This is a genomic window from Brucella gallinifaecis (assembly GCF_006476605.1).
GTDB classification, from domain to species: Bacteria; Pseudomonadota; Alphaproteobacteria; order Rhizobiales; family Rhizobiaceae; genus Brucella; species Brucella gallinifaecis.
Genome location: NZ_ML636804.1, coordinates 115,157 through 230,499 on the forward strand (window position 1 = coordinate 115,157; position 115,343 = coordinate 230,499).

Genomic DNA, 115,343 nt, shown 5'->3' on the forward strand with positions numbered 1-115,343 from the left:
CAGATAGTGCAAATGTACGCCTTGTCAGTTCCATGTCTTTGCCTCCTTGTTTTTGTTCCCGCATTATTTTTAAGGTAGATGATGAAGCAATTGATCGATTTCAGCTATATCATTGTAATAGCTGGGTGAAATTCTCAGACGTCCCCCTCGTTGAGCGAGATCTATGCCCGCCGCCTGAAGTTTTTTGTCAATATCTGCAGGACTTATTGAAGGGTGAAGGAATGAAAGATTCCCGGACCGCTCATGATCCGCAAAGGGGCTAGAGATTTGATAGCCCTTCCTTTTTAGGCCTTCGGCTGCGTGCGAATTCAAGGAGTAGATGTGCTTTTCAATAGCACGGGGAGTGAGTTGGAGCTGTAAGTGAACAGCGGCATCAAGGCCCCATATGCCTGGGAAATTCACCAAGGCTTCTTCGAAACGACCCGCGTTAGGCCGATATTCCAATAAATATTCAAGGTGATCTTCACCACGGTCTACAGAATGGTAACCGACAGATGGCGGATCGAGTAACTCCAGCACTTCTTTTCTACAGAAAAATATGCCTGTTCCCACCGGTGCCAGCATCCATTTGTGTCCACCGAATGCCATAAAATCAACCCCGTACTTGACGACGTCCATTTCCAAAGCACCAACCCATTGGATCGCATCGAGATTCAGCAGAACGCCATGCTCTTTGCACAGGGCGGAAGTCTGCTCCAGATCCTGACGGAAACCGTTTGTAAATTGCACTGCACTAAGAGATACGAGGCGCGTTTTTTCGTCCATCAATGCACGGATATCATCGACAAGAACCCGGCCGTCACGGTTTTTCACCCACCGGATTGAAACACCTTTGGCAGCAAGCTTCATCCAGCAGTAAACATTGGATGGATACTCAAAGTCCGCAATGATGACATTGTCACCCTCGTTCCAACTCAGTCCGTTTGCGACATTCACCAGGCCTTCTGTGGTGTTTTTAACGAAAGCGATTTCACTGCGTTTTGCACCAATGAGCTTGGCAACGCGATCCTTGATCACCGTATCGGCATGGCTACACCAATGGGGATAATCATTGCGTCCATTGTCACGACAGTTCTCTAAGAAGCGCTCTACCGACGCAACGACGGGCGAACTCAACGCGCCGATGGACGCATTGTTGAGGTAAATCCTTTTATCTTTAATGGGAAACAACTTCCCGACATTACTGAATGAAACTCCAGAAATCCCATCCGGATCATCAGCGAATAAAGGCTTGGTGGGTGCAGCACGCATTGCGATCGTCAAGATTGACTCCTGTCTATCAACGGCTGAGGTGACTCGCACCTTAAGCCGAGCAAAAATTCTCTATGGATTGTGGGACGTCGCCCGGCTGAACACTTTTCGCAGGTCAGATGATCCACGTAACGCTTGTATCAATTTATGGATACTGTATACTGGATCCAATCTATCGTTGCAAGCGCATTTGATAACTTTTATGAAGCTGGCCAATCTGCTCTAAACAGATAACTACAATTAATTGGCAATTAGAGAGAATCGATATGACATCCATTCAACCTGCTATTGAGCGGCGCACGATTGCTTCGCAGGTTACCGAGCGTTTACGGTCCAAGATATTATCGGGAGAGCTCGCAATCGGTCAGCGGCTGAGGCAAGAGCAGCTTGCTGCAGAGCTTGGTGTCAGCCGGGTTCCTGTACGTGAAGCTCTGAACCAGCTTGAGGCTGAAGGGCTTATTCTTGTGGAAGCCAATAAGGGCGCCGTAGTTAAAGGAATTTCGGTTGAGGCGCTAAGTGAGATGTATGAGCTTCGTGCACATATTGAAGAGTGGCTTATTGCTCTTGCGATACCGCGCGCAAGCGAGGCGGATTATGAAAGCGCTGCGCGTATTCTTGATGAAATGCTAAGTGAAAGCAGCCCGGTGCATTGGACAAGCCAGAATTGGAAGTTTCATGAGACGCTTTACCGGCCATCAGCGCGAACTCAGTCACTGGATATGCTCGATCGTTTGTATAAAAATACATATCGGCATTTTCCTGTTCCGGTTAGATTCACATTAGGAATTGAAGCAATGGATACTGAACACCGCGAACTTTTAGCGCTTTACAAAGCCAAAGACATCGTGGCGGCCCAAAAATACTTGCGGCAACATATAATGCGCGGAGCAAGCTCATTAGTTGAACGAATGCTGGCAGCCCAGAACACGGAAACATAAGATGGGCTTGCTTCTTTCATGTGGTGATAAGGCATCGTTACCCACCAGACAATGCCCATCAGACAATGTGCAATGAGCTGAGAAATCTGGGCGCGGTTAGCGCTGCCTTATTGATGTATTTGCTGCAACGAACAGCAATGGGTTTGCAAGAGTTTCGGAGCTGGTTCTCTGCATCAATTTACAGAATATCCTTGGCGCTTGAAGCCCAGCCGAATATCGAAACAGTCATGGCATCGTGCCATAAAACCAGTCCCGGTTTTTATCCGCACCTAGTGGATTGAATTTGACATTTGAATCACGGTTACCCTCACTGCCTGTTCAAATGTCAAATTCGTAAAATCCACTAGAAACATATACTTGGCTAGTGGTTTTTGGATTCCAACATTTGCCCTCATGGGTGGAGTGGCGGGATGCAAATGTTGGAATCAAACCACTGGCTCACTCATTTCTTCTCTTGATAAATCCATGCAAGTTATGCCCATCAATTAATTGAATTTATGAGCCTTTACCCGGCAGTTTTCCATTAAGTACGACAGACGCGACGAGGCCGATCACCAGCCCCCAGAATGCTCCGCCAATGCCGAGCAAACTGATATTCGCAGCAGATGCAAGAAAGGTAATGAGTGCAGCTTCTCGTGAACGAGCGTCTGCCATTGCACCGGCAAGGCTTCCCCCGATTGCCCCAAGCAGAGCAAGCCCCGCAAGTGTAGTGATGAATGTTGCGGGAAATGCCATAAATACCGCTGCGAGCGTTACTCCAAACACCCCGACCAGAATATAAAAGCAACCCGCAGCTATACCGGCGATCCAACGTTTTGACGGATCTTCATGCGCTTCCCGACCTGTCGCAATGGCAGCGGTAATTGCTGCAATGTTAAATGCATGCGAGCCAAACGGGGCCATGATAAGTGAGCCCAGACCCGTTACCGTTACGATAGGGTTGGCACTTGTCTGAAACCCGTCATTTCGCAGTACCAGCATGCCGGGCATATATTGACCTGTTAAGGTGATAAGGAACAACGGCAGTGCGATACTGAGCGTGGCGTTCAGGCTAAATTCTGGCATGGTGAAAACGGGAGCGGCCAGTTTCAATTCCAGATCAGATAGATCGACACGACCCTGCATCAGCAGGATAAAAAGCCCAATCACCAAGATACCAATGACTGCATATCGTGCGCAAAAACGCTTTAAAACGACATAGGCAGCAATCAGCGTGCCTACCAAAACGGGATCGACACTCACACTGCTGAATGCACCTATTCCAAATTGCAACAATATGCCTGCAAGCAACCCTGAAGCTATGCCCGGAGGTATCAACCGGATGACTTTTTCAAAACACCCGGTAAGACCAAGCAGTACGAAGGCCACGGCTGAGATCATATATGCCCCGATTGCTTCTGCATAGGATGCCGTGGCGAGCGCAGTGACAAGGAACGCTGCGGCAGGTGTGGACCATGCCGTTATGATTGGCTCACGATAACGCCAGCTTAGCAGCAAACCAGAAAGACCGACGCCGATCGAAATCGACCAGACCCAGGATGCGGTCAGTTCGGGGCTAAGATTGGCTATACGCGCCGCCTGAAAAACGAGAATAAACGTACCGCCATAATTAACGATGACTGAAATCAAGCCTGCAACAACAGGGTGGATGATATCATTTATTCGGGCAGGCGTACGTGAAGAGGTGCAGGACATGTTCGGGCTACTCCGGAAAAGCATATTCAAGCGATAGACAGGCTTGACTTTTAGATGCTCAATGGACTGATGTGCCCCTCCAATTACAGCAAGAGATACCATCCATTTGTTCAAGCACTCGCAACTCGAATCCGTAAAAGCCTGGCTCAATCATCCCGCGCATTCAGCCATGCCGCTTCATGCGCGTATACAACGTGCGATCCGGCAATTGATTGTGGATGGTGCACTCAGTCGCGGCAAACCACTTCCGGCCTCCCGTGCGCTCTCACAGTCACTTGGCGTCTCACGCGATACAGTTGAAGCGGCTTATACGCAGCTCCACGCAGAAGGTTTCATTGAGCGCCGGGTCGGCAGCGGTAGTTTCGTCTCGCAAATCGCAGAGTTTTCCATTGGTCGTCGACACACGAAACGTTCCCGCAACCCAAAAGATCAATCGCCTGAACTCAGCAAGCGTGGCAAGGCGATATTCCAAAGCGGCGGCGTGCTCGAGACTTTGACACCATGCCCTTTTGCACCCGGCATACCCGACACACGAAATTTCCCGCTTGCGCTTTGGGAGCGCCTGCAAAGACAAGTGCTCAAAGAGATAGGGCCGCAAACGCTTTTGCATGGAGACCCGCAAGGGGTTGAGCAACTACGACAGGCAATCGCAGATTATATCAATCTCGAACGCGGCGCACGCGCCACTGCCGGGCGCGTTTTGATACTCACATCTTCGCAACAGGCGCTGACATTGTGCGCGAATGTATTGTTTGATCCGGGTGAGCGCATCTCTATCGAAGACCCCGCCTATTATGGAGCCCGCAAGGCATTTGAAGCTGCCGGGCTGAACTGCGTGCCTGTTGAGCTGGATCAGCAAGGAATCAACATCGAGCCTATCGTCAATGATCCCAACCCGGCACGCGCTGTCTTCCTCACACCCTCACATCAATTTCCAACGGGCGTAACCCTGGCCCTGGACCGCCGGCTTGCATTGATCGAATGGGCGAAACGTCACCGAGGCTGGATAATAGAGGATGATTACGACAGTGAGTTTCATTATGCGGGCAAACCCACAGCCTGCATGCAAGGCCTCGATCATTATGATAGAACTATATATATCGGCACCTTCACCAAGTCGCTCTTTCCGGGATTACGGATAGGCTATGTCGTGCTGCCCGAACAGCTGGTCAAACCAATGACCACAGCGCGAACGCTTCTTGATGGGCATACGGCTTCCATTGCACAATATACGCTTGCCCGCTTTATAGAAGGCGGACATTTCGGAGCCTATATTCGCACCATGCGTGGCATCTATGCCCAGCGCCTTGAAATATTGACCAGATTGGTTCGCAAACATCTTGCAGGTTTTGTCGAGCCGCGGGTTCCTGTGGGAGGAATGCAAATGCCCTGCCTGTTGACATGCGACATCTCCGAGCAAGTTGTTTTGGAAGCCGCTCGCCGTTCTGAAATTGGGCTGTTGGGGCTATCAGCACTCCATGCCACAGGTGAAGGCGAGGCAGGGTTTCTGCTCGGCTTCGCAGCCTATACGCCAACAGAACTTGAGATCGCGGTCAGGAAGCTTGAAAAAATATTCCACACACTCAAGGTCGTTCCGGCACTGAAATATAACTGAATTGATAAAGCCTTATCTTCAGATAAACTAAAAATTCTGCCGGGATCGCGCTCTAAAGTCTTTGTATTTGCAGCATAATCTTATCGATCCTCGTTGAACGAAGATGGGACTTATGCTCTAAATCAAACTGTTGCAACACAACCTCATGGTCGTCACAGTGGAAGAGGTTTACCGTCCTGTCCTTGATGGCGTACCTCATAGATGACTTCCGCCAGTCGGTGCACGCCACGCTCAATTTGTCTTGGCTCAAGCGCAGCATAACCCATGACCAGACCCATCAAGTCGGGAACTGCGTCAGGTTCATGCGGATCATAGAGTGCGGATATGGAGTAAAGTCCTAGTCTGGCCTTGCGGGCGGAAAGTAACAGTGCTTCTTCGGATGAGCGCGGCAGCTCCTTGAACCATACGACCAGGTGAAGGCCGGCATCCGCGCCTTCGATGATAATAGTTTCCCCAAATCGATGCTTCAGCGCGTTCAGCAGAGTTTCCCGTCGCTCTATGTTGAGGCGACGAACGCGGCGGACGTGCTTTTCATAGGTGCCGTCTTCGATAAGAGATGCGAACGCCTCCTGATCGGTGATCGGCGAGTGCCTGTCCATGAACTGCTTGGCGGATGCGAAGACTGGTTGCAGCTCAGGCGGGAGGACGAGATAGCCGATGCGCAATGTTGGCGAAAGCGTCTTGGAAATCGTGCCAAGATAGATGACATTGTGACTGTCCGGCAGCCCGTAAAGCGGCGGCACGGGATTGATGTCATAGCGGTATTCACTGTCGTAGTCGTCTTCAATCACATAGGCATTCTGCCGTCGCGACCAAGCCAGCAATTGCTGCCGGCGCGGGACAGGCAGGATACCACCCAATGGATATTGATGCGACGGGGTAACGTAAGCGAGACGCGCAGACACATTCTCCAGATGTTCGGTTGCGAGACCGTGACTATCGGCTGGAAGAGTGACCGGCAGGGCTCCTGTACTGGCAAAGGCATATCGCGCCATGGCATATCCGGGATTCTCCATGACGAACCGGTCGCCGGGATTGAGGAGAAGCCTTGCGCAAAGGTCGAGGCCTTGCTGGGAGCCATTGACGATTATGATCTGTGCCGGACTGCACTGAAGACCACGTGCGCGCCACAGATATCCCTGCAAGGCAGTGCGCAAGCGCCACGAACCGCAAGGATCACTGTAAGTCAGCCTCTCAGGACGCTGCGCCATTGCCTTGTTCATAGCGCGTTTCCAGATTGTCGTCGGGAAATCTACGATGGATAAATCTCCATAGTGGAAGTCGGCGACGAGATTGGCACCGGGCTGGTGCGGACGCGGAGGCAAGGTGAGCACGCGTTTACCGTAGTCTGACAGCAGGACAGGCTGAAGGGTATGTGCGCCCTTGCTCTTGGGCGAATGGTCGAACATCGCGCGTACGACACGTGGCCGGCTACCTTGCCTGACCTCAATAAAGCCTTCTGCGGTGAGTTGCTCATAAGCAATGGTGACGGTTGTTCGGGAAACACCCAGTTCCTGAGCCAGTGCCCGCGATGATGGCAATTGACCATTCTCACCGAAAACGCCGCTGGCGATCTGGCTTTTCATGGCGTTGTAAATCTTGCGTGCACCCATGGTGTGACGCGGAGATTTCAACATGTGGCTATCGTTCATGCTGTTTCCAGACAATCATTCGGGAATAGCCGAGGCGAGCGGCGTGCCCGGCAACTGGACCATATAAATCTATTCTAACTGGCTCACTCTTTTATGCCAGATTTTTATTAGGCTGACGCAAAAATCAAGAGACCGACAAGAAGTTGGGCTTCTAAAGCGATGAGAGAGAAAAACTAGCGATGGATCAGCCTCGATCCCTGGCCATGCGGCCGCAAACCCATTTTGCCGTCCTGATCGTGCTGAGTGTCACACATCTTCTCAACGATCTGATCCAGTCATTGATTCCGGCGGTCTATCCGATCATCAAGGACGCATATTCGCTCGATTTTGTGCAGATCGGGATGATCACTATGACCTTTCAGATCGCGGCCTCGCTGTTGCAGCCGGTCGTGGGGCATGTCACCGATCAGCGCCCGATGCCTTATGCATCTGTCGTTGGCATGGTCTTTTCTCTTGCCGGGCTGGTCGGTCTGGGTTTTGCGACCAGCTATGGCTTCATCCTCGTTTCGGCTGCCTGTGTCGGGATCGGTTCGTCAATCTTTCACCCCGAGGCGACGCGGATGGTGCGCAATTCCTCTGGTGGACGGCAGGGTCTGGCTCAGGGGCTGTTTCAGATTGGTGGACAGGCAGGAGGTGCGCTTGGCCCATTACTGGCTGCGATGATCATCGTTCCTCGCGGACAGGCAAGTCTTGCCTGGTTCGCGGCGGCGGCCCTTATCGCCATGATGCTCATGATATGGACGGCAGGGCAGTACACGACGATCCACCGCCGCCTGATAGCTGCAAAGGCGGCCTCGGCCATGTTGCCCCGGCCCTCGCTGCCGCCGAAAACGGTGATACTTGGCCTGATAGTCTTGACCCTGCTGATGTTTTCGAAAAATGCCTATGTCGAAAGTTTCCGGTCCTTTTACACCTTTTATCTGATCGACCGATTTGACGTATCAATCCAGACCTCGCAATTGATGCTGTTTGTCTTTCTGGTAGCATCAGCTGTAGGCGCATTGGTTGGCGGCATTCTCGGGGATCGGATTGGCCGTTACCGTATCATCTGGATATCGGTTCTCGGTCCCCTGCCACTGACACTGCTGTTGCCCTTCGCCGATTTCTTCTGGACCGGCATATTGACGGTTTTCATCAACCTCATCATGGCGAGCGCCTTCGCCTCGATCCTGATTTACGCCATGGAACTGGCGCCCGGCAGGATCGGCCTGATCGGTGGCCTGTTCTACGGCCTCAATTTCGGGCTGGCCGGGATTGCCGCCGCCGGCCTGGGCGCACTGGCCGACAGTATCGGGATTGAAAGCGTCTACCAGATTTGCGCTTTCCTGCCTCTTGCCGGGCTGATGACCTGGTTTCTTCCGCATATTGAACAGCGGTCGGCATGACGACATCCATTCAATTTTGCTACGGATAAATGACTATGACCGATATTCTCACCGCTGAAGACATTGCCCGGTTTGGTGCCGACCCGTGCAAAACCTTTGGCGACAACCTTGTGGCTGTTGAAGAGCGGATTAAACGCGCTTGCGCCAGAGCGGGACGCGAACGTGCCTCCGTGCGCCTGCTTCCGATCACCAAAACCGTGCCCACCCACGTTCTGCGTCACGCCTATAAGGCCGGCATTCGCTCGTTCGGAGAAAACAAGATACAGGAAGCGATGTCCAAGCATGGAGCACTGGAAAGCCTTGCCATCGACTGGAGCATCGTCGGGCATCTTCAAACCAACAAGGTGAAATATCTCACACGTTTTGCCTGCGAGTTTCATGCACTCGACAGCCTGCGCCTTGCAGATCAGCTCAACAAACGGCTGGAGCGCGAGGACCGCTCGATGGACGTTTTCGTTCAGGTCAACACGTCGAGCGAAGACAGTAAATTCGGGCTGCATCCTGACGAGTTGATGCCTTTCGTAGAAACGCTCGACAGGTTCCCGAGGCTTCGTCCGCGTGGTTTGATGACGCTCGCACTCTTTTCCTCCGACATGTCGAAAGTACGGCCCTGCTTTGCGCTTCTGAGAAATCTCCGGGACAAGGCGGTGCAGGTGCATGCGGGCCTGACGGGGCTGTCGATGGGTATGACTGGAGATTTTGAGGAGGCCATTGAGGAAGGTGCGACCGTCGTGCGGGTGGGGCAGGCGATCTTCGGCAAACGCCCGACGCCTGACGGGCACTACTGGCCGGGACTGGCGGACAGCGAATGATGCGGGTGATCTCCATTCAGAGCCAGGTTGTGCATGGTCATGTCGGCAACAGCGCGGCTGTGTTCCCGATGCAGGCCAAGGGGCTGGAAGTCGCGGCCATTCCAACGGCGCTGCTGTCCAATCACCCGCACTATCCGACCATGCATGGCCGTGTGCTGGAACCCGAACTTGTGGCTGGCTTGCTACAGGGTGTAGAGGAGCGCGGACTGATCGAGGCATCGAGGGTTGTCGTCACTGGCTATCTTGGATCGGTCGAGAATGCGCGGGTTGTAGCCCGCTTCATTGAACGGGCGCATAATCGTAATCCCGATCTGATCTATGTCTGTGATCCGGTTATGGGTGATGATGATCTTGGCATTTTCGTCAAGGAAGGCTTGATCGAAACATTCCGCGACAGTCTGGTGCCGATGGCGTCGGTCATTACGCCGAACCAGTTCGAGCTCGAATTGCTGGCCGGCAGCAAGGCCCGTTCGGCGGAGGGGCTGGCAATGGCTGCAGACGAGATCATCAGGCGCGGCACGGGGGCCGTGGTGACGACGGGTTGCGTGCTCGACGACACGCCGGATCGGAGTGTGGAGACGATCACCCGTGCAGACGGACAGCTTCATCGAACATCGGTGATGCGTCTCAATATGCGCCCCTGCGGAACAGGCGATATCTTTACCGCCCTTCTGGTTGCCCAGCTTTGCGCAGGCAGGCCGCTAGCGGAAGCAACTGAGACAGCGACCCGGGAAGTATTCGCCATTCTTTCCCGTAGCCCCTCTGACGGGCCGGGCTCTGACGGGTCTGGCTTTGGCGGATCTAGCTCTGGCGGATCGGGCGAGATGCGGATCATCGGTTTTCCATTTTCTCAATTCCGGTCTGTCGAGGTTTGATCGTGTCCTACCTGCAAGGTCTGTCTGGTTTTCCGATCACTCCGACAAATGCGAAGGGGAGCGTTGATGTGGCGCAGCTTCGTATGCTTATCGCGCGGCTGGTTGGGGCCGGTGTTGACTCCATTGGTCTGCTGGGCAGCACGGGAACCTATATGTATCTTAGCCGTGAGGAACGTCTGCGGGCGGTCGAGGCGGCGATCGGGGAAGCCTCAGGAAAAACGCCTGTGGTGATTGGCATCGGCGCCTTGCGGACAGATGAGGTTGTCCGGCTTGCTCAGGATGCGAAAGGCGCAGGCGCCGTGGCGGGGTTGCTTGCCCCTGTTTCCTATACGCCGTTGACCGAAGACGAGGTTTTCGACCATTACACAACGGTCGCGCGTAAAAGCGGCCTGCCGATCATCATCTACAACAACCACGCCACCACGCATTTCAGCTTCAGTCCGGCACTGATCGGACGTCTCTCGCGTGAACCGGGCATTGTCGGGATCAAGAATCCCGCGCCGATGGATGATGCAGCCAGAGAGATCGCAGAACAGCGCAGCTCGGTCAGCGAAGGGTTTTCGCTTGGGTATAGCGGCGATTGGGATTCAGTGGAGGCTCTGATTGCCGGCGCGGATGTCTGGTACAGCGTCCTTGGCGGCTTGTTTCCAGATGTCTGCCTCAAGATCACCCGTGCGGCCCAGAGCGGCGATGTGTCGGAGGCGCGCCGTCTCAACGCTCAGCTTGCCCCGCTTTGGGATATCTTGAGGCAATATTCGAGCCTGCGCACTATTTATGCGATTGCCGATCTGCTTGATATTGTCCATGCCGAACCATCCAGACCGATCAAGCCGGTGTCAGATGAAGTGAGGGTGCGGATTGCCGAAGCGCTGGCGGATATTGGAGAATTACAATGAGCTTGAATTTGCGCCGTGGCCTGTTTTTACGCCACCCTGTCCTGTTTTCGTCAATGTATTGATGTCAGGGTTTGCCGCAATAAGGGCTGATGATCGAACCTCGTTCTCCCCTTTATTCATGACCTGAGAAGCGGCCTGCCGGATTTTCCTTCCTCCCGCAGGCTGCATTCATTTTTAAATCTTAACTGTCCATTGACTCAATTTATTCACAATAGGGTGTAAATGACCTTTGGGTTTTGGAAAGCATTTAACGATTCTGGTCAGCGATGGAATTTCGTTTTCACCGGATAAAAATGTTTCTTCATTCCCTAAAAGTCATAACGCATCTGGGTTGAACCTTGGCCTTCCTGCTGCTCTATGCTAATCCCTGTATCGTCCTGGGATTTGGGGGGAGGACGAGGCGATGCTCAAGCGGCCGTGAAATTGCAACCGGACAGTAACGTGTATGACTTGGAGTAACAGGACGATACAGGGAAGAAGTTTGATTGTACTCGCGCTTGCAGTGCAATTTTCTTCCATAACGGTTTCGCCTGCTCTGGCGTTTGAGATTTTTGGCGTCCACCTTTGGGGGGAAGACAAGAAGGTCGATCCCGACATCATTGATCCCAAAAGCTACAGTGTTGAAGTGACCACCACCGGCGCTCGAAAAAATGCTGATGGCAGCGATGCCGACCTGAAATCAATCATTGATGGCGCATCAGGACTTGTCGCAGACGAGGATACACCGGCATCCGGTTCGGCAGGTCTTCTGGCAAAAGCGCGGGGTGACTATCGCCGTATTCTGGCCGCTCTATATGGAGAGGGGCGTTACGGTGGCACGATTTCTATCAAGGTGAATGGGCGAGAAGCCGCCGATATACCTGCTGATACCAATATTCCCAACAATGCGAAGGTCGATATTTCTGTCGATCCGGGCCCACAATTTCTGTTTTCGCGAACTGCGATTTCAAATATAGCGCCTCCATCTGTCGATAGAAAAGACAAGGTTGAAACACCGCAGGAAGCAGGTTTCACGCCGGGACAAGTTGCGCGTTCAGGCACGATTTTGAAAGCTGAACGTCTGGCAGTTGAAGCCTGGCGACAGCAGGGCTATGCGAAAGCAAAAATTACCGGCGAAGATATAGTTGCCGATCATGATGGCAATACACTTGCAGCCGATGTTTCGCTCGATCCGGGGCGCAAGGCGCATTATGGGCCTGTCAGCGTTGTGGGCACCGCACGCATGGACCCGCAATTTGTGGCCTGGATGACCGGGTTGAAACCGGGCGAGCAATATGATCCCAAAGATATTGAAGACGCAAAGAAGCGCCTCGGGCGCATGGAAGTGTTCCGTGCGATGACTTTTGAGGAAGCAGACAAGATCGAGCCGGATGGCAGTCTGCCGATGACGCTCAATGTGCAGGAGAGAAAACCCCGCCGCTTTGGTTTTGGTGCTGAATATTCGACACTGGACGGTTTTGGTGTCACCGGCTATTGGATGCATCGCAATCTTTTTGGCAGAGGCGAGCGCCTGCGCTTTGATGCCAAGGTAAGCGGTGTTGGCGGTTCACAGGATAATTCCTTCGATCCGGCAAATTATACCTATACGGTCGGGACCAGCTTTGCCAAACCGGGTGTCTATACGCCGGATACGGATTTTATTGCAGCACTTGATGCCAGGCGCGAAGTCCTGGACGCCTATACTGAAACATCGATTAACGCGAAAACCGGGTTCACGCAGATTTTCTCTGATGAGCTGTCCGGTGCGCTTTATGCAAAAGTGAGCCATGGCCGTTTCGATGATGACTATTTCGGCAAGCGTGAGTTCACGACTGCGGGTCTTGAAGGCAATCTTCTTTATGATGGCCGCAACAACAAGCCAGACCCGACATCGGGTGTTTATCTCGAAGGCAATATTCAGCCGTTTTACGAGTTCCAGCGCGGTAATTTTGCGACACGTTTCACCGCCGAAGGCCGCGCCTATTATGGCTTTGGTGCAACGGATCGCGTTGTTCTGGCAGGTCGCTTGAAGCTGGGTTCTGTTGTGGGGGCTGATATTGCAGACCTTCCGCCAAACCAGCTGTTTCTTGCTGGCGGCGGCGGTTCAATCCGCGGTTATTCCTATCGCAGCATTGGGGTGGAAACATCGACCGGTGAGACGATTGGTGGCCGTTCGCTGGTGGAAGCATCCGGTGAAGTGCGCACACGTGTAACCGAATCGATCGGCGTTGTCGGCTTTGTTGATGCCGGCTATGTGGGCGAGCAATCCTATCCGGATTTTTCGGAGGAAATGCGCGTTGGTGTGGGGCTTGGCTTGCGTTATCTGACCGGGCTGGGACCGCTTCGTTTCGATGTGGCCCTTCCGCTTAACCGTCATTCCGGCGATCCGAGTTATGCATTTTACGTTGGCATAGGACAGGCGTTTTGACCAGATTTCTCGCACTTCTCGCCTTCATCCTTTTCGCATCCCCTGCCGTTGCACAGGAGCAACAGCAGGAAGAGGAAAAGTCGTATTTTATCTCTTTTGTGGAAAGCAAGCTTTCTGCACCCAATCGCCGTATCCAGTTTTCCGGTCTGAGCGGACTTTTGTCGTCTGAGGCAAGTGTTGCCCAGATCACCATTGCTGATCGTGAAGGGGTATGGCTGCGCATTCAAAATGCCAAGCTCAACTGGAGCCGCACGGCGCTGTTTACGGGGCGTCTGAGCATTCAGTCACTCATTGCCGAACGCATTGATTTCATCCGCAAACCATTGCCGGATACGGGTCTGCCTTCGCCTGAAGCAACGAGTTTCAGCCTGCCGGAATTGCCGCTTTCGGTTAATATCGATAGTCTTGATGTGGCGCATCTGTATTTTGGTCAGGATGTTTTCGGACTGCAATCGGAAGTGTCGCTGAATGGTAATGTTTCGCTTGCCGACGGATCGCTCAATTCTGCTTTTGACATCAAGCGCCTCGATGGACCGGGTGGTAATTTTGCACTCCATGCCGCCTATGCCAATGCGGATCAGAAGCTCGATCTCGATCTGAAAGTGACCGAACCTGCCAATGGCATTGTTGCCAATCTTCTGAAAATTGATGGTCGTCCGCCGGTCGATCTGACATTGACCGGCAAGGGCACGCTGGATGATCTCAAGATCGATCTGGCCCTTGATACCAACGCAAGCCGCACATTGACAGGTGGTTTCACCCTTGTGCGTCAGGCTGATGGTCGCGTATTTGCGACACAGATCAATGGCCCGATCGCTGTTCTGGTTCCGCCGGCATTCCGCGACTTTTTTGGTGCTGAAACGGTACTTTCCGCCAATGGTTTGCTGAAAGATGGCGGTGGTTTCCGCTTGAATGATCTGGCGCTCAACAGCGCGGCCCTCAATGTCAAGGCATCTGCCGATTCCGGCAATGACGGTTTTCTGAACAAGCTGCGTGTGGATGCGACTATTCGCGATGACAGCAAAAACGAAGTGCTTTTGCCTGTCAAAGGCGGCGAAACCACCATCAACAATGCCATATTGCAAATCGCATATGGTGATCGGCCAACCAATGACTGGGTTGGAAAACTTGCGGTCCATGGCTTTAAAAATGCAAGTATTTCCGCTTCCGATATTGCCCTTGATATGGGGGGTGTCGCGGAAAGTCTGAATGATGCCGCTAATCGCCATATTACCTTTGACGTGAAGGGTGGTGTCAGCGGGATAGATGCGACAGATGCAAAAGTTGCCGAGGCACTGGGTGATAAGATCGATCTGGCGATTACAGGCGGTTGGCGTGCTGGTACGGCGGTCGATCTTGCCAAGGCCGCCATTGAAGGCAACGGTCTGAGCCTCGAACTTATGGGCAAGATCGATGATTTTGTATTCAATGGCGATATTGCAGCCAAGGTTGCAAGCCTTGCACCCTATGCAGCGCTTGCGGGTCGTGATCTTGCAGGTCGTATTGATGTCAAAGCACAAGGCACTGTCAGCCCGATCAGTGGTGCTTTTGATCTTAATCTTGATGGTAATGCGCAGAATATGCGCACAGGCACGCAAGCGGTTGATAATATTTTTGACGGTGAAGTGCAGCTGGGCGGCGGCATTGCCCGCAGCACTCAGGGTTTTGCAGCACGCAATTTCCGTATTGGCAATGATTTGAGTGAAATCACTGCCAATGGCTCCTTTGCATCTGAAAAGGCTGATTTTGATTTTGGCGTCATGCTGTCCGATCTCAAGCTTTTATCTGACAAGGCTTCTGGCCGCATGACGATCAAAGGCAGTGCACGTGGCGACGACAAGCTGATTGCCCTGGCACTGCGTGCGGATGCACCACAGGGAACGCTTGCAGGGCGAAAGCTTACCCAAGGGGCGCTTGATTTCAATGCGCTGCTGGATGGTAATGCCCCAATGGGAGCATCGCTTTCCGGCAAGCTTGCCGGCAATGCATTCCTCAATGGTCAGAAGATCGATCTTGGCACATTGATTGATATTGTTGATGATGAAAAGCGTTTGACCAACCTCGTATTTAACGCCGGTGGCACGCATGTTTCCGGCAATGTTACACAGAATGCCAAAGGCCTGCTGGCCGGTCAGTTAAAAGTCGATGCGCCGGATATTTCCACTGCTGCTGCACTTTTTCTGGCCGATGCAACCGGTGCTGCCAATGCTGATATAAAGCTTGATGCCATGGCTGAGCGTCAGAATGCGACCGTGAATGCCAGGGCCAATGGTCTGAAAATCAACGATAATCACATTACATCGGCAGATATAGCGCTCACAGTTCAGGATTTGTTTGGTATTCCGGTCGTCGATGGTAGCGCGAGCGCCAGCGATATTCTGGTTGGCACTTTCGGCATTGATAATTTTGATGCCAAAGCCAATGCAACCGGAACAAAGACCGATTTCACACTGAGCACCAAACTCAAGATTGGCACGCTTGCCAATGCAAGCGGTTCGCTTGAACCAAAAGATGGCGGCTTTGCACTTGCACTGGCATCGGCTGATGTGAAACAGGGGGCGCTTGCGGCAACACTTGCAGCTCCTGCAGCCATTACCATGAAGGGCAGCGACATTTCCTTTGGCGATATTGTCGTCAATACGGGGGATGGCCAGCTCAAGCTTAATGGTGCAATTGGTGAAAAGCTTGATCTTTCAGTCGCACTTTCAAATCTGCCGCTGGCGCTCGCCAATACATTCAAGCCCGAACTTGGACTGGGCGGCACGCTTAATGGTACGGCTCGGGTTACGGGCACAAAAGACAATCCGAATGCTGCATTTGATATAAGTGCGCGTGGTATCACGGCTGCTGAACTTAAGAATCAGGGCATTGCGGCGCTTGATGCAGATGCCAAGGGTAGCTCCGATAATAATCGTCTCAATATTGATGCACGTGTCACGGGCGGTGCCAGTAATGGCAATGGTATTGATGTGACAGCCAAGGGCTTTGTGCCGCTTGGCAAGGGGGACCTGGCCATTGATGTTAATCTTGCCAATCTGCCGCTGACAGTATTGAACGGCGCGGTCAAGGGGCAGGATCTGGCTGGTAATGTCACGGGCACTGCGCGTTTGACGGGGCCGCTGACCAATCCGGCAGCGCAGTTTAATCTGCGTGGTACAGGTCTTGCAGCCAAGCCTCTGCGTGAAAACGGCCTTGCACCAATTAGTTTGCAGGCAGCCGGTAATTATGCAGCCAAGGCGGTCGATATTTCTTCGCTGACCCTTGAAGGTCCGCAGGGGCTAAATGTTACAGCCAATGGCAAGGTGCCACTTTCGGGGCAGGGGCTTGGCGTCAATGTTTCGGGCAGTGTGCCCTTGGCGCTTGCCAATCGCTTCCTTGCAGATCGTGGTTCGCAGGCAAGCGGTACGCTTTCACTGACCGCAAGTGTTTCAGGTGGTTTTGACAAGCCGAAATTGCGCGGCATGTTCTCGACTTCGGGTGCACAATTTACAGATCCCGAAACCAATCTTCGCCTCAATAATATCAATATTATGGGCGCGATGGAGGGTGAAACAATCACGCTTCGTCAGGTTAATGCAGCCTTGAGTGGCGGTGGATCAATATCGGCGACAGGCACGATTTCCACCAATGCCTCTGCCAGTTTCCCGGCTAATATAAATATCAAGCTGGACAATGCGCGTTATGCGGATGGAAAGCTGGTGGCAGCGACCGTTAATGGTGGTATTGCAATCACTGGCCCGCTGATGCGAGATCCATTGATAGCAGGTCGTATTGATGTTGATCGTGCTGAAATAACCGTGCCAGAAAATCTGGGCGGTGGCGCAGCCTATGTCCCTGTGAAGCATATCCATACTCCAAAGAATGTTCAGGCGACGCTTGATCGCGCCAAGGTGGAAACGCGTAAAAGTAACGTACCTGTGCCGACTTCGCGTCCAACCGTGCCTCGTCTTGATATTCTGGTTAATGCACCAAACCAGATTTTTGTGCGCGGTCGTGGTCTTGATACAGAACTGGGTGGGCGTGTGCGCCTGACCGGCCCTGTGACGAATATCAAGCCGGTTGGTTCGTTTGATCTGATCCGTGGTCGTATCAGCATCCTTGGTCAGCGCATTACTTTTGATGAGGGCAGCGTCACGCTTGTTGGCGATCTCAATCCGCAGATCAACCTTGTTGCACGCAGTGAAGGCGATAATATTACGGCGATTGTGACGGTGACGGGTACGGTCGATAATCTCAATATTGTTTTCTCATCTTCACCGGAACTGCCGCAGGATGAAGTGCTCGCGCAATTGATCTTCAAGCGCTCCATTGGCGAATTGTCCGCTTTCCAGATTGCACAGCTTGCAGCCGCAGCCGCCGAGCTTGCCGGTGGTTCAAGCAATTCGCTGATGAACAAATTGCGTCAGGGCACGGGGCTGGATGACATTGATGTCGTAACCGATAGCAAAGGCCAGACCTCTGTACGTGCCGGTCGTTATATTCGCGATAATATCTATCTTGGTGTTGAGGCGGGTGCCGGTGGTACCACCAAGGGGACAGTCAATCTCGATATTTCGCGAAATCTCAAGGTCAAGGGGGCGCTTGGTTCGGATGGCGATTCCAGTGCCGGTATTTTCTATGAAAAGGACTATTGACGATCAGCCGAACAGGATTTGCAAGGCCGGGCATTTGTCCGGCTTTCTTTTATCTGCCACGCGGTCGCCATTTTTCTTAATGTTTGCACGCGCTGTTTAACCCTTCCTCAACCATAAGAACGCAAATTGTCAAAAATGATCAGAAGCTATTTTGCCGATTTTTTGAGTTAGGCGATTTGTATGTCTAAATTGACCGAGAAGTTAAGCCGCCGCCATTTTCTGCTTGGCACAGGTGCTGCCATGCTTGGCAATGTTGCGGGTTGTTCGCAAAGCATGGATATGTCGGCATTCCAGATGAATGTTGATCCGATGTCAACGGGTGGCATCACGCCGATGCGGCCACAGATCAGCATTGATAAGAACATCACGACACCGGATGTCATGTATGCTTCAGTGCAGGAGGGCCAATATGCGCTTCCTGCCATTCCTTATGACAAGGTGCCCAAGCAGTTCCGCCGCCAGATCGTACCGGATCCGACAGGTCAGGCTCCGGGCACTATTGTTGTCAGTACTAAGGATCATTTCCTTTATTATGTACTGCCGGGTGGCGAGGCGCTTCGCTATGGCGTTGGTATAGGCAAGGCAGGCTTTGAATGGTCGGGTCGAGCCAATGTTCAATATAAGAGGAAATGGCCGCGCTGGACGCCGCCACCGGAAATGATCAAGCGCAGGCCCGATCTTGAGAAATATCGCAATGGTCAGGAACCGGGACCGCAGAATCCGCTGGGTGCGCGTGCGCTTTATATTTTCCAGAATGGCCGCGATACCGGCTATCGGATTCATGGATCACCGGAATGGTGGTCGATTGGCCAGTCGATGTCATCGGGCTGCATCCGCTTGATGAATCAGGACATTATCGATCTTTATAATCGTGTTCAGGGACAGGCGCCGATCATCGTCGGATGAGTCCTGACCCTAAAAATTAGAGCGCGAGCATTTTGCAATGCCGCGCTCTCATTATGACCGGTCTGACTGGAGGTTTTTCCGGTTTGTTATTCTTGTTTTATTCGTAATGGACAGGTTTTGTTGCAATGTCGGTAAATGCGACAAGGCGGGATAATTCAAGCTTCATGCTGTCCACTGATGCATGAAGTGTTGCGGGTGCAGTAGTCAGTGCAGGTGTTTGTGCAGTTGCAACTTGCACCATATGCGTTGACACTGCCGGCATGGCAAATGCTGATGCCGTGAGGGCAATTGCCGCTACAAAGCCAAGGCGTCGTTCGGTTCTGGCTTGCATTTTCGTTCTCCTCGCGCCGCTATTAGCGACCTAAATCAAAATTTGTTTGCGTGCAGCGTTTTCAGATCAGTGAAAAGTCGCGCGACGGGTTATGTTCAAAGCGCTGTCGATTGCATGGATGGGTATTGGCAGCAAAGTCTGTCCGAAATCCGCCAAAGTATCGGCAAAACTACGAGCAGCATCCGCCACATCAGGACTGCGCTGCTTGCAGGCAATCGCATCAAGACATGTATCGATCAGCAGGCCATCCTGATTCTGAATGCCGGAGATCAGTCCGAGCGTCAGGCACTCTTCTCGGCAGATATGATGTGAATCAAATGGAAAAGCACGCAATTGGCAGCTTGCACAATGGCGCAATACGCGAATGAACTGGGAGAGTTCACCCACAGCACGTTTTGCCTCTGATGATCCAAGCAGTTCCGAATAAAGCCCCCAGGTCATTTCCCAGGGAATGATCGATCCGGTTTCAAAACCGGCGGTCCAGCGGCGATAGCCTTCCAGCACCAGCTTTTCCGGCAGGCGGTCATAATAGCCAATGCTGTTGCTGCCATTCAGCTCTGAAATACGCATATTCATGTGCGCCTCCATTGAGAGGTGCGAATAGAGGCGCAGTCTGGCTGCTTAAGTTTCGCGAGGCGTTCTGTTTCCCCCCGCGCATTACAATATCCGGTCGGCATAAGATGAAGTTGCCACGGCACCCCATCCACATTTGCGGACCGGCACTCACTGAGACCGATCATAAGGTCCTCCAATCGAACGGGTTCAAGGCCCAAACATCAAAGGCTGCACAAAATAACTCTCACGCATAAAAGCTGCAAATTGATCTGGAGTCAATTACTCATCTTTTAAAAGTTGAATTATTTCAATAGTTTGGAATTATTCTAGAGTATTTAATTCATGTTTACAGCAATAAACGAATATCGCAACCGCTACAATGCGTAGCGGTTGCGGCAAACAGGCGCATAATGCAGAAACGAGAAACCTGCACTCGCGTCTTATGTTGCAAGACTAGTGGTGTGAATGGTCTTCCGACTTGCCGCTTTGCGCGGTTACAGGAAATTCCAGATCGACCTTGCCTGATTTTTCAAATTCAAGCGTGGCTGTAACCTTGTCGCCTTCCTTGTAAGGATGGTCTGGCTGGATGAACATCAGATGATAGCCGCCGGACTTCAGTTCCACCGTTTCGCCAGCCGGAATATTGAGACCGTCTTTGAGTTCGCGCATTTTCATAACCTGATTTTCCATGCTCATTTCATGGATTTCAACGCGCTTGACGCCGGTTGTTGTGACGCCGACCAGCTTGTCTGCATCCTTGCCGTTATTCTTGATAGTGAGATAACCGCCGGCAACTTTGGCACCCGGAACCATGGCGCGGATTGATGGGCCGCTGATGCTCAGCTCACCGAGTTTGGTTGAAGTTACAGCATGATCGCCGTGCGAACCGTGACCGGAATGATCATCAGAAGTGCTGGAAACAAGCACGCGAAGCTGCGGTGCAGGATTTTTCAGATCATGAGGGTCCTGACCATCGGCGGCAATTTCGGTCCATGCGACAGAATCATCTGTGCCGCAGAATTGCGTGACCGGGAAGGAGAGGGTCGTGTCCTTGTCGAATTTGGCAAGCTGTCCGACGACCACGAACTCATCATAGAAATCGCTTGGCAGTTCGCCTTCGCTGAAGGTGACTTGCTTGACACCGGAGGTCACGTCGCGCCCATGAACCTTGTAGCTCTGCGCATAATCACCTTTGGCGGTTTCAATTTTCCAGCCAGCTTTTGCCTGAGGCTGAGCTGAAACAAAACCTTCCGGCAGTTCGATCTTTACAGACGTGGTGGCTTTAGCACCGCAACCATGGGGTATGCGAAGGACTGCTTTATAAAAGCTTCCGGCCTTTGCTTCGCCTTGCTCGAGCGATGAATGAGCATTGACCATGCCTGCGGAAGCGCAAATTGCAAAAAGCGAAATTGCGGATGTCAAAAGACGTGTGTTTTTCATTGTTTCAAACCTGAATAATCATATGTCGGGACGCAGCACATGAATGCGCTGCATGAAAAGACTGATTTCAGGAAAGGGGTGGGGCTTGCGGTGGCGCTGATGGCGGATAAATGTCCCGCCAGAACACAGGTTCTGACGGTTCAACGACATAGGCCACTGTATTATGGGGAGCGACCCCGGTGGATGCAGCAGGCAGCGGGCAGAGAAATGCTGATGAAATACGGCAGGCATCGCAAACAGTGCTGTTATGCAGATGTTGAGTGCGATCATGGCCGTCATCGTCGACCGCATGATCAGTAATGCACAGTACCGGATAGCTGCCATCAGGCAGAACATATTGAGCCAGCAATATTTGTTCAGGAGAAGCGAGCGTAACAGGCTTATGTCCAAAAGCGACAAGCATCAGTGCCAATACGCTTAACATGCGTATTGCCAATGTTGCCCGTAACTGGACTATGTGCCTGTTCAATCCGTGTGCTCCTTCAGGATTGACCTTATCTATTCCAGAGCCGCGCCCTTTGCCAAGTGTCAAATAGACGCTCGCCTGATCGTTCTTACTGGTATCGGCCGCCGCGTTCAATCACTTCGATCTTGTAGCCGTCAGGGTCTTCGACAAAGAAAAACCGTGCGACCGGCACGTCACCATTTTTGAAGTCCACCAGCTTGCCGACCTTGAAACCCAGATCGGTGAAGCGTGCATGTTCCGCTTCAAGATTATCAACCACGAAAGCCACATGGCCATAGCCATCACCGAGATTATAAGGCTCGATACGGCCTTTGTTGATCGTCAGTTCAACTTCAAAGTCGGCTTCATCATTGCGCAGATAGACAAGTGTGAAGCTTTCGAAATCCATGCGCTCTGCGATTTTCAGTCCAAAAGCCTGATCGTAGAAGGAAACGGAACGTTTCTCATCAACAACGCGTATCATTGTGTGAATGGCTTTGGCCATGTTGTCACCTGTCTGTTAAAAACTCTTTGCTTGGTTCTATTGGCCTTTTGGCTAAAACTGGATTATCTCAAGATATGCAAACTGGGCAAGCGGAGAGCTTGCCGCAGACGAGGTTGGAATAATGTCAGGCGTAACGCGTGAACAGGTTCTTGAGCGGCTGAAAGCTGTGACAGGACCAGATTTTGAAAGCGATATCGTGTCGCTTGGTCTGGTGTCGGATATTTTCATTGCCGACGGCAAGGTCTTCTTTTCCATCACGGTTCCTGCGGATCGCGCAAACGGGCTTGAGCCAATGCGACTGGCCGCAGAAAAACTGGTGAAGGATATTCCGGGCGTGTCCGGTGCTCTGGTTACACTGACTGCGGAAAAGAAGGGAGGACGCACAAGCGATGATGCGCCTCCTCCTCCTAAACCCCAGTCTTCCAAGCCCCAGTCACGGCCTGCTCCGGCAATGTCAAACCGTCAGCCGCCACAACCGCGTCCGGCTGCCAAGCCCGGCATTCCCGGTGTTGGCGCGATCATTGCTGTTGCATCCGGCAAGGGCGGGGTTGGCAAGTCCACCACTGCCGTTAATCTGGCACTGGGCATGGCAGCCAACGGCCTTAAAGTTGGCATTCTTGATGCTGATATTTATGGTCCATCCATGCCGCGTCTGCTTGGACTGTCCGGTCGACCGGAAACGCTTGAAGGCCGCATTCTCAAGCCGATGGAAAACTACGGTGTCAAGGTGATGTCGATGGGTTTCATGGTGGATGAAGACACGCCGATGATCTGGCGTGGGCCGATGGTTATGTCGGCATTGACGCAGATGCTGCGTGAAGTGGCATGGGGCAACCTGGATATATTGGTTGTCGATATGCCTCCGGGCACGGGCGATGCACAGCTTACCATGGCGCAGCAGGTGCCACTGGCCGGTGCGGTGGTTGTGTCAACACCGCAGGATCTGGCGCTGATTGATGCGCGCAAGGGGCTGGCCATGTTCCGCAAGGTCGATGTGCCGCTGTTGGGCATTGTCGAGAATATGAGCTATTTCATCGCACCCGATACCGGCAAACGCTATGATATTTTCGGCCATGGCGGCGCACGCAAGGAAGCCGAACGTCTCAATGTGCCATTCCTTGGCGAAGTGCCGCTGCATATGGATGTGCGTGCGCATTCCGACAATGGTACGCCGATTACAGCGGTAGAGCCGGACAGTGAACATGCGAAAATCTATCGCGATATCGCAGCCAAGGTTTGGGGAAATATGAAGTCAGGTGCAGGGGCCGGAAAGCCCGCTCCGGCGATTGTGTTTGAATAATCCAGTTGGAAAGGGCCGCGAACGCGGCCCTTTTTATTATGTGATTACGCTTGGCTCTGTTCGTCCACTGCGCTTTTTTACCTCTGTGATCTGCTCTGCTGCATCAATCAGCGTTACCAGCGTTTCCTGTGTATCGAGATTGTGTTTTGTCTGATCCGCTTCATAGCGCTCGATATAGATACGGATGGTGGCGCCCGAGGTTCCTGTTCCCGACAGACGCAGGACAACCCGTGCCCCGCCTTCAAAGTAGATGCGGATGCCCTGATGTTCGCTTATCGAATGGTCAATTGGATCGTGATAGGCGAAATCATCCGCCTTTTCGATTTTCAGACCGTTGACGCTTGTGCCGGGCAGATTTGCAAGCTTTTCCCGCAGATCAGCAACCAGCTTTTTTGCAATATCGGCATCAACCGCTTCATAATCATGGCGGGTATAATAGTTGCGGCCAAAGCGTGCCCAATGTTCTTCAACAATGGCCTTCACACTTTGCTTGCGCACCGCCAGAATATTGAGCCAGAGCAGAACTGCCCATAGCCCGTCTTTTTCGCGCACATGATCAGAGCCGGTGCCGGAGCTTTCCTCGCCACAGATCGTAACCTTGCCATGATCGAGCAGATTGCCGAAGAATTTCCAGCCGGTTGGCGTTTCATACAGGCCAATACCCAGCTTTTCGGCAACGCGGTCGGCTGCGGCGCTGGTTGGCATGGAACGGGCGATTCCCTTGATGCCGTCCTTATAGCCCGGTGCCAGATGCGCATTGGCGGCAAGCATGGCGAGCGAGTCGGATGGGGTAACAAAAATGCCGCGTCCGATGATGAGATTGCGGTCGCCGTCACCATCTGATGCCGCACCGAAATCCGGCGCATGATCAGACATCAAAAGATCATATAGTTCTTTGGCATAGACAAGGTTCGGGTCGGGATGATGTCCGCCAAAATCAGGCAAGGGCACAAAATTCATCACGCTGCCTTCTGGCGCACCAAGGCGGCGTTCAAAAATTTCCTTTGCATAGGGGCCGGTAACGGCATGCATGGCGTCGAATTTGAGCTTGAAGCCTTGCTTGATCATGGCGCGGATTGCATCAAAATCGAACAGGCTTTCCATCAGCTCAGTATAGTCTGCGACCGGATCAAAGACGACAATTTCTGTATTGCCAATCGTGCTATTGCCAATCTTGTCGATATCGATATCAGCCACATCCGCTATTATGTACTGATCAATCAGTTTTGAGCGGGCAAAGATCGCCTCGGTGATTTTTTCAGGCGCTGGTCCGCCATTGCCAATATTATATTTGATACCGAAATCTTGTGTCGGGCCACCGGGATTGTGGCTTGCAGAAAGAATAAGCCCACCAAAAGCCTTGTATTTACGGATCATATTGGAAGCGGCTGGCGTGGAAAGAATACCGCCCTGACCAACCATAATCCGGCCAAAGCCATTGGCGGCAGCGATCTTGATGACTTTCTGGATCACTTCGCGATTGTAAAAGCGTCCGTCGCCACCCACCACGAGGGTCTGTCCCGCAAAACCGTGCAATATATCGAAAACCGACTGGATGAAGTTTTCGGCATAATTGGGTTGCTGGAAAACCGGCACTTTCTTGCGCAGACCCGATGTCCCGGGCTGCTGATCCTGAAAGGGCGTAGTGGCAATGGTCTTGACGGTCATATTTTTCCCGTTCGATATAATGGTTTGAAGTAAGCAGTGATCAGTCTTTGCACTCATTGCAAGACAAGATAGATCAAACTTGTTGTTTGAAAATAACAAACTGTGTGCTGTTGTGCAGAAACAATTCTGTTTTTCATTCCGGGTATCCTCCTATGAAGCTTTGCCAAGCGGAAAACCTGCCTGCCGAAATCCTTTCAAAATTTGCTGGGAAGGATGGTCGATTGACCGTTGCAATTGCAGGACCACCCGGTGCAGGCAAATCCACCATCTCGGAATATTTACGCGATGCTATCAATCAGGGTGAGGCGGGACCAGCCGTAATCGTGCCGATGGACGGCTTTCATCTTGATAATGCAATTCTTGATGAACGAGGTTTACGAAGCCGCAAAGGTTCTCCGCCAACATTTGATTGCGCAGGCTTTGCTGCTTTGCTGGAACGGCTGAAAAATACATCGGAAGATGTTGTTATTCCGGTCTTTGACCGTAAGCTTGATCTTGCACGTGCCGGCGCATCTGTGGTGGCTGCTGATCACCGGATTTTGCTGGTTGAGGGCAATTATCTGCTGCTTGATTGCGAGCCATGGACGCGATTGGCGCCGTTTTTCGACATGACGATCTTTCTCAACGTATCTTTTCTCGAGCTTGAACGTCGTCTGATTCAGCGTTGGATCGATCACGGGCATACGCCGGATGCCGCTCGCAAACGTGCTCTTTGCAATGATATTCCGAATGCCGAACTCGTTATATCTTCTTCACGCAAGGCGAATTATATTGTGACAACGATATAGTCGTCTATGACAGAAAATTGCAACTATATGATTTGCAGGCTGCATTGGCAGGCTGCATGATAAAACGCATATACATCTTACGGGATCAGCACTTTATGACAAATTATGTTTTTCAACCTTCTCCACAGCCCTTTGTGCCGGTTAAGGGAGCAAAAGCGCGTTTTCCCGTGCATCGCATTTATTGCGTGGGTCAGAACTATGCGGATCACGCCATCGAAATGGGTGGTGATCCAACCCGCAATCCGCCGTTTTTCTTCCAGAAAAATCCCGATAATCTGGTGATTGACGGTGGTGATTTTCCTTATCCTCCAAAGACTGAAGATGTGCATCACGAGATTGAACTTGTCGTCGCACTGAAAACCGGCGGCAAGGATATTCCGGTCACAACGGCGCTTGATCATATTTATGGCTATGCTGTTGGCATTGACATGACGCGCCGTGATTTACAAACTGTTGCAAAGAAAGCCGGGCGTCCATGGGAAGTGGCGAAGGCTTTTGAACATTCCGCTCCATGCTCGGCGATTGTGCCGGTTTCTGAGGTTGGTCATCCTGATTCTGCCGCAATAACCTTGAAAATCAATGGTGAGACACGCCAGTCCGGTGATCTCAATCAGATGATCTGGAAAGTTGCCGAGACTATTTCTTATCTTTCGTCTCTGTTTGAACTGCAACCCGGCGATCTTATCTATACCGGTACTCCTGCCGGTGTTGGTGCTGTTCAGCGTGGTGATCTATTGGAGGGGGCTGTAGCCGGCATTGGCTCGATTTCTGTAAAAGTCGTCTGATGATTGTGCATTCCGGCAATTGTGAAACGCTCTGAGGAGAAACAATGAGCACATATCTACCCAAAGATGTGCATGATGCGCTCGAACGTTTCATCAATGAGACGCATCCGGGTATTAACCAGACCGAGGCTATTATTCTCATCCTGAAAAAAGCCCTGATGCATCAGGGCTATCTTGCAGCTCAGGGAGAACATGCTACACCGCCTGAAGATTTGAACGCCACGAATGATGCTTGACGATGAATAAGATACCACTTGATGGAGCGGGCAATAGGACGGCACTCGGACGTCGTCTTTTGCTGCTGACGATTCTGGCGATTTTACTGATATGCGCACTCATATGGATGAGTATTTATCTGTTTGATTCAACAGGCAGTCTCGGATTTGATGATTTTGGAATTTTTGCAAGCGAATACAATGCGATAGATACTCTGCTGCCACGTATTTTGTGAGTCGTCAGCTGATTTTGTTACGCGTTGAAACATTGATTTTGATGCATTTAAAGTTCAGGGCTTTCGCTTTGCGCATCGGGCGTGGTACATCAATGTCATCGATTGAAAGAATATTGCCTGAACCGGGCTGTTTTGCGCCTGACAAGCCAAGAGGATATTATGGCATTCGAGGATATCAAGGCAGAGATTGCTCTGTTGTTTGAGCAGATGGTGAACCAGCCGCAGGACGTTCATGAGATTCGTGAAAGCGTTCGCGAGAAGCTCAATACTCTGAAAGCGACCGGTATGCCTCTGCCGGAAGATCTGGTTGAACTCGAAAAACGCATTGAACAAGATTTCGATTCATAGGATCGGTTGATCATGCATTTTCAGGCTTTCTCACGACCGTTCATAGTTTCGTTTACCAAGAGTGTTTTGCTGTTTGGCTGCGTTTTTGCATTGAGTGCATGCAACACGACAAATGATGGAAAGCCTGCCGGAACAGCAATGGTTGCCCCAGCTGAAAATGCTGATGCCTTGGGTGCTGACGTTGGTACTGATGCCAATGCTCTTGCGACGCAACAAAATATAGCCTCGCTTGAAAATCCGGTTCTTCCATCTGTTGTGCCAATTCCGGGTGTTCGTGGACAGTCTGAGCCGATGCTGGCTTTCGCCGGTGCGCAGGCTGCGGCTTCACCTGCATCGCTTGCCACCAATATGGCTTTTGAAACGCCGGATCATGCACCGGAAGGTCTCGATGATCTCATCAGCAAATATTCGGTAGCCTATGATGTGCCGGAGCGTCTGGTGCGCCGCGTCGTGCATCGTGAAAGCCGCTTTAATCCCGCTGCCCGTAATGGACCTTACTGGGGGCTGATGCAGATCAGCCATCCCACGGCCCGTGGCATGGGATATCAGGGGAGCGCCAAAGGCCTTCTCGATGCGGAAACCAACCTCAAATATGCGGTCCGCTATCTGTCTGGTGCCTATAAGGTTGCAGATGGTGATGAAAGTCAGGCCGTCCGTTACTATGCCCGTGGCTATTATTATGATGCCAAGCGCAAGGGACTTTTACGCGAAACCGGGCTTGATGGAAGCTGGAGGCGTAAGGCTCCCTCAGTCAAATCGGCAGCCGCTTTGCCTGAAACTTCTGCTGCCCCGCTTTCAGATGGCGCACTTGCTGCACAATAATATTGGGCCGGAATATTGGGCCACTCGTCTGTCATTTTGATGCTGCAATGCAATGTCATCATATGTTTCATGTGTGAATATGGAAAAGCATGATGGATTTAAAGCTGCCTTATCCGATCAAATGGAAATATGATCGTGCCGAACTCTGGGCTGATGGTATTATCCATGTGCTTGGGGTAACAATGGCACTTGTCGGCGCCATTGCCATGCTTTTCTATTTTCTTCCCAATATGCCTGTTGCCACCTCAATTTCGTCAGGGGTCTATCTTGCCAGCCTTGTGGCTGCATTGGGGGTATCGGCTGTTTATAATATCTGGCCAGTATCGCAGACCAAATGGTTTTTACGCCGTTTTGATCACTCGGCAATTTATCTCCTGATCGCCGGTACTTACACGCCTTTCGCCATGCATATGGGAGAACGGGCATTGCCGTTGCTTCTGTTTGTCTGGAGCGTCGCATTTGTCGGTATTATGCTCAAACTTTTCATGCCGGGGCGTTTTGATCGGCTGTCAATCCTGCTTTATCTGGCGCTGGGCTGGAGTGGCGTCATGGTCTATGACACAATGGTGCAATCACTGCCGCCAGCCGTTTTCTGGCTTATTGCCGCTGGTGGCATGGTTTATTCTCTGGGCGTGATCTTCCATGTCTGGGAGCGTCTGCGGTTTCAGAATGTGATCTGGCACGGCTTTGTCGTCGTTGGAGCGGCATTGCATTATTGTGCCGTATTTTTTGTCGGCGCATTTTCCTGAATATCCCTGACACACACCGGACATCCTGTTATTACATCTGCTTGTCTTTGAAAGGCACGCTTGCCAGTTGAGCGAGATGACCACCAAGATCGGTGCCCGCACCTGCTGCATTAACAGTGTCAAAATAACCATGCCAGCCGGTAGCCGTAATTCCGGCAAGCAGCATGTCGAGAGCTGCCTCATCCGGGAAACGCCAGATGGCAAAGAAGCTTTGTTGCGGTGCATGGGGCTTGGTTGCATCAATGGGTCCCAGGGCCAAAGCCTCAATGCCAAGCTCTGCCAGGCCGCCCATGCCTGCACCTACTTTTTCAAAGAAAGCTTGCCTGCCTTTCATATCAAGCTCCAGCCAGCTTGCCTTGGGTGAGTAAAGTTCTGCGAGGTAATAGCTCATGTTATATCCTTAGGGTCAGGACTCATTAATTTGATGAGAATGGCATCTGAAATGACAAGATCTACAAGAAGAGATGTGAGGACCGGGGTGTTTCCCCCGGTTGAGCGGATCGACGCAGCAGATCGCCCAAATCGCATACTAGTCATTTCGATGTCCGAAGGATGTGGTCCATCCGCCCGGCCTACTTCGTCGTAAAGTCTCGCAAATGAATGACATTTCCATCGCCTTTTCTTATCAAATCCGCCCGGATGGCCTCACACCATTCCCGTCAAATTAATGGGTCCTGACCCTAGGGTTTCGCTGATTTTGAAGGAACGGCCCGCATCGGTGCGGCTCCAGATGCGGCGCAATAATGTGCTCAGCAATTGCTGCTCGCCAGTTGAAAGATCGCTTATCAGGCCCGCGATCCAGGCGGTATGCTGATCAAAAAGTTTTTGCGCCAGACGCGCACCTTCAGGCGTAAGCCTGACAGTGAGCTTGCGGCGATCTTGTGTATCTGCATGGCGCTTGAGAAAACCGTCACGCTCCAATCCGTCGAGCAGACCGGTAATAGTGGCGCGCGTCACACCGGCGCGTTCCGACAATTCGTGCGGTGAAAGGCCATCAGGTGCATTTTGCAACAAGAATAGCAGCACAAATTTTCCTTCAGAAAGTTTGTAGGGCGCAAGCCTGTTCGCGCAATCGCGGTCAATGGCGGCGGCCAGCGACAGGATTTCAAAGCACGCTTTCAACTCGCCCGTGGAAGGGCTGTTGCGGCGTTCCAGCTCGCTCAGAAGGGCGTGATGTTTTTGCTCTATAACTTTCATATGGCGACATATAATATGGTGCCATATGAAATGCAACAGGTTTGAATCAAAAGCTGTAATGGACGGCCTTGATTGAATGAAATATACGATATATATACATTTCGTATATTAAATGGTGGAATAATGGGTATCGTAAAAATCAGTGACGAACTACATGAAGAATTGCGCAAGGCAAGCGATGTCATGTGTCGTTCGATCAATGCGCAGGCTGAATACTGGATGAAGATCGGTATGCTGGCACAGGCTAATCCTGAATTGACATTTAACGAGATTGTCCAGATGCAGTTGCGTGCCGCCCATGTCGAAATTCCTGTTTTGCCAGTGCACTCCTCATGACCAAGACCCAGGCTGAAGTGGAGAAAATGGCCGCTTCGGGCGCATTGCTGGCGTCCGTATTTACACTTCTGGATCGCACACCGCTTGCCGGAATGAGCACGATGCAGGTCAATGATCTGGTTGAGGATTATATCACGCGCGAGTTAAAGGCACGGCCTGCAAGCAAGGGGCAATATGATTTTCCCTATGTGCTCAATGCTTCAAGCAATGAAGTTGTCTGTCATGGGATGCCGTCGGAGAGTGAAATCATCACCAATGGTGAGATTATCAATTTTGATATCACGCTTGAGAAGGACGGTTTTATCGCTGATTCAAGCAAGACCTATCTGATTGGCGATGTTGCTCCTTTTGCTTCACGTCTGGTGCGTGTGACTTATGAAGCTTTGTGGAAGGGGATTGCCGCTGTGCGCCCCGGTGCTACTTTGGGCGATATTGGCTATGCGATCGAGCGTCATGCGAAGCGTCATGATTACAGCGTGGTGCGCGAATATTGCGGTCATGGCATTGGCCGTGAAATGCATGAAGAGCCGCAGGTTTTGCATTTCGGCAAGCCGGGAACAGGTGAGCGTTTGCGTGAAGGCATGGTGTTCACCATCGAGCCGATGCTTAATCAGGGTACAGCCAAAGTAAAGACCGAAAAAGACGGTTGGAGCGTGGTGACACGCGATGGAAAATTGTCTGCGCAGTTTGAGCATACCGTGGCTGTCACATCCAATGGCGTGCGTGTCCTGACCTTGCGCCCCGGCGAAGAAAAGATGCTTGCTGGCATCAGGCACGGGTGAAAATAAGATAAAAAGCCTCCGGCAATACCGGAGGCTTTTATTATATTATGCTTCAAATAAAACGCGCTCTAACGGCGGTCGCGAGCAGCCAAAGTACGCAGACGAAGCGCATTGAGCTTGATGAAGCCTGCTGCGTCCTTCTGGTCATAGGCGCCCTGATCGTCTTCAAATGTCACGAGCTTGTCTGAATAAAGCGACTTGTCCGAGGAGCGACCGGTTACAATCACATTGCCCTTATAGAGCTTGAGCGTGACTTCACCCTCGACATGACGCTGGCTGAGATCGATCGCAGCCTGCAACATTTCGCGTTCCGGCGAGAACCAGAAACCGTAATAGATGAGTTCCGCATAGCGTGGCATCAGCTCATCTTTGAGATGTGCAGCACCCCGGTCGAGCGTGATCGATTCAATTGCACGATGTGCAGCAAGCAAAATCGTGCCGCCCGGTGTTTCATAAACGCCGCGCGATTTCATGCCGACGAAGCGGTTTTCAACCAGATCAAGGCGGCCAATACCATTGTCGCGACCATAATCATTAAGCTTTGCAAGCAATGTCGCAGGCGACAGGCGTTCGCCATTGATCGAAACAGCGTCACCCTTTTCAAAGCCAATCTTGATAATGGTTGGCTTGTCTGGTGCGGTTTCCGGCGAAATCGTGCGCATATGCACATATTCAGGCGCTTCAATTGCCGGATCTTCCAGAACCTTGCCTTCTGATGAGGAGTGAAGCAGGTTTGCGTCAACCGAGAATGGCGCTTCTCCCATCTTGTCCTTTGCAACCGGAATCTGGTGCTGCTCAGCAAATTCGAGCAGATGCGTGCGGCTCTTGAACGACCAGTCGCGCCATGGAGCGATAATCTTGATGTCCGGGTTCAGCGCATATGCGGCCAGCTCAAAGCGTACCTGATCATTGCCCTTGCCGGTTGCCCCGTGTGCAATAGCGTCAGCGCCGGTTTTCCTGGCAATATCAATCAGGTGCTTGGAAATCAGCGGACGGGCAATCGACGTGCCGAGCAGATAGACGCCTTCATAGACGGCATTGGCGCGGAACATCGGGAAAACGAAATCGCGCACGAATTCTTCACGAACATCCTCAATGAAGATTTCTTTGATGCCCAGCATTTCCGCTTTCCTGCGTGCTGGTTCAAGTTCTTCACCCTGACCGAGATCGGCAGTAAAGGTCACGACTTCCGCATTAAGCTCAGTCTGCAACCATTTCAGGATGATAGAGGTGTCGAGGCCACCCGAATAGGCGAGAACGACTTTTTTGACGTCTTTCAGCTTGCTCATAATTCACTTCCGTCTGATGCAATGTAGACTTGTTGCAAGTCTTTTATCAGTTGCCAAGCCTCGTGCAAGCCGGATGGTTATCTCTTATGAAAAAGCCGCAAAAAATCCTATGGCGCAGGGCATAAATTCGCGTTAGCTTGCCGCGAATTTATGGAGTCTCGTTTCATGTCCTTTCTGTCAAATCTGACTTTCATTCCTGAATGGACGATCTTTGTCCAGTTCATGATCGCGACCGCCATTTTGTCCATTACGCCCGGCCCGGATATGACGCTTTTTGTCGGTCGTGCTTTATCGGAAGGCAAGGGGGCCGGTTTTGCTTGTCTGGCGGGTGCCAGCACCGGTATTATCATTCATACCAGCATGGTGGCGCTGGGCCTCTCTGCGTTGATCCTTGCGTCTCCCGCAGCTTTTACAGCATTGAAGGTGGTGGGGGCGGCCTATCTTGTCTGGCTCGCGGTGCAGGCAATTCGCAAAGGTTCGGCATTCTCGCCGGAAAAGAGTGGTGGCAAAAAGCATACATTGTTTCAGAACTGGGCGACGGGCCTTGGCATCAACCTGCTTAACCCGAAGGTTATTCTGTTCAACATGACCTTTCTGCCGCAATTTGTGTCTGCACATGATCCCCATGCTATGGGGAAACTGTTTTTCCTTGGCCTGTCATTCATTCCGCTGGCGCTGATTTTCACCATTCCGATGGTGGTTGCTGCTGACAAATTTGCCGGTCTTCTGAAGAAAAACCCGACAGTGACGCGGATTGTGGATTGGCTTTTTGCAGGTATTTTTTCAGCTTTCGCACTGAAGATCATCACTGCACAGGCAAAATAAAACCACGCAGCCGGGCGTGTTAGAGCGTCGATCTGATTCAATCAGATCGGATCCGCTCTAAAAAGCGTCCGGCATTGCGACCGGCAATCAGCCAGTAGACAAAGCTGCCAACGATACAGGAACATATGACAACGAGGCAGCGAAAAAGATCCGATGCGAATGGCAGTTCCCTGGATGCGCCATAGGCGATGAAGGCAATGCCCGTCACGCTGCCGCAAATCATGTAGAAGATTACGTCTTTTTTGGCAGCGATCTCGCTCAGGCAAACGATGAGCAGCATTGGATATATGGCAAGCTGAGCCACTATGATGGCCGTAATGGGTGTCGCAAATAATATGATGAAAAACGTGAATATCTTTGGAGCTTCAGGATTTAGTGGCTCCATTGCGCTCAGATCGGATGCGAAATTGAGCGCAATGAAGAAAGCTGTCCCGACCCATAGGGCAATGCATGCCCCGATCAGGATACGAAACGCACCAAACACATAATCCCATATATCCATTATTCGGCCCCGTGGCCGGCAATCATCATGGCTTCAAGTGCCAGGCGTTCGCTCTTGCGCATGCGCTCCGATTCCGATTTCAACTGACCGCAGGCAGCCAGAATATCGCGACCGCGCGGTGTGCGGATCGGTGAAGCGTAACCGGCTGCATTCACATAATCGGCAAAGCGCTCGATATGCTCCCAGTCCGAGCACTGGTAGTTCGTGCCGGGCCACGGGTTGAAGGGGATCAGATTGATCTTGGCCGGAATGCCTTTCAACAGCTTAACCAGAAGCTTGGCATCTTCCATGCTGTCATTGATGTCTTTGAGCATGACATATTCAAATGTAATGCGCTTGGCATTTGAAAGACCCGGATATTCGCGGCAAGCTTTGAGCAATTGTTCAAGCGGATATTTCTTGTTGATCGGCACCAGAAGATCACGCAATTCATCGCGCACCGCATGCAGCGAGATTGCCAGCATGACGCCGATTTCTTCGCCGGTGCGGTAGATTTCAGGTACGACGCCGGAAGTCGACAGGGTGATGCGGCGCTTGGAAAGCGCTAATCCGTCACCATCAGAGGCAATCAGCAGAGCCTTTTTCACTTCTTCAAAATTATAAAGCGGCTCGCCCATCCCCATCATGACGATATTTGTGACTTTGCGGCCCTCAGCAGGGACAATAGCCCCGTCTGGCGTGTTGGTATCCGGGAAGTCCCCAAGACGATCACGCGCCGTCAGAAGCTGCGCCAGAATTTCTTCCGATGTCAGATTGCGCACCAGCTTCTGCGTTCCTGTATGGCAGAACGAGCAGGTGAGCGTGCAGCCAACCTGTGAAGAAATGCACAGCGTGCCGCGGCCTTCTTCAGGAATATAGACGCATTCGATTTCAACAGGACGTCCGGCCCCGCGTGGCGGAAAGCGGAACAGCCATTTGCGTGTGCCATCCTGAGAAATCTGCTCTTCAACCACTTCCGGGCGTGCAATGGTGAAATGCTGGGCTAGAAGCGCTCGCAGATCCTTGGAAATATTGCGCATATCGGCAAAGTCAGAAACGCCGCGCACGTAAAGCCAGTGCCAGAGCTGCGCAATGCGCATCTTGACCTGTTTTGGCGCTACGCCGATTTTGACCAGCTCCTCAGCCATTTCCTCCCGCGACATGCCGATGAGCGACGGCCTCTGCTCCATATTTGCACGCATATGGCGGGCAAGCTGGTCGCGTGTATCATCAATGGTCAGGTCGAACGAAATGGACATATGTTTTCAACTGTTGGGGCGCCGCATGAAGCGTGCCGGTAATTCTGTCGATACATGTAATTCTGTCGATACATGGATATATGGGGGCCTTCATTTGAAATGCGACCCTTGTTAAGCGCGCTCATAGCACACAATATTTGATCCGTCATCCTGCTGTGTTTCGTGGCAGATATGCATGAGCCGCGATGCAGGATCAAAAAAGAAAAGCCGGAGCATCGCCCCGGCTTGAGAATTCACTTGGAACCGACTGGCTTATTTGCATTTCTGAATGGCTGCGAGTGCTGCCGAAATGCCCTTGAGCGAATAAGTATAGCTGGTCTTGGTGCCGCGTTTGGATTGTGCCTGCACCTTCATGTCTGAGCCAGCACGCATGGCTGCGACCAGCTGTGGTTCTTCAGCGGCATTTTCCATCCAGCCGGATTTACCATTGACGAACATGTTGAAGCTGCGATTGCCAATGGTAACAACCACCTTGGCATTCGCATTGGTGTTCAGCTCATAACCTGCCATAAATTGCGGTTCAAAGGTGATATTCTGTCCCGGCTTCTGGCTCACGATAAAGAAGTTGTCGCCATGATCGACATTGGCGGGGGCTTTTTGTGTCGGAACAGACAGGACATAGCAAACCTTGCCATTACCTGACTGGTAGCTATATGCGCCCCAGGCGTCGAACTGCTTAATCTGGGTCGGTGTCTGTGCGAGTGCAGAACCCGCCATTGCAATTGTAAACACCGAAGCCGCGACGATCGATTTTCCAAGCATGGTCTTTTACCGGTTCTCTTTCGTTTGCTTCAAAGTCGAATATCGGGATGTCGTCGTTCAACACGCCGCCCCGTTTGATGACCCTTAATGTGCCTTAATCTGGGTTACCAAACGGTGAAGTTTTGAAAGAAAACTTGAACGAGCAGGTAAAACCCCACGATCCCGTTGTTAGGGTCAGGATCCTAACTTCATCCAAAAGAAAGCGGCAAGAGTTTGTCCTGCTGGTCTGAGGCAGGATCATAGGCTTGTTAAGTGATAATAAATCTGTGAACGCTCAGGCGGCTTCGCCCTCATTGCGTAACGCATCACGTGCCGCAATTCTGTGTGCGGGCGTTATATGCGCGCGCACGGCAGTAAGTGCTGCCATCAGCACTGCAAAATCGTCGGTAAAGCCAATGCCCACCAGCATGTCTGGAACAAAGTCAAAAGGCAGAACGAAATAGGCCAAAGCTGCCATCAGCGTCATGCGAACGCGCATCGGTGTTTTTTCATCGAGCGCACAATAATACGCTGCCACAATTTCATCCATGAACGGAACCATGCGACCGGCACGGCGTGCAGTCTTCCAGAAACCCTGTTTCACCCGCTCGCTGCGTTTTTGATAATCGCGTTCGTTTCCGGGTTCAAGGATATCATCAATCTTGGTGCGATCCATAATCAATCAAACTCCAGTCAGCCAGATGAAGGGCTGTGACGACAATAAGATGGGGGTGTTTTCAGCAATTTTCAAGCTGTCTGACCCTGGCATGGTTCTGCTAGCCTGTTGCGTATCATCACATTCTGCCTATGTTGCAGTTCATCTCATAACTTGTCATCGCTGCGAGAGTTCCGTGATCCAATCAGCCCCAACCAGTATTCTGTTTGTCTGTGCAGGCAATATTTGTCGCTCTCCACTTGCTGAAGGTGTGATGGGACAGGTTCTGGCTGAACGGCGCATTGATCATGTGCTGATCGATTCAGCAGGCACCAATGGCTATCATACCGGCGAAGAGCCAGATGAACGCTCAATTCGCGTTGCAGCACGCTACGGCCTTGATATTTCTTCACAGGCTTGCCGCCAGCTCATTGCCAGTGACTTTACCCGTTTTGATCTGATTCTGGGGATGGACCGCTATAATATGCGGATGATCAGCCAGCGTAAGCCTGCCAACGCAACTGCCCGGATCGGATTGTTCACCGAGATTGCTCAAGGCACAGCCGTTGAAATCCCCGATCCCTATTATGGCAAGATCGGGGATTTTGAACAGGTTTACCGGATGGTTCTGGCTTCCGCAAAAGCGCTGGCCGACCAGTTCTGGCGTGATTGAGGCATCAAAGGCCAGGCTTCTTCGACAATATAGGGGCCGCCGCCGACAGAATCGCGTGATGACATCAGCACGAAACGGCCTACCTTGAACGGCATTGTCGAGAAGTTGCCGCGCGATGAGAGGTATTGCACGACATCTTCGATGCGTGGATTTCTCAACCGCGCCAAAGTCACATGGGGGGTGAATTTGCGCGGATCGGCGGGAATGCGAAGGCGCTGGCAGATGCGTTCGATTTCTGCCTGCAAAGCGTTGAGTTCAGGCGAGGGAGATACGCCTGCATAGATGCTGTGCGGTTTCTTGGAACCGAAAGCATCAACACCGGACAGATTGAGCATGAATTCAGGACGCCTTATGCGATCAAGCGCATTGGCTACCTCGTCGGCCACATGGCCTTCCACATCTCCGATAAAACGCAAGGTTATGTGGTAGTTTTCGACATCAATCCAGCGTGCACCGGGAAGTCCGCCTCGTAATAACGAGAGCGAAAGCGCGGCATCACGCGGGATTTCGAGGGCAGTAAAGAGACGCGGCATAAAGCATCCTCCTCGAACCGTTCTGCGCCAGAGCGTCATGTGGTAAACCACGGGAGGACGCTCTGCGTTAGAGTGCCTGTGCATCGATCATCAGAAAAACGAATCTCTTTTCATCAGCGATGCAGCTCATAGCGAATCATTCTTCTTGGCCATGGGCAAGCTGTTTATGCCTTTCGATTGTGTCAGCCGCCTGATGTCCCCGTCTTTTGTTGCGTTTTCAGGGTTTTCTCGATTGTTGGCATGAAATTGCTCACTATCATTTCCACACCCTTTTCATTGGGATGCATGCCGTCTTCAAGCAAAAGCTCTTTTTGTGCTGCAACACCATCGAGAAAAAACGGATAAAGCGCTACACCATATTTCTGGGCAAGCTTTGGATAGATCGGGTTGAACCTGTCGGCATAATCCTTGCCCATATTGGGCGGGGCTATCATTCCGGCAAGAATGACAGATATGCCGCGTGTTTTTAGTCGCGAGAGCATTTCATCGAGGTTCTTCTCGGTAATATCTGGTGAAATACCGCGCAGCGCGTCATTGGCTCCGAGTTCCAGAATAACCAGATCAGTACCATCGGGGATCGACCAGTCGATGCGTGCAAGCCCGCCGGTGGTGGTGTCGCCCGACACGCCGGCATTCTCAATGCTGACATCATAGTCCTTGTTATCAAGCGCTTTTTCAAGCTGCTGCGGGAAGGCGGCATGGGAAGGCAGAAGATAGCCCGCCATCAGGCTGTCGCCAAAGCCAACAATCTTTACCTGCGCAAGCTGCTCGGTTGGCAATGCATCTTCAAGCCCCGTTGGCTCTTCCTGTGCACGTGCAGATGTCACAATAAAAGACGCAGCTACGGCAAAAATCGATAACCAAACCGTGATCGAGTGTTTGAAACGCATTTTAAGCAACCCATATCTAGCTAATTGGTGATCTATGCACCTACATGATTCCTTGTTGCGCCAAACAAGTTCATTTTTGTGACGCGCTTTGGCTCTTGAATATTCATATAGGAAGAAAAACGCGTGACGGAACAGGTGACCTCGCTAAATCATAGCTCAATTTCCGACCCGATCATTGAGCTTGAGAATGTTCATCTGACGCTGGGACATGCAGCATCATCTGTCCATGTGCTCAAAGCTATTTCGCTTTCAATTGCAAAAGGTCGTTCTGTTGGTATTGTCGGGCCATCGGGTTCGGGCAAATCCACGCTTTTGATGGTGCTTGCCGGTCTTGAAAATATCGATCAGGGCATGGTCAAGATCGCTGGCGAAACCATCAGCGAAATGAGCGAGGATCAGGCCGCAGCCTTTCGCGGCGCCAATATCGGTATTGTGTTTCAGTCTTTCCATCTTATTCCGAATATGACAGCGCTGGAAAATGTCGCTGTGCCACTGGAACTTGCAGGCCGCAGGGATGCTTTTGAAGTGGCCGAGCGGGAACTGCGTGCCGTGGGCCTTGGCCAACGCCTGACCCATTACCCGTCAGAACTTTCAGGTGGTGAGCAGCAGCGTGTGGCAATTGCCCGTGCGCTTGCGCCAAGTCCGAAAATTCTGATTGCCGATGAGCCAACAGGCAATCTTGATACAGCCACGGGGCGCCAGATCGCCGATCTTCTGTTTTCCAAACAGCGCGAAAATGGTCTGACCATGGTGCTTGTCACCCATGATCCATCGCTTGCCGCTCGGTGCGATCAGGAAATTCCGGTGCGCTCAGGCCGCATTGAAGAACCTGCGCTTGAAACAGCGGCGGCAAGCGCATGAGTTTTGCAAGATCGTTTTCTCTCGCTTTGCGTTTTGCACTGCGCGAAATGCGCGGTGGACTATCCGGGTTTTATATCTTTCTGGCCTGTATTGCGCTGGGTGTTGCAGCCATTGGCGGCGTCAATTCTGTTGCGCGTTCGGTCAGTACCGGGATTGTCGCGGAAGGCCAGAGCATTCTTGGTGGTGATGTCAGTTTTGCACTTAATCAGCGCGAGGCAAGTGCGGATGAACGCGCTTTTATTGAAAAGCAGGGCAGGGTGGCTGAAAGTGCCACAATGCGCTCGATGGCGCGTTTGCCGGATGGGTCTGATCAGTCGCTGGTTGAAGTGAAGGCCGTTGATTCTGCCTATCCGCTTTATGGTGAACTGAAAGTAGCGCCTGCGCTTTCGTTTGAAGAAATGACAAAACAGCATAATGGCGCCTATGGTGCTGCTGTCAGCCAGGATTTTCTCAACCGTATGGGCGTTGCGCTCGGGACCAGACTTCTGCTTGGTTCGCAAACATTTGAATTACGGGCACTGATCGAAAACGAGCCGGATCTTCTTTCATCGGGCTTTAATTTTGCACCGCGTTTTCTGGTCTCGATGGATGGACTTCGTGCCTCTGGCCTCATTCAACCGGGAAGCCTCGTTGATCATATTTACAAGGTGGCCTTGCCGGGCGATGCTTCTGATTCTGCAATTTTGCAAATGCGTGAAAACGCAACGAAAGACTTCCCCGATGCAGGCTGGAATATCCGCTCGCGCAATAATGCAGCACCGGCGCTGAGTGCCAATATTGAACGTTTTTCGCAATTTCTTACACTGGTTGGCTTGACTGCCCTGATCGTCGGAGGCGTGGGGGTAGCCAATGCCGTACGCGCCTATCTGGATGGCAAGCGCGGCGTGATTGCGACGTTTAAATCTCTGGGCGCTCCTGCGCGTTTTGCTGTGCTGGTCTATCTGGTACAGATCATTGTCATTGGACTTATCGGCATTGCTATTGGGCTTATACTGGCTGCAATCATTCCCTTTGCTGCTGCCATGGCCCTTGCCAATTATCTGCCAGTTGCAGGCAGCGGCGGGTTTTTCTCCGATGCGCTGGCGCTTGCAGCCGTGTTCGGCCTGATAACAACATTGGCTTTTGCTGTTATTCCGCTGGGTCGTGCGCGCAATATTCCTGCAACCGCCTTGTTTCGCGAACAGGGTTTTGAACAACGCGGTCTGCCATCCTTTCCCTATCTCGCGCTTGCGGTTCTGCTGATTGCAGCTTTGGCCGCTCTTGCACTTTATGTCGCCTATGACCGGCGCATCGCAGCCATATTCATTGTGGCATCCATTGCTGCCTTTGGAGTTCTTCGGCTTGTGGCTGATGGTATTCGCTGGTTGGCGCGTCGTGCGCCGCGCACACGCTCAACTGCTGTGCGGCTTGCGGTTGGCAATATATATCGCCCGGGCGCATTGACGCCATCCGTGGTGCTCTCTCTTGGCCTTGGTCTGACATTGATGGTGGCGATTGCCTTGATCGACGGCAATTTGCGGCGTCAGGTGAGCGAAAATATTCCGGCACAGGCCCCGGATTTCTTCTTTGTCGATATCCAGAACAATGACATTGGCGATTTCACAAAGCTTGTGAGTGGCATTGTCCCGGACGGGAAACTCACTTCCGGGCCGATGCTGCGTGGACGTATTGTTGCTTTCAATGGCACCAATGTGCGCGATATGACCATTCCGCCAGAGGCTGCATGGGTGCTGCGCGGTGATCGCGGCATTACTTTTGCCGACAAGGTTCCTGAAAATTCAACTTTGACCGAGGGCGAATGGTGGCCGGAAAATTATACTGGCGAGCCGCTTGTTTCTTTCGCAGAGCGTGAAGGCAAGGAACTGGGCCTCAAGCTTGGCGATATGGTGACAGTCAATGTGCTTGGCCGCACGATCAATGCGAAGATTGCGAGTTTCCGGCAGTTGCAATGGGAAACGCTGGCGATGAATTTCGTCATGGTGTTTTCGCCCAACACGTTTGCCGGCGCTCCTGCCACCTGGCTTGCAACCTTGACCATTCCTGACGGTCAGAAAAATCTGGCGCCCGATGTTTTGCGGCAGGTCACAAAAACATGGCCAGCCGTTACAACTGTCAGCGTGACTGATGCGCTTGATGTGGCGAATAATCTGATCAGCCAGCTTGCAACGGCAATTCGCGCCGCTGCATCGATCGCCCTTGCTGCTTCTGTTCTCGTGCTCGGCGGCGCTCTGGCGGCTGGCAATCGTGCCCGTGTTCATGATGCGGTTGTACTGAAAACACTGGGTGCCACGCGGCGTATATTGATCACAGCCTATATTGTTGAATATATGCTTCTGGGGCTTGCTACAGCATTGTTTGCGCTTATTGCGGGTGGCGTTGCCGGCTGGTATGTGGTGGTGGAAGTGATGAAGCTGAAAGCTCAGTTTCTACCCGATGTAGCTTTGCTGACTGTTGGTGTTGCCCTCATATTGACAGTCGGATTCGGCCTCGCTGGCACATGGCGGGTACTGGGTCAGAAGCCTGCAACCGTATTGCGAACCATATGACATATTTGTAATCTTGATGCGGGAATAGGTCTAAGTTCTTGGTTCCCATGGGGAAAGCGATTTGAATTTCAAGCCGCTTCATCACGATTTTTTGCAGCTGCTACTTGTGTGAGAGCACTAAAATCACCATAATAAAACACAGGCATGCTGGGGTTCCGCCAGCGGCGCCTGGGAGTGGCTCGGAATGAGCCTGCCCCCGACACCGGACGGAACAAGGCAAGAGGATTTAAGTCATGGCTGACTTTCGTAATATTCAGGCACAGCAGAGGCCGGTAGGTGGCGCTCGGGTTGGTGCCGACATCGATCAGGGTCTGCGCAGCTATATGCTGGGTGTCTATAACATGATGGCAATTGGTCTGGTTGTTACCGGCCTTGCTGCTTTGGCTGTTGCATCATTGGCAACAACAACGGATCCGTCCGCTGCTGTTGCACAAATGTCTAACGGCAAGATGCTTACTGCACTTGGTGCAGCCCTTTACACATCTCCGCTGCGCTGGGTGGTTATGCTTGCGCCGCTCGCAGCCGTATTCTTCCTGAGCTTTCGCATTGAGCGTCTCTCAGTCGGCACAGCAAATGCTGTGTTCTGGGGCTATGCTGCTCTCGTTGGTCTGTCGCTGTCGTCGATCTTTCTGGTCTTCACAGGACAGAGCATCGTTCGCACATTCTTCGTGACAGCTGCATCATTCGGCGCATTGTCGCTTTATGGTTACACAACCAAGCGTGATCTGTCGGCGATGGGTTCGTTCCTGATGATGGGACTGTTTGGTCTGATCATCGCATCTGTCGTCAACATCTTCCTTGGCTCCACCGCGCTGCAGTTTGCAATCTCGGTGATTGGCGTTCTGATCTTTGCCGGTCTGACCGCTTATGACACGCAGTCGATCAAGGAAATGTATTTTGAAGGCGATTCTGCTGATAGTCAGGGCCGCAAGGTTGTTATGGGCGCGTTGCGTCTCTACCTCGACTTCATCAACATGTTCATGTTCCTGCTTCAGTTCATGGGCAACCGTGACTGATAGGTCTGATCAAGGCTAATGAAAAACAATCCCTGTCAAGTTCTCTTGGCAGGGATTTTTTATTGCGGCCAGGTTATAATCATTGAAGTCATTTAGAGCGCGTTTCGATCTGATTGAATCAAATTGGCGCTCTAACTCTTTCTACCTTAAGCATAATCTTATCGATCCTCATTAAACGAAGATCGGATCATGCTTTAAAATGAGCACGCCTAAAACTTGATTTTATAGATGTGCGCTTGCTTCAAGCTTCACGTTTCTTAATGCAGGAGCGTATCGTCTCATCTTTGACGGATGGTACCCAAAATGGATAAAGAAGGCATCAGAAAAGCTTCTCTGCGATGAAAAGCCTAGATTGCATGCTATCGTTTCCAAATCCATTTGATGCGGTTGAGAAGGGGCGGAGAGCCATCTGAAGGCGATGGACAGGCGTTTCTTGGTAATAAAGCTTGCCAGACCTTCATCTTGCTTAAACATTCGATGAATTGCCGATTTAGACAAGTTGAATTGCTGGCTGATCAAGGAAATATTCAAGTCAGGATCCAACAGGTTCTTGTTTATATAAATTTCTATGGCAATCCGGTCGGCTACAGGAGGGCTGATCTTCTCAGCTGTCTTCACCGTCCGCGCTGGTTTTTGTGGCTCTTCGTTGTCATGAACATAGCGGGTCAAAGGGGCTATTGTCTGTGTTTCAATAATCCCGGAGCGAGTGTCGCTGCCACTGCCACTGATCGTTATGAGTGTTGTGTTTGCGTAATTGATATATTCTGACGCTGGTTGAACGGGTGATATTCCGTGTTTTAACTCGATCGACGAACTGTCAGGGAATATAGTGTCCTTCCTCTCAACGCTCCACAAACGGCTGGCTTGGGAACGTTCCTCATGCCCAACTAGATCAGTGTAGATTGAGGTTGTTTTCAAATCCACATGTCCGAGCCATTTTTGGATGAGAGATATTGGTATACCCGCTTCAATGGCGCTGACGGCAAAAGCGTGGCGCAGGGCTTTGGGCGAAGCTTGATCTGCTGAAATGCCCGCTTTGAGCATGATACGATTGACAATCCGGTAGGCTGTCATTCTGGAGCAGTCCCATAGGGGCTGATTTTTGGGAATTCGGGCGTCCTGAATATATTTCTTGAACAAAAGAATTGTTACATCAGACAATGGTATTCTTCTGAATACGCCTTTTTTTCTCTTCTTTAAGCTTTCAATATATAAATTATTTTCAGTAAAATCTATATTAATCGGTTTAATGTTCAAACATTCAGATATTCTTATGCCGGTCTCGTGTAAGATTCTGCAAAATAGATATGAACTGATTTCATTTTTCTTTGCTTCTTCTAGGAATGCTTCCCTTTCATGCTTGTTTAAATATTTCCGCTTCCCGAAAAGATTCATTCCATATCCCCTGATAAGTATGAATGCATGAGATAAAATATATAATATTTCCTTAAATTGTTTTTTAGTAAATTCTATTATATATTCATTCCATAATTATTATGGAATTATAGAAAAATACAGTCAATACCTAATTTAAGATGAATATTGGCGAAATGGCCGTTCATCGTATCATTTGTCATTTTCAAGAAATTTTACAATGAGCATGAACAGATGTGAACTGTGAGAGCAACCTTTCTGTTGCTCCAGAGGTATGGGCCGGTTATAGAGCACACGAAAATGTGAACGATAATGATTGGATTGTGATCGGTTGTCTTTAAATTGAATTAACAAATTGATTGTTCACGCAAGTTCGACAAATTTTCAATGACTGTTTCATTTTTGAAGACAGACTGTCGTCAATATGACGGCTATGCAAACGTGCTATTTAAAATTAGTGGGCAATATTCGTAACTGCGGAAATAAACCGAAAAACAACTTAAGATTGTTCTTTGTTTTCGCAAAAAAATTCAAAAATCAGGATAAACGACTGATTACTTGTCAATAAAATGCAGTAATTACAATTACTTATGTGTGCTGTTACAATATTGCTGATTTTGTAACAGCAAGTGGTGCATTTCTACATCCTCTAAATCACGTAAAAATTAGTAATTTCAAACAAATAAAGTGAATAGAAAATGTATTTTTCAGTTATTACTGATAAAGGTCAAAGGAAATACCTGACTCAAGCCGAGAGAGAACAATTCCTGAATAAATCCAAGGAGATGAAGCTTGAAATATACACTTTCTGTAGGCTTCTTGCCGAAACTGGCTGTCGTATATCGGAGGCATTAAACCTGCGACGTGAGCATATAGATGTTGCAGAAAAAATGGTTTCCATCGAAACGCTTAAGAAGCGCCGTGCCGGTACGTTCCGCAGAGTACCAGTGTCGGATGCGACCCTTTTGGCACTTATCAGCAGTTATGCAAATAACAATAACGGCAATGTAGAGGGACATGGAAGGCTGTGGAACTGGAGTCGCATGACAGGCTACAGATATGTTTGCAATGTGATGAAAAAAGCCAACATAAAAGGAGACTGCGCCAGCCCAAAGGGATTGCGTCACGGCTTTGCTGTCGCCGCCCTTCAGTCTGGTGCGCCATTAAATCTTGTGCAACGCTGGCTAGGCCATTCCCATTGGAATACCACAGCAATTTATGCTGATATGATAGATAATGAAGAGCGTTTCTTTGCTGAAAAAATATGGTTCGCACAGAACCAGGACGCACATTTATGAGATAATTTTAGCCATCTGATTGCTCTCCCCTTCTGCGAAAAGGGGGATAAAACGTTGCAAGAATGCAACGAAATTACAAATTAGCCTCCATTTTCAGCCCACTCAGGCATTGTTCAGAACTTCGATCTTGACATAAAAAGCGGCTTCCCCCATTGAGCGTATAAATGTTACAAAATTAGCAATACTGTAACATTGGTTTATATCAGTAAGTACTTCTCTAGTGCGATCTTCGCTTTAGAGTTGCTGTTTTGCGGGGTGGGTAAATTGCTTATGAGGCTTTTGCTCGAAGAAAGAGTGACAAATCTTTTGTCACCAATTGGGAACGATTGTTCACCAATAGAGTGCCGGTCGAGAGGATGGTATCGTGTTTTGCGATGCATCCAGTGGATGGCGGGGGAATATTTCAGGCGATATTCAGTCTATATTTTCAACAGCAGAACTTTCTTTTCGGAAACTTGTTTTGAAAAGTTTGCATTGGTCCCTCACAGGGTAAGGGCATGGGAGGGGGGGCAATCCCGCTATTGGAATCCCCTCCATCTCTGGGAAAATTCTGTTTGTAGCTGCTTTGCTGGGCGGCGGCCCGTGGCCGTTGGCGCAAGCGGCAGAACAGTATTTTCACTTATAGTGAAATTAAGGGCGGAAACATCTGGCCCTGGAGCCTGGCTGGTTAATGATACCGGCAATTTCAGGAAAATCTTTCAAAGGGGTTGCGCCGGTTTCTGAAGGGAACCGGGTGATCTCCTTGATACTTTTTTACAATTCACAAAATGAAAATTTTTACAGGTAGGAGAATATTTATGAGTGCATTTAACAATGATAATCATTCCGGCAATCAGGCCATGTCCGCAGAGACCAAGGCTGGAAAAGCGCTCAACCGTACTATGCGCACCCTCGCCGCATCATCAGCGCTGAACAATGGCAGCAGGCTTGTAGCCGCAGCGCTTTGGGCTGCGATGGTGGCAGCAACCGCTGCCACACCACTCATTCTCGCCAATACCAATCAGGTAAAGGCTGAGGATTTGAAGGGAACACCGGGTGCGCAGGGTAAAAAAGGTTCAGGCCGATTGGGTGGCTCTGGGGGGGCAGGTAATGGCTATGGAGGTAAGGGTGCAGCAGGTGATACTACAGGAAAGGGAGGGGAGGGGGGTGAGCCTTTTAATGGCAACGGCGGCGGCGGCGGCGGCGGCGGTGCCGGTGCCGGCACTGCCGCCGACGGCGGTGCCGGCACTGCCGCCGGCGGCGGTGCCGGCGGTGCCGCCGGCGCGATTGGAGGCGGCGCCGGCGGTGCCGGCGGCAGTGTTGGCAGTGACGGCACCGGCGCCGCCGCCAATCGCGTCGGCGGTGGCGGCGGCGGCGGCGGCGGTGCCGGACTATTTCTCGAAGAGAAAGTGACACAAACTACACAGTCTGGATTGGAAATTAGTGGCGGCAAGGGCGGCGACGGTGCCGGCGACGGCTTGGGCGGCGGCGGCGGCGGCGGCAGCGGCGGCGGCGCTGGTGCTCTGGTGAATGGCCAGTTGACCAATGTGTCAGGCGCGACTATTCGCGGCGGTGCCGGCGGCGCCGGCGGTGCCGGCGACGGCTTGGGCGGCGGCGGCGGCGGCGGCGACGGTGTTGCTATCGTTGGTGTTGGTTCTCGTTTTGAAAACTTTGGCACCGTCATTGGCGGTGATGGTGGTGAAGGGGGGACTGCAGATATTGGCGCTAATGCCGGCGCTGGCATTCGTCTGGGCCATGATGCCTATGTGGTCAATGCAGGTGTTGTGAAGGCTGGCGTGTCTTATGGCGCTGATGCTGCTTTACATACCGGTGCGATTGAGATTGTCGGTGATAATGCAACGCTTGAACTGCGTGTTGGCTCGGATATTCAGGGCAAGGTCAATGTTCAGTCGGGCGTGAAGAATGCAGTGCTTGCCATTGGCGGCGCGGATGATTCAACTCTTGATGTCGGCACCGGCATTTATGCGGGCTTTTCGAGCCTGACCAAGAGTGGCACCAGCAAATGGACCCTTGCGGGCGAGACACCGGCAATCACCCCATGGCGTATTGAAGATGGTGTGCTTTCTGTTGCAACGGCTGATGGTCTTGGCGATGTATCGGGCACTATCACCTTGGCTGGCGGTACACTTGAAGGCACATCGAGCTTCACACTCGATCATGATCTTGTTGTTGATGGCACGGGTTCTGGCATTCGTGTTGATGCTGGTGCCGAGATTACGGCAACAAAAGCCATCACGGGTGCTACTGGATTCACCAAATCAGGTGCAGGCAAGCTCGTTTTCACCAATGAGCACAATGTATTGGGTGGCCTGACGGTCAGTGAAGGCACTTTGGCTGTCGGCAATGGCGGTATCGAAGGTCTGATCTCCGGCAATGCTTCGATTGCCAATGGCGCGACACTGGAATTCAACCATTCCAATATCGAAGTCTATAATGACAGCCTGTCAGGTACTGGTACGCTGAAGGTCGACAGTCCCGGTGGTCTTACACTGGCAGGTGACAGCAGTGCTTTCACAGGCATAGCCCAGCTCAATGGCACCACAACAATTGACGGTGTGCTGGGTGCTTCAACTGTGACGGTTGGTGCGACAGGTGAGCTTGCTGGTATAGGCCGCATTATTGGTAATACTTCTATCGAGGCTGGCGGTACGCTTGTAGGTGTACAAGGTACAGCCCTGCGCATTGATGGCAACCTTGTCACTGACGCTGGAACTATCATCAATCTTTCTTTGGGATCCGCGAGTGAACGGGCGCTGTTTGATGTCGGTGGCGATCTGACCCTGAAAGGCACGATGAATGTGTCATCGCTGGGCGGTTTTGGCCGTGGCCTTTACCGCGTTGCAGATTATGCCGGCACATTGACGAATGCTGCAACAATTACAACAGATGTTACTTTTGGCACAATACCTGCCGGTATGAATGCAAGTGATCTTGCTCTGGTGGCAACGACAGCGCATCAGGTGTCCATCAATAATGATGTCGGTGCCACAACGGCTTTCTGGAATGGCAGTACCTTGCATCTTGGTACGCTCAATGGTGGTAGCGGTACATGGGATGGGAATAATACCAACTGGACAAATGCAGAAGGTAACATCGCAAATCTCTGGGATGAAACGAAGTTTTCCATCTTCTCCGCTACAGGCGGCACGGTCAAAATCGACAATGAGTATGGTCAGGTAAAAACGACCGGCATGCAGTTTGCAGTTGATGGCTATGATGTCACGGGTGGGGCGCTTGAACTGGATAATGGCGCTGATGCACCGATTATCCGTGTTGGTGATGGCACCGTTGCCGGTGGTAGCATAACCACGACGATTGCTTCAGAACTTCAGGGTTCGCATGGTTTTACCAAGACCGATTATGGCACTCTGATCCTGACAGGTGATAACACTTATAGCGGTGTTACCAATGTCGAGAACGGCACTTTGCAGATTGGCAATGGCGGTACAACCGGCAGCGTTGCAGGCGACATTGTTGTCGGCACCAATGATAGTCATGAAGCACGTCTGGTCTATAACCGTTCTGACGATATCACAGTTGACAAGGTGATCAGCGGTACGGGCACTCTGGTCAAGGAAAACAGCAATACGCTGATCCTGACAGGTGAGAACACCTATGCCCATGGAACCACCATTGATCATGGCACTGTACAGATCGGCAATGGCGGTACAACAGGCAGCATCATCGGTGATGTCGATCTGGTCAATGATGACAGCCGTCTTGTGATCAACCGTTCCAATGATCTCACCCTTGATGGCACTTTTGAAGGCAAAGGCGGTCTGACACAGTCAGGAACCGGCAAGACCACATTGACGAATGAGCAGTTCTACACGGGTGAGACTGATATTACTGCGGGTGAATTGATCCTCGCCGGCAATGGCAGCATCAAGGAGTCGCATCGGGTCAAGATTGAAAGCGGTGCTGTGCTGGATGTGACCGGCGCTAATGGCCTGAATGTGGATGTCCAGAGCCTTGATGGTAAGGAAGGCAGTACAGTCCGTATCGGTGACAAGACACTCAACATCACCGATTCCAAGGATGATACCTATGCCGGTATCATTGCCGGTGATGATGGTCATGTTAACCTCAAGAAAGGTCAGAAGCGTCTGACGGGTGAGAACACCTATACGGGCGGCACCGGCATTGATGAAGGCGCTACGCTGATCATCGGTGATGGTGGCACGAAGGGCAGTGTTCAGGGTGAAATCGCAGTTGCGGGTACGCTGATCTATGACCGTTCGGACCGCTACACCGTCAATGAACTTGAAGGTAAGGGTGAGCTTGAGCTGAAAGGCGGCGGCACGGCTGTTATCGACAAGAAGCAAAAACTCAATGGTGAATATATCATTGACGAGGGCAATACGCTTGCACTTGAAGGTGATGGTGATATCAGCGAAGGCAAGGGCGTCACGTCGAATGGCAAATTCGATATAAAAGACAGCGACCTTGATGAAATCCGCATCGCACATCTTCGTGGTGGAGAGAATGGCGAAGTTGATCTTGGTGCCAAGACTCTTGTGATTACCGATGGTGATGGCAGCGAGTTTGCAGGTAGCGGGATTAATGGCTCCGGTGGGTTTATCGTTGAGAAGGGCAAGCAGCTTTTGTCGGGCGATAACAGCTATACTGGTGATACGCTGATCAAGTCGGGTGCCGAGCTTCAGCTTGGCAATGACCATGGTCGTGAAGGCTCCATCACCAGCAATGTCGTCAATGAAGGCATTCTGTCTGGTTCTGGCTCGATGAATGACCTTCACAATCAGGGGATCGTCTCACCGGGTACGGATGCAAACTTTGGCACGCTGACGGTCAAGGGCAATTATTCGAGCGATGGCGGCAAGCTGATCCTGCACGAAGAACTGGCTGATGATACCACCAAGGGCGACCGGCTGGTGATTGCCGGCAATACGTCTGGCACAACGGAAGTCACGGTTGTCAATCGTGGCGGCTGGGGCGACCAGACGGTCAATGGCGTTGAAGTGATCTCCGTTGGCGGTCAGTCGGATGGCGTGTTCACGCTGAATGGCGATTATGTCAACTATCGCGGTGAACAGGCTGTTGTTGGTGGAGCTTATGCCTATACGCTTGAAAAGGGTGGTGTGAACACTCCTGATGGCAATTACTATCTGCGCAGCCAGATGAAGGATTATAACCCCGGCCCCAATCCTGAGCCAAAGCCTGAATATCAGGTTGGTGTTGGCGTATATGGTGGTGCATCCAGTGCTCTGTCTTCTTTGAACCGTGGCGGCTTTGCTTCGTTTGGTTCGCGTATGAAGGCACGCGGTGCGGGAACAGGAGCCGACTCTGGCTCTGACCAGAATGATGACCAGAATGATGATGAGATCCTGCGCTCAAAATTCTTCTGGGGTCAGGTCACGGGTGGTTACAGCTTCTTAACCCCGAATGGCAATGCAACAGACAGCACCTATGGCAGCCATGACTGGCGCTTGCAGGCCGGTCTTGATGGTCAGCTGATGGATAATGCCAGCGGATCGCTGTTTGGTAGCATGTGGCTTGATTATACACGCAGCAACATCGACGTGTGGTCACGGGTTGGCAATGGCAAGGTCAAGGTCAATGGTTATGGCTTTGGTGGTGCACTGACCTGGTATGGCGAGAACGGCTTCTATCTTGATGGTCAGGGTAAGGTGAGCTGGTACAAGTCGGATATGGAGTCTGCGCTTCTCAACGAGCAGATTGCATCGGGCGTCAAGAGCTTTGGCTATGCGCTGAGCCTTGAGGCAGGACAGGCCTTTGCTCTGAATGACCGCTGGACGCTGACACCCCAGGCACAACTGATCTGGTCTTCGCTCAACACGGATGATTATCGTGATGTGTTTAATGCTTTTGTTAACACTCCTGATAGCCAGACGCTGACAGGCCGGATCGGATTTGCAGCGGATTATGCCACGAGCTGGATTGATACGGATGGCACGACCACGCGCCTGAATGTTGGTGGACTTGCCAATATCTATCAGGAACTGAAGAGCGGTTCGAACTATATAACCGTGTCTGATATTCGTGTTGCCAGCGGCACGATTGAAAAGACATGGGGTGAGATTGGCGCAACCGCCAACTACTCATGGGCGAATGACACCTATTCGGTGTTCGGCAAGGCATCCGTTGCTTCCAGCCTTCAGAACTTTGGTGACAACTATTCGGTCACTGGAAATGTTGGCTTCCGCGTGAAGTGGTAAATGCACAGGGAATGCTTTAAAACTTAAATAAAGCAATTTCTTTCAACCGGCGCAGGATGATCCAATCCTGCGCCGGTTTTTTTATAAAAATCCTTGCAGAATACGCATTTTAGCTGTCGACCAGCTTGAGACTTTTATCAAAAACACGGAGCACACGTTCAAGTTCATTTCCACGCTTCATAATCAGGCCGCTTGCGGCAATGACAGAATAAGCGCCTTGTTTCTGAGCAAGTTTCGGTTTTTTCTCGACACGAAATAGTGGCACTTCGCTGGAGCGGCGAAAGATTGAAAAGATTGCTCTGTCGGCAAGGTGATCGATTGCATAATCGCGCCATGCGCCGGTTGCGACCATCCGGCCATAAATATTGAGGATTTTACCAAGTTCGTGCCTGTCGAAACTGACAGTGGCTGCCATTGGGCGTGATTGCCCCAGAGGGATTACTTTGGACGCCGCCGGTGCATGAGATGATTTATCTTCATTTGCAGCACTTGGAATATCCATGTTCTTTCTTTCATTACAGACTGGGCAGGCTGGGCAGAATGGGCAGACTGGGCAGAATGAATTGTGCAGCAAACAGAGCAAGCGGCGATCATCCTGCTTCATGGGTACATGGTGATGCTTTTATTAAATTTTTGCAAGGTTGTGTTTGAGTGCTGGAACTCCCGCCTAGATTGGTCTATATAAAATACATCCCAATTAGTTGCATATTAGTCGTTCACGAAAAGAGAACAGCTGTTCTTAATGGTGATCGCCGGCCACATTTTGGCCTTGTCAAATTCGCAATCCAGCCAGATTATGACGTCAGCATCCACGCGTTGCCTGAGACGGTTCGGTTCGGGTATGTCCGACCCCAAGCCCCCCGCCCAAAGGACTGCCCGAACCGAACCAACTCTTGATGGTTCAGCCGCTCAGGAACAGGCAATATTTTCCGAAATTACAGGATAGTTTCTGCTGCTTTTGCATCAGCAGGAAATGCTATCGCATGGCGCGAAAGAAAAGCGGCCTTAGCGAAGAGATGAACCAGAATCTTGCATGATGCGCGCTGAAGCAGTGCGCAATGGGTTTAGAGCGCATCCCGAAAAGTGTGAAACGGTTTTCGGACTAAGATGCGCGTTAAAACAAATATTTAGAGCGCCGATCTGATTCACTCAGATCGAAACGCGCTCTAGAGACCCAGTTGAGCCTGTGGCTTAAATATGGCCGCGCCATAAATCTTGCCCAGTGATTTATTACCGTTGCTTTCCTGCAAAATGACAGCACAACCGCTCACATCCTTGCGGGTAAGTTCGGAGGCAGGCAGTTCGATTTTCAGGGCATCGCCGTCCCACATGCCGATCGTATTGATATCTGTTACCGTGTTGCGATAAGTGACTGACTGGCCTGCATTCTCGCCCTTGCTGATCGGAATTGTCACTGAATCACGCAGATAAAACATCACGACATGCACAGGCTTGTCCGGCTTGTGACCGGCTGCAATCTCAATCGAAAGGCGCCCGTCATTTTCTCTGGTGATAGAAACAGGAATGTTGAGCTTGTTTTCAGTGAGATGGTTTTTGACGGTTTCAGCATCATTGCCGTTCATCTCAGTAGCGCCATTGACGATTGCCTGCGGTGTATAAACCATCTTGGCATTGAATGAGTTGCGATAGGCATTCTGACGATCGGTATTGTCCTGAGTGGCAAGCGTATCGCGCCAGCCCATATAATCCCAGTAATTGACGTGAAATGACAGTGCCAGAATATTTGGATCATCCGCATAGGATGCCAGGTTCTTGTCAGCCTGCGGGCAGGATTTGCAGCCCTGACTGGTGTAAAGTTCAAGCACTGATGTACGCGTACTGTTGTCCTGCGCTTTCGCAACGCCCTGCATTGTAAAACATCCGGTGAAGGCCAGTCCCACAGCAGTACAAATACAGCGTAAACCGGGTGCATATTCACCCGATAGCCATGTATTGGTTCCATTGAATGGAGAGTGGAAGCTCACGTTTGTTTCATCCTGCAATCGAAAATTTTTAGCAAAACGGGCAAAACGTTTTGCATAGCGCAATGCATAAATAATTGATTTGTACCTTTATTATGTAGGAACTGTGACGATCAATAGGAAGTCACTTTGCAGTGAGTTTCATCACAATCTTTGCATTGCCAGTGTTTCCTTTATCTCACTCTGCCAGTCTATAGGCAAAAAAGCCGCAGGATTTCTCCGGCGGCTTTTTCATTTTACAATTTTTGTTGCTTAAGCAGCGAGATCGCGCAGAACAGTCTGCAAAATGCCACCGTTTTTCATATAGTCCAGTTCGTCCAGCGTATCGATACGGCAGATCAGTGGAACCTTCTTCACAGTCCCATCGGCGAATGTGATCGAAGCATCGACCTTCTGGCGCGGGCGAATATCGGCGAGACCTTCAATGGTGATGATTTCGTCCCCCTTCAGGCCCAGTGTCTGCCAGCTCGTACCTTCTTCAAACACAAATGGTACAATGCCCATGCCGACGAGGTTGGAACGGTGAATACGCTCGAATGACTGGGCAATCACGGCCTTCACCCCAAGCAGGTTGGTGCCCTTGGCAGCCCAGTCACGCGACGAACCATTGCCATATTCCACACCGGCAAAGATGACGAGCGGAATACCCTCGGCCTTATATTGCATGGCAGCATCATAGATCGAGGTTTCTTCCTTTGAAGGATAGTGAATGGTGTAGCCGCCTTCGCGACCGTTTTCGCCCAGCATGAAATTGCGAATACGGATATTCGCGAAAGTGCCACGCATCATCACTTCATGATTGCCGCGGCGCGTACCATACTGGTTGAAATCGGCAATGCCGACACCATGGTCGATAAGATATTGCCCGGCCGGCGACTGTGCCTTGATGGAACCGGCAGGTGAAATATGGTCGGTGGTGATCTTGTCTCCGAAGAGGCCCAAAATACGTGCACCCTTGACGTCTGCGATTTGACCTGCCGACTTGCCCATGCCCACGAAGTAAGGCGGGTTCTGCACATAGGTCGAGTTATCGTCCCATGCATAGGTCTGGCCAGCAGGAACCTGAACGGCCTGCCAGTTTTCGTCGCCTTTAAATACATCCGCATATTTCTCCGAGAAGACCTTGCGGGTTACATTTTTGGCGATGAAATCCTGAATTTCAGCCGATGAAGGCCAGATATCGCGCAGGAATACCGGATTGCCGTCCTTGTCTTCGCCAAGTGGTTCCTTGGTCAGATCCTTGGTGACAGTTCCGGCCAATGCATGCGCCACAACCAGTGGAGGTGAAGCCAGATAGTTGGCCTGAACATCGGGTGAAACGCGGCCTTCAAAGTTACGGTTGCCGGACAAAACAGTCGCTGCAATCAGGCCTTTTTCATTGATTGTCTTTGAGATCGGAGCAGGCAATGGGCCAGAATTGCCGATACAGGTCGTGCAGCCAAAACCAACAAGATTAAAACCAAGTGCATCAAGATCTTTCTGAAGACCAGCCGATTCAAGATAGGCTGCAACCACCTGAGAGCCGGGAGCCAGCGATGTCTTGACCCATGGTTTGGTTTTGAGACCCTTGGCAACAGCATTGCGGGCCAGAAGACCGGCAGCAATCAGAACGCTCGGATTGGATGTATTGGTGCACGACGTGATAGCGGCAATCACCACATCGCCATGACCAAGATCATAGTCTTCGCCTTCAACAGGGTATCGCGTGGTCTGGCCTGTGGTCTTCTTATATTCGGTTTCAAGCGCCGATGCGAAGCCCGATCCGATATTCTCCAGAGCAATACGGCCCTCAGGGCGCTTTGGACCTGCCATTGATGGCACAACTTCGCCCATGTCCAGCTCAAGAACATCGGTGAAAACCGGATCTTCCGAACCGGATTCACGCCACATGCCCTGTGCACGCGAATAGGCTTCCACGAGCGCAAGACGGTCCTCGTCCCGGCCAGTCGTGTTCATATAGTTGAGCGTTTCTTTGTCGATTGGGAAAAAGCCGCAAGTTGCGCCATATTCCGGGCCCATATTGGCAATCGTCGCGCGATCAGCCAGCGTCATATTTTCCAGGCCCGACCCAAAGAACTCGACAAATTTGCCAACAACGCCCTTCTTGCGCAGCATCTGTGTGACGGTGAGCACGAGATCGGTTGCGGTCACACCTTCCTTGAGCTTGCCGGTCAGGCGGAAACCGATAACTTCCGGCAGCAGCATTGAAACAGGCTGGCCGAGCATTGCGGCTTCCGCTTCAATACCACCAACACCCCAGCCAAGAACGCCAAGGCCATTGACCATTGTTGTGTGGGAATCGGTGCCGACGCAGGTATCAGGATAAGCGACGATCACACCGTCTTCTTCCTTCGTCCATACGGCCTGTGCCAGATATTCGAGGTTCACCTGATGGCAGATGCCGGTGCCCGGAGGAACAACACGGAAGTTCTTGAACGCCTGCTGGCCCCATTTCAGGAAGCGATAACGTTCGCCATTGCGCTTGTATTCGAGGTCCACATTGGCTTTGAACGCATTGGGGTTGCCAAATTCATCGACGATGACTGAATGGTCGATAACAAGATCCACAGGAACCAGCGGATTGATCTTTTCCGGGTCGCCACCAAGGGCCTTGAGACCATCGCGCATGGCTGCAAGGTCAACAACGGCCGGAACGCCGGTAAAATCCTGCATGAGCACGCGGGCAGGACGATAAGCAATTTCTGCACCGGCAGAGCCGCGATCTGTGAGCCATGCGGCAACGGCTTCGATATCCGATTTCTTGACAGATCGGTCATCTTCAAAGCGCAGCAGGTTCTCAAGCAGAACCTTCATGGAAAATGGAAGTTTGGAAATGCCCGTCAAGCCGTTTTTTTCGGCTTCTGTCAGACTGTAATAGATATAGTCCTTACCGTTGACGGTAAGCGTTTTGCGGCTTTTGAAACTATCAATGTTAGACACTTTAGTTCGTCCTCATGCTGCTGGCCGGAAAACCAGGACGAACGCCTAGGCTTGCGTTTCAAGGACGCGCCAAGGTGCGGGTGCAGTCATTTCCGCTGTCCGTCCCGAAAACTGAAGCCTTTACAAGCGCCAAGTGTTTGAGATCGGCCAAAATTTCTTTCCACACCGACCGCTGGCATGGTAACTCTGATATAGGTTGTTTCTTAAAACGATTCCAGACAGATTATTGTGAACCGGCACCCTTGCGGCAAAATGTTACGTCATCCCGGTTTTTTTTAAGCTTGGCTCAAGGAGAGAATATGCGGCTTTCGGCCGAAAACCTGGCGGGAGAACGCGGAGGCGAGGCGATCTTTGCCAAGCTCTCATTTGCATTATCGTCCGGCGAGGCGCTGATTGTCACAGGTCCGAATGGTTCGGGCAAATCAACCTTGCTGCGTATTATCTGCGGATTGCTTGCACCTGAAGAGGGCCAGATTGCACTGGTTGAAGATGCAACAACCCTTCCCGTTCGTACGGCCTGTCATTATCTTGGCCACCAGAATGCCATGAAACCCGCCTTGAGCGTGCGTGAAAATCTTCTGTTCTGGCAAAAGTTCAATGGGGCAGCCGCACATGATATTGGCGAGGCGCTGGAGGCTGTTGATCTGCCGGGTGTTGAACATCTGCCCTTCGGCTATCTTTCAACCGGGCAGAAGCGCCGTGTTGCAATCGCCAGACTTTTGACCAGCTATCGCCCATTGTGGATTGTCGATGAGCCGACTGCGGGGCTCGACAGGGCATCTGAGGCGCGTTTTGCAGAACTTATGCGTGAGCATATGCGCGACGGTGGAATGGTGATTGCAGCAACACATATTCCGCTTGGTCTCGAAAATGTTCATACGCTCGACATGGCGCAATATTCGCCCGAGGATGTGTGATGCTTGCACTGTTTCTGCGAGATTTGCGCCTGAGTTTCCGCGCTGGCGGAGGCGCTTTGATCGGCATATTGTTCTTTCTGGCAGTGATTTCGGTGATGCCATTTGGCGTCGGGCCTGATCTTAATCTATTGTCACGTATTGGACCGGCCATGCTGTGGATCGGTGCTTTGCTGGCGGCCCTTCTTGGCCTCGACAGACTGTTTCAGGCGGATCGTGAGGATGGTTCGCTCGATTTGTTGCTGATCGGTGCGGATCGCCATATGCTGGCTTTTACTGTATTTGTGAAATGCTTCGCCCATTGGGTTGCAAGTGTTTTGCCGCTGGTGATTGCTTCACCTTTGCTGGGGCTGTTCATGAATATGGATATGACGGCTGTGGCTGCGACCACACTCACACTTCTGGTTGGAACGCCTGCAATCACCTTTATCGGTGCAGTTGGAGCCGCTCTTGCTGTTGCACTGCCGCGCGGTGGTTTGCTGGTCTCGGTGATCGTGCTGCCGCTCACAATTCCAGTGCTGATTTTCGGTGTGTCGGCTTCTTATGGTGCAAGTGATGCCGTGGCGCCTTTTTTTGCACCATTCCTTATTCTTTGTGCGCTCACCTTGTTCTTTGCAGTTTTGGGGCCGTTGGCAGCAAGTGCTGCTCTTAAAACATCGGCGGATTAAACAGGTTTCGCTGTGATAAGGTGATATTGTTCTCGGCAGAGTGTCGCAGTTGATTACGGTCAATTGAACGTCATAACGCCTCAGGTATAAGTATAGACTATGACGAATGACATTGTGAAAACCACAAGTTGGCTTGATCTTGCAAACCCCACGCGATTTCTTGGTTTCGCGGGCCGGGTTTTGCCCTGGCTTGCCATTCTCTCGGCGCTGTTTCTCGCAGCAGGGCTTTATATGGTTTTCGTATCGCCTGATGATTACCAGCAGGGACTGACAGTGCGCATCATGTATATCCATGTGCCTTTCGCATGGCTTTCCATGATGTGCTACTCAATCATGGCAATCTCAGCGCTGGGCACGCTGGTCTGGCGACATCCGCTGGCCGATGTTTCAATCAGGGCTGCAGCGCCTTTGGGTGCGGTGTTCACGGCACTGGCACTTGCGACCGGCTCGCTCTGGGGCAAGCCGATGTGGGGAACATGGTGGGTGTGGGACGCGCGGCTGACATCGGTTTTTGTGCTTTTCCTGATGTATCTTGGCATTATCGCCCTGTCGCGTGCCATGGATGATCCGGCAAAAAGCGCTAAGCCTGTAGCCGTGCTCACGCTTGTTGGCTTCATCAATATTCCGATTATCAAATTCTCGGTTGACTGGTGGAACACGCTTCACCAGCCAGCATCGGTTTTCCGCATGGATGGCCCGACGATTGACGGCTCCATGCTACGTCCGCTTTTTGTAATGGCGATTGGTTTCACATTGCTGTTTCTGACATTACACATGATGGCCATGCGCAATGAAATCTGGCGCCGCCGCGTGGCCATGATGAAGAAACTTGCTCTGCGCAATGCAGATCGCAGCCGCCTGAAAAAAGAGTGTTCTCATGCGCAAGGGGAGGCTGCACGATGAGCCATTTCGCTTATGTGATGACGTCTTACGGGATTGCGGCAGCAGTGCTGGCCATGACCATTGGCTGGATTCTGATTGATCAGCGCATTCAGAAGAATGAGCTGAAACGGCTTGAGGTACAGGGTGTGCGCCGCCGTTCCGACAAAGCATCCGGTTCTGCCCAATGACTGAAGCAACCAAAAAACGCGCAACCTGGGTGGCATTGTTGCCGCTGATGATTTTCATTGCTCTTGCTGCAATCTTTGCGGTGCAGCTTCTGTCCGGCAAAGACAACACGACTATCCCGTCAGCCTTGCTGGGCAGGCAAGCTCCGCCAACCAATCTTCCACCAGTGGAAGGTCTTGTGCAGGACGGTGCGCCGGTACCGGGCCTTGACAGTGAAGATTTTAAAGGCCGGCTCACGCTGGTCAATGTCTGGGGATCATGGTGCGTCCCATGCCGTCAGGAGCATCCGCTGCTGATGGAAATTGCCAAGGACGAGCGCATTCGCGTGGTTGGCCTCAACTACAAGGATCAGCCTGAAAACGCTCGCCGCTTCTTGGGCGATCTCGGCAATCCGTTCGCCGCAGTCGGTGCTGATCGGACCGGGCGTACAGCCATTGAATGGGGCGTCTACGGCGTGCCGGAAACCTTCCTCGTCGATGAGACAGGGAAGATTGTTTACAAGCATGTCGGACCGTTTACGCCGGAGTCTGTGAAAAATGATCTGATGCCAGCCGTGGCAAAGGCATTACAGGAATAAGTTTATACAATGAAAAAAGCCCCCATATGGGGGCTTTTTAGATTATCAATCCGGCAATTTACGAACCGCACCCTTGGCAGCACTGGTTGCCATGGATGCATAGGCTTTCAGTGCCGTGGAAACCTTGCGCTTGCGCTGTTCCTGAGGCTTCCAGCCTGCTGCTTCCTGCTCTGCGCGGCGTTCTGCCAGCGTTGCATCATCAACAGCCAGATGGATGGTGCGGTTGGGAATATCAATGTCGATAATATCGCCCTCACGCACCAGACCGATCGTGCCACCTTCGGCTGCTTCCGGCGAAACGTGACCAATCGAAAGGCCTGAAGAGCCGCCCGAGAAACGTCCATCCGTGATCAGCGCACAGGCTTTGCCCAAGCCTTTTGATTTCAGATAGCTGGTCGGATAGAGCATTTCCTGCATGCCCGGACCACCGCGCGGACCCTCATAGCGGATCAGCACGATATCGCCAGCCTTGATCTTGCCGTTAAGAATGCCAAGCACTGCCGTATCCTGACTTTCAAAGATGCGGGCGGGGCCGGAGAATTTCAGGATTGAATCATCCACGCCCGCTGTCTTTACGATGCAGCCATCTTCGGCGAGATTGCCGTAAAGCACGGCCAGACCACCATCCTGAGAGAAGGCATGTTCTTTCGAGCGGATGACACCTTTTTCGCGGTCAGTATCGACGCTGTCAAAGCGGCGTTCCTGAGAAAATGCAATCTGGGTCGGCACACCGCCGGGAGCAGCGGAATAGAACTTGTGCACCATCTCGCTCTTGCTACGGATCACATCCCAGTGATCAAGCGCCTTGGCCATGCTTTCACTATGAACAGTCGGCAGATCGGTATTGATCAGCCCTGCTTTTTCGAGCTGGCCAAGAATGCCCATAATGCCACCGGCACGATGCACATCTTCCATGTGAACATTGGCGACTGCCGGTGCGACCTTGCACAAAACCGGCACGCGGCGCGACAGGCGGTCAATATCCGCCATGGTGAAGTCAATTTCGGCTTCCTGTGCGGCAGCAAGCAGATGCAGGACCGTATTGGTCGATCCGCCCATGGCAATATCGAGTGTCATGGCATTTTCAAAGGCCGGGAAGCTCGCAATCGAACGTGGCAGCACGCTGTCATCATCCTGCTCGTAATAGCGGCGTGCCAGATCGACAATCAGATGGCCGGCTTCAACAAACAGGCGCTTGCGGTCGAGATGGGTTGCAAGGGTTGAGCCATTACCGGGCAGCGACAGGCCAAGTGCTTCTGTAAGGCAGTTCATCGAGTTTGCTGTGAACATGCCTGAACATGAGCCGCAGGTCGGGCAGGCGGATCGTTCAATCGCCTTGACCTGATCATCCGTGTAATGATCATCGGCAGCAGCAACCATGGCGTCCACGAGATCAAGCTTCTTGACCTGATCATCCCAGACAACCTTGCCAGCTTCCATCGGTCCGCCGGAAACAAAGATAACCGGAATATTAAGGCGCAGCGAGGCCATCAACATGCCGGGCGTGATCTTGTCGCAATTGGAAATGCAGACCATCGCATCGGCACAATGGGCATTGACCATATATTCAACCGAGTCGGCGATGAGTTCGCGCGATGGCAGCGAATAGAGCATGCCGTCATGGCCCATGGCGATGCCGTCATCGACCGCAATGGTATTGAATTCCTTGGCAACGCCACCGGCTTTTTCAATCTCGCGTGCCACCAGCTGTCCAAGATCCTTGAGATGCACATGACCCGGCACAAATTGCGTGAATGAATTCACCACAGCAATGATTGGCTTGCCAAAATCCTCATCTTTCATGCCGGTGGCGCGCCAAAGGCCGCGCGCGCCAGCCATATTGCGGCCGTGGGTGGTAGTACGCGAACGATAAGGAGGCATTTTCAAACCTTTTAGGAATATTCTAATTTGTGATGCCGGTATGACAGAACTGCTTGCGCAGAGCAAAGCGCAAATTGCCCCAGCGCGTGCACCGGTCCTGATCCTGAGGATAGTGTACTCAGCAGTAATTGGAGATGCCGACAGGACCAATCTAGCACATTATTGATATAATGCAAAAGATTTAAGGCTTCAAACGTAATGAAATTTCTCAAAGCCCTTGTCAGCATGTGCTGAAATCTACTGGAATCTCGATTTGTTCAGAAAGCTGTAAATGTCAGAGTGGTCAGCGAGCGCACGATATTGGGAATATTGAGCACGTTTTCGTTGATGAATTTGCCAATATCATCGCCTTCTTTGACATAGATTTTGGCAAGAAGATCATATTCGCCGCTTGTTGAATAAAGCTCTGAAACAATTTCGCGCTGATAAAGCGTGTCTGCCACCTCATAGGTTTTACCGGGGGCGCATTGCAGTTGCAGGAAAACGGGTTTCATATCTGTTCCTTCTGCCACAGGACATCTACGGCTGTATTGTCAATTTATCTTGGGCTGTTTCAAGCACGGTCTCATTCGCGAAATCAAGAGCATTTCACATGGCAATCTCTGTGAAGCCTGTATGGCTGCTGTATTTCAAACAGGTTTTTGTTCTCATTTACGCAATTGTATTTTTAATTGAAGAAGGCGATAAGACTCCGCAATAGTTGTAATAAGATAATAGTTATATGCTTTACGTTCTGCCAGCCGTTCTGGTTCTGTTTTCAATGGCCTTTGCTATCGTTTGGGCCGTTGATAAATTGCGTCGCTATCTTCTGTGGTGTGCGCTGTGCTTTTTCTGCATTGGTCTGGCAATGTTGCTGCAACTTATTGATATTCCGGCTGATGATGGCCACAATACGTTGTTGACAGCGACAATTTATATAGTGGGCGCTTTGGCTGGCGGGCAGGGAATTTTGAGCCGCTCGGGCCTGTCTGTGCCGCGGTGGTTTTGCATAAGCAGCTTTGTGCTGGTCCTTGGTGGTATACTTGTTTTTCTGTATATTTATCCAAGTCTGTCTGGCCGTATCTATGTTCTCAATTTTGGCCTGGCCTTTATTATTCTTGCATTTGTATGGTATTTGCGCGGCCTTATCGACGGAACGGTTGCTGACAAGCTGATCATTGCCATGCTGCTGCTAGTGTCATTGCAATTTTTCCCGCGTACACTGTTAACTGCACATCTGGTTGCCGGTGATGATACATCGGTTGATTTTGCTTTTACGCCTTTCTGGCAATGGACGGTTTTTTCAACCGCTGTCGCCTCGGTGATTGCCGGTCTGGTGCTTTTTGCAGCCGCAGGTGCTGATCGTTTCAGCGAACTTGTTCGCGAACGTGACAGCGATCCGCTGACCGGACTCCTCAATCGCCGGGGGCTGGAGGCACGTATAAATCTTGCCGAACGAAGCAATCTGTCTGGCTGGATCGTTGCCTGTGACATTGATCACTTCAAGGTTATTAACGATTTGTATGGTCATGCGACTGGTGATGCGGTCCTGAAAGAATTTGCTGATATTCTTCAGTCCTATTCTGGCGATCATAATCTGACGGCACGTATCGGCGGCGAAGAATTTATCCTTTTTCTCGATGATATGCCGTCAGACGAAGCCTTTGCATTGGTTGAGGCCATTCGCGAAAGTGTCAATGACCGGGGATTTGCCCGTTTGCCTGAAGATGAGCATGTGACGTGCAGCTTTGGCGCAGCCAAGCTCGAAAGCTCCGGAGATTTCTGGCAGACCGTGGAGCGAGCCGATATGATTTTATATGCTGCAAAAGAAGCAGGACGAAACAGAACATTTTTCGGAAGATGATTTCCGCCAATCCGTAAGATGCATTCAGGATGATATCCATTCTTGTGGGGATTTCATTCAATAATGCTTCTGTGAAGCTCGACAGGCTGGCCCGGAAATGTGTTATCGGCTTTTCAGACCGCTATAGTGGTTTAATATCTGTAGTCGTTTTGTGCATGCTGCATAAGAATAAACAGTCAGGATCACTCATTCTGAGTGAATGCGTCCTGAAGTCTTTTTAAGTGAGTTTTTTGAAATCCAATGCAATTCCTATACCGTCGGGTATCCATATCGAATTTTTTATGTTTCCTGTTGTCCATTCTGGCCTTTATGCTGCTCGCTCTGAATGCTCCTGCCATAGCAATGACGGCGCTTGAAAAGGCGCAGCTTAAAAAGCTTGATCCTGCAACCCGTCTTGAGCAGCGTTGCGACGTCGAGGCAATGGAACGGATCAGCCGTGAGATGAGAAAATTTTCGGTCGACAAGGTGCTGGCCTATGCCTTTTCTGATCCGCGTATAAATAAAAACAGCATTCAGGCTGATGGGGCAGCGTTTCGCAGCCATCATCGCTGGTACAGGCTCGCCTTTGTTTGCAAGAGCGATGATAATCACATGAAAATCACTTCATTTGATTATGAGATTGGCGAAGAAGTTCCCCTTGATCAGTGGGACAGGCATTACCTCGTCCCCTGATTATATATTACTGTTCGCGATCATCCGCGCGGCAGGCTGCAAGTATTGTCACTTCCTTTGCTGAATCATCGGCTTCCAGATGTGTTAAAATGGCCTGCCCGTCTTTTTCCGCCCAGCGGTAGCTATCCTGCTCATCCATTGCGACGTATTTTTTCAAGGCATCATGCCATTGCAGTGCAACCATTTTTCCTTCTGCATCCAGCACTGCAAAAGCCGGTTCTTCGCCAGCATGGATATAGGTGAGCGGTACGACCACGCCGCGCTCGCAGATATAGTCAACTCGCAAGACCGAGTCCCGGCTGATGGTTTGCGCCAGAGCTGGAGCTGTTGTCATGAGAGCCGCAGAAAATGCGATGATCGTGTTCTGAATTGTGCGCTGCATGATCGTCTTTCTGTTTCGATGAATTTTATAACAATCCCATCATGATATGGCGGGATAATATGGCGATTATAGGCGCTCGCATGGGAAATGCGATTCATGGTTAAGCGTGTAAAATCCAAAAAGCTTAAATAAACAATTTTACAATGGAACCGAAGCCATACTTGGCCGTTATAAAATTGCTGATCGTCAGATTGGCCGGGGCCCGGAATAAATTTGCCCCCGCAATCCTGTCCGGGTCCCACCTTTCAGGGAGCATTTTGATTTGAAAGCGCTATTGCCATTATCATTACATTGATAATTCTTGCCTCTGTTCCAGTTATTAAAGAAGACGGTTAGAAATTTATTTCTTATAATCGCATCAGATCGCTCGGAATTTCCAAGGTGGTTTCAAAGAACAGAAGCGTTGTAGCATCCTGTAAGCAATGACCTCTGATACTCTTTGGTGAGTGAAACGTGGAGAGGTGGCCCTGATTATGTTGAAGAACACATCGAAATTTTCAATTGCGCTTGCGGCTTTTGTTGCGACCGCAGCACTTGCCGGGACCATTCAGGCAAGTCATGCAGACCAGACATTGCTCAATGTGTCCTATGATCCGACACGTGAGCTTTATAAGGATTATAATGCTGCTTTTGCCAAGCACTGGAAGGATGAAACAGGCGAGACGGTGACCATCCGCACCTCCCATGGCGGATCGGGCAAGCAGGCGCGTTCTGTCATCGATGGCGTGAAAGCAGATGTCGTCACCCTGGCACTGGAAAGCGATATTAATGCTATCGTGGAACATTCGGGTAAGATCGATAAGGATTGGCGCAAGCGTTTGCCTGACAATTCGTCGCCTTATACTTCCACAATCGTCTTTCTCGTACGCAAGGGCAACCCAAAAGGTCTTAAGGATTGGGGTGATCTGATCAAGGATGGCGTTGAGGTTATTACGCCAAACCCCAAGACATCAGGCGGTGCGCGCTGGAACTATCTGGCCGCCTGGGCATGGGCTGACAAGGAATATGGCGGTGATGATGCCAAGATAAAGGAATATATCGGCGAGCTTTTCCGTCATGTACCGGTGCTTGATACGGGTGCACGTGGTTCAACCACCACCTTCGTCCAGCGTCAGCTGGGGGATGTGCTGCTGGCATGGGAAAATGAAGCCTATCTTTCTATCGCCGAATTTGGTGATGACGCTTTTGATATTGTCGTGCCGCCGCAATCGATCCTTGCAGAGCCACCGGTAGCGCTGGTCGACAAGAATGCCGATGATAACGGCACCCGCAAGGTTGCTGAAGCCTATCTTGAATATCTCTATTCGCCGGAAGGTCAGGCGCTGGCATCCAAGCATTTTTATCGCCCGTCAAAGCCTGATGTGGTGCCTGCTGACCAGAAACGTGAATTCCCGCAGTTGCAGCTCGTAACAATTGATGATCCAATCTTTGGCGGATGGGCCAAGGCGCAGCCTTATCACTTTGGTGATGGTGGCACATTCGATCAGATTTATAAGCCAGCAAAGTAAGGCGCATTCAAGTGAGTCAGTACGACCAATAAAAGGGAACATAACCATGTCTTCTCACCCTGCACCGGTCAGAGCAGGGTGGCATTTCAGAAAACCGAGCGTCATTCCAGGCTTTGGACTGACCCTCGGTTTTAGTGTCGCCTATTTGACTCTGCTCATTCTCATTCCGCTCGCAGCGCTTGTTTTGCGTTCCACCGATGTTGGTTTTGCAGGTTTTTGGAAAATCGTCACAGATGCGCGTACGGTTGCAGCGCTTGAAACAAGCTTTGGCACCGCTTTCATCGCAGCTTTGGTCAATGTCGTCTTCGGGGTTATTCTTGCGTGGGTGCTGGTTCGCTATCGCTTTCCGGGACGCAGGCTCATCGATGCGATTGTCGATATTCCCTTTGCACTTCCCACCGCCGTTGCCGGTATCGCACTGGCGTCGATCTATGCACCCAATGGCTGGATAGGCAGCCTGCTTAAGCCTTTCGATATCCGCATAGCCTTTTCACGCGCTGGTATCGTGGTGGCGCTGATTTTTATCGGCCTGCCATTTGTGGTGCGCACGGTGCAGCCCATCATGGAGGAAATCAGCCGTGAGGTTGAGGAGGCGGCAGCCACCCTTGGCGCATCGCGTTTTCAAACCATCTGGCGTGTGCTGTTGCCAAGTCTTCAGCCAGCCATTCTTACGGGCTTCGCACTGGCTTTTGCGCGTGGTGTCGGTGAATATGGCTCGGTCATCTTCATTGCGGGCAATACGCCTTATGTGTCTGAAATCGCTCCGCTTTTGATCGTGATACGGTTGGAGGAATATGATTATGCCGGTGCAACCGCATTGGCCGCAGTCATGCTGGCGCTTTCATTTGCCATGTTGCTGTTCATCAATCTGATCCAGTCGTGGTCAAGAAAGAAGTATGGTTATGGCGTATAATGTTTCCACGCATAGTGCAGTGAGCGAAAGTCTGCTGACACGGATTATCCTGATTGGGGTGGCGCTCGCATTTCTGGCACTTTTTCTCATTCTTCCCGTTATTGCAGTTTTTGTCGAAGCCTTTCGCAAAGGCACCGGCGAATATCTGGCAGCCCTTGTTGAGCCGGATGCGCTTGCGGCGATCCGGTTGACCTTGCTGGTTGCTGCGATCTCTGTGCCCGTCAATCTGGTTTTTGGTGTGGCTGCGGCCTGGGCGATTGCGAAGTTTGAATTCAAGGGCAAGGCGCTTCTGACGACACTGATCGATTTGCCGTTTTCGGTGTCGCCGGTTATCTCCGGCCTTGTGTTTGTATTGCTGTTTGCAAGCCATGGTTTGCTCGGCCCATGGCTTGAAAGCTATAATATTCAAATTCTGTTTGCTGTGCCCGGTATTGTGCTGGCAACCTTGTTTGTGACATTTCCCTTTGTGGCGCGTGAACTGATCCCGCTGATGCAGGAGCAGGGAAGCGGCGACGAAGAGGCGGCTATTTCGCTCGGTGCGAATGGCTGGCAGACTTTCCGCTATGTCACATTGCCCAATATCAAATGGGGACTTCTTTACGGTGTGCTTCTTTGTAATGCGCGTGCCATGGGTGAATTTGGTGCGGTTTCCGTGGTGTCCGGGCATATTCGTGGCCTGACCAACACCATGCCGCTGCATGTCGAAATTCTCTATAATGAGTATAATTTTGTTGCAGCCTTTGCGGTGGCATCGCTTTTGGCACTGCTGGCTCTGGTCACTTTGGCGATCAAGGCATTTCTTGAGTTTCGTTATGGCGCTGAACTGGCTGGCAGTAACGGGCATTAACATTTAGAGCACATCCCGAAAAGTGGGAAGCCAATTTCGGAACAAGATGTACGTAAAAACAAATAGATAGAGCATTTTTAATGATTCAACTTAATCCAGAAATGCTCTAGATTAAATACAAGAGAATAAGCCGCCCGGATATATTGGCCCGTGGCGGCAGGGGAAAGGGTCTGGAATGGAAGTTCGTGTCGCCGGCGTGCGTAAAGAGTTTGCTCGCTTTCCGGCATTGCATAATGTGTCGCTGGACATTCGCTCATCCGAGTTGATTGCCTTGCTTGGGCCTTCCGGTTCCGGCAAGACCACTTTGCTGCGCCTTATTGCTGGTCTGGAAAAACCGACCGAAGGGGCCATTTATTTTGGCGATGAAGATGCTTCGCAAAAAAGCGTACAGGAACGTAATGTCGGTTTCGTCTTTCAGCATTATGCGCTGTTTCGCCATATGACAGTCGCCGATAATATCGGTTTTGGTCTCAAGGTTCGCCCGGGCCGCACCCGTCCGCAAAGCGCAGAAATTCGCCGCCGTGCACTTGAATTGCTTGATCTGGTGCAGTTGAAAGGGCTTGAAAACCGCTATCCATCACAGCTTTCGGGTGGTCAGCGCCAGCGCGTCGCCCTTGCTCGTGCCATGGCGATTGAGCCAAAGGTCTTGCTTCTTGATGAGCCTTTTGGTGCACTTGATGCACAGGTCCGCAAGGAATTGCGCCGCTGGTTGCGTGAAATTCATGACAAGACCGGCCATACGACTGTGTTTGTGACGCATGATCAGGATGAAGCGCTGGAACTGGCTGACCGCGTGGTGGTGATGAGTCAGGGGCGTATTGAGCAGATCGGCACGCCGGATGAAGTCTATGATAATCCCAATTCATCCTTTGTTTATGGCTTTATCGGTGAATCGAGCACGCTGCCGGTGCGCATTGAAAATGGCGAAGTCTGGCTTGCTGACCGCAATATCGGTCTCAATGTAAAGGATGTTGCTGACGGTGAAGCGCAGCTTTTCTTCCGCCCGCATGAGGTTGAACTGCTCGATGGTTGCGGCGGTTGTATCGCTGGCACAGTTGTTGCAAGCCGCCGGTCTGGTGGCAAGCGCCGTGTGGAGCTTGAAATTGGCGGTTCGCGTGAGCGCGTTGAAATCGAAATCCCTGCCGAGCATCCGGCACTGGAAAAAAGCCGTATCGCTTTCCGTCCACGCTATTGGAAAGTTTTTGGCCATGAAGACGCGCAAAACAAGCCAGATTTGCACCGCGAAGCTTCATAAATCGGTTTCACAGCATAGATAATCTCTCAAATATCATCCGCATCCTGACCGGGGTGCGGATGTTTTTGTAGGCGATACTGGTTTGCCTGCCTGCAAGTATCGCAATGAAGCTGTATTCTCTGCGGTATTATTTTTATTTTCAGTATGTTAGGGTCGTAGCTGCTGCACAATTCATAACGCAACATTACGATCGGGAAAGATTTGTGCGTTGCGATCTAAACGATTTGAATATCAGCACATTCTGTTGTCGCATTTTGGTCAAATGATACAGACATTGAGGAAATCGATTATGAATACTGTCGTTTTTCTGAATTGAAGCTCTAAATAGTATTCACTCGCCGCATTCAACTCATTCCTCCCGAAAGGCTGTTAAGGCACATGCCGGAATTGTCTTCTTCGCCGTTAAAATCATCCATTGTTGATCGCAAGGCTGCGGATCAGGTTCCGCCCGAGCAACCTTCTCCAATCCGCGCTCTTTATAAAAGCGAGGATGAGTTGCGCGAACTCGCAGCCTCTGTCGCGCGTGGGGATGAGCTGGCGCTGCCCGGCTATCAGTCGTTTGAATTTGATCAACGCCTGTCTGAAAATGGCAAGCTCATTCTGCATGCCTATCGTTCGTCAGATGCGGCATCGCGTGCGGGTGAAACCATCACACCCGCAGCCCAGTGGTTGCTCGATAACCACTATCAGGTTGACAAGACCGTCCAGCAGACCCGTCGGGATTTGCCGCGCAAGTTTATTCGCCAATTGCCAACCTATGCCGCGCAGAAAGACATGCCGCGCATTTTCGCGCTGGCCTGGCTTTATGTGGCGCATACGGACAGCAATTTTTCACTCAAATCCCTGAGCGCCCTTGTGCAGGGGTTCCAGAGCGTCGAGCCGCTCAAGATCGGTGAATTATGGGCGCTGCCTTCGGCTGTGCGCTATTTTCTGATTGAAAATGTGCGCCGCCTTGCGCTGCGCGTTGATCGCGCCCGCGACATGCGCAATCTCGCAAATACCGCTGCCGACCGCATCGTGACGGCTGCTGACGAGCAGGAACTGGAAACGGTTCTGGCGCAATATACGAAGGTGGCATGTGACAGCACTTTTGCCACGCATCTGCTCTATCGTTTGCGCAGTGCCTCCACTGATACCTCTGCCGCATCGAGCTGGCTTGAGCGGATTTTGGAGCAGGAAGGCAGCAATGCCGAGGATGCGATTGTCGAGGAACATGCCCGTCAGTCGACCGGCGGCGTGACCATGGGCAATGCGATCAGCAGCCTGAAACGTATTGATGATATTGACTGGGAAACATGGTTTGAAACCGTCAATGAGGTCGATGCGATCCTGCGCGATCACAGCGATTTCGAACTGCTCGATTTTCGTTCGCGCAATGCCTATCGTGTGACGATTGAAAAGCTGGCCCGCTTTTCAGATATGAGCGAAATCGATATTACCTGGGCAGCACTCAGACTTGCGGAGGAAAGCAGGAGCGATGAAACGCAGGCCGAAGGAAAAGGCTCGATAGCCTATTATCTTTCGGGCGATGGTCGCAAGGAGCTTGAGAAGCTTTGCTTCTATAAGGCGCCCTTTGGTACAAAAGTCCTGCGCTTTTATCGTGGGCTTGGGCTTTTGGGTCTTTTCATCCCGACTGCAATCTTCACGATCATTATTCTGACAATCGTGCATTACTGCATGATGAAAGCTGGCCTGTCGTCTGATCTGCGCATGCTCTTTACACTGCTTGCGCTTTTCCCGGCAATGGACGCTTCCTATTCACTGTTCAATGCGCTTGTCCCGCGCTTTGTTCAGCCAACCCGTCTGATCGGGTTTGAATATAAGGAAGGCTTGCCTGTGGAGGCACGCACGCTTGTTGCCGTGCCGACCCTGATCACCACGCGTGATTCCATCGATGAGCAGATCCGCAATCTTGAAGTCCATTATCTGACCAATCCGCGTGGCGAGATTTATTTTGCGCTGGTCAGCGACTGGACAGATGCACAGCAGGAAATCACGCCTGCTGATATGGAAATCTATGATTATGCTCGCGAAGAAATTGCCAGGCTCAATGAGCATTATACCGGCAATGATCAGCCGCGTTTCTTCCTGCTGCATCGCCGCAGGCTTTATAATGAAAAGCAGGGCTGCTGGATGGGCTGGGAGCGCAAGCGCGGCAAGCTGCATGAGCTGAACCTGCTTTTGCGTGGCGATCAGGATACCAGCTTTTTCCCTGCTGATGCACGCCTTCCAAAAGACATTAAATATGTGATGACGCTTGATGCGGATACACGCCTGACGCCGGAAGCTGTTACGCACCTTGTGGGCAAACTCAGCCATCCGCTCAACCGTCCTGTTTTCGACGAGAAGACTGGCCGGGTTGTGCGCGGTTATGGCATTTTGCAGCCGCGCGTTACGCCATCATTGACCACCGGCGATGAAGCCTCGTTCCTGCAACGTGTGTTCTCGGTCAATCGCGGCATTGATCCTTATGTCTTTGCAGTGTCCGATACCTATCAGGATCTGCTCGGAGAGGGCACCTTTACGGGCAAGGGCCTTTACGACATCGATGCTTTTGAAACGGCACTCAAAAACCGTGTGCCGGAAAATACCCTGCTCAGTCACGATCTGCTCGAGGGCGGCTATGCGCGTGCGGCCCTTGTCAGTGACGTGGAAATCGTTGAAGACTATCCGACCGGTTACAATGTTGACGTTTCGCGCCATCATCGCTGGGCGCGTGGTGACTGGCAGCTTCTGCCTTGGCTGTTTTCGACCAACCGGGGCGTCACAGCTGTTACCCGCTGGAAGATGGTTGATAATCTGCGCCGTTCGCTCAATCCGATCATGTGGTTGATTGCGTCGGTGATTGGCTGGAGCATCCTGCCTGTTGGTGTTGCTTCCGTCTGGCAGGTATTCCTGATTGTCAGCATGTTCGTTGCGCCAACTTTTGGCATTCTCACCAATCTCATTCCATCGAATATGGATTATTCGCTCAAAGGTCATGCCCAATCGGTATTGACCGATGTTGCGCTTGGCACCGCAGATGTTGCGCTGCGCACCACCTTCATTGCTCATTCGGCCTTCCTGATGGCTGATGCAATCGTGCGCACGATCTATCGTCTGTTCGTATCGCATCGCGATCTGCTCGAATGGAAGACGGCAGCGCAGGCAAAATCATCGCCGGATACGCTGCTTTATTATTTCCAGCTCATGTGGCCGGCCATGGTCATTGCGGCACTTGCAATTTTCATCCCGCTTGGTGCGAATAGCCATGCGGCCCTGATTGCGGCCCCTTTTGCTGTGATCTGGTTTGCATCTCCTCTGGTTGCATGGCTTGTCAGTCGATCGGCCAAGCCCCAGGATACGCTGGAAGTTCTCTCCTCCGACAAGGCGGATCTTCGCCGCTATGCGCGGCGTACATGGCGTTATTTTGCCGAATTCACAAATGAAGAAAACAACCATTTGCCGCCGGATAATTTTCAGGAAGACCCGGCGCCGATTGTTGCCCAGCGCACTTCGCCAACCAATATCGGTGTTTATGTTCTCTCGGTTATTGCGGCGCGTGATTTCGGCTGGATCGGCTTTGATGAAACGCTGGAGCGCATTCAAAAGACCATCACCACGCTTGAAAAGATGGAGAAATATCAGGGCCATCTCTACAACTGGTATGAAACAAATACGCTGGCGCCAATGCATCCGCTTTATGTTTCTGCGGTCGATAGTGGTAATCTTGCCGGCCATCTCGTAACCCTTTCTTCTGCGCTCGAAGAATGGGCGGAAGCACCAAGTGTCTATCTTCAGGCCGATCTCGACGGTATTCTCGACGTCAATGATATTCTTGAGGAAAGCATTGCGCAGATACCCGATGACCGGCGTATCCTGCGTCCGCTGCGCCGCCGTCTGGAAGAGCGGATTGCCAATTTCCGCCGTGCCGTGCGCACCATCAAGGAAGAGCCGGAATCCGCATCTTTCCGCACGATCAATCTGTCACTCTTTGCCACAGATATTGTGCGCTTGATGGAAGAACTCGATAGCGAGATTGAAACTCCGCTCAGTGCTGAAGCCAGGGAATGGGCCAATATTCTGGTCGATACCTGCAAGGCACATACGGATGATTCCGTTGGCGAGCACAATACGGAAGAGCTGCGCGAGCGTTTGCAGGATCTGGCCGGGCGCTCGCGCCAACTGGCCTTTGATATGCAGTTCGGCTTTCTTGAACGTAAAGAACGCCGCCTTCTTTCCATCGGTTTCCGTGTTCAGGAAAATGAACTCGATGAAAGCTGCTATGATCTTCTGGCGTCCGAAGCCCGCCTTGCCAGCTTGTTTGCGATTGCCAAGGGTGATGTGCCGGTAGAGCATTGGTTCAAGCTTGGGCGTCTATTGGTGCCGGTAGGCTGGAAGGGCGCTTTGCTTTCCTGGTCCGGCTCGATGTTTGAATATCTTATGCCGCCGCTGGTCATGTCCGAACCGCTTGGCTCATTACTCGACCAGACCAACAAGCTCGTGGTGCAGCGTCAGATTGATTATGCGACCTCGCGCGGCCTGCCATGGGGCATTTCGGAAGCGGCATTCAATGCGCGTGATGCGCATATGAATTATCAATATTCCAATTTTGGTGTGCCAAATCTCGGTCTTCAGCGTGGTCTGTCGCGTAATGCGGTCATTGCGCCCTATGCAAGCCTGCTTGCCGCGCAATATCAGCCAGCCGCAGCAGTGGCCAATCTCAAACGTCTGGCAAAGCTTGGTGCGCTGGGCCGCTATGGTTTCCACGATTCGGTGGATTTTACCCCTTCGCGTGTTCGTGAAGGTGAAACCTGTGCCGTTGTGAAAAACTATTATGCCCATCATCATGGCATGTCGATTATCGCGGTCAATAACGTGATTTTTGAAGGCCGTATGCGTGAGCGTTTCCATTCCGATCCGGTGATTGAAGCGGCAGAATTGCTGTTGCAGGAAAAGGCACCGCGCGAAATCCCGATGATCTACGCCAAGACGGAAAATCCGATGCGCGTGGATTCAGGCGGCTTTGACGATGCGCCAATGCGCATTATCGATGTGCCTTTCAAGGCACCGCGCACCACCCATATGATGTCCAATGGTCAATATGCGCTGATGGTCACGGCCAATGGTTCGGGTTACAGCCGCTGGCACAATTGGGACATTACCCGTTTCCATGCCGATGCAACGGAAGACCTGCAAGGCAGTTTCCTGTTCCTGCGCGACATGGAAAGTGGTTACTGGTGGTCTGCAACCGGTGAGCCAGTGCGCAATCCTGACGAAGAAACCAAGACGGTGTTCACCGAAGACAAGGCGGAATTTTACAAGACTGCCGGTGATATCAAGACCGTCATGGAAGTGATTGTGTCCTCAGAGTCCGATGGTGAAGGCCGCAGGCTTGATATTATCAACACCTCTGCGCGTGATCGGGTCATTGAAGTGACCTCCTATTGCGAACTGGTGCTGACGGATAGTGACAGCGATGCTGCGCATCCGGCATTCGCCAAGATGTTTGTGGAGACGGAAATTGCGGATAATGGCTCGACCATTTATGCCAAGCGCCGCAAGCGGGCGCCGTCTGACCCGGATATTCACGTCGCTCATTTCGTGACCGACCTGTCCGGTTCGATCCGCGAAACAGAAGTCGAAACCGATCGCCGTGCTTTTATCGGTCGTGGTCGTTCGCTGCGTGACGCGAGCGCCTTTGATGAAGGTGCGACCTTTACCGGCTCTCAGGGTTGTGTGCTTGATCCGATTGCATCGGTGCGCACGCGGGTCCGTGTTCCGGCGCACAAGAAAGTGAGCCTTGTTTTCTGGACCTTTGCAGGCGGCAGCCGTGATGCGGTGGAACATGCTGTTGCAACCCATCGTCATCCTGAAACTTTTGTTCGTGAATATTCGCTGTCATGGACCAGCTCGCAGGTAGAACTCTATCATATCGGCATCAAGCCTGCGGAAGCAGCCGATTATCAGAAGGTTGCGGCCTATCTGCTTTATCCAGAGCGGACCATGCGCCAGCCGCCGGAAACCATTGCGGCAGGTCTTGGCAAACAGTCCAATCTCTGGCCAATGTCAATCTCGGGCGACTATCCGATCTTTGCATTGCGCATTGATAATGAAGCCGATCTCGATGTGTTGCGTGGCGTGCTGCGTGCGCAGGAATACTGGCGCAGCAAGGGCTTGACGGTGGATGTGGTCGCGGTCAATGAACGCGCCTTCTCCTATGCGCAGGATACGCAGCGTGCGATTGACTGGATCATTGAGGGCTTCCGTGCCCGCGGTGGTGATCAGCCGCATATTTTTGCTGTTCGTCGTGATCAGATGAGCGAGGAAAGCTACAACACCTTGCTTGCTTCTGCCCGTATTGTCATGCATGCGCAGAATGGCTCGCTGGCTGAACAGCTTCGCCGCAGTGAAGAACTCACCGTGGATATTGCTGCTCGCAGTGATGGCAAGACACCGGCGTCGCAACAAGGGCTTGGTGCTGCGGGTCTTGCGCCGGCAACGATTGAGCGCGGCAACGAAGAACGCCGTCTGGTCGCCAGGCCAAAACCTGTCACACGTCCTGCCCCGACCGGTGATGATCTAAGATTCTGGAACGGCTATGGTGGTTTTGCTGAAGATGGCAGCTATGTTGTGCGTATCAATAATCGCACAACCACGCCGCATCCATGGATCAATGTGATCGCCAATCCGAATTTTGGCTTCCATGTCTCGGCAGAAGGCTCGGCTTTCACCTGGGCGGGTAACAGCCGTGATTATCAGCTCACCCCTTGGGCCAATGATCCTGTCACCAACCGTCCGGGAGAGGCGATCTATATTCTCGACCGCGAAACGGGACGCAGCTTTGCCCCAACGGCCAATGTATTGCGCGATGAGGCCGTGACCTATGAAGCACGGCACAGCCATGGCTACAGCACATTTGCCGCCCAGCATGGTGAACTGGCACTGGAGTTGACGCATATTGTCGATGCGGAAAAGCCGGTTCGTCTTTCACGCCTCAAAATCACCAATATGGGCCGTTCCAGGCGCAAGCTGCGGGTCTATGGCTATGTGGAATGGGTGCTTGGCAATGCCCGCTCGAAGAATGTGCCGTTCATCGTGCCATCGCAGGATGAAGAACTGGGTGCACTCTTTGCCGGCAATCCCTATCACCCTGATAAGTCCGCTCAGGTAGCTTTCTTTGCAGCATCCGAAAAGCCGCAATCTGTAACGGCAGACCGTGGTGAGTTTATCGGCTCAACCGGCTCGGTGGATCGTCCTGAAGTCGTGCTTGGTGGCAAAGCACTGTCCAACACGGTCGAAGCCGGGCGTGATCCCTGTGCAGCACTCGCAATCGATGTTGAAGTTGGTCCGGGCGAAAGCCGCGAAATGGTGTTCCTGCTTGGTAATGCAGTTGATCAACAGCAGGCAAAGGCGCTGGTTACAGAAAGCCGCAAGGCTTCCTTTGATAAAAAGCTCAATGCCGTGCGCAAACATTGGGAAGGCCTGTTCAATCGTGTACAGGTCAAGACGCCTGATCCGGCATTTGATCTTCTGATCAATGGCTGGCTGCCCTATCAGGCAATTGCCTGCCGTATCTGGGCGCGTGCAGCCTTCTATCAGGCCAGCGGTGCTTTCGGCTTCCGCGACCAGTTGCAGGATACGCTGTCGCTCTTGCTGATTGATCCGTCACTGGCGCGCGCACAGATACTTAATGCCGCTTCGCGTCAGTTCCCGGAAGGGGACGTCCAGCATTGGTGGTTGCCTGCAACAGGTGCAGGCGTTCGTACGCTGATTTCCGATGATGTTGTCTGGCTTGGCTATGGCACTTCGCTTTATGTGCAAACCACTGGCGATCATGCAATCCTCGACGAAAAACTGGCGTTCCTGAAAGGACGTGCGCTGGATGAGGGCGAACATGACGCCTTCTTTGAACCGGAAATTTCCGATCAAACCGTGAGCCTCTATGAGCATTGTGCTCTGGCACTTGATCTGGCGATCAAGCGCACGGGTAAGCACGGTCTGCCCTTGATGCTTGGTGGTGACTGGAACGACGGCATGAACCTTGTCGGTGTGAAGGGCGAGGGTGAGAGCGTGTGGCTTGGCTGGTTCCTCGCCTATACATTGCGTCAGTTCATTCCGATTGCGCAATCGCGCAAGGATGATCGTGTAAAAGCATGGACTGCGCATCTTGAAAGCCTGACCAAAGCGCTCGATCGCGATGGCTGGGATGGCGAATGGTATCGCCGTGGCTTCTTTGACAATGGTTCGCCGCTTGGCTCGAAAGACAGCGACGAATGCCAGATCGATGCGATTGCGCAATCGTGGAGTGTGCTGTCCGGCGTTGCCGATCCAAAGCGTTCGCAACAGGCAATGGAGTCGCTTGAAAAGCACCTGCTTGACGATCAGGGTGAATTGCTGCGGCTCTTCACACCACCTTTCGACAAGACGGTTCAGGAGCCGGGTTATATCAAGGGCTATCCGCCGGGTGTCCGTGAGAATGGCGGTCAATATACCCATGGTGCAACCTGGGCAATTCTGGCACTTGCCCGCATGGGCAAAAATGCGGAAGCTTGGAAGCTGTTCTCACTGATCAGCCCGGTTAATCACGGTCGCAATCCGGATATTTACCGCGTTGAACCCTATGTGATTGCAGCCGATATTTATTCGGTCGAGCCGCGTCGCGGACAGGGTGGCTGGACATGGTATACGGGCTCTGCCGGCTGGTTTTATCGTGTGGCGACTGAAGGTATTTTGGGCATTACCAAACATGGTGATCGCCTGCATCTTGACCCGGCGCTGCCGCCGCAATGGGATGGCTATGAAGCGGAACTTCGTTTCGGCGAAGCGCTCTATCGTGTGAAGGTTGTGGCTGGCGCCAGGACTAGGGTCGTCAAGCTCAATGGTCGCAAGCTGGGCAAACCGGATGAAGGCGTGCCGATAAAAACCGATGGTGAACATGAAATTATAGTAGAGCTTCCCAAATCTGAATGAAGCATTTAAAAAGGCGGGTGAAAACCCGCCTTTCTTTTTGCTGCATTCGCTTTTGCGGTGCTTGCAGCATATGCTCATGCAATGGAGGCCGCTATGGCCAAAACCGATATCGCGCGGCGCGTCTTTAACCACGCATGGAAGCTCGATCCTATTGTCCGCAGTCTGCTGGATACGGATTTTTACAAGCTTCTGATGTTGCAGATGATCTGGGGGCTTTACCCCAAGGTAGATGCGACCTTCTCGCTCATCAACCGCACGACATCGGTGCGGCTTGCCGATGAGATTGATGAAGGCGAATTGCGTGCGCAGCTTGATCATGCACGCACATTGCGTTTCACCAAAAAAGAAATGATCTGGCTGGCGGGTAACAGTTTTTATGGCCGCAAGCAGATTTTTCAGCCCGAGTTTCTTCAATGGCTGCATGATTTTCAACTGCCGGAATATGAATTGAACCGCAAGGATGGCCAGTATGAGCTAAATTTCCATGGTCCGTGGTCTCACACGACCATGTGGGAAATTCCGGCTCTTGCCATTATCAATGAGCTTCGTTCGCGTGCTGCGATGAAAAGCCTCGGGCCGTTTTCGCTCGATGTGCTTTATGCCCGTGCCAAGGCCAAGATGTGGAGCAAGGTCGAGCGGCTGCGCGAATTGCCTGATCTCAAGATTTCAGATTTTGGTACGCGTCGTCGCCATTCTTTCCTGTGGCAGCGCTGGTGCGTGGAAGCCTTGAAAGAGGGTATCGGTTCAGCTTTTACCGGCACCAGCAATGTGCTTCTGGCGATGGATAATGATCTTGAAGCGCTTGGCACCAATGCGCATGAATTGCCGATGGTGCTGGCAGCGCTTGCCAATACAGATGAAGAGCTGCGTTCTGCACCCTATCGCGTGCTACAGGACTGGAACCGCTATTATGGCGGCAATCTTCTTATCGTTCTGCCCGATGCCTTTGGCACGGCTGCTTTCCTGCGCAATGCGCCGGACTGGGTTGCTGACTGGACCGGCTTCCGCCCCGACAGCGCTCCGCCGATTGAAGGCGGAGAACGTATTATTGAATGGTGGAAATCACGCGGCAAGGACCCACGCGAAAAGCTTTTGATTTTCTCCGATGCGCTCGATGTCGATACGATTGAGGAAACCTATCGCCACTTTGAAGGACGAGTGCGCATGAGCTTTGGCTGGGGCACCAACTTGACCAATGACTTTGCCGGTTGTGCACCGACAACGATCCATGGCCTGAAAGCCATATCGCTGGTTTGCAAGGTGATTGATGCCAATGGTCGTCCGGCAGTCAAGCTTTCGGATAATCCGCAGAAGGCAACTGGCGATCCGAAGGAAGTCGAGCGCTATCTCAAATTCTTCGGCAATGAAGAACGTGTGGAGCAACTCGTCAAGGTTTGACGAGTTGCATTTTACTATTCCATCAGCCGCGCAGTACCGGACAGGCGGATAGGCTCGCCGCGTATATGGCCAATCTCTGCATGTAGATGGCAGGGGATTCCCATATCTTCGCCCTGAAATACTTCGATAGAGCCTTCATGCGGCCAAGCAATATCGCGCAGGTAAGCGGCAAAGGCGGCAGTCGAGGCACCTGTCGCAGGATCTTCATAGACACCACCTGATGCAAATGGGTTGCGGCTGTGAAAACGCCTTGGCGTTTCAGCATAAACCAGCAGGATTGTGGTCCAGCCCTGACGGTTCATCAAGACCCGACCACGTTGCAGATCATAATGCATGGCTGCAAGTTTCTCGCGTGAACGCAAAGCCAGCACGATATGATCAGCCCCGGCATGAATCAGCGCAGGTGGAATATTCGGAGCCAGATCGTCTTTTTCATAGTTGAACAATGCAAGCGCCTGCTCAATCTCGATTTCAGATGCGGCACGATTGCGGGTTGCTGGCGATTGCAGGCTGGCGGCAAAAAGATCGCCTTCTTTTCGGCCTTTCACGCTGATTTCAGCATTGTTGAGTTTGAGTGCAAAATGCCCGTCACCTTCGCGCATGGCGAGGGCTGCGCCAAGCGCAATGGTCGCATGGCCGCAAAACGGAATTTCTGTTTCCGGTGCAAAATAGCGCACACGAAAACCTCCCGCTTCCGGCGTGGCAAAGGCCGTTTCCGAAAAACCCACATCCTTGGCAATCTTCTGCATGTCCTCGCTTGAGGGCATTTTTTCAGAAATCAGTACACCGGCTGGATTACCACCCTGATTGCCTTGCGAGAAGGCAGCTATACGCAAGACGTCCAATGATTGTCCCTCGCTTGATTTCGATTCTCTGTCGTCCTTGTTCAATAGAAGGCGCTAAATAAGACAGGTCAAGGGCGAGGGACTGTCCGTTCACACACAAGTTCTAATTGGGGGTGGATCTAGGGTCTTGACCCTAATCTTTCATTTCCACCGCCCATGGCGGATTGGCGCCTGCGCGTGAAACTGTGACTGCCGCAGCACGAACGCCAAGCGCCACGGCTGCATGTATCTGATCTTCATTGAGTTGAGCGATCGCCTGCTTGTTCAACAGACGATCAGCATTGAGGCTTGCAAGAATCCCCGCATTGACAGTATCGCCCGCGCCAACCGTATCGATCACATCGACCCTCACGCCCGGCACGCGAACGGTGGCATTTGCGCTATAGGCATCAGCTCCATGCGCCCCTTTGGTAATGACAATCAGCTTCGGCCCAAGCTTGAGCCATCGCGCGGCAATCGCGTCATGACTGCCAGTTTCGCCGAACCAGTCGAGATCTTCATCCGAGAGTTTCACAATATCTGAAAGCGCGATCATGCGCTTCATGCGGGCAAGATGTTTTTCGCGGTCGGTAATAAAGCTTGAGCGAATATTCGGATCGAGGAACATGACACGGCTCTTGGCCTCACGTTTCATCAGTGCCTCATAAACGCTGCCACAAGGCTCGGAAATCAGACTGATACAGCCAAACAGCATGGCTTTTATTGTATCATCAATCGGCGGGATATCGCTTTGCGATAGCATCCGCAGTGCTGTGTTTTCATCATAAAAAGCATAGCGTGCCTGCCCATCAATGAGGCGGACAAAAGCCAACGTTGTCGGACGATCCGAGGTGGCTGAGAAAGAATAATCGACATTGGATCGTGCGAGCGTATCACGCAGCACATCGCCGAAAAAATCGGACGACAGCCCTGAGAAGAACCCGGTCGGGACATTCAGGCGTCCAAGCGCTATTGCCGAGTTGAAAACCGATCCACCGGCAAGCGGTAAAAATGCCGTCTCACCATTCGCGGTTTCGCGTGGCAGCATGTCGATCAGAGCTTCGCCGCAACAAAGGATCATGGATAACCCGACTTTCAATCAAACGTGTTGGCCGCCATTGATGTGGATTTCTGCCCCCGTCACATAGGATGAAGCTTCGGAGCAAAGATAATAGATGGTTTCTGCCACTTCCGAAGTTTTGCCAAGCCGACGCATCGGCAATTGCTCAACCAGCTTTTCTGTTCCGGGAGACAATATGGCCGTATCGATTTCGCCGGGAGCAATCGCATTGACGCGAATACCATGGGGGCCAAAATCCGATGCCATTTCGCGGGTGAGGGCCGCCAGCGCTGCCTTGGAGGTTGCATAGGCTGTACCGGCAAATGGATGCACGCGGCTTCCGGCAATCGAGGTCACATTGACAACAGAACCCTGCGCAGCTTCCAGTTCCTTGAACAGACCACGCGCCAGCATGATCGGCGCCATGAAATTCACCTGAAACACATCGCGCCAGACGGCCATCGGGGTTTCGATTGAATTGAGGCGGCGTCCACCTTCTGCTTTTGGCGAAATACCGGCATTATTGACAAGCGCGTGCAGCTTGCTGCCATTCGCTTCCAGTCTGCGGCGAATTTCGGCAATGGCCTTGCCGATATCTTCCTGATCGGCAAGATCGACCTTGATGTGATCTTCCGGTCCTGCTGGCCAGGGGCAATTTTCGGCAAAGTCCTGCCGCGAACAGGTGATGACACGCCAGCCAGCACGTGAAAAACGTTTGACTGTCGCATGACCGATGCCACGGCTTGCACCCGTCAAAACCAGTGTTTTACGCTCTGCATCTGGATTGGGAGCTTCAGACCGGGCTGCATCTGTTTGGGAAATTGTGGACATGAAAACCTCACTCTCAATCCTTGAATAAACTAAGCCGCTCAGGATTTCGAGCAGATTTAACGGATGGCACCGCTAGCTGCTTCACTTGATCGCGATGAGGGCCGATATGTCACCGGCCCCGAACCTGGCTTCCCGAACTCATCTGCCCGAATCTATCTTATTGCGTATTTCCCATGATAATATCGAGAAGCGTTGTGGAGTCCCGGTTTTGCTGCGGCGGAGCACCATTACCATTGAGCGGATAGTTGGCAGATACGCCCGTTTGTTGCCCTTGCTGAACGTTGTTGCGGGCAGGGGAATCAGGTGCCGGTGGCCAGTAACCATCATCATCATTGCCAGCCAGCGGCTGTTCTCCATAGCCACCCTGCGGGAGCATACCCGGTTCATAAGGAATGTTCGGGTCAATACCATCGCTGCCGCCGGGTATGATATTTTGGATATCGTAATGGCCGGGAAGCTCTGCAACAGGGACGCCCTTATGCGCTTCTTTCATATAGGCTTTCCATGCGTTGACGGGAAGCGTTGAGCCGAATACGCGTTTCATGCCCTTGCCGTCATCATTGCCAAACCACACACCAGTGGTGAGGTTGGCGGTGTAGCCTATAAACCATGCATCGCGAAAATTCTGGCTGGTGCCGGTTTTGCCAGCTGCTGGCCAGCCAAAAGCCGCGCGTTTTGCGGTGCCGTCTTCCACTGTTTTGCGAAGCATGGCATTCATCATGCCGACATTGCGATCATCAATCACCCGCGGTCCGATGCTGTCTTCACGCTGATAAAGAACCTTGCCTTCAGAATCGGTAATTCTGGTGATGAAATAAACCGGCGCACGATAGCCGCCATTGGCAAAAGGCACATAGGCATCGGTCAGTTCCAGAAGAGATACTTCTGATGTTCCAAGTGCCAGTGACGCATTGGGTTCGAGCTTTGACTGCACACCAAGGCGATGTGCAGTATCGATCACAGTCTGCGGGCCGACCTCCATTACAAGCTGGGCCGAAACAGAATTGAGCGAGTGGGAAAGGGCTGTCGCAAGCGTCACTTCGCCCATATATTTGCCATTGTCGTTGCTTGGCGTCCATTTACCGATCCGCACCGGCGCATCATTGCGCACAGAATCGGGCGTGCGTCCCTGCTCCAGAGCGCTGAGATAAACGAACGGCTTGAAGGATGAGGCTGGCTGGCGGCGTGCGTCGGTCACGCGGTCAAACTGGCTGGCTGCATAATCATAACCGCCAACCAATGCGCGCACTGCTCCCGTTCCATCGATGGAAACGAGCGCCCCCTGGGTGACATTCATCTTCTTTCCATTTGCGGAAATCTGGTCTTTGATTGCTTCTTCACCTGCGTGCTGAAGATTAAGATCAACCGTTGTTTCAACGGTGATATCTGTCTTTGTCTCGCCAATCAGCGCCGGAATTTCAGCAACCACACGATCAGCGAAATAGTTTTCAGAACCCTGCCAGTAAGAGGCTGCCCGTGTCGGTGGTTCGCTTTCTGCAATCGCCACCTGACGGTCATCAATCATGCCTTCTTCACGCATGGCGCCGAGCACCAGCTTCGCACGCGCACTCGCGGCTTCCGGGTTGCGTGCCGGTGACAGGCGTGAAGGCGCCTTGAGAAGGCCTGCAAGGGTCGCGGCCTCCATCAGGTTCACGTCTTTGGCCGATTTGTTGAAATAGCGGCGTGACGCAGCATCCACACCATAGGCGCCCGAACCAAGATAAACACGGTTCAGATACATCTCCAATATCTGTTCTTTAGTGTATTTATGTTCAAGCCAGAGGGCGAGCATCACTTCTTGCACTTTGCGTTCCAATGTACGTTCCGGTGACAGAAACAGGTTTTTGGCAAGCTGTTGCGTGAGCGTCGAGCCGCCCTGAACAGCACGGCCAGATGCAATATTGGTAACAATTGCACGCGCAAGTCCGATTGGATCAATGCCGAAATGCGACATGAAGCGGCGATCTTCAATGGCCATGACTGCTTGCGGGATAAAAGGCGACATTTCGTGCAGCCCGACAGCCTGGCCGCCGGTGGTGCCGCGATTGGCAATCAGATTGCCCTGTACATCGACAATTCGCACATTGGGTGGACGATCTGGAATAGCCCAGTCAGTTGTCGGCGGCATTTTGGCGGCGAAATAGACAAGCATACCGGCAAATGCAATGCCGCCCCAAAGACCGAGCACAAGACACCAGTAAAAGCTGCGGCGAATAAAGCCAAAAACACCAGTGCGTTTTTTAGGCTTGCGGCGTGAGCCGCGTGGCTGGCGTTCTTTCGGCTGCCTGGCTTTGCGTTGCGTTCTGGCCATGCGATCCTCTTCATCGACGCGAAACACGTCTTCTTCCTTTTCCTTTGGTTTTCCAAAAGAAGGTTCGATCCGTCCGTTTCTACCGTCTCGCGATGCCATGTTTTCTTAAATCCACCCGCCTGCATATTTTTTAAGTTCTTTATCGCCTGAAGTGTAAATGCGGCAGTTTAAAGGGGCGTAAACTCAGCATTCACAAAAAAAGCCCCCATTTGGGGGCTTTATATACAGTCTCGGATTATTCACCGCGACAGAGATATCTGGACCTTCTCCATGTCGATAAAAGCAAATCCTATTGAGAAAATTTTATCTCATCGCGCAAGTGCCTGTTCGATAATTTCAAGCTCTCGGCAATCAATAAAATATTTCGCTCGCTGGTGGTTCAAATCCGAACGGATGGCCCCACATCATTCCCGTCAAATTAATGAAACCTGACCCTGCTTATTGTGAGGCAGGATCATAATTTTGCTTAATTACTACAGTGTCTAGAGGAGTTGCAGTCCGTGCATTCAATTGTCTCTTCATTTCTTATTGTTATCCAATAGCCTTTTCGTAAATTAAAATTGGATAAGTTTGAAATTATATTTCCAGAAAGTATATTATATTTATATTTTACAGATACATATATGTGATTAAAATTTCCTGATTCTCTTTTAATTGATTCAGGTATAGCAATACTCATTTGTTCATCAAAATCATTATCGTTAATTTCCCATTGTTTTTGTCCGTTCTGAAAATAACTTACTAATAGGCTTAGGTTGTTTGTATTTTGAGGATATAAATTTTTCTTACCAGCATATATAATGTCACAAATTTTTTTATAATCTGTTTTATTTGCCGATCTGTCATCATTGCCGTATTCCTCAAAATCTTTACTGTCTACTATTAGCTCACTTAAAAGATCTGAAGTTGTTGATGCAACAAGGTATAGTTTTCTATCTGTGTCAAACATATTAAAAAGTTCGATAGTAATGAGAAGTAGACATAAAATAACAGGAAATAATAGTGCAAATTCAACTGATATACTGCCTTCGTCTGAGGCGGTAAAGCAGTCTTTTGAATTATTCATTTGTCCATAACCTTACTTCATCAGTATTGAAAAAATCTTTAAATATGCTGTTAAAATATTTATTATCACTTAATATGTCTGACCAGTTATACTTAACAAAGACAATAGATATTTTTTCTTTTACATTTGTATTACTATAATTGTTTTCAGAGATGGGTGCGGAGAAATTTCTAAATTCACCAATTTTGTTATATCCAACCATATGAACATTTAATTTGTCACAATTGATTTTAAATGACTTATTGTTGTTTTCACATAATTTAATACGAAATTTATCTGCATTAAATTCCATTGGATTTAATCGCGATGCAATTTTCATTTGTCTTGTTGTTTCATCTATTGAGTTAGCTAATACTTGCTTCTCAATAAATACAACAGATAAGTATATTATAGTAATAATTGTTACAATTAATGGAAAAGCAATGATAGCAAACTCAACAGCTGCAGCACCATCGTCCGAACGATAAAATTTTCTGATGGATTTTTTATTTAATATAGATAAGTATAAATTATTCATTATTACTCAACTAATTTTACACGTCGAATTAATTTATCGACAACGCGGGTTAGATTTTCTGTAACACTTAATCCAAAATTAGTCTTATAGCTGAGTCCTGGACTTGCACATTTAGCAAGATAATCAGACACCATTTCAGCTTGCGGTATAACTATTTTTTCAAATTCGTCATCCGCATTTTTTAATTCCGGTACGTATTCTGTTTGAACTGTACCAATCAGAATCCCCTTTTTCTTAATCTCTTCACATAATTCTAGATTGATTGGCCCTACACACGTACCTAAAGGAATGGTTCTCTGAGGTCTGACCGAGACACTTTGATAACATTTGTCTTTGTCTTTCATGTCGTAATTAGCAAAACCATCGGTTATGATGATCATAGCTTTTTTTCTATCGGTTTTATTGGAAAGAATGTCTTTTTCTATGACGCGCATTGCTTCTGGAAGATTAGAATTATAACGCGGTCCAATAGTATAGCCCTTCGTTCCAGGGATGCATGGTGTGCAATTTCCTTCATAATCGCATGATTGATTTATACACTGGGCTTCTATTCCAACCTTCATAAGCGATAAATATGATTCTGTTTTTATATTCTTTAAAATATTCGTATAATTATCACTTAAATCAAAAAGCTTTCTAATATCATCCGGGTTTCCACCCTTCAGCGAATCTTCTTCTGGAAAAGAATAAGCTGCGATATTGACTGGATTTTTTTTGCTTAAGTGGCTCTCAGCTTCGATACGCTCAATTTCATGTATAAAAGATTTTTTAAGATCATCAATGCGTAGAGTTACTGGAGGCAGTCGTTTACGAAGGTTTGGTAGCTCTGATGGAGTCCATTCACTAGGAGATTCTTCTGGTCTAAAGTGGCAGGCAAAGCCACAACCACCATTATTAGTGCCCCAGACGGGGTATTTTTGTAGCGCATGAATGTCATCGCGCGTTAGACCAATTCCCATCGATGGAGAATTATCAAGAAAAAAGTATAAATCAAATGGAGTATCTGTTTTGCTTTCATTTATTTGTATTAATCTTCTAGCTTGAGCATGACCACTTAACTCAAAACTGTCATATCCTAATATTCCGGAAAAATAAGATTTCAATTTTGCATTATAAGTCAGGTCTGACTGCAGGATTTGATTTTTAATCTCGACACGTGGTTCTACTTGATTTTTTTCCATTATGAGTACATCGTTCTTAGGAAAATTTTGTTCAAAGTAGTCCGTTAATTCAATGTCGCCTTCTGGAATCCTCATATGTTGCGTTGTGGCCTGCTCGCGCCATATTCTGGCTGCCTTGGAAGAATCCGAAATAGCAGCTAAGACTGCAGAATCTGCAGCATGTTGCAGCTCGCTTTTATAGGTAACAATGCGGGTTATTTCTATCGCGGAACCGGAGGCAACACAGAGCACTCCTATAAGTATAGCAGTTGTAATCGCAGCAGAGCCATTGTTGTCTTTAATAAAGTTTTTCACATCAATCTCTTTAACTTAACAATTTATATATTCAGGATGTTTGCAAATATTAATAATAATATGTTGCAATTATCCATTTGCAGAGAGAAAAGTATTCTTTATATAAGCAATATTAGATTCTGTTTGATCTTTTGGTAAATCTTTGTTGTACCATCTGCGTGCTGCATCATAGTTTCCTTGCAGACCGAGTACGAATGCTAGATTTTGACGTATTTGTGGTGTGGCGTCGGGCATGGCTACAGCCTTAACGAGAGCTGCTTCTGCTGCCTTGTTATTTTTAGTCAAAATATAGGACATGGCTAGATTAGATAACAGCGAAGCATCATTGGGATTCATATTGATGGCCTGCTGGTGAAGCTTCAGGGCTTTAATATGCTGGCCTAATCCGTCCCGTGCTGAAGCCTCAGTTGAGATAAGGCGCCAATCTCTTTTTGCAGGGTTTTCTGCCATGTGGACGGCCTGAAGCGCCGACTGATACTGTCCAACAGACACCAGCGCTTTTCCATAGGCGGCTAAAACGTCTTTATCATTGGGATGACTGGTTTGAAGCTTTTTTATAACTTCAAGCGCTTGCATTTTTTCGCCACGCTCGCTCAACGATCTGGAATATTCGAGTGCAATTTTCTTGTCATCCGGCTCGCTCTTTAAAGCCTTTGTCATATCCCAGTTGGGCTTTAAGGATGCAAGGCAGCCGCTTAATGGAAAGGATATGCCGATCATAAGCAGTATTGATAAGGATTTGGCCAATGATGAGCGGTGCTTAATTGGTAAAGAATGATTATATAATGACATTATAGAATAATTACTCTGTAATTTAATAAAAAATGATAGATACAAGATAATTATTTTATATTTAATATAAATAATTCATATACTATTGTTAATTTATAATATCTTGTATTGTTAGAAGGCCGGCAATTCCCAATGCGACACCATAAGGAACCTTATGGCCTCGTTTTGTAAGCCAGTCCGGTATCCATACCGGGATAGGCAGATAAAATGCAATATTGCGCACAGTTAAAGCGCACAGGCATAGAAGCCCCCCAAGCAGGCCGGCTAAGACCGTATATTCAAGAAATGGCTGGCTCCAGCCATACCATAGGGCGATTACTGCAATGAATTTACCATCTCCGCCGCCAATAATTCTAAAGACAAAAAGCAAATAGGATAATATAAGGATCGATAAGGCACAGGAAACATGAATTATAATGTCATATAATTCATGCTTCCTGTATAATATATAAAATATATATCCAATAATCATTGCCAATGACAACATATTGGGAATACGCATCAATCGGAAATCGTAAATTATTGCGAGTATAAATATTAAAGATAAATATTGAATCATTTTTTTAGCCCTGAAAGGAGAATTTCCCCTTTCAGGTTTTTGCTAGATATTAATAATTATGAGCCCGAGCTTGTGGCCGGGGTTGCACTTACAAGCTTACCACTGATCCTATTAAAAGTAGCTGACAGATTTTGACCCAAGGTAGTAGCCGCTACAATAATAGCAACGGAAATCAGGGCTGCCAGAAGACCATATTCAATAGCAGTTGCACCGGAATCATCTTTAATAAAACGAACAATATTATTCATTTTTGTCTCCATATTAGTAATATAATTGAGTATCCCACAAAATTGGGATGAATCTATACAGCGTTGATTCTGCTGTCGGGGGTGCTTATACACAAAAATGTGAAAAGATATAGCGCAAATATTATTTTCTTTGTATAGATTTTATTAAGCGATTGATTCGTTCATAAAATCATAAATATTATTTTAGTGTGGCTGCATATATTGCTTATGCGGTTTTTTCATTTTTATTTGGTAGGTCAAGATTTTGAGATTACGACGCATAACTCTTTTCGTATTTGCCGCCATTGCTGCGGTGGTTACATTGTTGATTGGGACTTTTGAAGTTCTGAAAGGTAGCAATCAAACAGTTGAATATCATGAGGCAAAGCCGCGACCGGTCGAGGTTCTGGTTGTTGACCGGAGCCTTCAGCCGGGAGACAAGCTTGAAGGAGCCTTGAGCTGGCAAACCCGGTCCAGTGATATTGTTCAGCCGGGGGCTGTCATGCGTGAAGCAGAGCCGGAAGCAATTGAAGGCCTTGCCCAGCTTCGATTAAAAACGGCTGTGATGCCGGGGCATATTCTGAATGTGAGTGATTATATTCCTCTTGAAAAAAGAGCGCTGTCGCTCAAAATCAAGCCGCATATGCGTGCCATGGCGGTTAATGTTGCGGTGGATACTGTTGCGGGCGGTTTTATTCTCCCGGACGATAAGGTCGATGTTGTCATCACGCGCACCAGGCCGGGGGCAAATGGCAATGCTGACATTAATCTCGGTCGTTTACCAAGTATGATTACAGAGACTGTTCTTCGTGATGTCCGTGTGCTGGCGATTGATCAGGTTGCTGCAAGCAGTGATGCTGAGGAGCCGGTTATTCTTGGTAAAACAGCTACGCTTGAACTGACGCCTGCTCAGGTTGAAATCATGGTGGCCGCTCAGGCGATGGCTAGCAAGGTGGATCTATCGTTGCGTTCGGCAATTGTCGAAAATGATGAAGTTCCGCTCGAGTCTGAAAAAGATGCTGAGCACCTGGTTTTTGCGCCGGGGCCTAAGGGCAATGTTCATTTGATAACCAGTTCTAATATTACAGAGGTAGGAGTGCGTCGATGAAGTCCCTCCAGATGAAAAAATCTAAAAAAATCAAAAGTGCTATGTTTGCTTTATATGTTGGTGGCTTCTTATGTGCCGGCCTTGCGCTCTCACCTGTTTCGGTAAATGCTGCGGAAGTAAATGTGACCCGCTCGATTTCGAGCGTAAATGTTGGGTTGAATCAGACAACCATTGTCCATTTGCCACGCGAAGTGAGTGACATTGTGGTCGCAAACCCGAAGGTTGCGGGTGCGATCGTACGATCTTCCAAGGATATTTATTTGTTCGGCAAGAGTGTTGGACAGACCAATCTTGTGGCATTGGATACGGACGGAAATACAATCAGTGATATTTCAGTTCGTATTGAACGTGATTTGTCTCCGTTGCGGCAGGCATTGCGGCAATATTTGTCCAATTCTGACATTAAAGTTTCCCTGGTTAATGACAACGTTGTCCTGTCCGGGATGGTGCAAAAGGCAAGCGATATTGAAAAAGCAACCGCTTTGGCCAATGCATATATCTTTGGAGGCGATGCCAGTATTAAACATGACGGACAAAGTGGCAACGAACCAGAATTGACTGGTGCAAAAGCTTCCGGCGGCAAGAATGAGATTATCAATCTCATTCAGGTTACGGGAGGACAGCAGGTAACGCTCAAAGTTGTGGTCGCTGAAGTTAGCCGAAATGTCAGCAAGCAGCTTGGGATTGAGCTTAAAACAAAGAAGACCGGATTTGGTTTGGATAGCTTGCCGGGAGCTACAGGAAAAATACATACATTAGCCCTCGGAACTACCCTTGAGGCATATCTGGATAGTCTGGAAAAGTCCGGTGCAATGAAAGTTGTCGCTGAGCCGACACTTACTGCGCTTTCAGGGGAAACCGCTCAATTTAAAGTGGGCGGAGAGTATAATGTGATTAACAGCTTGACAGTTGATGGTCGTAGTTCGTCCAGCTTGTCTCAGATTAACTATGGTATCGGGCTGGAGTTTCTGCCAGTTGTGCTTTCACCGGGGCGCATCAGCCTGAAAGTTGTTACTGATGTATCAGAACCGGCTAGCAATACCAAGGTGCCAGGTCTTAACGGCGAGGTTGTCTCCTTGAACCGGCGAAATGCATCTTCAACAATCGAATTACCATCGGGTGGTTCTATGATGATTGCAGGACTTGTGCAAAATCAGGCAGAACATAGTCGAACTGCTGTCCCGCTTGTGTCGAAAATTCCGCTCATTGGTGCAATGTTTAGAAATGAATTGCGCCGTCGTATCGATAAAGAGCTTGTTATTATCGTGACGCCTTATCTGGCAAAGCCGGGTAATGAAGCAGATTATTCACGTCCGACAGACAATCTTGAAATGGCAACAGACGTCAATTCCGTCTTCCTCGCTAAGGTTAATAAGATTTATCATGGTTCTGGTGCAGCGGCGACATCTGGAAAATATCACGGATCAGTTGGATATATTAATAAGTAATTCCACGATTCCCGTGTCGACGTAATAAGTTAATGTTTTAATTTGATAATTTTCCTGAATACAAAATTCATATAGGAAACATTACATAATAATGCAGAGGATAAATAGAGTTGGGATCAAATAATAGATACCTGATTTCTATGACGAACAATGACAAGATATAATGTTATAGCTTTATCAGTACTGTTACTGGTTGCAGGATGTACGAGCCAGGAGAGATTAGCTTCTCAAATGGTTAGTGGCGCAGATGATCATCACTTTACTTATGTACGTAAAGCCCCTCCAACTATGTATGCTATGCCAAATCTTGTAAAACAAGCAGTTCTTTCTAATGAACAGAGAAAAGTTTTACAAAAGGCCCTTACGGAAGCCAATCAGCGCAGGGATTCCAGTATAAAAATTGTCGTACCTCAATATGCCAAAAACCAGAATGACCTCAATAGGTTGGAAGAAATGGTAATGACATATCTCAGATATAGCGGTGTGCCCTCAGAGAGAATATCTGTCGCAAAAATTCCGCTTAAAAAGAAAGAAAAGGCATATATCAGACTTGATGTATATGGGGTTGTCGGGGCCGTTCAACGTGAATGCGGTATTTGGCCTGATGATATCCTCAATGATAAAGATATGAGGACATATTCAAATTTCGGTTGTTCAATGAACAATAATATTGCTGTTCAGATGGATAACACGAATGATCAATATAGAATGAGAAATATAACACCTCCTGATGCTGGAAGAATTAATAGAATTCTCAAAAAGTATCAGCAAGGTGAATTGTCATTAAAAAGTGATAATAAAGAATAAATAAATTTATTATTTTAATCGTTTATTCAACGCAAAATATTTTATATTATAATTCATTTTGCGTTGATTTTTTTATCAGAAAAGATAATGAGTAATTTACCTAATATATCAATAGGATTTTTTACAGTTTCAGAAGAACTGGAACTGGTTATTACTGAATTAAAGAATAATGGTAAATCGTCCAAGGCGCGGATAAAGATCTTTGAAGGCGGTAGTGAAGCTGCTATTCGGGAGCTTAAAAATAGCAGTTTTGATCTGATTGTCGTAGAATTTACGAGCGGATATAATTTTATTTTGCGGGACGTAGAGGAAATTGCATCCCTGTGCCAACTTGGTACAAAAGCAATTATTCTTGGTCACGACAATGATATTCAGCTATATCGCAGCCTTATTGCTTGTGGAGTATCTGATTATATAAATGCTCCATTTAATTCTAGTGATATTTTTAGTTCTATCACTAGAATATTTGCCAATAAGACTCAAAGTGATGCGCGCGTTATCGGCTTCATTGGAGCAAAGGGGGGCGTTGGAAGCTCAACCATATCTCATAATATTGCCACTTATACAGCTGAGATACTGGGAAAGAAAACTATTCTATTGGATTTTGATCTCCAATTTGGAACTTCAAGTTTGAGTTTCAATAAGCCTTCACAATCATATTTTGACGAGTTAATCAACTCATCCATACAAATAGATGAGCTTTTCTTGAGTAATATGCTTGTAAAAGTATCAGATAATCTATCAATATTCCCTTATTTATTGAAGCCAGATGCTGTTATAAAAGGCATTGATAACATTCTAAATAAAATTATTGAGTATTCATCAAAGATGGCATCAATTGTTATCATTGATATGCCAAATAAATTATCTAATGAATTGCTATACGTGGTTGATAGTCTTGATGACTTGGTTGTTGTTGCAGAACAAGATATCATAAATGTAAGAAATACATCTATTATAACTAAATATATGGATGATAATAATAAGTGTGATTCTGTACATCTTATTATAAATAAAGAAGGTAAAAACTCTTCTATTGAGTTGTTTGCAAATGATTTCAAGCAGCTGTCATCACTTAATGCTCTGGCTGTCGTTCCTTTTGAAGCTAAGGATTTCAGAAAATCTGAAGAGGCAGGAAAGGTTATTATATCGGCTAAGCCGCAATCAAGGGCAGCAAAAGAGATTCTAACAGCATCTGAAGCGCTATTTAATGAAAAAGTAACTGTCAAAAGAGCTGGGCGTATTCGGATGCTCATGAATATGGTGAGGGAAGGCTAAAATTATGTTTGGTAAAAAGAATGTAAGCGTAGAGAATAATAATGATAAACCCTCTACGGGTGATGTTACTGTAGTGCCAAATACAAAGACAGATAATATTCTTGAGAATAACGTTATTTCTGATCTTAAGCATGATCAAAGACGTTATAAGAATAAGCAAAATGTTATCTCAATTCTTTTCAACATTATCGATACGGCTGAGCTGGCTGCCATAGATAATAATGAGGCTCAAAAAAGAATTACTGACGCAGTCAGGGAAATAGTAAGCACTGAGCGAATTGTCATGTCAGGTGCTGAACAGCAGCAGCTTATTTCTGATATTTGCGATGATATTTTGGGATTTGGTGCATTGCAGCCTTTGCTTGCCCGGGACGATATCGCTGATATCATGGTGAACGGGCCGGACAATGTTTTCATTGAAGTTAAAGGTAAGGTACAGAAAACACCGATCAAGTTCAGAGATGATCAGGAGCTGTTAAATATTTGTCAGCGAATAGTATCTCAGGTTGGTCGTCGTGTTGATGAAGCGTCACCTATTTGCGATGCGCGACTTGCTGATGGCTCCCGTGTCAATATTATTGCGCCCCCATTGGCAATTGACGGGACTACTCTCACTATTCGTAAATTTCGAAAAGAAGCGCTAACCATGTCAAAACTGGTTGAATATGGCACAATATCCAGTGCTGGCGCCGAAATTATTGAGGTTATAGGTGCAACGCGATGCAATGTGATTGTCTCGGGTGGTACGGGTTCTGGTAAGACGACGCTTCTTAATTGCCTTGGTTGCTATATCAATCCCTCTGAGCGCATTGTTACTTGTGAAGATGCGGCTGAACTTCAGCTTCAGCAAGAGCATGTTGTTCGTCTTGAGACGCGGCCTACCAGTGCTGAAAACAAAGGCGAAGTTACCATGCGTGATCTGGTACGTAATAGTCTGCGCATGCGTCCGGATCGAATTGTTGTTGGTGAGGTTCGTGGAGCAGAGATTATTGATCTTTTGCAGGCGATGAATACTGGTCACGCCGGTTCAATGGGCACTATTCACTCAAATAGTCCGCGAGAATGTCTTAATCGTATTGAAACTCTGATGGCAATCGGGGGATATCAGCTACAGCAGAAAACTATCCGTGAAATGATATGCGGAGCTGTTGATATTATTATCCAGGTATCTCGTCTTCAGGATGGAAGCCGAAAGATAACGCATGTTACGGAGATAATGGGCCTGGAAGGCGATGTGATCGTTATGCAGGATCTTTTGACATATGAAATGGCGGGATATGATGAAGCGGGACGAATTGTTGGTCGCCATATAGGGGCGGGACTTTCACGTCCGGGCTTTTATTCAAAAGCGGTCGAGTTTGGCCTTCAAGACAAGCTCATAAATGCATTTAATGAATTATAATTAGATAGATAAACTGCTTCATATATTGTGCTATCTAAATATAAAATTCCTTTGAGCATGATCCGATCTGATTCAATCAGATCGAAACGCGTTCTAATATAGTATATGCAATTATTTAATTATAATCTGTTTCGGTAGATTTAGGTTATATTAAAAATTTATAAAAAGCAAAAAAATGTCATCTATTTTTTATATTTCCTTAATATGCTTATTTTCGCTTATAATTATTATTTTCTTTGCAGATATGCGGAAGAAAAAACATATTAGGATGCACATCAATAACAAGCTTGCTATACAGAATGTCTTTAATGCAAAAGATTTTTCTGAGAGATATAGTGATCTGAAAAGTAAAAGCATTATCAGTAATTTACGTCGTTTAAAAGAACGTTCGGGAATTAATATATCATTTAATGCCTATATGCTATCTTTTCTGTTTGCAGGACTGTGTTGTTTCATATTCTTGCTGGTTTATACAGGAAAAACGTTTCTGGCTTTAATCCTAGGATCAGTAATAGCGTTATTATTGCCTTTAATCGTGTTGAAATATTTGTGCGCAAGGCGTCAACGCAAATTCCTTGCAAATTTCCCTGATGCGATTGACAGTGTTGTGCGTGCTATACAATCAGGGCTTCCTTTGTTTGATGGGTTTTCATTATTGTCGGCGGAAGCCGAGGAGCCTATCAAAAGTGAATTTTCTCGCATTGTTGAATTACGCAAGCTGGGGGCAACTGTTCCTGAAGCGGTAGAAAGCCTGACACATCGCATCGATGCGATAGAAACAAGACTTTTTTCAACTGTTGTTAAAATCCAAAACCAATCAGGTGGGAGCATATCTGAATCACTGTCTAATATCAGTACTGTTATTAGAAATAGAATTCGTATGAGGGAAAAGGTTAATGCCTTGGCTGCTGAGGCAAAGGCGTCTGCTTACATTATTGGTAGTCTTCCATTTTTTATTATAGCAGCTATATATTTTTCATCTCCAGATTATATTATTCTTCTATTTACTACTTTCACAGGAAATTTCGTAATTTACTGTAGTCTCGCATGGATGGCGATTGGAATTGCCTTGATGTGGAAAATGATTAATTTCGAGATATAATAATATGACATATTTTTTTCTAATTATTACGTTACTTTTTGTTGGTTCATTATTTTTTGAATCATTTATACATAAGAAAGAAAGAATCGATGTTCACGTAAGGGATAAATCATCTAATTATAATAGTGATTTTATAGATAAAAATATATCATCCAGCTATATAAGAAAACTGGCTATATCTATATTGTCTAATAATAAAAATGAAGTTGATCTTCTAAGAATACGTTCCGCAGGATTTAGAGGAAGTAAGCCAATTGTTGTTTTGAGATTGGCTAGAATGATTTGTCCATTATTTCTTATCGCCATTTGGATAATTTTATTATTATTTGGTGTGTTTAATAATATGTACTTTTATTTTTACTTCTTAATAGCTATTGCTGTAGGTATCATAGGATATTTTCTCCCGGGGATTTATCTGCATAATCGCATTATAAAACGGCGTAAGGAAATTGAGAAAAGCTGGTCCGATGTGCTTGATCTGATAATAGTGTGTGTCGAGACCGGGATGACAATCGAAGCTGCATTAAGTAAAGTTGCAAGTGTTGCTGAGTTTTTGTCAAAAGAACTGTCCGAAGAGCTTAAGCTAACAATCGCCGAGTTTGGTTTATATCCAGACAGAAGAATTTCTTATAGAAATTTTGCTAAAAGGGCCAATTTGCGCAGTGTAGACACATTTGTACAATGTGTGATTCAATCAGAGAAATATGGTACTTCCGTAGGCGATGCTATGAGACATCTTGCGGCTGAACACCGAGATCAGCGTATGTTGAGAGCGGAAAAGAAAGCTGCTGCTTTGCCGCCAAAACTTACAGTACCTATGATTTTGTTTTTCTTGCCTGTTATCTTTGCCGTTATATTAACTCCTGCTTTTATCCAGGTAATGGCTCAAGGCGGTATTATGGGCGGTAATTAGTTTTACAGGGTAATCTCCCCTGTTCTTAATGTGGTTATTTGAGTTCCTGTGCTGATCGAGCCATTTATCTCGGGCCGTTCGCTGACCACACGCAACGCCACTTTTTTCCCGGCCATCTTTTTGCAAGAGATGGCCGTCTTTTTTCTCAAAGCCTCTTTCAGCAGCGCCGCCTGCTGCCTGTCCCGGAAAATATCTTTTTGCGGGGGTCTCGATATCTTGCGCAGTATGCCATGGATGTGCGGTTTTCTAAAATTACCCGTCTTCATCAAAAACTTTTCACTTAATAATTGACAATTGAATTCAAGTTTATTTAATATTAGAAAACTTCAATATATTTCTGAATTCTATTCAAACAATTTTACTGCGCAATTAGATCAGCTATCTTGAAACATGCAGCTATGGATGCTGCTAATATACTGTATTATTTAATTTATTTTTGCTGATCTGTGACGTTGGTTCTCCGTCAGGGGTACAGAATGACACATTTGATTTATGATTTTATCGCCATTGGCTTAGGCCCATTCAATCTCAGTCTTGCTTGTCTCTCACAGCCCTTGCAGCATTTTAAAACACTGTTTTGGAAAGAAAAGCACGGTTTGAATGGCATCCTGGAATGTTGACTTCTGAAGCGATGCTTCAGACCCCATTTTTCAGTGATCTGGTAACAATGGCCGATCCGACCAGTGATTTCAGCTTTCTCAATTATCTGAAACAAAAAGGCCGGCTTTATAATTTCTATATTCGGGAAAATATTTATCCCAGCCGTAACGAATATAATGATTATTGCAATTGGGCTGCTTCTCAATTGCAGAATATTTGTTTCATGCAAAATGTCTGCTCTGTCACCTATGATGAGCAACAGCACCTTTATGTAGTCACGGTTTATGACGCTGAAAACAAGTGCAAAATTTCCTATCTGGCACGGCGGCTGGTACTGGGAACCGGAACCACTCCCTGTATCCCTACTTGTGCCGATGCATTGATCAACAATCATGAACAGACAGATACGTTCATTCACACTTCCCGCTATATGTTTGAGAAGCACACTCTTCAACATTGCAAGTCCATTACCGTCATCGGCAGCGGCCAAAGCGCGGCAGAAGTTTTTTATGATCTTTTGCAGGATCATGATCAGAGAAACTATCAATTGAATTGGGTAACTCGTTCATCCCATTTCTATCCGCTTGACTTGTCGAAACTGACACTGGAACTCACTTCGCCGGATTATGTGGATTATTTTTATCATTTGAGCGAAACGAAAAGGCGGAAAATTTTACAGTCTCAGGGACCGCTTTATAAGGGCATTAATGACAGCCTGCTCCAGAAAATCTATCACCGGCTTTATGAGCGCAGTATAGATCAGGCCGAGCATGTAAGAATGTTGACCAACAGCGAACTCATGCAGATTAGTCCGCCCGATCGACTTTCAGATCAGTATGATCTGTATTTTCAGCATATCGAACAAAACCGCAATTACCGAATCCGCAGTGATGCGGTTATTCTGGGCACCGGATATACCTATAGGGAGCCGGAATTTCTTAAGCCGGTCAGTAGCAGAATCCGTTATTTGCCATCCGGTCAATTTGATGTTGACCGGTTCTATTCAATCGATGGGGGCAGGGGCGAGATTTTCGTTCAGAACGCTGAATTACACAGCCATGGTTTTACAGCTCCCGATCTTGGCATGGGCTGTTATCGCAATGCCTGTATTCTGAAGCAGATCTGCGGACAGGATATTTATCTGACAGAAAAACGCATTGCGTTTCAAGAGTTCGGAGCGCCGTCCGCGGCCCATGAACAAATATATGAAACAGGCTGTTTCCCGGAAAAATTGCAGTAATCAAGCCGCTCCGGGCGGCGTTTTGGGCAGATATATTTTATCTTAAACCGGATTATAGTTTCATGACCTCTTTTATTCATGCTTTAAAATCAACCGATAATTTTACACATAATGATCCTGTAACGGGGAGGTTTTCTATCAGGCTGCTCCAGTCTGTAGAGCAAGCGGATATGATTGCTGGATGGGTGAACCAGCCTTATGCCCGTTTCTGGAATATGGGCGGTTTTAGTAAATCTCAGGTTCTGTCTTATTATCAGACTATGCAAAATGAACCGGATAAGGCGGTTTTCATAGGTTTTTGCGATGATCAGCCTGCATTTCTGGCAGAAATTTATGACCCGCTAACAGATAGTCTTTCCGATCATTATCGTGCTGAAAAAGGCGATTGCGGTATGCATTTGCTGGTTGCACCGCCTGTGCTGCGCCGTGGCGGTTTTACACTGGCTGTGATGCGCAGTCTGTTGCATTTTATCTTTTCTGAAGCTGAAATACGCCGCATTGTGGTCGAGCCGGATATCAGAAACCATAAAATTCATCGCCTGAATTGTCTTGTCGGTTTTACCCATATCAAACCTGTGCAGTTGCCGGATAAGATGGCTTATCTTGGCCTGTGCAGGCGGGAGGATTTTTTTCAGTCTCTGGACGTCATCAGGCCTGCAAAGGGTCCGCTTTATAGCTGTGAGCAGACCGCACATTTGTCTCCCTGTTACTGGGAGAAAGCAAACCGTCATTTGTTGCGTAAAATGATTGCAGAGCTTTCCCATGAGGAGGTTTTGCAGCCGCAACAACTGAATGCACGGATGTTTCAGATCACGGCTGGTGAAACCTTACGTTATGAATTTGCTGCGCGGCGTTTGATGGTCGATCATTGGCTGATTGATGGGAGAAGTCTTAAACGGCTGGTGAGATCGGATCAGAATGAATGGCTGGCAGAGGGAGGTCCCGATGCGTTGGAATTCTTGATCGCCATAGGTGATCAGCTGGATATAGGCTGCGATGATTTTCCGCTTTATCTCGAAGAGATCAGCAGCACATTATACTCTGCCTGCTATAAACTATCATCCGGCAACCGCTCAGCAGAAGATCTATGCCATGCCGAATATCAGGATAGTGAAGCCGCTATGAGCGAAGGTCATCCGGTTTTTATTGCCAATAATGGCCGTATCGGTTTCAACACGGCGGATTATCTGGCTTATGCACCGGAGACAGCCCGCTCTTTACCCATGACATGGCTGGCAGTCAGTCGGAGCCGTGCTGTTTTTAGTTCTTTCACAAGTCTGACTTACAAGCAGTTGATCGAGCAGGAACTGGATGCGGCCCTGTTGAACCGCTGGCGCGATTATCTGGTCATGCTTGAGCTTGAGCCGGATGATTATTATTTCATGCCGGTGCATCCGTGGCAGTGGCAGAATAAGATCGCAATCACTTTTGCCGCGGAGGTGGCGCAGCGCCATCTTGTGTGGCTTGGTGAGGGGGACGATATTTACCGCCCGCAGCAATCCATCCGTACATTCTTTAATATTACCGCTCCACATAAACATTATGTCAAAACCGCGTTGTCGATTTTGAATATGGGGTTCATGCGCGGTCTGTCGCCGGAATATATGTCTGTTACACCGGCTATTAATGAATGGCTGGTTGATCTGCTTGGCACTGATGCAATTTTAAACGAAGCCGGTTTTACTATTCTGCGTGAGGTGGCCGCTATCGGTTATCAGAACCCCGTTTACAGTAAGAAAATCAGCGGATCGACCGGTTATGGCAAAATGCTGGCAGCCCTGTGGCGCGAAAGTCCGCAACAATATTTGAAGCCGGGTGAAAGACTGATGACAATGGCAGCCTTGCTGCATCAGGATGCGGATGGCAAGGCTTTGACAGGACGTTTGATTGCCGCCTCGGGCCAGTCTGTCGAAGGCTGGATATGCAGCTATCTCAAGGCTTATTATGTGCCGTTGATCCATTGTTTCTATCATTATGATCTTGCTTTCATGCCCCATGGCGAGAACCTGATCATGGTCATGAGAGATTGCCGGATTGAGCGTATGCTGATGAAGGATATCGGCGAGGAAATCGGCTTGATGAACAGCACCCTTGCGGTGCCGGAAGAGATTTCCCGTATCAGCTATAAGCTTGATGAAGCGCTGAAAAGGGATCATATTTTTACTGATGTTTTTGACGGGTTTTTCCGCCATCTTTCTGCTGTTCTTGACGATCAGGGACTGATGAAAGAACAGGAATTCTGGGCTTTGGTTGCAGAATTTACCAAGACCTATCAAATGGCATATCCTCACAATGCAGATAAATATCAACGCTATGATCTGTTTCGACCGGTCATGACGCGCAATTGTTTCAATCGTCTGCAATTGCGTAATAATCGTCAGATGCTGGATTTGCTTGATCCGCAAAAAAGCTTCCGGTTCGGGACGCCGATGGTTAATCCGCTGGCGCAATTTGCCTGAAGCGGGATAGTTTTATCTGCCCGTTTCAAAACGCTCCATCGACCAGATGAGCGGCATTGCGGCTGCAGACAGTCCTGCGCCCACTGCAAAGAGGGGCTGATAACCGTATAATGCAGCGATTTTTCCGCCCACAACGCCGCCGATCATGCTGATGACGCCGTCCATACACTGGAAGATTGTAAAATCCACACCGGCTTGCCGAATATCCGAGATTTCCATGAAACGGGCATAAAGGGCAACAAAACCAAAAGCCATCACACCGAAAGAGGAGGCCAGTGCACATAGCAGCATGAAAAAACGCGGCGGGTTGCTTTGCCCGGAGAACCATATGAAGCTGATCATCAGCAGGCATTGCAGAACAAGCGCTGTAAGCAGGACAGGGCGCGTTCCTGAATATCTGACCGCCAGACCGCCGATACATGCACCTGCAAGGCCAGTGATGAGCCCACCAGCTCCATTTAATATACCCAGAAGTGACAAGCCAATCTTCGCATCGATCATATAGGGTTCCATCATCACCCCGCCCCATTTTTGCGCTGCAACAAAACAGGCCGTGAGCACCAGCCCTTTGCGGATTTCGGTGCGTTGCAGCGCCAGACGCAGTGACGGTATGTGTTGGCGTTCCACAGCTGGCTGATGAACATTTTTTTGCAGGACAAACGGTATGGCCAGCAAAAGCACCATAGCCGCCATCAATGCGAGGGACAGGTTCCAGCCGTAATGATCATAAATAACCAGAAACAGCCCTGAGCCTATTGCAGCGCCAAGATAGGCACTGCCGACCTGAATTGCATTGCCCCAGCCATAATCGCGTTGTGCGAGAGCTTCCACTGTATAGCCGTCGCAGGCTATATCAATGGTTGCGGCCACAAAGGCAACGAGGGTGAGACACAGCAGCAGCGGGGTCAGTTGCTGCGGGCCGATTTGACCTGCCAGTAACAGACAGGATGCTGATAGAAGCCCGCCGGTAAGTATGATCTGAGCCGAACGGTTTTTGCCACGGGCAGGCAGACGAAAACGCTCAAGATACGGCGACCAGAGAAATTTCAGCGACCATGGCAGAATAGCCAGATAAATCAGCCCTATCTGGTCAAGCGGTAATCCGTTTGTCCGCAATATTGCAGGCAGGCTGGTAAAGGTCAGCCCACTGATTACACTTTGACTGATATAGACCCCACCAATTGCAACAAATACTGCAATTGGTGAAGGGGAGGGGTTTGCAAGGCGATTTGTCTGTCCCATCAGGGGCAGTATCGCATATTGACAATAATTTTATAGCCTTCATTCCACGAATAGAACCAGTTCCGGGGCAGAACCTGTTTATTCAGATCGAAACAGGCTCTGATGTGAGGCTATTCATTCCCGACAAATTAACTGGCTCTGGCCTTAAAGCCTCCGTCGCCGGATTTTTTGCCGTCTCTCTTCTTGAAACCGTCTTTCTTGAAGTCGCCCTTTGGCTTTGACCAGCCACCTTTGCCGCCATCGCGGAAGTCACTTCTCGGCTTGAAACTGCCTTTGCCTTCGCGCGGTGCTGCATCGCCGCCAGCGCCTGCAACAGCGGTACGGATAACAAGACCCTTCTCGCCTGTGCCGTGTTCTTCAACCGAGCGGCGGAATTCTTCGGCCTTGGCTGCGGTGATTTCAAAGCGGGTTTCATTGTCGAAAATCTTGATCGAGCCGACATCGCGCTTGGACACATCGCCTGCCTTGCAGATCAATGGCAAAAGCCATTTTGGATCAGCGCGGTGTTTGCGACCGGCAGAAACCGAGAACCATACGCCATCAAAACGTGCATTGCGGTCGAAACGCTCGCCCGCTTCGCCACGATCAAAACGCTGGCCGCGTTCGCCACGCTCTCCACGTTCTGCGCGATCACTGCGTTCTGAACGCTCGCGCGGCTTTTTACCGCCAATCGGATGCACCGGCGCATCGGAAATTTCTTCCGCGGCCGGATGGGATGCAACTTCACGGTTAAGAAAGGCACTTGCTATCTGCTCCGGCGTATAACGTTCGGTCAGCGCTTTCAGCAGATCCTGATATTCTTCTTCAACCGGCTGGTTGAACACTTCTGCATTCAGAATGCGTTCATTGGTCTTGGCCTGAACAGCCGCAATACCGGGTGCCGGAACGGTCTGTGCGTCGAGCTTTGCCATATGCAGAAGGCGTTCCGCAATGCGCCGACGCGAGAATGGTACCACCAGAACACAGGTGCCCTTGCGTCCGGCACGGCCCGTACGGCCTGAACGGTGCAGCATGGTTTCAGCATTGTTCGGCAGATCGGCATGGATTACCAGATCAAGGTTTGGCAGATCGATACCGCGTGCCGCAACATCGGTTGCCACACAAATTCGTGCGCGGCCATCGCGCATTGCCTGCAGCGCATTATTGCGCTCGGCCTGGCTTAGTTCGCCTGAAAGCGCCACAACCGCAAAACCGCGATTGGAAAGGCGGCTTGCCATATGCTTGACCGCTTCACGCGTTGAGCAGAAAATAATCGTATTCTGCGCATCATAATAAAGTAGCGTATTAATGATTGCATGATCACGTTCCTGCGGCGGAACAGGCATGGCGAAATAATCAATATCGGCATGCTGACCGGCTTCGCCAGCAGCAGAAATGCGCAGCGCATCCTTCTGGAAGCGCTTGGCAAGCTGTGCAATTGGCTTTGGTACGGTTGCCGAAAACATCAATGTGCGGCGGTCTGCCGGTGCTTCACCAAGAATGAATTCGAGATCTTCACGAAAGCCCATATCGAGCATTTCATCGGCTTCATCAAGCACAACAACGCGAAGCTGCGACATATCAAGCGCATTGCGTGAAATGTGATCACGCAGACGGCCCGGAGTGCCGACAACAATATGCGATCCGCGTTCAAGCACACGGCGCTCGGAACGAATATCCATGCCGCCAACGCAGGATGCAATGGTGGCGCCTGTATCGGCATAAAGCCATTCCAGTTCGCGGCGAACCTGCAAGGCGAGTTCACGTGTTGGCGCGATGATCATGGCAAAGGGCGCTTCCGGGCGGCCAAAACGCAGTTCATCACCAAGAATGGTCGATGCCATGGCAAGGCCGAAAGCGACAGTCTTGCCGGAGCCTGTCTGCGCGGAAACGAGCAGATCGGCATCAAGTGTCTCAGAAGCGAGAACGGCATTTTGAACAGCAGTGAGCGTATTGTAACCACGAGCGGCTAATGCTCCGGAAAGTGCCGGAGCGATCGTTTCAGGTAGGGACATGAATAACTTTCACGAAAAAAGCTTCTCAAGCCGCACACCCATCAGTCATGAACCTGTTTGTTCACGACTCTCCTGACGACCAACGAAGCAACATAATTGACGCCTACCTATAGGTTTGCGCCTCTCAGGTCAACAGGGTGAGACTTTAATGCGCCTCATCCCAGTTATGCGCTGCACGCGCATCGACATGCAGCGGCACCGAAAGCGATACGGCTGGCATGGCTGCGTTTTCCATCACTTGACGCACCAGACTGATTGTCTGCTCGACCTCGTTATCAGGCACTTCAAAGATCAGTTCGTCATGTACCTGCAACAGCATACGGGCTGAAAGCGCTTCTTTTGCAAGCGCGTCCTCCATGCGGATCATGGCGCGGCGGATAATGTCGGCAGCAGAACCCTGAATAGGGGCATTGATTGCCGCGCGTTCATTGAAGGCACGCACCTGCGCATTTGATGCCTTGATATCGGGATAATGCGCACGACGCCCAAAGATGGTTTCGACATAGCCATGCTCACGCGCAAAAGCCTTGGTCGCTTCCATATAATCCTTGATGCCGGGGAAACGTTCAAAATAGGTGCGGATATATTGCCCTGCTTCTTCGCGCGAGATCGAAAGCTGATTGGCAAGCCCAAAGGCTGAAATGCCATAAATGATACCGAAATTGATCGCTTTTGCACGCCGGCGCACTTCCGAAGGCATGCCTTCAACGGGTACGCCAAACATTTCTGAAGCCGTCATCGCATGAATATCAATGCCGTCCGCAAAAGCCTGTTTGAGCTGTGCAATATCGGCAACATGCGCCAGCACCCGCAATTCAATCTGGCTGTAATCGGCAGAGATCAGCTTGTTGCCGGGTTCTGCGACAAAGGCGGTGCGGATTTTGCGACCCTCAGCGGTGCGAACCGGAATATTTTGCAGGTTCGGCTCAGAAGAGGATAAACGCCCTGTCGATGTGGATGCCATTGAATAGGATGTATGCACCCGCCCGGTCTGCGGATGGATAAAGCCCGGCAAGGCATCGGTATAGGTGGATTTGAGTTTTGTGAGCTGGCGCCAGTCGACGATCTTGCGCGGCAGGGGCAGACCTTCGGCAGCCAGATCTTCAAGCACCTGTGCAGAGGTCGACCATTGGCCGGTCTTGGTCTTTGAGGCACCCGGAAGCCCCATTTTTCCAAACAATATATCGCCAAGCTGCTTGGGCGAGCCGATATTGAATTTTTCACTGGCCAGCTCGTAGATTTCATCTTCAAAACGCGCAGCAGACTGGGCAAGATCGCCCGACAGCCGTGAGAGAACCTGCCGGTCAACGCAAATGCCGCGCTCTTCCATCCGTGCGAGAACATCAATCAATGGCCGTTCAAGCCGTTCATAAACCGATGCCAGACCTTCAGCGGCAAGACGCGGTTTTAGCACCTGCCACAGACGCAATGTTACATCGGCATCTTCAGCAGCATAGGCCGTTGCACGCTCAATCTCCACCATATCGAAAGTGACAGCATTTTTGCCGCTGCCTGCAACATCCTTATAGGCGATTGGCGTATGGCCCAGCCAGCGCTCTGACAGCGGGTCCATGCCATGGCCACCGGTGCCGGCATCCAGCACATAGGAAATCAGCATCGTATCATCAAAAGACACAGCATTGATGCCATGGCGACGCATGACCAGCCAGTCATATTTCATATTCTGCGCGATCTTGAGAACAGATTCATCCTCAAGAACATTTTTCAACGCAGCCAGGGCCTTATCGAGCGGTATCTGTCCTTCGACCATGCCGCCGCCGAGCAGATCGCCTGCGCCGGATTTATGCTGGAGCGGAATATAGGCAGCTTCGCCCGGAGCAAGCGCGATCGAGAAGCCGATCAGTTCCGCCTGCATCGGATCAAGCGAATTGGTTTCCGTATCAAAAGCAACAAGACCTGTTTCCACGGCTTTCGCGAGCCATGTGTTCAGCGTTTCAATATCGCGAATGCAGCTATAGGCACTCGTATCGATTTTTTGCGCCAGAGCATCCGATGCACGTTTTGCGGCAAGCGCTTTGGGCGTATATCCGCTGGTATCAGTTGTGTCCGCTGCAACGGTTTGAGTGCCAGACGAAATGGTTTCCGGTTTCACTGGCACATCAACATCGGGACCATGCGCATCAGCACCCCATTCAGTCTCGATATGGCAAGGCTCAACTGCCGATGCATCGGTGTCGGTTGCCTCCGCCACGCGGCGGGTGAGTGAGGTGAAATCAAGCGCCTTCAGGAATCCGATGAGTTTCGGTCCATTCTGAGGCTCAAGCACCAGACCATCAAGATCGACATCCAGCGGCACATCATTTTTAAGCGTCACCAGTTCGCGTGCGATTTTGGTCTGATCGGCATAGGCGATAATGTTTTCGCGGCGCTTGTTCTGCTTGATCTCGGACGCACGTGCGAGCAGCGTATCAAGATCACCGAATTCTTCCAGCAATTGCGCCGCCGTTTTTGGTCCGATGCCGGGAATGCCCGGCACATTGTCGGTGCTGTCACCGGTCAGTGATTGCAGGTCGATCATTTTTTCCGGCGGCACACCCCATTTTTCGATCACTTCCGGGATCGAAATCTGCTTGTCCTTCATGCCGTCATACATTGAAACCTGAGGCGTGACGAGCTGCATCAAGTCCTTGTCAGACGATACAATAGTAACATCAGCACCGGCTTCTGCCGCAATCCGGGCATAGGTCGCGATCAGATCGTCCGCCTCGAAGCCTTCTTTTTCAATACATGGCAGATTGAAGGCGCGTGTTGCCTGACGGATCAGACCAAATTGCGGAATCAGGTCTTCAGGTGGCGCGGTGCGGTTGGCTTTATATTCAGGATAAATCTCTTTGCGGAATGTCTGCGACGAATAGTCAAAAATGACCGCAAAATGGGTTGGCACCACACCCACATCCGTATTGCGTGCATCTTTCAGCAGCTTCCACAGCATGTTGCAAAAGCCGGAGACGGCGCCGACCGGCAAGCCATCCGCTTTGCGGGTCAGCGGTGGCAGGGCATGATAGGCACGGAAAATATAGCCCGAGCCGTCAATGAGGAAGAGATGATCACCTTTTTTCATGGCTTAGGATTAGAGGAAACAAAGCATAAAGAAAACCGGCCTTGTGCGGGTTGGCAAACATGTCCACGTGAAAGCTTGTTCGTAGCTTCGCACCCATCACATAAAACTCTCAAATTGATAACGCTTATGTTACAAATTTGTAATCTTAAAACGCCCTCTATGCCCTTGAATAGCCACAGTTGAAGGGCCAAATCCTGATCATCAACAACACGTTGATCGCCGGTTTTCTGACCCGTCCCCCGTTGGATGCCGGTGATAAACGATAGCCCCATCCCCTCTCCGGGCTGTCGTTTGTGAGTGTAGTGATATGGCCGTTGTGGTATCCCCCCTCACCACGACGGCCAATTCATTTTCACGGTATTTTCGTTGATCAAACCGGGTTTCTTCTTGGGTCTCGCAGTTGTACTGTGCAAACAGTTTTACGACTCGTCAGGAAATATCCATGTCTGCGCACTCACTCGATAAAGTCCTCCATCACATTGACGCAAATCTCGACAAAAGCATCGATCATCTGTTCGATCTTCTGCGTATCAAGTCGATTTCGACTGATCCGGCTTACAAGGCCGAGTGCCGCAAGGCTGCCGAATGGCTGGTTGAGGATTTGAAGTCTATTGGTTTTAGAGCAAGCGTGCGCGATACGCCGGGGCATCCTATGGTCGTTGCGCATCACGATGGGGCCAGCGCTGATGCACCGCATGTGCTTTTCTATGGCCATTATGATGTGCAGCCGGTCGATCCGCTCAATCTTTGGGAAAATGATCCGTTTGAACCTTCTGTCAAGGATGTCGGCAACGGTCGCAAAATCCTGACCGGTCGCGGAACTTCCGACGACAAGGGTCAGCTGATGACCTTTGTTGAAGCCTGTCGCGCTTATAAGGCTGTCAACGGCAATCTGCCTGTCAAGGTGACCTTGCTGTTTGAAGGCGAGGAAGAATCCGGCTCACCTTCGCTCAAGCCATTTCTTGAGGCCAACAAGCAAGAGCTGAAAGCCGATGTGGCGCTGGTCTGCGATACGGCCATGTGGAATGAGGAAACACCGGCGATCAGTGTTGGCCTGCGCGGTCTGGTTGGCGAAGAAATCGTCATCAAGGCTGCTGACCGCGATCTGCATTCGGGCTTCTTCGGAGGTGCCGCCGCCAATCCTATCCATATTCTGAGCAAAATTCTTGCCGATCTTCATGATGACACCGGACGCGTTACAATACCGGGCTTTTATGAAGGGGTGGAAGAAACACCGTCGCAGATTTTGCAATCATGGGAAGGCCTTGGCCGTACTGCTGAAAATTTCCTTGGGCCAATTGGTCTCTCAATCCCTTCGGGCGAAAAAGGCCGCAGCGTTCTGGAACTGACATGGGCGCGTCCCACTGCGGAAGTTAACGGCATCATCGGCGGCTATACCGGTGATGGTTTCAAGACCGTTATCGCAGCACAAGCTTCGGCCAAGGTTTCCTTCCGCCTTGTGCACAAGCAGGATCCGGTGAAAATCCGTGAAGCCTTCCGTGCCTTTGTCGAAGAGCGCCTGCCAGCCGATTGCTCGGTCGAGTTTCATCCGCATGGCGGCTCGCCGGCAATCCAGTTGCCTTATGATTCACCGCTGGTTTCCAAAGCCAAGGATGCGCTTTCCGATGAATGGCCAAAGCCTGCCGTTTTGATTGCCATGGGCGGATCGATCCCGATTGTCGGTGATTTCGACACGTTCCTTGGCATGGAATCGCTGCTCGTCGGTTTTGGTCTTGAAGACGACCGTATCCATTCGCCCAATGAAAAATATGAGCTGAACTCTTTCCATAAGGGCCAGCGCTCTTGGGCTCGCATTATGGCGGCTATCGCCGCCAAGTAGGGCCAGAATTATGGTGGCAATTGCTGCGCAGTAAGGAAGACTAAATGACGACTATCCGTTTTCATAAAAACGACTTGCCTGATCTTGAACATTATCAGGTGGATTCGGTCGCAATCGATACCGAGACGCTGGGCCTTAATCCACATCGCGACCGGCTTTGCGTTGTGCAGATTTCGCCCGGTGACGGTACGGCTGACGTGATCCAGATTGAAGCCGGCCAGAAGAAGGCTCCCAATCTGGTCAAGCTTCTGAAAGATCGATCAATCACCAAAATCTTTCATTTTGGCCGTTTTGATCTGGCGGTGCTGGCGCATACATTCGGCACCATGCCGCAGCCGGTCTTCTGTACCAAGATCGCATCCAAGCTGACCCGCACCTATACTGACCGCCATGGCTTGAAAGAAATCTGCGGCGAACTGCTTGATGTTTCTATCTCCAAACAGCAGCAGTCGTCGGATTGGGCAGCAGAAGTTCTCTCGCAGGCGCAGCTTGAATATGCAGCGTCCGATGTTCTTTACCTGCATCGTTTGAAAGCTGTGTTTGAACATCGCCTTGAGCGTGATGGCCGCACAAAACAGGCCGAGGCCTGTTTCAGGTTTTTGCCAACCCGCTCGGAGCTTGATCTGATGGGCTGGCCTGATACGGATATTTTTGCACACGCATAAAAATTGGAACATAAACAAGGCGCACTCCAATATTAGTGCGCCTTGTTTATTTGGACAAATGCTTAGTTTTCTTGAAGTAACGTCATAATCTTACAGATGAAGCACTTAATCGATTAACTGTTTAATAACCAATAATTGTCGATTTTTAGCATAAACACCCGGAAATGCGCATGTTTTTCGGACAGGTGTTCACTGTTGCATTCTTGTTACAGACATTACGGACGGGTGGTTTATATTGGGGGCAATAAATGAGTATTCCTTTTTCTCCCTGGAGGTTACGTTATGAAACTTAAGTCTCTTCTTCTTGCATCAACCATCGCTCTTGTTGCTGCAACCGGTGCCAAAGCCGCCGACGCTATCGTTTACGAAGAACCAGCTCCGGTCATCGTTGCTCCTACCTTTACCTGGAATGGCGCTTATCTCGGTGGTCAGATCGGCTACGGCTGGGGCAAGTCGCGTTTCAGCCAGTATGATGGCGAATATGGTGCTCTTAACCTGAAGCCGGATGGTTTCCTCGGTGGTCTCTATGCTGGTTATAATTTCGACCTCGGCAACAGTGTTGTTCTCGGTCTTGATGGTGATATAACCTACAATAACCTCAAGGACAGCATTTCGGCGACCGAAGACGGTGATAGTGCAAGCATTGAAAGCAAGCTGCGCTGGTCTGGTGCTGTTCGTGCCCGCGCTGGTTACGCAGTTGATCGCTTCCTGCCTTATATCTCTGGTGGTGTTGCATTCGGTAGCGTGAAAAATTCCATTAACGGAACTATTGACGGCGTTTCGGAAGGCTACTCTTCAAGCAAGACCCTTACGGGCTGGACAGCAGGCGCTGGTGTTGATTATGCAGCAACAGACAATGTTATCCTTCGCCTCGAATATCGTTACACCGATTATGGTCGCAAGAACTTCAATTTCTCTGACGGAGTTGACAGCATTACTGTTCGTGACAAGTTCAAGACCAACGAAGTTCGTCTTGGCGTTGCATACAAGTTCTAATCTGATCTGATCAGATTGAAGTTTTGAAAAGCCCCGCATTGCGGGGCTTTTCTGTATAGAGCATGTTACGGAAAAGAACTGCGCATATTTCAGGCGCAAGAAAATATTGAGGGCGCCGATCTGAATGAGATCAGATGGCGCCCTCAATGCATGATTTGAATGCAGTCTTGTCGAGTTTTATTTTGCTCTGGTTGGAGTTTGCATTAAACGTCGAGATTGGCGACGCTCAACGCATTTTCCTGAATGAACTCGCGCCGTGGTTCCACTTCATCTCCCATCAGACGGGAGAAAAGTGAGTCAGCATCAGTTGCATCATTGACCTTGACCTGCAACAGCGAGCGCACATTAGGATCAAGCGTTGTTTCCCAAAGCTGTTCGGCGTTCATTTCGCCAAGGCCTTTGTAACGCTGCAATGCCAGCCCCTTGCGGCCAGTTGCGAAAATTGCATCAAGCAGCGCCATCGGGCCGGAAGGGGTCTCGACTTTATCCTTGCGACGCAGAACCGGCGGCTCTGCAAATACTTCCGACAGACGTGCGGCCACCCGGTCGATCTGGCGGGCATCAGCAGAACCAAGCAATGCCATATCGAGAATGGCAACATCTTTCACGCCCCGCACCATGCGCTCGAAACGATAGCCACCATCTTCTGTTACATGGGCAGTCCAGCCACGCTCTGTTTCTTCTGAAATCATATCGAGGCGCTTGGCAACAATATCGGCAGACGACTGTGAAGCGGCATCGTTTACTGTTGCTGCCGGGTTGAGAAGGCCTGCAATCGCTGCCTGCTCAACAACACTGCGATCATAGCGGGTGTGAAGCCCGGAAAGAAGTTGACGCAATGTGCGTGCATCATCAACCACGGAACGAAGGTCTGGCTCTGCACGTACTTCACCGCTGCTCATTTCAAGAGCGGCCTCTTCAAGGCCTGTTTCAATGAGGAAATCCTCAAAGGCCGCTTCATTCTTGATATATTGCGAAGACTTGCCACGAGTGACCTTATAAAGTGGCGGTTGCGCAATATAGATATGACCGCGTTCAATCAGTTCCGGCATCTGGCGGAAGAAAAAGGTCAACAGCAATGTACGAATATGCGCACCGTCCACGTCAGCATCCGTCATGATGATGATCTTGTGGTAGCGCAGCTTGTCAGGATTGAAACCGTGTGTTTCATCCTTGCCGATTGAGGTGCCAAGGGCGGTAATCAGCGTGCCGACCTGATCGGACGAGATCATACGGTCAAAACGAACACGTTCCACATTCAGGATTTTGCCGCGCAATGGCAGAATGGCCTGATTTTGACGCGAGCGACCGCTTTTTGCGGAGCCACCGGCAGAGTCACCCTCGACGATGAAGATTTCTGATTTTGCCGGATCACGTTCCTGACAATCGGCAAGCTTGCCCGGCAGCGATGTCACACTCAGATTGCTCTTGCGGGTGATGTCGCGTGCTTTACGCGCGGCTTCGCGGGCTGCGGCTGCCTGAATGACCTTTTCAACGATGATCTTGCCACCGGATGGATGTTCTTCAAGCCATGTCGAAAGCGCTTCATTGACAAGGCTTTCAACGACCGGACGGACTTCTGAAGAAACCAGCTTGTCCTTGGTCTGCGACGAGAATTTCGGATCAGGAACCTTGACTGAAAGCACCGCTGTCAGACCTTCGCGGCAATCATCGCCGGTCAGACTGACCTTTTCTTTCTTGGTCATGCCGGATGCATCGGCATAGCCTGTAACCTGCCGGGTCAGGGCGCCACGGAAACCGGCCAGATGTGTGCCACCATCGCGCTGCGGAATATTGTTGGTGAAGCAAAGCACTTTTTCGTGGTAGGAATCATTCCACCACATGGCGACTTCAACAGTCATGCCGTCTTTTTCACTGCGGATATAGATCGGCTCTTCCAGCAGCGATTTTTTGTTCTGGTCGATATATTTTACGAATTCGACAACGCCGCCATCATAATGCAGCTCCTGCTCACGTACGTCTGCATGACGACGGTCGCTCAACCTTATGCGAACACCGGAATTGAGGAATGCCAGCTCGCGCAAACGGCGTTCCAGCGTGTCATAGTCGAATTCGACCATGGTGAAAGTTTCAGGCGACGGCAGGAAGCTGACTTCCGTGCCGGTCTCGCTGCCTGCATCACCTGTAATAACCAGTGGCGCATCGGCCACGCCATGGGTGAAGGCGATTTCATGAATTTTACCGGCACGACGAATTTTCAGCCTGAGCCAGATCGACAGCGCATTCACAACCGAAACGCCCACGCCATGCAGACCGCCGGAAACCTTATAGGAGTTCTGGTCGAATTTGCCACCGGCATGAAGCTGGGTCATGATGACTTCAGCAGCTGAAACGCCTTCTTCCTTGTGGATGTCAGTCGGAATACCGCGACCATTATCGGTAACAGTACAGGAGCCATCAGCATTGAGTGTAACCGTTACCAGAGTGGCATGTCCGGCAAGTGCTTCATCGATTGCGTTGTCTACGACTTCGTAGACCATGTGATGCAGGCCCGAGCCGTCATCCGTATCGCCAATATACATGCCCGGACGCTTGCGAACTGCGTCGAGGCCTTTCAGAACACGAATGGAATCCGCGCCATATTCGGCGGGGGCTTCGGAATTCATCTCTGGAGTCTCGCTCATGAAAATCTTTCGAAAATGCGCCGCGAATGCGGCCCTAAATCCTGCTGTCATAGCAGCATCAAAAACCCTGTCGAATCACTCGACAAACATGGCTTTAATATAGGCGTTAACAGCGATTTTTCCAAATTTTGCAGTCAAATTTGCCGGGGATTGCGCGTATTTGACAAAGCGGGGCTTTTGCCCCGCCTGTATTCTATTTTTTCAACCGTTCTGCATGCCATTTCAGATGCTCATCCATATAGGTCGAGATGAAGAAATAGGAGTGGTCATAGCCTTCGCGCATGTTGAGCGTGATAGGGATACCCGCTTTTTTGCAGGCTTCTTCCAGCAGCCATGGTCGCAAACCTTCATCAAGGAAGCTGTCGGCTGTACCCTGATCAACCATAAACTCTGAAAATCGGGCGCCATCCTCAATCAGCAAAGTTGCGTCATAGATGCGCCATGCGCGTTCCTCAGCCCCCAGATATTTTTCCAATGCAGGCTTTGACCATCCGGCTGTCGAGGGTTGTGCAATGGGTGCGAAAGCGGAGGCCGATTTGAAACGGTCGGGGTTTTTGAGCGCTATCGTCAGCGCACCATGACCACCCATGGAGTGGCCGCTGATTGCCTGACGCGCCATATCCAGCGGGAATTTATCTGCCACAAGATCGGTCAGTTCTTTGGTGATATAGCTATACATCTGATAGTTTTTGGCGAAGGGTGCCTGCGTGGCATCGACATAAAAGCCTGCTCCCTTGCCGAATTGCCAATTATCTGGCTCATCCGGCACGTCATCTCCGCGTGGGCTTGTATCGGGGCAAATGATGGCAATTCCCAATTCTGATGCCATTTTCCGATATTCGCCTTTATCCATC

General features: G+C 50.1%; 92 protein-coding genes and 1 pseudogene (2 of these 93 running past the window's edge). 51 read left to right on the forward strand and 42 right to left on the reverse strand.

Going from position 1 to position 115,343, the window contains the following annotated elements:
* Positions 1 to 34: the 5' end (the start) of an ABC transporter substrate-binding protein gene (locus tag FHY56_RS08920; RefSeq protein ID WP_140904818.1), read on the reverse strand. It extends 1,517 nt beyond the left edge of the window; 34 of the gene's 1,551 nt are visible here — the first part of the coding sequence; the start codon lies at positions 32 to 34; its stop codon lies beyond the left edge, outside the window.
* A 35-nt stretch (positions 35 to 69) separates the two neighbouring features.
* The gene (locus tag FHY56_RS08925; RefSeq protein WP_235889457.1) at positions 70 to 1,263 is read right to left on the reverse strand and encodes an aminotransferase class V-fold PLP-dependent enzyme; all 1,194 of its coding nucleotides are present in this window, start codon (positions 1,261 to 1,263) and stop codon (positions 70 to 72) included.
* Positions 1,264 to 1,517: 254 nt separating this feature from the next.
* Between FHY56_RS08925 and FHY56_RS08930 the strand changes: the two genes are divergently transcribed.
* Positions 1,518 to 2,189: a GntR family transcriptional regulator gene (locus FHY56_RS08930; RefSeq protein WP_140904819.1), complete on the forward strand. Its 672-nt coding sequence runs from the start codon at positions 1,518 to 1,520 to the stop codon at positions 2,187 to 2,189.
* A 495-nt stretch (positions 2,190 to 2,684) separates the two neighbouring features.
* On the opposite strand, the gene FHY56_RS08935 is transcribed toward FHY56_RS08930, so the two are convergent.
* The gene (locus FHY56_RS08935) at positions 2,685 to 3,884 is read right to left on the reverse strand and encodes a benzoate/H(+) symporter BenE family transporter (RefSeq protein WP_140904820.1); all 1,200 of its coding nucleotides are present in this window, start codon (positions 3,882 to 3,884) and stop codon (positions 2,685 to 2,687) included.
* Positions 3,885 to 3,990: 106 nt separating this feature from the next.
* Between FHY56_RS08935 and pdxR (FHY56_RS08940) the strand changes: the two genes are divergently transcribed.
* Positions 3,991 to 5,499: a MocR-like pyridoxine biosynthesis transcription factor PdxR gene (gene pdxR, locus FHY56_RS08940; RefSeq protein WP_140904821.1), complete on the forward strand. Its 1,509-nt coding sequence runs from the start codon at positions 3,991 to 3,993 to the stop codon at positions 5,497 to 5,499.
* A gap of 152 nt (positions 5,500 to 5,651) precedes the next feature.
* Here pdxR (FHY56_RS08940) and pdxR (FHY56_RS08945) read toward each other — a convergent pair whose 3' ends face one another.
* Positions 5,652 to 7,151, reverse strand: a complete 1,500-nt coding sequence (gene pdxR / locus FHY56_RS08945; RefSeq protein WP_140904822.1) for a MocR-like pyridoxine biosynthesis transcription factor PdxR — start codon at positions 7,149 to 7,151, stop codon at positions 5,652 to 5,654.
* A 203-nt stretch (positions 7,152 to 7,354) separates the two neighbouring features.
* On the opposite strand from pdxR (FHY56_RS08945), the gene FHY56_RS08950 reads away from it, so the two are divergent.
* The 7 genes from FHY56_RS08950 to FHY56_RS08980 all read left to right on the forward strand — a co-directional run bounded on the left by FHY56_RS08950 (position 7,355) and on the right by FHY56_RS08980 (position 19,066).
* Positions 7,355 to 8,536 carry an MFS transporter gene (locus tag FHY56_RS08950; RefSeq protein ID WP_235889458.1) on the forward strand — a complete coding sequence of 394 codons (1,182 nt, stop codon included), beginning with the start codon at positions 7,355 to 7,357 and terminating at the stop codon, positions 8,534 to 8,536.
* A 29-nt stretch (positions 8,537 to 8,565) separates the two neighbouring features.
* The gene (locus FHY56_RS08955) at positions 8,566 to 9,348 is read left to right on the forward strand and encodes a YggS family pyridoxal phosphate-dependent enzyme (RefSeq protein WP_140904824.1); all 783 of its coding nucleotides are present in this window, start codon (positions 8,566 to 8,568) and stop codon (positions 9,346 to 9,348) included.
* Positions 9,345 to 10,223: a pyridoxal kinase gene (gene pdxY / locus FHY56_RS08960; RefSeq protein ID WP_210240050.1), complete on the forward strand. Its 879-nt coding sequence runs from the start codon at positions 9,345 to 9,347 to the stop codon at positions 10,221 to 10,223. The genes FHY56_RS08955 and pdxY overlap by 4 nt, the downstream gene beginning before the upstream one ends.
* A gap of 2 nt (positions 10,224 to 10,225) precedes the next feature.
* Positions 10,226 to 11,119 carry a dihydrodipicolinate synthase family protein gene (locus tag FHY56_RS08965; protein ID WP_140904825.1) on the forward strand — a complete coding sequence of 298 codons (894 nt, stop codon included), beginning with the start codon at positions 10,226 to 10,228 and terminating at the stop codon, positions 11,117 to 11,119.
* 445 nt (positions 11,120 to 11,564) lie between these two features.
* Positions 11,565 to 13,526 (forward strand): autotransporter assembly complex protein TamA, encoded by a 1,962-nt coding sequence (locus FHY56_RS08970; protein WP_140904826.1) that lies wholly within the window; start codon positions 11,565 to 11,567, stop codon positions 13,524 to 13,526.
* Positions 13,523 to 18,160: a translocation/assembly module TamB domain-containing protein gene (locus FHY56_RS08975; protein ID WP_140904827.1), complete on the forward strand. Its 4,638-nt coding sequence runs from the start codon at positions 13,523 to 13,525 to the stop codon at positions 18,158 to 18,160. The genes FHY56_RS08970 and FHY56_RS08975 overlap by 4 nt, the downstream gene beginning before the upstream one ends.
* A 180-nt stretch (positions 18,161 to 18,340) precedes the next feature.
* A complete protein-coding gene (locus FHY56_RS08980; protein WP_140904828.1) occupies positions 18,341 to 19,066 on the forward strand; it encodes a L,D-transpeptidase in 726 nt (241 codons plus the stop codon).
* A 97-nt stretch (positions 19,067 to 19,163) separates the two neighbouring features.
* Here the strand turns inward: FHY56_RS08980 and FHY56_RS08985 are convergent, their stop codons facing one another.
* The 5 genes from FHY56_RS08985 to FHY56_RS09005 all read right to left on the reverse strand — a co-directional run bounded on the left by FHY56_RS08985 (position 19,164) and on the right by FHY56_RS09005 (position 22,342).
* Entirely contained in the window at positions 19,164 to 19,397 is a 234-nt protein-coding gene (locus FHY56_RS08985; RefSeq protein WP_140904829.1) for a hypothetical protein, read from the reverse strand.
* 66 nt (positions 19,398 to 19,463) lie between these two features.
* Entirely contained in the window at positions 19,464 to 19,973 is a 510-nt protein-coding gene (locus tag FHY56_RS08990) for a hypothetical protein (RefSeq protein ID WP_193556772.1), read from the reverse strand.
* 432 nt (positions 19,974 to 20,405) lie between these two features.
* Positions 20,406 to 21,392, reverse strand: coding sequence for a DUF1775 domain-containing protein (locus FHY56_RS08995; RefSeq protein ID WP_140904830.1), 987 nt, complete (start codon positions 21,390 to 21,392; stop codon positions 20,406 to 20,408).
* A gap of 67 nt (positions 21,393 to 21,459) precedes the next feature.
* Complete coding sequence (locus FHY56_RS09000; protein ID WP_193556776.1) at positions 21,460 to 21,816, reverse strand: hypothetical protein; 357 nt, start codon at positions 21,814 to 21,816, stop codon at positions 21,460 to 21,462.
* A gap of 130 nt (positions 21,817 to 21,946) precedes the next feature.
* Positions 21,947 to 22,342 carry a VOC family protein gene (locus tag FHY56_RS09005; protein WP_140904832.1) on the reverse strand — a complete coding sequence of 132 codons (396 nt, stop codon included), beginning with the start codon at positions 22,340 to 22,342 and terminating at the stop codon, positions 21,947 to 21,949.
* 121 nt (positions 22,343 to 22,463) lie between these two features.
* Between FHY56_RS09005 and FHY56_RS09010 the strand changes: the two genes are divergently transcribed.
* Complete coding sequence (locus tag FHY56_RS09010; protein ID WP_140904833.1) at positions 22,464 to 23,642, forward strand: Mrp/NBP35 family ATP-binding protein; 1,179 nt, start codon at positions 22,464 to 22,466, stop codon at positions 23,640 to 23,642.
* A 36-nt stretch (positions 23,643 to 23,678) separates the two neighbouring features.
* On the opposite strand, the gene FHY56_RS09015 is transcribed toward FHY56_RS09010, so the two are convergent.
* Complete coding sequence (locus tag FHY56_RS09015; protein ID WP_140904834.1) at positions 23,679 to 25,310, reverse strand: alpha-D-glucose phosphate-specific phosphoglucomutase; 1,632 nt, start codon at positions 25,308 to 25,310, stop codon at positions 23,679 to 23,681.
* 152 nt (positions 25,311 to 25,462) lie between these two features.
* On the opposite strand from FHY56_RS09015, the gene FHY56_RS09020 reads away from it, so the two are divergent.
* From FHY56_RS09020 to trhA, 7 genes are all read left to right on the forward strand, one after another.
* The gene (locus FHY56_RS09020) at positions 25,463 to 26,098 is read left to right on the forward strand and encodes a nucleoside/nucleotide kinase family protein (protein WP_140904835.1); all 636 of its coding nucleotides are present in this window, start codon (positions 25,463 to 25,465) and stop codon (positions 26,096 to 26,098) included.
* Positions 26,099 to 26,193: 95 nt separating this feature from the next.
* On the forward strand, positions 26,194 to 26,883 hold the full coding sequence (locus FHY56_RS09025; RefSeq protein WP_140904836.1) for a fumarylacetoacetate hydrolase family protein: 690 nt from the start codon (positions 26,194 to 26,196) through the stop codon (positions 26,881 to 26,883).
* Between the two features lie 44 nt (positions 26,884 to 26,927).
* Positions 26,928 to 27,119, forward strand: coding sequence for a hypothetical protein (locus FHY56_RS09030; protein ID WP_140904837.1), 192 nt, complete (start codon positions 26,928 to 26,930; stop codon positions 27,117 to 27,119).
* A gap of 2 nt (positions 27,120 to 27,121) precedes the next feature.
* Positions 27,122 to 27,334, forward strand: a complete 213-nt coding sequence (locus FHY56_RS09035; RefSeq protein WP_140904838.1) for a hypothetical protein — start codon at positions 27,122 to 27,124, stop codon at positions 27,332 to 27,334.
* A 159-nt stretch (positions 27,335 to 27,493) separates the two neighbouring features.
* Positions 27,494 to 27,682 (forward strand): hypothetical protein, encoded by a 189-nt coding sequence (locus tag FHY56_RS09040; protein ID WP_140904839.1) that lies wholly within the window; start codon positions 27,494 to 27,496, stop codon positions 27,680 to 27,682.
* A 12-nt stretch (positions 27,683 to 27,694) separates the two neighbouring features.
* Positions 27,695 to 28,504: a lytic transglycosylase domain-containing protein gene (locus FHY56_RS09045; RefSeq protein WP_140904840.1), complete on the forward strand. Its 810-nt coding sequence runs from the start codon at positions 27,695 to 27,697 to the stop codon at positions 28,502 to 28,504.
* Between the two features lie 92 nt (positions 28,505 to 28,596).
* Complete coding sequence (gene trhA / locus FHY56_RS09050) at positions 28,597 to 29,253, forward strand: PAQR family membrane homeostasis protein TrhA (protein ID WP_140905027.1); 657 nt, start codon at positions 28,597 to 28,599, stop codon at positions 29,251 to 29,253.
* Positions 29,254 to 29,284: 31 nt separating this feature from the next.
* Here the strand turns inward: trhA and FHY56_RS09055 are convergent, their stop codons facing one another.
* On the reverse strand, positions 29,285 to 29,644 hold the full coding sequence (locus tag FHY56_RS09055) for a DUF6616 family protein (RefSeq protein WP_140904841.1): 360 nt from the start codon (positions 29,642 to 29,644) through the stop codon (positions 29,285 to 29,287).
* A gap of 254 nt (positions 29,645 to 29,898) precedes the next feature.
* Positions 29,899 to 30,450, reverse strand: a complete 552-nt coding sequence (locus tag FHY56_RS09060; protein ID WP_140904842.1) for a MarR family winged helix-turn-helix transcriptional regulator — start codon at positions 30,448 to 30,450, stop codon at positions 29,899 to 29,901.
* A gap of 123 nt (positions 30,451 to 30,573) precedes the next feature.
* On the opposite strand from FHY56_RS09060, the gene FHY56_RS09065 reads away from it, so the two are divergent.
* Complete coding sequence (locus FHY56_RS09065) at positions 30,574 to 30,786, forward strand: ParD-like family protein (RefSeq protein ID WP_140904843.1); 213 nt, start codon at positions 30,574 to 30,576, stop codon at positions 30,784 to 30,786.
* Positions 30,783 to 31,568 (forward strand): type I methionyl aminopeptidase, encoded by a 786-nt coding sequence (map, locus tag FHY56_RS09070; RefSeq protein WP_140904844.1) that lies wholly within the window; start codon positions 30,783 to 30,785, stop codon positions 31,566 to 31,568. Before FHY56_RS09065 ends, map begins: the two co-directional genes overlap by 4 nt.
* A gap of 68 nt (positions 31,569 to 31,636) precedes the next feature.
* On the opposite strand, the gene FHY56_RS09075 is transcribed toward map, so the two are convergent.
* Positions 31,637 to 32,857, reverse strand: coding sequence for an argininosuccinate synthase (locus FHY56_RS09075; RefSeq protein WP_140904845.1), 1,221 nt, complete (start codon positions 32,855 to 32,857; stop codon positions 31,637 to 31,639).
* A gap of 165 nt (positions 32,858 to 33,022) precedes the next feature.
* On the opposite strand from FHY56_RS09075, the gene FHY56_RS09080 reads away from it, so the two are divergent.
* Complete coding sequence (locus FHY56_RS09080) at positions 33,023 to 33,682, forward strand: LysE family translocator (protein WP_140904846.1); 660 nt, start codon at positions 33,023 to 33,025, stop codon at positions 33,680 to 33,682.
* 37 nt (positions 33,683 to 33,719) lie between these two features.
* Here FHY56_RS09080 and FHY56_RS09085 read toward each other — a convergent pair whose 3' ends face one another.
* The 4 genes from FHY56_RS09085 to FHY56_RS09100 all read right to left on the reverse strand — a co-directional run bounded on the left by FHY56_RS09085 (position 33,720) and on the right by FHY56_RS09100 (position 36,839).
* Positions 33,720 to 34,184: a hypothetical protein gene (locus tag FHY56_RS09085; protein WP_140904847.1), complete on the reverse strand. Its 465-nt coding sequence runs from the start codon at positions 34,182 to 34,184 to the stop codon at positions 33,720 to 33,722.
* Positions 34,184 to 35,422 carry a dual-specificity RNA methyltransferase RlmN gene (gene rlmN, locus FHY56_RS09090; RefSeq protein ID WP_140904848.1) on the reverse strand — a complete coding sequence of 413 codons (1,239 nt, stop codon included), beginning with the start codon at positions 35,420 to 35,422 and terminating at the stop codon, positions 34,184 to 34,186. Before rlmN ends, FHY56_RS09085 begins: the two co-directional genes overlap by 1 nt.
* A 252-nt stretch (positions 35,423 to 35,674) precedes the next feature.
* Positions 35,675 to 36,184, reverse strand: coding sequence for an invasion associated locus B family protein (locus FHY56_RS09095; protein WP_140904849.1), 510 nt, complete (start codon positions 36,182 to 36,184; stop codon positions 35,675 to 35,677).
* A 274-nt stretch (positions 36,185 to 36,458) separates the two neighbouring features.
* Complete coding sequence (locus tag FHY56_RS09100; protein WP_140904850.1) at positions 36,459 to 36,839, reverse strand: YkvA family protein; 381 nt, start codon at positions 36,837 to 36,839, stop codon at positions 36,459 to 36,461.
* Between the two features lie 175 nt (positions 36,840 to 37,014).
* Here FHY56_RS09100 and FHY56_RS09105 point away from each other — a divergent pair, with 175 nt between their 5' ends.
* Entirely contained in the window at positions 37,015 to 37,491 is a 477-nt protein-coding gene (locus FHY56_RS09105) for a low molecular weight protein-tyrosine-phosphatase (protein WP_235889459.1), read from the forward strand.
* Here FHY56_RS09105 and thpR read toward each other — a convergent pair.
* Positions 37,434 to 38,024 (reverse strand): RNA 2',3'-cyclic phosphodiesterase, encoded by a 591-nt coding sequence (gene thpR, locus FHY56_RS09110; protein WP_140904851.1) that lies wholly within the window; start codon positions 38,022 to 38,024, stop codon positions 37,434 to 37,436. The two genes, FHY56_RS09105 and thpR, sit on opposite strands and share 58 nt — an antisense overlap.
* A gap of 182 nt (positions 38,025 to 38,206) precedes the next feature.
* On the reverse strand, positions 38,207 to 38,914 hold the full coding sequence (locus FHY56_RS09115; RefSeq protein ID WP_140904852.1) for an arylesterase: 708 nt from the start codon (positions 38,912 to 38,914) through the stop codon (positions 38,207 to 38,209).
* Between the two features lie 159 nt (positions 38,915 to 39,073).
* Here FHY56_RS09115 and FHY56_RS09120 point away from each other — a divergent pair, with 159 nt between their 5' ends.
* From FHY56_RS09120 to FHY56_RS09130, 3 genes are all read left to right on the forward strand, one after another.
* On the forward strand, positions 39,074 to 39,775 hold the full coding sequence (locus FHY56_RS09120; protein ID WP_140905029.1) for an ABC transporter ATP-binding protein: 702 nt from the start codon (positions 39,074 to 39,076) through the stop codon (positions 39,773 to 39,775).
* Positions 39,772 to 42,321: an ABC transporter permease gene (locus FHY56_RS09125; RefSeq protein ID WP_140904853.1), complete on the forward strand. Its 2,550-nt coding sequence runs from the start codon at positions 39,772 to 39,774 to the stop codon at positions 42,319 to 42,321. Before FHY56_RS09120 ends, FHY56_RS09125 begins: the two co-directional genes overlap by 4 nt.
* Positions 42,322 to 42,554: 233 nt before the next feature.
* Entirely contained in the window at positions 42,555 to 43,337 is a 783-nt protein-coding gene (locus tag FHY56_RS09130) for a Bax inhibitor-1/YccA family protein (RefSeq protein WP_140904854.1), read from the forward strand.
* Positions 43,338 to 43,559: 222 nt separating this feature from the next.
* On the opposite strand, the gene FHY56_RS09135 is transcribed toward FHY56_RS09130, so the two are convergent.
* Positions 43,560 to 44,732 carry a tyrosine-type recombinase/integrase gene (locus tag FHY56_RS09135; RefSeq protein WP_140904855.1) on the reverse strand — a complete coding sequence of 391 codons (1,173 nt, stop codon included), beginning with the start codon at positions 44,730 to 44,732 and terminating at the stop codon, positions 43,560 to 43,562.
* Positions 44,733 to 45,409: 677 nt separating this feature from the next.
* On the opposite strand from FHY56_RS09135, the gene FHY56_RS09140 reads away from it, so the two are divergent.
* On the forward strand, positions 45,410 to 46,009 hold the full coding sequence (locus tag FHY56_RS09140) for a tyrosine-type recombinase/integrase (RefSeq protein WP_140904856.1): 600 nt from the start codon (positions 45,410 to 45,412) through the stop codon (positions 46,007 to 46,009).
* Between the two features lie 797 nt (positions 46,010 to 46,806).
* The gene (locus FHY56_RS09145; protein WP_140904857.1) at positions 46,807 to 52,206 is read left to right on the forward strand and encodes an autotransporter outer membrane beta-barrel domain-containing protein; all 5,400 of its coding nucleotides are present in this window, start codon (positions 46,807 to 46,809) and stop codon (positions 52,204 to 52,206) included.
* Positions 52,207 to 52,315: 109 nt separating this feature from the next.
* On the opposite strand, the gene FHY56_RS09150 is transcribed toward FHY56_RS09145, so the two are convergent.
* The 3 genes from FHY56_RS09150 to acnA form a co-directional block, all read right to left on the reverse strand.
* Complete coding sequence (locus FHY56_RS09150) at positions 52,316 to 52,708, reverse strand: DUF2794 domain-containing protein (protein WP_140904858.1); 393 nt, start codon at positions 52,706 to 52,708, stop codon at positions 52,316 to 52,318.
* 664 nt (positions 52,709 to 53,372) lie between these two features.
* Entirely contained in the window at positions 53,373 to 54,107 is a 735-nt protein-coding gene (locus FHY56_RS09155; protein WP_140905030.1) for a DUF1223 domain-containing protein, read from the reverse strand.
* Between the two features lie 333 nt (positions 54,108 to 54,440).
* Positions 54,441 to 57,128 (reverse strand): aconitate hydratase AcnA, encoded by a 2,688-nt coding sequence (gene acnA / locus FHY56_RS09160; protein WP_140904859.1) that lies wholly within the window; start codon positions 57,126 to 57,128, stop codon positions 54,441 to 54,443.
* A gap of 299 nt (positions 57,129 to 57,427) precedes the next feature.
* On the opposite strand from acnA, the gene ccmA reads away from it, so the two are divergent.
* From ccmA to FHY56_RS09185, 5 genes are all read left to right on the forward strand, one after another.
* Positions 57,428 to 58,045, forward strand: a complete 618-nt coding sequence (ccmA, locus tag FHY56_RS09165) for a heme ABC exporter ATP-binding protein CcmA (RefSeq protein ID WP_140904860.1) — start codon at positions 57,428 to 57,430, stop codon at positions 58,043 to 58,045.
* Entirely contained in the window at positions 58,045 to 58,710 is a 666-nt protein-coding gene (gene ccmB / locus FHY56_RS09170) for a heme exporter protein CcmB (RefSeq protein WP_140904861.1), read from the forward strand. The genes ccmA and ccmB overlap by 1 nt, the downstream gene beginning before the upstream one ends.
* 99 nt (positions 58,711 to 58,809) lie before the next feature.
* Complete coding sequence (locus FHY56_RS09175; protein ID WP_140904862.1) at positions 58,810 to 59,613, forward strand: heme ABC transporter permease; 804 nt, start codon at positions 58,810 to 58,812, stop codon at positions 59,611 to 59,613.
* Positions 59,610 to 59,780, forward strand: a complete 171-nt coding sequence (ccmD, locus tag FHY56_RS09180; RefSeq protein WP_140904863.1) for a heme exporter protein CcmD — start codon at positions 59,610 to 59,612, stop codon at positions 59,778 to 59,780. Before FHY56_RS09175 ends, ccmD begins: the two co-directional genes overlap by 4 nt.
* Complete coding sequence (locus FHY56_RS09185; RefSeq protein WP_140904864.1) at positions 59,777 to 60,355, forward strand: DsbE family thiol:disulfide interchange protein; 579 nt, start codon at positions 59,777 to 59,779, stop codon at positions 60,353 to 60,355. Before ccmD ends, FHY56_RS09185 begins: the two co-directional genes overlap by 4 nt.
* A 45-nt stretch (positions 60,356 to 60,400) precedes the next feature.
* Here the strand turns inward: FHY56_RS09185 and ilvD are convergent, their stop codons facing one another.
* The gene (ilvD, locus tag FHY56_RS09190; protein WP_140904865.1) at positions 60,401 to 62,236 is read right to left on the reverse strand and encodes a dihydroxy-acid dehydratase; all 1,836 of its coding nucleotides are present in this window, start codon (positions 62,234 to 62,236) and stop codon (positions 60,401 to 60,403) included.
* A 257-nt stretch (positions 62,237 to 62,493) separates the two neighbouring features.
* Positions 62,494 to 62,730, reverse strand: a complete 237-nt coding sequence (locus FHY56_RS09195; protein ID WP_140904866.1) for an Lrp/AsnC ligand binding domain-containing protein — start codon at positions 62,728 to 62,730, stop codon at positions 62,494 to 62,496.
* A gap of 227 nt (positions 62,731 to 62,957) precedes the next feature.
* Between FHY56_RS09195 and FHY56_RS09200 the strand changes: the two genes are divergently transcribed.
* Positions 62,958 to 64,079 (forward strand): GGDEF domain-containing protein, encoded by a 1,122-nt coding sequence (locus FHY56_RS09200; RefSeq protein ID WP_140904867.1) that lies wholly within the window; start codon positions 62,958 to 62,960, stop codon positions 64,077 to 64,079.
* A 309-nt stretch (positions 64,080 to 64,388) separates the two neighbouring features.
* Complete coding sequence (locus FHY56_RS09205; RefSeq protein WP_140905031.1) at positions 64,389 to 64,751, forward strand: DUF930 domain-containing protein; 363 nt, start codon at positions 64,389 to 64,391, stop codon at positions 64,749 to 64,751.
* A 7-nt stretch (positions 64,752 to 64,758) separates the two neighbouring features.
* Here the strand turns inward: FHY56_RS09205 and FHY56_RS09210 are convergent, their stop codons facing one another.
* Positions 64,759 to 65,133, reverse strand: a complete 375-nt coding sequence (locus tag FHY56_RS09210) for a lysozyme inhibitor (protein WP_328595373.1) — start codon at positions 65,131 to 65,133, stop codon at positions 64,759 to 64,761.
* A gap of 473 nt (positions 65,134 to 65,606) precedes the next feature.
* Between FHY56_RS09210 and FHY56_RS09215 the strand changes: the two genes are divergently transcribed.
* The 6 genes from FHY56_RS09215 (at position 65,607) to pncB (ending at position 80,006) form a co-directional block, all read left to right on the forward strand.
* Positions 65,607 to 66,641: a sulfate ABC transporter substrate-binding protein gene (locus tag FHY56_RS09215; RefSeq protein ID WP_140904868.1), complete on the forward strand. Its 1,035-nt coding sequence runs from the start codon at positions 65,607 to 65,609 to the stop codon at positions 66,639 to 66,641.
* A gap of 46 nt (positions 66,642 to 66,687) precedes the next feature.
* On the forward strand, positions 66,688 to 67,554 hold the full coding sequence (gene cysT, locus FHY56_RS09220) for a sulfate ABC transporter permease subunit CysT (protein ID WP_140904869.1): 867 nt from the start codon (positions 66,688 to 66,690) through the stop codon (positions 67,552 to 67,554).
* The gene (gene cysW / locus FHY56_RS09225) at positions 67,544 to 68,401 is read left to right on the forward strand and encodes a sulfate ABC transporter permease subunit CysW (RefSeq protein WP_407920996.1); all 858 of its coding nucleotides are present in this window, start codon (positions 67,544 to 67,546) and stop codon (positions 68,399 to 68,401) included. Before cysT ends, cysW begins: the two co-directional genes overlap by 11 nt.
* 175 nt (positions 68,402 to 68,576) lie before the next feature.
* Positions 68,577 to 69,656 carry a sulfate/molybdate ABC transporter ATP-binding protein gene (locus FHY56_RS09230; protein ID WP_140904871.1) on the forward strand — a complete coding sequence of 360 codons (1,080 nt, stop codon included), beginning with the start codon at positions 68,577 to 68,579 and terminating at the stop codon, positions 69,654 to 69,656.
* 378 nt (positions 69,657 to 70,034) lie between these two features.
* Positions 70,035 to 78,608 (forward strand): glycoside hydrolase family 94 protein, encoded by an 8,574-nt coding sequence (locus FHY56_RS09235; protein WP_140904872.1) that lies wholly within the window; start codon positions 70,035 to 70,037, stop codon positions 78,606 to 78,608.
* A gap of 93 nt (positions 78,609 to 78,701) precedes the next feature.
* Positions 78,702 to 80,006: a nicotinate phosphoribosyltransferase gene (gene pncB, locus FHY56_RS09240; protein WP_140904873.1), complete on the forward strand. Its 1,305-nt coding sequence runs from the start codon at positions 78,702 to 78,704 to the stop codon at positions 80,004 to 80,006.
* A gap of 14 nt (positions 80,007 to 80,020) precedes the next feature.
* On the opposite strand, the gene FHY56_RS09245 is transcribed toward pncB, so the two are convergent.
* The 10 genes from FHY56_RS09245 to FHY56_RS09290 all read right to left on the reverse strand — a co-directional run bounded on the left by FHY56_RS09245 (position 80,021) and on the right by FHY56_RS09290 (position 89,689).
* Positions 80,021 to 80,851, reverse strand: coding sequence for a PhzF family phenazine biosynthesis protein (locus FHY56_RS09245; protein ID WP_140904874.1), 831 nt, complete (start codon positions 80,849 to 80,851; stop codon positions 80,021 to 80,023).
* Between the two features lie 133 nt (positions 80,852 to 80,984).
* Positions 80,985 to 81,911 (reverse strand): carbohydrate kinase family protein, encoded by a 927-nt coding sequence (locus tag FHY56_RS09250; protein ID WP_140904875.1) that lies wholly within the window; start codon positions 81,909 to 81,911, stop codon positions 80,985 to 80,987.
* Positions 81,912 to 81,929: 18 nt separating this feature from the next.
* Positions 81,930 to 82,721 carry an SDR family NAD(P)-dependent oxidoreductase gene (locus FHY56_RS09255; RefSeq protein ID WP_140904876.1) on the reverse strand — a complete coding sequence of 264 codons (792 nt, stop codon included), beginning with the start codon at positions 82,719 to 82,721 and terminating at the stop codon, positions 81,930 to 81,932.
* Between the two features lie 157 nt (positions 82,722 to 82,878).
* Positions 82,879 to 85,131, reverse strand: a complete 2,253-nt coding sequence (locus FHY56_RS09260) for a transglycosylase domain-containing protein (RefSeq protein ID WP_140904877.1) — start codon at positions 85,129 to 85,131, stop codon at positions 82,879 to 82,881.
* A gap of 367 nt (positions 85,132 to 85,498) precedes the next feature.
* Positions 85,499 to 86,098 (reverse strand): TadE/TadG family type IV pilus assembly protein, encoded by a 600-nt coding sequence (locus tag FHY56_RS09265; protein WP_140904878.1) that lies wholly within the window; start codon positions 86,096 to 86,098, stop codon positions 85,499 to 85,501.
* A complete protein-coding gene (locus FHY56_RS09270) occupies positions 86,091 to 86,615 on the reverse strand; it encodes a TadE/TadG family type IV pilus assembly protein (protein ID WP_140904879.1) in 525 nt (174 codons plus the stop codon). The genes FHY56_RS09265 and FHY56_RS09270 overlap by 8 nt, the downstream gene beginning before the upstream one ends.
* A gap of 2 nt (positions 86,616 to 86,617) precedes the next feature.
* Positions 86,618 to 88,090, reverse strand: coding sequence for a TadE/TadG family type IV pilus assembly protein (locus FHY56_RS09275; RefSeq protein WP_158447743.1), 1,473 nt, complete (start codon positions 88,088 to 88,090; stop codon positions 86,618 to 86,620).
* Between the two features lie 69 nt (positions 88,091 to 88,159).
* Positions 88,160 to 88,882 carry a tetratricopeptide repeat protein gene (locus FHY56_RS09280; RefSeq protein ID WP_140904881.1) on the reverse strand — a complete coding sequence of 241 codons (723 nt, stop codon included), beginning with the start codon at positions 88,880 to 88,882 and terminating at the stop codon, positions 88,160 to 88,162.
* Positions 88,883 to 88,970: 88 nt separating this feature from the next.
* Positions 88,971 to 89,441 (reverse strand): A24 family peptidase, encoded by a 471-nt coding sequence (locus tag FHY56_RS09285; protein WP_140904882.1) that lies wholly within the window; start codon positions 89,439 to 89,441, stop codon positions 88,971 to 88,973.
* 56 nt (positions 89,442 to 89,497) lie between these two features.
* Positions 89,498 to 89,689 carry a Flp family type IVb pilin gene (locus FHY56_RS09290; protein WP_193556773.1) on the reverse strand — a complete coding sequence of 64 codons (192 nt, stop codon included), beginning with the start codon at positions 89,687 to 89,689 and terminating at the stop codon, positions 89,498 to 89,500.
* A 244-nt stretch (positions 89,690 to 89,933) separates the two neighbouring features.
* Between FHY56_RS09290 and cpaB the strand changes: the two genes are divergently transcribed.
* The 7 genes from cpaB (at position 89,934) to FHY56_RS09325 (ending at position 97,726) form a co-directional block, all read left to right on the forward strand.
* Positions 89,934 to 90,776 (forward strand): Flp pilus assembly protein CpaB, encoded by an 843-nt coding sequence (gene cpaB, locus FHY56_RS09295; RefSeq protein WP_158447744.1) that lies wholly within the window; start codon positions 89,934 to 89,936, stop codon positions 90,774 to 90,776.
* On the forward strand, positions 90,773 to 92,224 hold the full coding sequence (locus FHY56_RS09300; protein ID WP_140904885.1) for a type II and III secretion system protein family protein: 1,452 nt from the start codon (positions 90,773 to 90,775) through the stop codon (positions 92,222 to 92,224). The genes cpaB and FHY56_RS09300 overlap by 4 nt, the downstream gene beginning before the upstream one ends.
* Before the next feature lie 150 nt (positions 92,225 to 92,374).
* On the forward strand, positions 92,375 to 93,031 hold the full coding sequence (locus tag FHY56_RS09305; RefSeq protein ID WP_140904886.1) for a CpaD family pilus assembly lipoprotein: 657 nt from the start codon (positions 92,375 to 92,377) through the stop codon (positions 93,029 to 93,031).
* An 87-nt stretch (positions 93,032 to 93,118) separates the two neighbouring features.
* A complete protein-coding gene (locus FHY56_RS09310) occupies positions 93,119 to 94,309 on the forward strand; it encodes a CpaE/TadZ family protein (RefSeq protein ID WP_140904887.1) in 1,191 nt (396 codons plus the stop codon).
* A 4-nt stretch (positions 94,310 to 94,313) separates the two neighbouring features.
* Positions 94,314 to 95,711, forward strand: a complete 1,398-nt coding sequence (locus FHY56_RS09315) for a CpaF family protein (RefSeq protein ID WP_140904888.1) — start codon at positions 94,314 to 94,316, stop codon at positions 95,709 to 95,711.
* A gap of 175 nt (positions 95,712 to 95,886) precedes the next feature.
* Entirely contained in the window at positions 95,887 to 96,813 is a 927-nt protein-coding gene (locus FHY56_RS09320; RefSeq protein ID WP_140904889.1) for a type II secretion system F family protein, read from the forward strand.
* Between the two features lie 4 nt (positions 96,814 to 96,817).
* A complete protein-coding gene (locus FHY56_RS09325; RefSeq protein WP_140904890.1) occupies positions 96,818 to 97,726 on the forward strand; it encodes a type II secretion system F family protein in 909 nt (302 codons plus the stop codon).
* A 2-nt stretch (positions 97,727 to 97,728) separates the two neighbouring features.
* Here FHY56_RS09325 and FHY56_RS09330 read toward each other — a convergent pair whose 3' ends face one another.
* The gene (locus FHY56_RS09330) at positions 97,729 to 97,992 is read right to left on the reverse strand and encodes a hypothetical protein (protein WP_140904891.1); all 264 of its coding nucleotides are present in this window, start codon (positions 97,990 to 97,992) and stop codon (positions 97,729 to 97,731) included.
* Between the two features lie 210 nt (positions 97,993 to 98,202).
* Here FHY56_RS09330 and FHY56_RS09335 point away from each other — a divergent pair.
* Positions 98,203 to 99,566: pseudogene (locus tag FHY56_RS09335) on the forward strand (lysine N(6)-hydroxylase/L-ornithine N(5)-oxygenase family protein).
* A gap of 62 nt (positions 99,567 to 99,628) precedes the next feature.
* Positions 99,629 to 102,025, forward strand: coding sequence for a GNAT family N-acetyltransferase (locus FHY56_RS09340; RefSeq protein WP_140904892.1), 2,397 nt, complete (start codon positions 99,629 to 99,631; stop codon positions 102,023 to 102,025).
* Between the two features lie 12 nt (positions 102,026 to 102,037).
* Here FHY56_RS09340 and FHY56_RS09345 read toward each other — a convergent pair whose 3' ends face one another.
* The 3 genes from FHY56_RS09345 to polA form a co-directional block, all read right to left on the reverse strand.
* Entirely contained in the window at positions 102,038 to 103,267 is a 1,230-nt protein-coding gene (locus FHY56_RS09345) for an MFS transporter (protein WP_140904893.1), read from the reverse strand.
* A gap of 128 nt (positions 103,268 to 103,395) precedes the next feature.
* Positions 103,396 to 105,261 carry a DEAD/DEAH box helicase gene (locus FHY56_RS09350; RefSeq protein WP_140904894.1) on the reverse strand — a complete coding sequence of 622 codons (1,866 nt, stop codon included), beginning with the start codon at positions 105,259 to 105,261 and terminating at the stop codon, positions 103,396 to 103,398.
* Between the two features lie 145 nt (positions 105,262 to 105,406).
* On the reverse strand, positions 105,407 to 108,343 hold the full coding sequence (gene polA, locus FHY56_RS09355; RefSeq protein WP_140904895.1) for a DNA polymerase I: 2,937 nt from the start codon (positions 108,341 to 108,343) through the stop codon (positions 105,407 to 105,409).
* A gap of 442 nt (positions 108,344 to 108,785) precedes the next feature.
* Here polA and FHY56_RS09365 point away from each other — a divergent pair, with 442 nt between their 5' ends.
* From FHY56_RS09365 to FHY56_RS09375, 3 genes are all read left to right on the forward strand, one after another.
* On the forward strand, positions 108,786 to 110,183 hold the full coding sequence (locus FHY56_RS09365; protein ID WP_140904897.1) for a dipeptidase: 1,398 nt from the start codon (positions 108,786 to 108,788) through the stop codon (positions 110,181 to 110,183).
* 44 nt (positions 110,184 to 110,227) lie between these two features.
* The gene (locus FHY56_RS09370) at positions 110,228 to 110,848 is read left to right on the forward strand and encodes a ribonuclease D (RefSeq protein ID WP_140904898.1); all 621 of its coding nucleotides are present in this window, start codon (positions 110,228 to 110,230) and stop codon (positions 110,846 to 110,848) included.
* A gap of 282 nt (positions 110,849 to 111,130) precedes the next feature.
* Positions 111,131 to 111,844, forward strand: coding sequence for an outer membrane protein (locus FHY56_RS09375; protein ID WP_140904899.1), 714 nt, complete (start codon positions 111,131 to 111,133; stop codon positions 111,842 to 111,844).
* A gap of 203 nt (positions 111,845 to 112,047) precedes the next feature.
* Here FHY56_RS09375 and gyrB read toward each other — a convergent pair whose 3' ends face one another.
* Both gyrB and fghA read right to left on the reverse strand, forming a co-directional pair.
* Positions 112,048 to 114,489: a DNA topoisomerase (ATP-hydrolyzing) subunit B gene (gyrB, locus tag FHY56_RS09380; RefSeq protein ID WP_140904900.1), complete on the reverse strand. Its 2,442-nt coding sequence runs from the start codon at positions 114,487 to 114,489 to the stop codon at positions 112,048 to 112,050.
* A gap of 193 nt (positions 114,490 to 114,682) precedes the next feature.
* Positions 114,683 to 115,343, reverse strand: the 3' portion of a protein-coding gene (fghA, locus tag FHY56_RS09385) for an S-formylglutathione hydrolase (protein WP_140904901.1). It continues 176 nt past the right edge of the window; 661 of the gene's 837 nt are visible here — the last part of the coding sequence; its start codon lies off the right edge, out of view; its stop codon occupies positions 114,683 to 114,685.

Coding starts and splice junctions, on each gene's coding strand:
- FHY56_RS08930 (WP_140904819.1), top strand. CDS start 1,518: ATGACATCCATTCAACCTGCTATTGAGCGGCGCACGATTGCTTCGCAG.
- FHY56_RS08935 (WP_140904820.1), bottom strand. CDS start 3,884: ATGTCCTGCACCTCTTCACGTACGCCTGCCCGAATAAATGATATCATC.
- pdxR (WP_140904822.1), bottom strand. CDS start 7,151: ATGAACGATAGCCACATGTTGAAATCTCCGCGTCACACCATGGGTGCA.
- FHY56_RS08950 (WP_235889458.1), top strand. CDS start 7,355: ATGCGGCCGCAAACCCATTTTGCCGTCCTGATCGTGCTGAGTGTCACA.
- FHY56_RS08955 (WP_140904824.1), top strand. CDS start 8,566: ATGACTATGACCGATATTCTCACCGCTGAAGACATTGCCCGGTTTGGT.
- pdxY (WP_210240050.1), top strand. CDS start 9,345: ATGATGCGGGTGATCTCCATTCAGAGCCAGGTTGTGCATGGTCATGTC.
- FHY56_RS08970 (WP_140904826.1), top strand. CDS start 11,565: ATGACTTGGAGTAACAGGACGATACAGGGAAGAAGTTTGATTGTACTC.
- FHY56_RS08980 (WP_140904828.1), top strand. CDS start 18,341: ATGTCTAAATTGACCGAGAAGTTAAGCCGCCGCCATTTTCTGCTTGGC.
- FHY56_RS08985 (WP_140904829.1), bottom strand. CDS start 19,397: ATGCAAGCCAGAACCGAACGACGCCTTGGCTTTGTAGCGGCAATTGCC.
- FHY56_RS08990 (WP_193556772.1), bottom strand. CDS start 19,973: ATGAATATGCGTATTTCAGAGCTGAATGGCAGCAACAGCATTGGCTAT.
- FHY56_RS08995 (WP_140904830.1), bottom strand. CDS start 21,392: ATGAAAAACACACGTCTTTTGACATCCGCAATTTCGCTTTTTGCAATT.
- FHY56_RS09000 (WP_193556776.1), bottom strand. CDS start 21,816: ATGTTAAGCGTATTGGCACTGATGCTTGTCGCTTTTGGACATAAGCCT.
- FHY56_RS09005 (WP_140904832.1), bottom strand. CDS start 22,342: ATGGCCAAAGCCATTCACACAATGATACGCGTTGTTGATGAGAAACGT.
- FHY56_RS09010 (WP_140904833.1), top strand. CDS start 22,464: ATGTCAGGCGTAACGCGTGAACAGGTTCTTGAGCGGCTGAAAGCTGTG.
- FHY56_RS09015 (WP_140904834.1), bottom strand. CDS start 25,310: ATGACCGTCAAGACCATTGCCACTACGCCCTTTCAGGATCAGCAGCCC.
- FHY56_RS09020 (WP_140904835.1), top strand. CDS start 25,463: ATGAAGCTTTGCCAAGCGGAAAACCTGCCTGCCGAAATCCTTTCAAAA.
- FHY56_RS09025 (WP_140904836.1), top strand. CDS start 26,194: ATGACAAATTATGTTTTTCAACCTTCTCCACAGCCCTTTGTGCCGGTT.
- FHY56_RS09030 (WP_140904837.1), top strand. CDS start 26,928: ATGAGCACATATCTACCCAAAGATGTGCATGATGCGCTCGAACGTTTC.
- FHY56_RS09035 (WP_140904838.1), top strand. CDS start 27,122: ATGAATAAGATACCACTTGATGGAGCGGGCAATAGGACGGCACTCGGA.
- FHY56_RS09040 (WP_140904839.1), top strand. CDS start 27,494: ATGGCATTCGAGGATATCAAGGCAGAGATTGCTCTGTTGTTTGAGCAG.
- FHY56_RS09045 (WP_140904840.1), top strand. CDS start 27,695: ATGCATTTTCAGGCTTTCTCACGACCGTTCATAGTTTCGTTTACCAAG.
- trhA (WP_140905027.1), top strand. CDS start 28,597: ATGGATTTAAAGCTGCCTTATCCGATCAAATGGAAATATGATCGTGCC.
- FHY56_RS09055 (WP_140904841.1), bottom strand. CDS start 29,644: ATGAGCTATTACCTCGCAGAACTTTACTCACCCAAGGCAAGCTGGCTG.
- FHY56_RS09060 (WP_140904842.1), bottom strand. CDS start 30,450: ATGAAAGTTATAGAGCAAAAACATCACGCCCTTCTGAGCGAGCTGGAA.
- FHY56_RS09065 (WP_140904843.1), top strand. CDS start 30,574: ATGGGTATCGTAAAAATCAGTGACGAACTACATGAAGAATTGCGCAAG.
- map (WP_140904844.1), top strand. CDS start 30,783: ATGACCAAGACCCAGGCTGAAGTGGAGAAAATGGCCGCTTCGGGCGCA.
- FHY56_RS09075 (WP_140904845.1), bottom strand. CDS start 32,857: ATGAGCAAGCTGAAAGACGTCAAAAAAGTCGTTCTCGCCTATTCGGGT.
- FHY56_RS09080 (WP_140904846.1), top strand. CDS start 33,023: ATGTCCTTTCTGTCAAATCTGACTTTCATTCCTGAATGGACGATCTTT.
- FHY56_RS09085 (WP_140904847.1), bottom strand. CDS start 34,184: ATGGATATATGGGATTATGTGTTTGGTGCGTTTCGTATCCTGATCGGG.
- rlmN (WP_140904848.1), bottom strand. CDS start 35,422: ATGTCCATTTCGTTCGACCTGACCATTGATGATACACGCGACCAGCTT.
- FHY56_RS09095 (WP_140904849.1), bottom strand. CDS start 36,184: ATGCTTGGAAAATCGATCGTCGCGGCTTCGGTGTTTACAATTGCAATG.
- FHY56_RS09100 (WP_140904850.1), bottom strand. CDS start 36,839: ATGGATCGCACCAAGATTGATGATATCCTTGAACCCGGAAACGAACGC.
- thpR (WP_140904851.1), bottom strand. CDS start 38,024: ATGCCGCGTCTCTTTACTGCCCTCGAAATCCCGCGTGATGCCGCGCTT.
- FHY56_RS09115 (WP_140904852.1), bottom strand. CDS start 38,914: ATGCGTTTCAAACACTCGATCACGGTTTGGTTATCGATTTTTGCCGTA.
- FHY56_RS09125 (WP_140904853.1), top strand. CDS start 39,772: ATGAGTTTTGCAAGATCGTTTTCTCTCGCTTTGCGTTTTGCACTGCGC.
- FHY56_RS09130 (WP_140904854.1), top strand. CDS start 42,555: ATGGCTGACTTTCGTAATATTCAGGCACAGCAGAGGCCGGTAGGTGGC.
- FHY56_RS09135 (WP_140904855.1), bottom strand. CDS start 44,732: ATGAATCTTTTCGGGAAGCGGAAATATTTAAACAAGCATGAAAGGGAA.
- FHY56_RS09140 (WP_140904856.1), top strand. CDS start 45,410: ATGTATTTTTCAGTTATTACTGATAAAGGTCAAAGGAAATACCTGACT.
- FHY56_RS09145 (WP_140904857.1), top strand. CDS start 46,807: ATGAGTGCATTTAACAATGATAATCATTCCGGCAATCAGGCCATGTCC.
- FHY56_RS09150 (WP_140904858.1), bottom strand. CDS start 52,708: ATGGATATTCCAAGTGCTGCAAATGAAGATAAATCATCTCATGCACCG.
- ccmA (WP_140904860.1), top strand. CDS start 57,428: ATGCGGCTTTCGGCCGAAAACCTGGCGGGAGAACGCGGAGGCGAGGCG.
- ccmB (WP_140904861.1), top strand. CDS start 58,045: ATGCTTGCACTGTTTCTGCGAGATTTGCGCCTGAGTTTCCGCGCTGGC.
- FHY56_RS09175 (WP_140904862.1), top strand. CDS start 58,810: ATGACGAATGACATTGTGAAAACCACAAGTTGGCTTGATCTTGCAAAC.
- ccmD (WP_140904863.1), top strand. CDS start 59,610: ATGAGCCATTTCGCTTATGTGATGACGTCTTACGGGATTGCGGCAGCA.
- FHY56_RS09185 (WP_140904864.1), top strand. CDS start 59,777: ATGACTGAAGCAACCAAAAAACGCGCAACCTGGGTGGCATTGTTGCCG.
- ilvD (WP_140904865.1), bottom strand. CDS start 62,236: ATGCCTCCTTATCGTTCGCGTACTACCACCCACGGCCGCAATATGGCT.
- FHY56_RS09195 (WP_140904866.1), bottom strand. CDS start 62,730: ATGAAACCCGTTTTCCTGCAACTGCAATGCGCCCCCGGTAAAACCTAT.
- FHY56_RS09200 (WP_140904867.1), top strand. CDS start 62,958: ATGCTTTACGTTCTGCCAGCCGTTCTGGTTCTGTTTTCAATGGCCTTT.
- FHY56_RS09205 (WP_140905031.1), top strand. CDS start 64,389: ATGCTGCTCGCTCTGAATGCTCCTGCCATAGCAATGACGGCGCTTGAA.
- FHY56_RS09210 (WP_328595373.1), bottom strand. CDS start 65,133: ATGCAGCGCACAATTCAGAACACGATCATCGCATTTTCTGCGGCTCTC.
- FHY56_RS09215 (WP_140904868.1), top strand. CDS start 65,607: ATGTTGAAGAACACATCGAAATTTTCAATTGCGCTTGCGGCTTTTGTT.
- cysT (WP_140904869.1), top strand. CDS start 66,688: ATGTCTTCTCACCCTGCACCGGTCAGAGCAGGGTGGCATTTCAGAAAA.
- cysW (WP_407920996.1), top strand. CDS start 67,544: ATGGCGTATAATGTTTCCACGCATAGTGCAGTGAGCGAAAGTCTGCTG.
- FHY56_RS09230 (WP_140904871.1), top strand. CDS start 68,577: ATGGAAGTTCGTGTCGCCGGCGTGCGTAAAGAGTTTGCTCGCTTTCCG.
- FHY56_RS09235 (WP_140904872.1), top strand. CDS start 70,035: ATGCCGGAATTGTCTTCTTCGCCGTTAAAATCATCCATTGTTGATCGC.
- pncB (WP_140904873.1), top strand. CDS start 78,702: ATGGCCAAAACCGATATCGCGCGGCGCGTCTTTAACCACGCATGGAAG.
- FHY56_RS09250 (WP_140904875.1), bottom strand. CDS start 81,911: ATGATCCTTTGTTGCGGCGAAGCTCTGATCGACATGCTGCCACGCGAA.
- FHY56_RS09255 (WP_140904876.1), bottom strand. CDS start 82,721: ATGTCCACAATTTCCCAAACAGATGCAGCCCGGTCTGAAGCTCCCAAT.
- FHY56_RS09260 (WP_140904877.1), bottom strand. CDS start 85,131: ATGGCATCGCGAGACGGTAGAAACGGACGGATCGAACCTTCTTTTGGA.
- FHY56_RS09265 (WP_140904878.1), bottom strand. CDS start 86,098: ATGAATAATTCAAAAGACTGCTTTACCGCCTCAGACGAAGGCAGTATA.
- FHY56_RS09270 (WP_140904879.1), bottom strand. CDS start 86,615: ATGAATAATTTATACTTATCTATATTAAATAAAAAATCCATCAGAAAA.
- FHY56_RS09280 (WP_140904881.1), bottom strand. CDS start 88,882: ATGTCATTATATAATCATTCTTTACCAATTAAGCACCGCTCATCATTG.
- FHY56_RS09285 (WP_140904882.1), bottom strand. CDS start 89,441: ATGATTCAATATTTATCTTTAATATTTATACTCGCAATAATTTACGAT.
- FHY56_RS09290 (WP_193556773.1), bottom strand. CDS start 89,689: ATGAATAATATTGTTCGTTTTATTAAAGATGATTCCGGTGCAACTGCT.
- FHY56_RS09300 (WP_140904885.1), top strand. CDS start 90,773: ATGAAGTCCCTCCAGATGAAAAAATCTAAAAAAATCAAAAGTGCTATG.
- FHY56_RS09305 (WP_140904886.1), top strand. CDS start 92,375: ATGACAAGATATAATGTTATAGCTTTATCAGTACTGTTACTGGTTGCA.
- FHY56_RS09310 (WP_140904887.1), top strand. CDS start 93,119: ATGAGTAATTTACCTAATATATCAATAGGATTTTTTACAGTTTCAGAA.
- FHY56_RS09315 (WP_140904888.1), top strand. CDS start 94,314: ATGTTTGGTAAAAAGAATGTAAGCGTAGAGAATAATAATGATAAACCC.
- FHY56_RS09320 (WP_140904889.1), top strand. CDS start 95,887: ATGTCATCTATTTTTTATATTTCCTTAATATGCTTATTTTCGCTTATA.
- FHY56_RS09325 (WP_140904890.1), top strand. CDS start 96,818: ATGACATATTTTTTTCTAATTATTACGTTACTTTTTGTTGGTTCATTA.
- FHY56_RS09330 (WP_140904891.1), bottom strand. CDS start 97,992: ATGAAGACGGGTAATTTTAGAAAACCGCACATCCATGGCATACTGCGC.
- FHY56_RS09340 (WP_140904892.1), top strand. CDS start 99,629: ATGACCTCTTTTATTCATGCTTTAAAATCAACCGATAATTTTACACAT.
- FHY56_RS09345 (WP_140904893.1), bottom strand. CDS start 103,267: ATGGGACAGACAAATCGCCTTGCAAACCCCTCCCCTTCACCAATTGCA.
- FHY56_RS09350 (WP_140904894.1), bottom strand. CDS start 105,261: ATGTCCCTACCTGAAACGATCGCTCCGGCACTTTCCGGAGCATTAGCC.
- polA (WP_140904895.1), bottom strand. CDS start 108,343: ATGAAAAAAGGTGATCATCTCTTCCTCATTGACGGCTCGGGCTATATT.
- FHY56_RS09365 (WP_140904897.1), top strand. CDS start 108,786: ATGTCTGCGCACTCACTCGATAAAGTCCTCCATCACATTGACGCAAAT.
- FHY56_RS09370 (WP_140904898.1), top strand. CDS start 110,228: ATGACGACTATCCGTTTTCATAAAAACGACTTGCCTGATCTTGAACAT.
- FHY56_RS09375 (WP_140904899.1), top strand. CDS start 111,131: ATGAAACTTAAGTCTCTTCTTCTTGCATCAACCATCGCTCTTGTTGCT.
- gyrB (WP_140904900.1), bottom strand. CDS start 114,489: ATGAGCGAGACTCCAGAGATGAATTCCGAAGCCCCCGCCGAATATGGC.